The sequence below is a fragment of the Dyella sp. LX-66 genome (assembly GCF_018599165.1).
GTDB classification, from domain to species: domain Bacteria; phylum Pseudomonadota; class Gammaproteobacteria; order Xanthomonadales; family Rhodanobacteraceae; genus Dyella_D; species Dyella_D marensis.
The window spans coordinates 458,286-566,561 of the sequence record NZ_JAHFVJ010000002.1 but is presented as its reverse complement, the minus strand read 5'-3'; the positions used below and the strand labels follow the sequence as shown (position 1 = coordinate 566,561).

At 66.8% G+C, this 108,276-nt stretch carries 121 protein-coding genes, 7 tRNA genes, 1 other RNA gene and 1 pseudogene (2 of these 130 running past the window's edge); 41 read left to right on the top strand and 89 right to left on the bottom strand.

Annotated elements, in window-relative coordinates:
• The 22 genes from nuoG to KK141_RS06195 form a co-directional block, all read right to left on the bottom strand.
• Positions 1 to 1,429: the 5' portion of an NADH-quinone oxidoreductase subunit NuoG gene (nuoG, locus tag KK141_RS06300; protein ID WP_214570193.1), read on the bottom strand. Its footprint begins 896 nt before the window's first position; only the first 1,429 of its 2,325 coding nucleotides appear in the window; it begins with the start codon at positions 1,427 to 1,429; its stop codon lies beyond the left edge, outside the window.
• Positions 1,426 to 2,736 carry an NADH-quinone oxidoreductase subunit NuoF gene (gene nuoF / locus KK141_RS06295; protein WP_214570194.1) on the bottom strand — a complete coding sequence of 437 codons (1,311 nt, stop codon included), beginning with the start codon at positions 2,734 to 2,736 and terminating at the stop codon, positions 1,426 to 1,428. Before nuoF ends, nuoG begins: the two co-directional genes overlap by 4 nt.
• Before the next feature lie 13 nt (positions 2,737 to 2,749).
• Positions 2,750 to 3,277, bottom strand: a complete 528-nt coding sequence (gene nuoE / locus KK141_RS06290; RefSeq protein WP_214570195.1) for an NADH-quinone oxidoreductase subunit NuoE — start codon at positions 3,275 to 3,277, stop codon at positions 2,750 to 2,752.
• A gap of 18 nt (positions 3,278 to 3,295) precedes the next feature.
• On the bottom strand, positions 3,296 to 4,549 hold the full coding sequence (locus KK141_RS06285; protein WP_214570196.1) for an NADH-quinone oxidoreductase subunit D: 1,254 nt from the start codon (positions 4,547 to 4,549) through the stop codon (positions 3,296 to 3,298).
• 2 nt (positions 4,550 to 4,551) lie between these two features.
• Positions 4,552 to 5,280 (bottom strand): NADH-quinone oxidoreductase subunit C, encoded by a 729-nt coding sequence (locus KK141_RS06280; RefSeq protein ID WP_214570197.1) that lies wholly within the window; start codon positions 5,278 to 5,280, stop codon positions 4,552 to 4,554.
• 10 nt (positions 5,281 to 5,290) lie between these two features.
• Positions 5,291 to 5,848 (bottom strand): NADH-quinone oxidoreductase subunit B, encoded by a 558-nt coding sequence (locus KK141_RS06275; RefSeq protein ID WP_026634440.1) that lies wholly within the window; start codon positions 5,846 to 5,848, stop codon positions 5,291 to 5,293.
• A complete protein-coding gene (locus tag KK141_RS06270) occupies positions 5,839 to 6,195 on the bottom strand; it encodes an NADH-quinone oxidoreductase subunit A (RefSeq protein ID WP_167257634.1) in 357 nt (118 codons plus the stop codon). Before KK141_RS06270 ends, KK141_RS06275 begins: the two co-directional genes overlap by 10 nt.
• A 324-nt stretch (positions 6,196 to 6,519) precedes the next feature.
• Positions 6,520 to 6,876, bottom strand: coding sequence for a PilZ domain-containing protein (locus KK141_RS06265; protein WP_214570198.1), 357 nt, complete (start codon positions 6,874 to 6,876; stop codon positions 6,520 to 6,522).
• Positions 6,877 to 6,992: 116 nt separating this feature from the next.
• Positions 6,993 to 7,916: a PIG-L family deacetylase gene (locus KK141_RS06260; RefSeq protein WP_214570199.1), complete on the bottom strand. Its 924-nt coding sequence runs from the start codon at positions 7,914 to 7,916 to the stop codon at positions 6,993 to 6,995.
• Entirely contained in the window at positions 7,907 to 9,562 is a 1,656-nt protein-coding gene (locus KK141_RS06255) for a glycosyltransferase family 39 protein (protein ID WP_214570200.1), read from the bottom strand. The genes KK141_RS06260 and KK141_RS06255 overlap by 10 nt, the downstream gene beginning before the upstream one ends.
• A 62-nt stretch (positions 9,563 to 9,624) precedes the next feature.
• The gene (holB, locus tag KK141_RS06250) at positions 9,625 to 10,560 is read right to left on the bottom strand and encodes a DNA polymerase III subunit delta' (protein WP_214570201.1); all 936 of its coding nucleotides are present in this window, start codon (positions 10,558 to 10,560) and stop codon (positions 9,625 to 9,627) included.
• Positions 10,557 to 11,195, bottom strand: coding sequence for a dTMP kinase (gene tmk, locus KK141_RS06245; RefSeq protein ID WP_214570202.1), 639 nt, complete (start codon positions 11,193 to 11,195; stop codon positions 10,557 to 10,559). The genes holB and tmk overlap by 4 nt, the downstream gene beginning before the upstream one ends.
• Complete coding sequence (mltG, locus tag KK141_RS06240) at positions 11,192 to 12,229, bottom strand: endolytic transglycosylase MltG (RefSeq protein ID WP_214570203.1); 1,038 nt, start codon at positions 12,227 to 12,229, stop codon at positions 11,192 to 11,194. Before mltG ends, tmk begins: the two co-directional genes overlap by 4 nt.
• A complete protein-coding gene (pabC, locus tag KK141_RS06235; RefSeq protein WP_214570204.1) occupies positions 12,226 to 13,053 on the bottom strand; it encodes an aminodeoxychorismate lyase in 828 nt (275 codons plus the stop codon). Before pabC ends, mltG begins: the two co-directional genes overlap by 4 nt.
• Positions 13,053 to 14,402 carry an aminodeoxychorismate synthase component I gene (locus KK141_RS06230; RefSeq protein ID WP_214570205.1) on the bottom strand — a complete coding sequence of 450 codons (1,350 nt, stop codon included), beginning with the start codon at positions 14,400 to 14,402 and terminating at the stop codon, positions 13,053 to 13,055. Before KK141_RS06230 ends, pabC begins: the two co-directional genes overlap by 1 nt.
• A gap of 7 nt (positions 14,403 to 14,409) precedes the next feature.
• Positions 14,410 to 15,648 (bottom strand): beta-ketoacyl-ACP synthase II, encoded by a 1,239-nt coding sequence (gene fabF, locus KK141_RS06225; protein WP_214570206.1) that lies wholly within the window; start codon positions 15,646 to 15,648, stop codon positions 14,410 to 14,412.
• A 204-nt stretch (positions 15,649 to 15,852) separates the two neighbouring features.
• Complete coding sequence (acpP, locus tag KK141_RS06220) at positions 15,853 to 16,092, bottom strand: acyl carrier protein (protein WP_026634450.1); 240 nt, start codon at positions 16,090 to 16,092, stop codon at positions 15,853 to 15,855.
• 314 nt (positions 16,093 to 16,406) lie between these two features.
• A complete protein-coding gene (fabG, locus tag KK141_RS06215) occupies positions 16,407 to 17,150 on the bottom strand; it encodes a 3-oxoacyl-ACP reductase FabG (RefSeq protein ID WP_214570207.1) in 744 nt (247 codons plus the stop codon).
• 44 nt (positions 17,151 to 17,194) lie between these two features.
• Complete coding sequence (gene fabD, locus KK141_RS06210) at positions 17,195 to 18,139, bottom strand: ACP S-malonyltransferase (RefSeq protein WP_214570208.1); 945 nt, start codon at positions 18,137 to 18,139, stop codon at positions 17,195 to 17,197.
• Between the two features lie 139 nt (positions 18,140 to 18,278).
• The gene (locus KK141_RS06205) at positions 18,279 to 19,256 is read right to left on the bottom strand and encodes a beta-ketoacyl-ACP synthase III (RefSeq protein WP_214570209.1); all 978 of its coding nucleotides are present in this window, start codon (positions 19,254 to 19,256) and stop codon (positions 18,279 to 18,281) included.
• 163 nt (positions 19,257 to 19,419) lie between these two features.
• Complete coding sequence (gene rpmF / locus KK141_RS06200; RefSeq protein ID WP_026634454.1) at positions 19,420 to 19,614, bottom strand: 50S ribosomal protein L32; 195 nt, start codon at positions 19,612 to 19,614, stop codon at positions 19,420 to 19,422.
• 20 nt (positions 19,615 to 19,634) lie between these two features.
• Positions 19,635 to 20,111: a YceD family protein gene (locus KK141_RS06195; RefSeq protein WP_214570436.1), complete on the bottom strand. Its 477-nt coding sequence runs from the start codon at positions 20,109 to 20,111 to the stop codon at positions 19,635 to 19,637.
• Positions 20,112 to 20,332: 221 nt separating this feature from the next.
• On the opposite strand from KK141_RS06195, the gene KK141_RS06190 reads away from it, so the two are divergent.
• Positions 20,333 to 20,788: a hypothetical protein gene (locus tag KK141_RS06190; RefSeq protein WP_214570210.1), complete on the top strand. Its 456-nt coding sequence runs from the start codon at positions 20,333 to 20,335 to the stop codon at positions 20,786 to 20,788.
• On the top strand, positions 20,785 to 21,369 hold the full coding sequence (locus KK141_RS06185; RefSeq protein WP_214570211.1) for a Maf family nucleotide pyrophosphatase: 585 nt from the start codon (positions 20,785 to 20,787) through the stop codon (positions 21,367 to 21,369). The genes KK141_RS06190 and KK141_RS06185 overlap by 4 nt, the downstream gene beginning before the upstream one ends.
• Here the strand turns inward: KK141_RS06185 and KK141_RS06180 are convergent.
• Complete coding sequence (locus KK141_RS06180; RefSeq protein WP_214570212.1) at positions 21,366 to 22,958, bottom strand: glycosyltransferase family 39 protein; 1,593 nt, start codon at positions 22,956 to 22,958, stop codon at positions 21,366 to 21,368. The two genes, KK141_RS06185 and KK141_RS06180, sit on opposite strands and share 4 nt — an antisense overlap.
• Before the next feature lie 40 nt (positions 22,959 to 22,998).
• Between KK141_RS06180 and KK141_RS06175 the strand changes: the two genes are divergently transcribed.
• Genes KK141_RS06175 through KK141_RS06160 form a run of 4 tightly spaced genes read left to right on the top strand, consistent with a single transcriptional unit; the run spans position 22,999 to position 27,561 of the window.
• Positions 22,999 to 23,940, top strand: coding sequence for a MoxR family ATPase (locus KK141_RS06175; protein ID WP_167257586.1), 942 nt, complete (start codon positions 22,999 to 23,001; stop codon positions 23,938 to 23,940).
• An 11-nt stretch (positions 23,941 to 23,951) separates the two neighbouring features.
• On the top strand, positions 23,952 to 24,908 hold the full coding sequence (locus KK141_RS06170; RefSeq protein WP_214570437.1) for a DUF58 domain-containing protein: 957 nt from the start codon (positions 23,952 to 23,954) through the stop codon (positions 24,906 to 24,908).
• The gene (locus tag KK141_RS06165; RefSeq protein WP_214570213.1) at positions 24,905 to 26,914 is read left to right on the top strand and encodes a DUF3488 and transglutaminase-like domain-containing protein; all 2,010 of its coding nucleotides are present in this window, start codon (positions 24,905 to 24,907) and stop codon (positions 26,912 to 26,914) included. Before KK141_RS06170 ends, KK141_RS06165 begins: the two co-directional genes overlap by 4 nt.
• A gap of 59 nt (positions 26,915 to 26,973) precedes the next feature.
• On the top strand, positions 26,974 to 27,561 hold the full coding sequence (locus KK141_RS06160) for a Slp/YeaY family lipoprotein (protein WP_214570214.1): 588 nt from the start codon (positions 26,974 to 26,976) through the stop codon (positions 27,559 to 27,561).
• Positions 27,562 to 27,628: 67 nt separating this feature from the next.
• Here KK141_RS06160 and KK141_RS06155 read toward each other — a convergent pair whose 3' ends face one another.
• The 8 genes from KK141_RS06155 to KK141_RS06120 all read right to left on the bottom strand — a co-directional run bounded on the left by KK141_RS06155 (position 27,629) and on the right by KK141_RS06120 (position 32,728).
• Positions 27,629 to 27,973 (bottom strand): histidine triad nucleotide-binding protein, encoded by a 345-nt coding sequence (locus KK141_RS06155; RefSeq protein WP_214570215.1) that lies wholly within the window; start codon positions 27,971 to 27,973, stop codon positions 27,629 to 27,631.
• Positions 27,974 to 27,998: 25 nt separating this feature from the next.
• The gene (gene recR, locus KK141_RS06150) at positions 27,999 to 28,592 is read right to left on the bottom strand and encodes a recombination mediator RecR (RefSeq protein WP_214570216.1); all 594 of its coding nucleotides are present in this window, start codon (positions 28,590 to 28,592) and stop codon (positions 27,999 to 28,001) included.
• A gap of 5 nt (positions 28,593 to 28,597) precedes the next feature.
• Positions 28,598 to 28,921 carry a YbaB/EbfC family nucleoid-associated protein gene (locus KK141_RS06145; protein WP_026634465.1) on the bottom strand — a complete coding sequence of 108 codons (324 nt, stop codon included), beginning with the start codon at positions 28,919 to 28,921 and terminating at the stop codon, positions 28,598 to 28,600.
• 27 nt (positions 28,922 to 28,948) lie between these two features.
• Entirely contained in the window at positions 28,949 to 30,631 is a 1,683-nt protein-coding gene (dnaX, locus tag KK141_RS06140) for a DNA polymerase III subunit gamma/tau (protein ID WP_214570217.1), read from the bottom strand.
• Between the two features lie 200 nt (positions 30,632 to 30,831).
• An RNA gene (gene ffs, locus KK141_RS06135) (signal recognition particle sRNA small type) lies at positions 30,832 to 30,928 on the bottom strand.
• A 73-nt stretch (positions 30,929 to 31,001) separates the two neighbouring features.
• A tRNA-Ser gene (locus KK141_RS06130) sits at positions 31,002 to 31,094 on the bottom strand.
• 97 nt (positions 31,095 to 31,191) lie between these two features.
• Entirely contained in the window at positions 31,192 to 31,950 is a 759-nt protein-coding gene (locus KK141_RS06125) for an MBL fold metallo-hydrolase (protein ID WP_214570218.1), read from the bottom strand.
• Positions 31,951 to 31,981: 31 nt separating this feature from the next.
• Positions 31,982 to 32,728: a 3-deoxy-D-manno-octulosonic acid kinase gene (locus KK141_RS06120; RefSeq protein WP_214570219.1), complete on the bottom strand. Its 747-nt coding sequence runs from the start codon at positions 32,726 to 32,728 to the stop codon at positions 31,982 to 31,984.
• Between the two features lie 47 nt (positions 32,729 to 32,775).
• Between KK141_RS06120 and KK141_RS06115 the strand changes: the two genes are divergently transcribed.
• Positions 32,776 to 33,828: a glycosyltransferase family 9 protein gene (locus tag KK141_RS06115; protein ID WP_214570220.1), complete on the top strand. Its 1,053-nt coding sequence runs from the start codon at positions 32,776 to 32,778 to the stop codon at positions 33,826 to 33,828.
• A gap of 95 nt (positions 33,829 to 33,923) precedes the next feature.
• Here KK141_RS06115 and KK141_RS06110 read toward each other — a convergent pair whose 3' ends face one another.
• Positions 33,924 to 34,322: a DUF6165 family protein gene (locus KK141_RS06110; RefSeq protein ID WP_214570221.1), complete on the bottom strand. Its 399-nt coding sequence runs from the start codon at positions 34,320 to 34,322 to the stop codon at positions 33,924 to 33,926.
• Positions 34,323 to 34,453: 131 nt separating this feature from the next.
• Here KK141_RS06110 and KK141_RS23065 point away from each other — a divergent pair, with 131 nt between their 5' ends.
• Entirely contained in the window at positions 34,454 to 34,957 is a 504-nt protein-coding gene (locus tag KK141_RS23065; protein WP_284733854.1) for a glycine zipper 2TM domain-containing protein, read from the top strand.
• 55 nt (positions 34,958 to 35,012) lie between these two features.
• Here KK141_RS23065 and lpxK read toward each other — a convergent pair whose 3' ends face one another.
• The 14 genes and pseudogenes from lpxK to KK141_RS23100 all read right to left on the bottom strand — a co-directional run bounded on the left by lpxK (position 35,013) and on the right by KK141_RS23100 (position 48,011).
• Positions 35,013 to 36,002, bottom strand: coding sequence for a tetraacyldisaccharide 4'-kinase (gene lpxK / locus KK141_RS06100; protein ID WP_214570222.1), 990 nt, complete (start codon positions 36,000 to 36,002; stop codon positions 35,013 to 35,015).
• A gap of 7 nt (positions 36,003 to 36,009) precedes the next feature.
• Positions 36,010 to 37,782: a lipid A export permease/ATP-binding protein MsbA gene (msbA, locus tag KK141_RS06095; RefSeq protein ID WP_214570439.1), complete on the bottom strand. Its 1,773-nt coding sequence runs from the start codon at positions 37,780 to 37,782 to the stop codon at positions 36,010 to 36,012.
• Between the two features lie 44 nt (positions 37,783 to 37,826).
• On the bottom strand, positions 37,827 to 38,255 hold the full coding sequence (locus tag KK141_RS06090) for a biopolymer transporter ExbD (RefSeq protein WP_214570440.1): 429 nt from the start codon (positions 38,253 to 38,255) through the stop codon (positions 37,827 to 37,829).
• A gap of 6 nt (positions 38,256 to 38,261) precedes the next feature.
• On the bottom strand, positions 38,262 to 38,900 hold the full coding sequence (locus KK141_RS06085; RefSeq protein WP_167257628.1) for a MotA/TolQ/ExbB proton channel family protein: 639 nt from the start codon (positions 38,898 to 38,900) through the stop codon (positions 38,262 to 38,264).
• Positions 38,901 to 39,192: 292 nt separating this feature from the next.
• Positions 39,193 to 41,241 (bottom strand): annotated as a pseudogene (locus tag KK141_RS06080) (DNA internalization-related competence protein ComEC/Rec2); the annotation flags it as partial.
• Between the two features lie 223 nt (positions 41,242 to 41,464).
• Positions 41,465 to 42,160 carry a lipoprotein-releasing ABC transporter ATP-binding protein LolD gene (gene lolD / locus KK141_RS06075; protein WP_214570223.1) on the bottom strand — a complete coding sequence of 232 codons (696 nt, stop codon included), beginning with the start codon at positions 42,158 to 42,160 and terminating at the stop codon, positions 41,465 to 41,467.
• 165 nt (positions 42,161 to 42,325) lie between these two features.
• Positions 42,326 to 43,570, bottom strand: coding sequence for a lipoprotein-releasing ABC transporter permease subunit (locus KK141_RS06070; RefSeq protein ID WP_168647575.1), 1,245 nt, complete (start codon positions 43,568 to 43,570; stop codon positions 42,326 to 42,328).
• 140 nt (positions 43,571 to 43,710) lie between these two features.
• Positions 43,711 to 44,133 (bottom strand): protein YgfX, encoded by a 423-nt coding sequence (locus tag KK141_RS06065; RefSeq protein ID WP_214570224.1) that lies wholly within the window; start codon positions 44,131 to 44,133, stop codon positions 43,711 to 43,713.
• Entirely contained in the window at positions 44,105 to 44,353 is a 249-nt protein-coding gene (locus tag KK141_RS06060) for a succinate dehydrogenase assembly factor 2 (protein ID WP_214570225.1), read from the bottom strand. Before KK141_RS06060 ends, KK141_RS06065 begins: the two co-directional genes overlap by 29 nt.
• 79 nt (positions 44,354 to 44,432) lie before the next feature.
• Entirely contained in the window at positions 44,433 to 45,218 is a 786-nt protein-coding gene (locus tag KK141_RS06055; RefSeq protein ID WP_214570226.1) for a succinate dehydrogenase iron-sulfur subunit, read from the bottom strand.
• 21 nt (positions 45,219 to 45,239) lie between these two features.
• Positions 45,240 to 47,027, bottom strand: coding sequence for a succinate dehydrogenase flavoprotein subunit (gene sdhA, locus KK141_RS06050; RefSeq protein ID WP_214570227.1), 1,788 nt, complete (start codon positions 47,025 to 47,027; stop codon positions 45,240 to 45,242).
• A 5-nt stretch (positions 47,028 to 47,032) separates the two neighbouring features.
• Positions 47,033 to 47,434, bottom strand: a complete 402-nt coding sequence (sdhD, locus tag KK141_RS06045) for a succinate dehydrogenase, hydrophobic membrane anchor protein (protein WP_214570228.1) — start codon at positions 47,432 to 47,434, stop codon at positions 47,033 to 47,035.
• On the bottom strand, positions 47,431 to 47,823 hold the full coding sequence (gene sdhC, locus KK141_RS06040; RefSeq protein WP_214570229.1) for a succinate dehydrogenase, cytochrome b556 subunit: 393 nt from the start codon (positions 47,821 to 47,823) through the stop codon (positions 47,431 to 47,433). The genes sdhD and sdhC overlap by 4 nt, the downstream gene beginning before the upstream one ends.
• Positions 47,824 to 47,906: 83 nt before the next feature.
• Positions 47,907 to 48,011, bottom strand: coding sequence for a DUF1674 domain-containing protein (locus KK141_RS23100; RefSeq protein WP_343203625.1), 105 nt, complete (start codon positions 48,009 to 48,011; stop codon positions 47,907 to 47,909).
• 113 nt (positions 48,012 to 48,124) lie between these two features.
• On the opposite strand from KK141_RS23100, the gene KK141_RS06030 reads away from it, so the two are divergent.
• Together KK141_RS06030 and KK141_RS06025 are read left to right on the top strand one after the other, a co-directional pair.
• Positions 48,125 to 49,003, top strand: a complete 879-nt coding sequence (locus KK141_RS06030) for a folate-binding protein (RefSeq protein ID WP_250901575.1) — start codon at positions 48,125 to 48,127, stop codon at positions 49,001 to 49,003.
• A 466-nt stretch (positions 49,004 to 49,469) separates the two neighbouring features.
• Positions 49,470 to 49,892: a cell wall hydrolase gene (locus KK141_RS06025; RefSeq protein ID WP_167257626.1), complete on the top strand. Its 423-nt coding sequence runs from the start codon at positions 49,470 to 49,472 to the stop codon at positions 49,890 to 49,892.
• Positions 49,893 to 49,968: 76 nt separating this feature from the next.
• Here the strand turns inward: KK141_RS06025 and KK141_RS06020 are convergent, their stop codons facing one another.
• Positions 49,969 to 50,457, bottom strand: coding sequence for a glycine zipper 2TM domain-containing protein (locus tag KK141_RS06020; RefSeq protein ID WP_214570231.1), 489 nt, complete (start codon positions 50,455 to 50,457; stop codon positions 49,969 to 49,971).
• A 27-nt stretch (positions 50,458 to 50,484) separates the two neighbouring features.
• Positions 50,485 to 51,072, bottom strand: coding sequence for a glycine zipper 2TM domain-containing protein (locus KK141_RS06015; RefSeq protein WP_214570232.1), 588 nt, complete (start codon positions 51,070 to 51,072; stop codon positions 50,485 to 50,487).
• 139 nt (positions 51,073 to 51,211) lie between these two features.
• Between KK141_RS06015 and KK141_RS06010 the strand changes: the two genes are divergently transcribed.
• From KK141_RS06010 to KK141_RS05900, 23 genes are all read left to right on the top strand, one after another.
• Positions 51,212 to 51,976 (top strand): TatD family hydrolase, encoded by a 765-nt coding sequence (locus KK141_RS06010; protein ID WP_214570442.1) that lies wholly within the window; start codon positions 51,212 to 51,214, stop codon positions 51,974 to 51,976.
• 68 nt (positions 51,977 to 52,044) lie between these two features.
• Positions 52,045 to 52,572 (top strand): MarR family transcriptional regulator, encoded by a 528-nt coding sequence (locus KK141_RS06005; protein ID WP_250901574.1) that lies wholly within the window; start codon positions 52,045 to 52,047, stop codon positions 52,570 to 52,572.
• Positions 52,569 to 54,077 (top strand): efflux transporter outer membrane subunit, encoded by a 1,509-nt coding sequence (locus KK141_RS06000; RefSeq protein ID WP_214570233.1) that lies wholly within the window; start codon positions 52,569 to 52,571, stop codon positions 54,075 to 54,077. Before KK141_RS06005 ends, KK141_RS06000 begins: the two co-directional genes overlap by 4 nt.
• A complete protein-coding gene (locus KK141_RS05995) occupies positions 54,064 to 55,269 on the top strand; it encodes an efflux RND transporter periplasmic adaptor subunit (RefSeq protein WP_214570234.1) in 1,206 nt (401 codons plus the stop codon). The genes KK141_RS06000 and KK141_RS05995 overlap by 14 nt, the downstream gene beginning before the upstream one ends.
• Positions 55,270 to 55,547: 278 nt before the next feature.
• On the top strand, positions 55,548 to 57,101 hold the full coding sequence (locus KK141_RS05990; RefSeq protein ID WP_214570235.1) for a DHA2 family efflux MFS transporter permease subunit: 1,554 nt from the start codon (positions 55,548 to 55,550) through the stop codon (positions 57,099 to 57,101).
• Positions 57,102 to 57,234: 133 nt separating this feature from the next.
• Positions 57,235 to 57,732, top strand: coding sequence for a polyhydroxyalkanoate synthesis repressor PhaR (phaR, locus tag KK141_RS05985; RefSeq protein WP_214570236.1), 498 nt, complete (start codon positions 57,235 to 57,237; stop codon positions 57,730 to 57,732).
• 109 nt (positions 57,733 to 57,841) lie between these two features.
• Complete coding sequence (gene phbB / locus KK141_RS05980; protein ID WP_214570237.1) at positions 57,842 to 58,585, top strand: acetoacetyl-CoA reductase; 744 nt, start codon at positions 57,842 to 57,844, stop codon at positions 58,583 to 58,585.
• An 86-nt stretch (positions 58,586 to 58,671) separates the two neighbouring features.
• A complete protein-coding gene (locus KK141_RS05975) occupies positions 58,672 to 60,084 on the top strand; it encodes an NAD(P)/FAD-dependent oxidoreductase (RefSeq protein WP_214570238.1) in 1,413 nt (470 codons plus the stop codon).
• Positions 60,077 to 60,520, top strand: coding sequence for a DUF3293 domain-containing protein (locus KK141_RS05970; protein ID WP_214570239.1), 444 nt, complete (start codon positions 60,077 to 60,079; stop codon positions 60,518 to 60,520). Before KK141_RS05975 ends, KK141_RS05970 begins: the two co-directional genes overlap by 8 nt.
• On the top strand, positions 60,517 to 61,152 hold the full coding sequence (gene ccmA / locus KK141_RS05965; RefSeq protein WP_214570240.1) for a cytochrome c biogenesis heme-transporting ATPase CcmA: 636 nt from the start codon (positions 60,517 to 60,519) through the stop codon (positions 61,150 to 61,152). Before KK141_RS05970 ends, ccmA begins: the two co-directional genes overlap by 4 nt.
• Positions 61,149 to 61,835, top strand: a complete 687-nt coding sequence (ccmB, locus tag KK141_RS05960; protein ID WP_214570241.1) for a heme exporter protein CcmB — start codon at positions 61,149 to 61,151, stop codon at positions 61,833 to 61,835. Before ccmA ends, ccmB begins: the two co-directional genes overlap by 4 nt.
• Positions 61,836 to 61,838: 3 nt before the next feature.
• On the top strand, positions 61,839 to 62,597 hold the full coding sequence (locus KK141_RS05955; RefSeq protein WP_214570242.1) for a heme ABC transporter permease: 759 nt from the start codon (positions 61,839 to 61,841) through the stop codon (positions 62,595 to 62,597).
• Complete coding sequence (gene ccmD, locus KK141_RS05950; protein ID WP_167257553.1) at positions 62,594 to 62,782, top strand: heme exporter protein CcmD; 189 nt, start codon at positions 62,594 to 62,596, stop codon at positions 62,780 to 62,782. Before KK141_RS05955 ends, ccmD begins: the two co-directional genes overlap by 4 nt.
• A gap of 34 nt (positions 62,783 to 62,816) precedes the next feature.
• Positions 62,817 to 63,284, top strand: coding sequence for a cytochrome c maturation protein CcmE (gene ccmE / locus KK141_RS05945; RefSeq protein WP_214570243.1), 468 nt, complete (start codon positions 62,817 to 62,819; stop codon positions 63,282 to 63,284).
• Complete coding sequence (locus tag KK141_RS05940; protein WP_214570244.1) at positions 63,281 to 65,251, top strand: heme lyase CcmF/NrfE family subunit; 1,971 nt, start codon at positions 63,281 to 63,283, stop codon at positions 65,249 to 65,251. Before ccmE ends, KK141_RS05940 begins: the two co-directional genes overlap by 4 nt.
• Positions 65,248 to 65,790 (top strand): DsbE family thiol:disulfide interchange protein, encoded by a 543-nt coding sequence (locus tag KK141_RS05935; protein WP_214570245.1) that lies wholly within the window; start codon positions 65,248 to 65,250, stop codon positions 65,788 to 65,790. Before KK141_RS05940 ends, KK141_RS05935 begins: the two co-directional genes overlap by 4 nt.
• Positions 65,787 to 66,260 carry a cytochrome c-type biogenesis protein gene (locus KK141_RS05930; RefSeq protein ID WP_214570246.1) on the top strand — a complete coding sequence of 158 codons (474 nt, stop codon included), beginning with the start codon at positions 65,787 to 65,789 and terminating at the stop codon, positions 66,258 to 66,260. The genes KK141_RS05935 and KK141_RS05930 overlap by 4 nt, the downstream gene beginning before the upstream one ends.
• Positions 66,257 to 67,297, top strand: a complete 1,041-nt coding sequence (locus tag KK141_RS05925) for a hypothetical protein (protein ID WP_214570247.1) — start codon at positions 66,257 to 66,259, stop codon at positions 67,295 to 67,297. The genes KK141_RS05930 and KK141_RS05925 overlap by 4 nt, the downstream gene beginning before the upstream one ends.
• Positions 67,297 to 68,400, top strand: coding sequence for a homoserine O-acetyltransferase (locus KK141_RS05920; RefSeq protein WP_214570248.1), 1,104 nt, complete (start codon positions 67,297 to 67,299; stop codon positions 68,398 to 68,400). The genes KK141_RS05925 and KK141_RS05920 overlap by 1 nt, the downstream gene beginning before the upstream one ends.
• Positions 68,401 to 68,471: 71 nt before the next feature.
• Entirely contained in the window at positions 68,472 to 69,056 is a 585-nt protein-coding gene (locus KK141_RS05915) for a cysteine dioxygenase family protein (protein ID WP_167257546.1), read from the top strand.
• A 26-nt stretch (positions 69,057 to 69,082) separates the two neighbouring features.
• Positions 69,083 to 69,168 (top strand) — tRNA-Leu (locus KK141_RS05910).
• Between the two features lie 160 nt (positions 69,169 to 69,328).
• Entirely contained in the window at positions 69,329 to 69,586 is a 258-nt protein-coding gene (locus KK141_RS05905; RefSeq protein ID WP_345777560.1) for a tyrosine-type recombinase/integrase, read from the top strand.
• A gap of 32 nt (positions 69,587 to 69,618) precedes the next feature.
• The gene (locus tag KK141_RS05900; protein WP_214570250.1) at positions 69,619 to 69,987 is read left to right on the top strand and encodes a hypothetical protein; all 369 of its coding nucleotides are present in this window, start codon (positions 69,619 to 69,621) and stop codon (positions 69,985 to 69,987) included.
• Positions 69,988 to 70,189: 202 nt separating this feature from the next.
• On the opposite strand, the gene KK141_RS05895 is transcribed toward KK141_RS05900, so the two are convergent.
• Positions 70,190 to 70,510, bottom strand: coding sequence for a hypothetical protein (locus KK141_RS05895; RefSeq protein WP_214570251.1), 321 nt, complete (start codon positions 70,508 to 70,510; stop codon positions 70,190 to 70,192).
• A 252-nt stretch (positions 70,511 to 70,762) separates the two neighbouring features.
• On the opposite strand from KK141_RS05895, the gene KK141_RS05890 reads away from it, so the two are divergent.
• Positions 70,763 to 70,987, top strand: coding sequence for a hypothetical protein (locus tag KK141_RS05890; RefSeq protein ID WP_214570252.1), 225 nt, complete (start codon positions 70,763 to 70,765; stop codon positions 70,985 to 70,987).
• A 247-nt stretch (positions 70,988 to 71,234) separates the two neighbouring features.
• Here KK141_RS05890 and KK141_RS05885 read toward each other — a convergent pair whose 3' ends face one another.
• The 3 genes from KK141_RS05885 to KK141_RS05875 all read right to left on the bottom strand — a co-directional run bounded on the left by KK141_RS05885 (position 71,235) and on the right by KK141_RS05875 (position 72,805).
• The gene (locus KK141_RS05885) at positions 71,235 to 71,558 is read right to left on the bottom strand and encodes a hypothetical protein (protein ID WP_214570253.1); all 324 of its coding nucleotides are present in this window, start codon (positions 71,556 to 71,558) and stop codon (positions 71,235 to 71,237) included.
• Between the two features lie 263 nt (positions 71,559 to 71,821).
• Complete coding sequence (locus KK141_RS05880) at positions 71,822 to 72,448, bottom strand: class I SAM-dependent methyltransferase (protein WP_214570254.1); 627 nt, start codon at positions 72,446 to 72,448, stop codon at positions 71,822 to 71,824.
• 162 nt (positions 72,449 to 72,610) lie between these two features.
• Entirely contained in the window at positions 72,611 to 72,805 is a 195-nt protein-coding gene (locus KK141_RS05875; protein ID WP_214570255.1) for a hypothetical protein, read from the bottom strand.
• 181 nt (positions 72,806 to 72,986) lie between these two features.
• On the opposite strand from KK141_RS05875, the gene KK141_RS05870 reads away from it, so the two are divergent.
• Positions 72,987 to 74,168: a heparan-alpha-glucosaminide N-acetyltransferase domain-containing protein gene (locus KK141_RS05870; RefSeq protein ID WP_214570256.1), complete on the top strand. Its 1,182-nt coding sequence runs from the start codon at positions 72,987 to 72,989 to the stop codon at positions 74,166 to 74,168.
• A gap of 60 nt (positions 74,169 to 74,228) precedes the next feature.
• Here KK141_RS05870 and KK141_RS05865 read toward each other — a convergent pair whose 3' ends face one another.
• Complete coding sequence (locus KK141_RS05865; RefSeq protein ID WP_214570257.1) at positions 74,229 to 74,669, bottom strand: hypothetical protein; 441 nt, start codon at positions 74,667 to 74,669, stop codon at positions 74,229 to 74,231.
• A 341-nt stretch (positions 74,670 to 75,010) separates the two neighbouring features.
• Here KK141_RS05865 and KK141_RS05860 point away from each other — a divergent pair, with 341 nt between their 5' ends.
• The gene (locus tag KK141_RS05860; RefSeq protein ID WP_214570258.1) at positions 75,011 to 75,223 is read left to right on the top strand and encodes a hypothetical protein; all 213 of its coding nucleotides are present in this window, start codon (positions 75,011 to 75,013) and stop codon (positions 75,221 to 75,223) included.
• A 19-nt stretch (positions 75,224 to 75,242) separates the two neighbouring features.
• On the opposite strand, the gene KK141_RS05855 is transcribed toward KK141_RS05860, so the two are convergent.
• The 11 genes from KK141_RS05855 to KK141_RS05805 all read right to left on the bottom strand — a co-directional run bounded on the left by KK141_RS05855 (position 75,243) and on the right by KK141_RS05805 (position 80,230).
• Positions 75,243 to 75,683 (bottom strand): nuclear transport factor 2 family protein, encoded by a 441-nt coding sequence (locus tag KK141_RS05855; RefSeq protein ID WP_214570259.1) that lies wholly within the window; start codon positions 75,681 to 75,683, stop codon positions 75,243 to 75,245.
• 167 nt (positions 75,684 to 75,850) lie between these two features.
• Positions 75,851 to 76,027, bottom strand: coding sequence for a DUF3606 domain-containing protein (locus KK141_RS05850; protein ID WP_167257515.1), 177 nt, complete (start codon positions 76,025 to 76,027; stop codon positions 75,851 to 75,853).
• A gap of 181 nt (positions 76,028 to 76,208) precedes the next feature.
• Positions 76,209 to 76,763, bottom strand: a complete 555-nt coding sequence (locus KK141_RS05845; RefSeq protein ID WP_214570260.1) for a hypothetical protein — start codon at positions 76,761 to 76,763, stop codon at positions 76,209 to 76,211.
• A gap of 115 nt (positions 76,764 to 76,878) precedes the next feature.
• Positions 76,879 to 77,115, bottom strand: coding sequence for an Imm31 family immunity protein (locus tag KK141_RS05840; protein ID WP_214570261.1), 237 nt, complete (start codon positions 77,113 to 77,115; stop codon positions 76,879 to 76,881).
• A gap of 33 nt (positions 77,116 to 77,148) precedes the next feature.
• Positions 77,149 to 77,448 (bottom strand): hypothetical protein, encoded by a 300-nt coding sequence (locus KK141_RS05835; RefSeq protein ID WP_214570262.1) that lies wholly within the window; start codon positions 77,446 to 77,448, stop codon positions 77,149 to 77,151.
• A gap of 163 nt (positions 77,449 to 77,611) precedes the next feature.
• On the bottom strand, positions 77,612 to 78,424 hold the full coding sequence (locus tag KK141_RS05830) for a hypothetical protein (protein WP_214570263.1): 813 nt from the start codon (positions 78,422 to 78,424) through the stop codon (positions 77,612 to 77,614).
• Positions 78,421 to 78,723: a hypothetical protein gene (locus KK141_RS05825; RefSeq protein ID WP_214570264.1), complete on the bottom strand. Its 303-nt coding sequence runs from the start codon at positions 78,721 to 78,723 to the stop codon at positions 78,421 to 78,423. The genes KK141_RS05830 and KK141_RS05825 overlap by 4 nt, the downstream gene beginning before the upstream one ends.
• 1 nt (position 78,724) lies before the next feature.
• Positions 78,725 to 79,171: a hypothetical protein gene (locus KK141_RS05820; protein ID WP_214570265.1), complete on the bottom strand. Its 447-nt coding sequence runs from the start codon at positions 79,169 to 79,171 to the stop codon at positions 78,725 to 78,727.
• A 57-nt stretch (positions 79,172 to 79,228) separates the two neighbouring features.
• Positions 79,229 to 79,540 carry a hypothetical protein gene (locus KK141_RS05815; protein WP_214570266.1) on the bottom strand — a complete coding sequence of 104 codons (312 nt, stop codon included), beginning with the start codon at positions 79,538 to 79,540 and terminating at the stop codon, positions 79,229 to 79,231.
• 160 nt (positions 79,541 to 79,700) lie between these two features.
• On the bottom strand, positions 79,701 to 80,072 hold the full coding sequence (locus KK141_RS05810) for an Imm8 family immunity protein (RefSeq protein WP_214570267.1): 372 nt from the start codon (positions 80,070 to 80,072) through the stop codon (positions 79,701 to 79,703).
• A complete protein-coding gene (locus KK141_RS05805) occupies positions 80,069 to 80,230 on the bottom strand; it encodes a hypothetical protein (protein ID WP_214570268.1) in 162 nt (53 codons plus the stop codon). Before KK141_RS05805 ends, KK141_RS05810 begins: the two co-directional genes overlap by 4 nt.
• A 227-nt stretch (positions 80,231 to 80,457) precedes the next feature.
• On the opposite strand from KK141_RS05805, the gene KK141_RS05800 reads away from it, so the two are divergent.
• Positions 80,458 to 80,988 (top strand): hypothetical protein, encoded by a 531-nt coding sequence (locus tag KK141_RS05800; protein WP_214570269.1) that lies wholly within the window; start codon positions 80,458 to 80,460, stop codon positions 80,986 to 80,988.
• Between the two features lie 179 nt (positions 80,989 to 81,167).
• Here the strand turns inward: KK141_RS05800 and KK141_RS05795 are convergent, their stop codons facing one another.
• From KK141_RS05795 to KK141_RS05775, 5 genes are all read right to left on the bottom strand, one after another.
• A complete protein-coding gene (locus KK141_RS05795; protein ID WP_214570270.1) occupies positions 81,168 to 81,542 on the bottom strand; it encodes a hypothetical protein in 375 nt (124 codons plus the stop codon).
• Between the two features lie 37 nt (positions 81,543 to 81,579).
• Complete coding sequence (locus KK141_RS05790) at positions 81,580 to 82,059, bottom strand: hypothetical protein (protein WP_214570271.1); 480 nt, start codon at positions 82,057 to 82,059, stop codon at positions 81,580 to 81,582.
• A 6-nt stretch (positions 82,060 to 82,065) separates the two neighbouring features.
• Positions 82,066 to 82,425, bottom strand: a complete 360-nt coding sequence (locus tag KK141_RS05785; protein WP_214570272.1) for a hypothetical protein — start codon at positions 82,423 to 82,425, stop codon at positions 82,066 to 82,068.
• A 7-nt stretch (positions 82,426 to 82,432) separates the two neighbouring features.
• The gene (locus KK141_RS05780) at positions 82,433 to 87,004 is read right to left on the bottom strand and encodes an RHS repeat-associated core domain-containing protein (protein ID WP_214570273.1); all 4,572 of its coding nucleotides are present in this window, start codon (positions 87,002 to 87,004) and stop codon (positions 82,433 to 82,435) included.
• 467 nt (positions 87,005 to 87,471) lie between these two features.
• Positions 87,472 to 89,856: a glycoside hydrolase family 95 protein gene (locus tag KK141_RS05775; protein ID WP_214570274.1), complete on the bottom strand. Its 2,385-nt coding sequence runs from the start codon at positions 89,854 to 89,856 to the stop codon at positions 87,472 to 87,474.
• A gap of 499 nt (positions 89,857 to 90,355) precedes the next feature.
• On the opposite strand from KK141_RS05775, the gene KK141_RS05770 reads away from it, so the two are divergent.
• Complete coding sequence (locus KK141_RS05770; protein ID WP_214570275.1) at positions 90,356 to 91,987, top strand: hypothetical protein; 1,632 nt, start codon at positions 90,356 to 90,358, stop codon at positions 91,985 to 91,987.
• A gap of 176 nt (positions 91,988 to 92,163) precedes the next feature.
• Here KK141_RS05770 and KK141_RS05765 read toward each other — a convergent pair whose 3' ends face one another.
• The 8 genes from KK141_RS05765 to rlmE form a co-directional block, all read right to left on the bottom strand.
• The gene (locus KK141_RS05765; RefSeq protein ID WP_214570444.1) at positions 92,164 to 92,859 is read right to left on the bottom strand and encodes a carbonic anhydrase; all 696 of its coding nucleotides are present in this window, start codon (positions 92,857 to 92,859) and stop codon (positions 92,164 to 92,166) included.
• A gap of 315 nt (positions 92,860 to 93,174) precedes the next feature.
• Positions 93,175 to 93,250: transfer RNA gene (locus KK141_RS05760), tRNA-Lys, on the bottom strand.
• 14 nt (positions 93,251 to 93,264) lie between these two features.
• Positions 93,265 to 93,341 (bottom strand) — tRNA-His (locus tag KK141_RS05755).
• A gap of 18 nt (positions 93,342 to 93,359) precedes the next feature.
• Positions 93,360 to 93,436, bottom strand: a tRNA-Arg gene (locus KK141_RS05750).
• Between the two features lie 26 nt (positions 93,437 to 93,462).
• Positions 93,463 to 93,539: transfer RNA gene (locus tag KK141_RS05745), tRNA-Pro, on the bottom strand.
• A 174-nt stretch (positions 93,540 to 93,713) separates the two neighbouring features.
• Positions 93,714 to 93,790, bottom strand: a tRNA-Arg gene (locus KK141_RS05740).
• A 328-nt stretch (positions 93,791 to 94,118) separates the two neighbouring features.
• A complete protein-coding gene (ftsH, locus tag KK141_RS05735) occupies positions 94,119 to 96,065 on the bottom strand; it encodes an ATP-dependent zinc metalloprotease FtsH (RefSeq protein WP_214570276.1) in 1,947 nt (648 codons plus the stop codon).
• Positions 96,062 to 96,712: a 23S rRNA (uridine(2552)-2'-O)-methyltransferase RlmE gene (gene rlmE, locus KK141_RS05730; RefSeq protein ID WP_167257513.1), complete on the bottom strand. Its 651-nt coding sequence runs from the start codon at positions 96,710 to 96,712 to the stop codon at positions 96,062 to 96,064. Before rlmE ends, ftsH begins: the two co-directional genes overlap by 4 nt.
• 85 nt (positions 96,713 to 96,797) lie before the next feature.
• Between rlmE and yhbY the strand changes: the two genes are divergently transcribed.
• Both yhbY and KK141_RS05720 read left to right on the top strand, forming a co-directional pair.
• Positions 96,798 to 97,094, top strand: a complete 297-nt coding sequence (yhbY, locus tag KK141_RS05725; protein ID WP_214570277.1) for a ribosome assembly RNA-binding protein YhbY — start codon at positions 96,798 to 96,800, stop codon at positions 97,092 to 97,094.
• 10 nt (positions 97,095 to 97,104) lie between these two features.
• A complete protein-coding gene (locus KK141_RS05720; RefSeq protein ID WP_214570278.1) occupies positions 97,105 to 97,482 on the top strand; it encodes an Mth938-like domain-containing protein in 378 nt (125 codons plus the stop codon).
• Positions 97,483 to 97,492: 10 nt separating this feature from the next.
• Here KK141_RS05720 and KK141_RS05715 read toward each other — a convergent pair whose 3' ends face one another.
• From KK141_RS05715 to surE, 4 genes are all read right to left on the bottom strand, one after another.
• Complete coding sequence (locus KK141_RS05715) at positions 97,493 to 98,503, bottom strand: peptidoglycan DD-metalloendopeptidase family protein (RefSeq protein ID WP_214570279.1); 1,011 nt, start codon at positions 98,501 to 98,503, stop codon at positions 97,493 to 97,495.
• Positions 98,504 to 98,570: 67 nt separating this feature from the next.
• Positions 98,571 to 99,179, bottom strand: a complete 609-nt coding sequence (locus KK141_RS05710) for a DedA family protein (RefSeq protein ID WP_214570280.1) — start codon at positions 99,177 to 99,179, stop codon at positions 98,571 to 98,573.
• 26 nt (positions 99,180 to 99,205) lie between these two features.
• On the bottom strand, positions 99,206 to 99,886 hold the full coding sequence (locus KK141_RS05705) for a protein-L-isoaspartate(D-aspartate) O-methyltransferase (protein ID WP_214570281.1): 681 nt from the start codon (positions 99,884 to 99,886) through the stop codon (positions 99,206 to 99,208).
• Positions 99,887 to 99,888: 2 nt separating this feature from the next.
• Positions 99,889 to 100,680 (bottom strand): 5'/3'-nucleotidase SurE, encoded by a 792-nt coding sequence (gene surE, locus KK141_RS05700; RefSeq protein ID WP_214570282.1) that lies wholly within the window; start codon positions 100,678 to 100,680, stop codon positions 99,889 to 99,891.
• 142 nt (positions 100,681 to 100,822) lie between these two features.
• Between surE and KK141_RS05695 the strand changes: the two genes are divergently transcribed.
• On the top strand, positions 100,823 to 101,365 hold the full coding sequence (locus tag KK141_RS05695) for a Smr/MutS family protein (protein ID WP_167257506.1): 543 nt from the start codon (positions 100,823 to 100,825) through the stop codon (positions 101,363 to 101,365).
• A 103-nt stretch (positions 101,366 to 101,468) separates the two neighbouring features.
• Here KK141_RS05695 and truD read toward each other — a convergent pair whose 3' ends face one another.
• The 8 genes from truD to KK141_RS05655 all read right to left on the bottom strand — a co-directional run.
• Complete coding sequence (gene truD / locus KK141_RS05690) at positions 101,469 to 102,479, bottom strand: tRNA pseudouridine(13) synthase TruD (protein ID WP_214570283.1); 1,011 nt, start codon at positions 102,477 to 102,479, stop codon at positions 101,469 to 101,471.
• A gap of 29 nt (positions 102,480 to 102,508) precedes the next feature.
• A complete protein-coding gene (gene mgtE, locus KK141_RS05685) occupies positions 102,509 to 103,951 on the bottom strand; it encodes a magnesium transporter (protein WP_214570284.1) in 1,443 nt (480 codons plus the stop codon).
• A 24-nt stretch (positions 103,952 to 103,975) separates the two neighbouring features.
• Positions 103,976 to 104,449: a 2-C-methyl-D-erythritol 2,4-cyclodiphosphate synthase gene (ispF, locus tag KK141_RS05680; RefSeq protein ID WP_214570445.1), complete on the bottom strand. Its 474-nt coding sequence runs from the start codon at positions 104,447 to 104,449 to the stop codon at positions 103,976 to 103,978.
• A gap of 13 nt (positions 104,450 to 104,462) precedes the next feature.
• A complete protein-coding gene (ispD, locus tag KK141_RS05675; RefSeq protein WP_214570285.1) occupies positions 104,463 to 105,152 on the bottom strand; it encodes a 2-C-methyl-D-erythritol 4-phosphate cytidylyltransferase in 690 nt (229 codons plus the stop codon).
• A gap of 1 nt (position 105,153) precedes the next feature.
• Complete coding sequence (gene ftsB, locus KK141_RS05670) at positions 105,154 to 105,483, bottom strand: cell division protein FtsB (protein ID WP_167257502.1); 330 nt, start codon at positions 105,481 to 105,483, stop codon at positions 105,154 to 105,156.
• A 19-nt stretch (positions 105,484 to 105,502) separates the two neighbouring features.
• Entirely contained in the window at positions 105,503 to 106,816 is a 1,314-nt protein-coding gene (eno, locus tag KK141_RS05665) for a phosphopyruvate hydratase (protein WP_214570286.1), read from the bottom strand.
• Between the two features lie 61 nt (positions 106,817 to 106,877).
• Complete coding sequence (gene kdsA / locus KK141_RS05660) at positions 106,878 to 107,711, bottom strand: 3-deoxy-8-phosphooctulonate synthase (protein ID WP_214570287.1); 834 nt, start codon at positions 107,709 to 107,711, stop codon at positions 106,878 to 106,880.
• Positions 107,708 to 108,276: the end of a CTP synthase gene (locus KK141_RS05655; RefSeq protein WP_214570288.1), read on the bottom strand. 1,111 nt of this gene lie beyond the right edge of the window; 569 of the gene's 1,680 nt are visible here — the last part of the coding sequence; its start codon lies beyond the right edge, outside the window; its stop codon occupies positions 107,708 to 107,710. Before KK141_RS05655 ends, kdsA begins: the two co-directional genes overlap by 4 nt.

The window sequence follows — 108,276 nt, the reverse complement described above, 5'->3', positions numbered from 1 at the left end:
GCGCGTCGATCGCACCGCGGTCGCCCTCGTCGGCCTGCACGGCGTCGATGGCGGCAGCCAGCGCGGCCGGTGCGGTCGCACCGCCCTGCACCGCCGCCTTGGCCAGCGCCAGCAGCGCATCGGCCATGGCCTGCGGCGCGACGATCTCTTCGCCGGCCAACGCGTAGTTGAAGTTGAAGCGCGCCGGATTGACGGCGTAGACCTTGGCGCCCTTCTTCACCGCCTGGTGCACGCGGTGGTTCAGCAGCGGCATTTCGTAGCGCAGGTCGGAGCCGACCAGCAGCGCGGCCTTGACCTTGTCCACTTCCGCCACCGGCAGGCCGAAGGCCTGGGCGTGGGCCTGGTCGGCGAAGTCGGTCTGGCGCAGGCGGTGGTCGATATGCGCGGAACCCAGGCCATGGGCCAGGCGCACCAGCAGGTCGCCTTCCTCGTTGGTGGTGGCCGGGGAAACCAGGAAGCCGAGTTCGCCGCGGGCCTTGGCCAGCGCTTCGCCGGCCACGATCAGCGCATCTTCCCAGGTGGTCGACTGCCACTGGCCGTTGCGCTTGACCTGCGGCGCGGTGATGCGGTCGGCCGCGTACATGCCCTGGTGGCTGTAGCGGTCGCGGTCGGACAGCCAGCACTCGTTGATGCTTTCGTTGTCGCGCGGCACCGTGCGCAGCACCTCGCCGCGGCGCGTATGCAGCCACAGGTTGGAGCCCAGCGCGTCGTGGTAGCCGACGGACGGCTTGGCCACCAGTTCCCAGGCGCGCGCCTTGAACTGGAACGGCTTGTTGGTGAGCGCGCCGACCGGGCACACGTCGATGACGTTGCCGGACAGCTCGGTCTCCAGCGCCTTGCCGATATAGGTGCCGATCTGCAGGTTGTCGCCGCGGCTCATGCCGCCCAGCTCGTAGGTGCCGGCGATCTCGCTGGTGAAGCGCACGCAACGCGTGCACTGGATGCAGCGGGTCATCTCGGTGGCGACCAGCGGCCCGAGGTTTTCATCGGCGATGGTGCGCTTGCGCTCGGTGTAGCGCGACACGCTGCGGCCGTAGCCCAGGGCCACGTCCTGCAGTTCGCACTCGCCGCCCTGGTCGCAGATCGGGCAGTCCAGCGGATGGTTGATCAGCAGGAATTCCATCACGTCGCGCTGGAACTTCAGCGCGCCGGCGGAACGGGTGGTGACCTTCATGCCCTCGGCCACCGGGGTGGCGCAGGCCGGCTGCGGCTTGGGCATGGGCTTGCCGCCCATTTCCACTTCCACCAGGCACATGCGGCAGTTGGCGGCGATGGGCAGCTTGCGGTGATAGCAGAAGCGCGGGATCGACACGCCGATGGCGTCCGCCGCTTCGATGATCATGGCGCCCTTGCGGATCTGCGTGGGCTTGCCGTCGACCTCGATGTTGAGGAGATCGGGCGGCGTGTTGTTCACGGGCTGCGCGCTCATGCAGCGACTCCCAGCTGGTCGTCGACAATGGAGCGGCCATTGACGATGTAGTACTCAAACTCGTGCCAGAACTGGCGCAGGAAGCCCTGCACCGGCCAGGCCGCCGCCTCGCCGAACGCGCAGATGGTGTGGCCTTCGATCTGGCCCGCGATCGCCTTCAGGCGATGCAGGTCGTCCATGGTGCCCTTGCCTTCCACGATGCGGTCCAGCACGCGGTGCATCCAGCCGGTGCCTTCGCGGCACGGCGTGCACTGGCCGCAGGATTCCTTATGGAAGAATTGCGAGATGCGGCGGGTGAAGCGCACCGTGCAGACGGTGTCGTCCAGCACCACGATGGCGCCGGAACCCAGGCCCGTCTTCAGGTCGCGCAGGGTGTCGTAGTCGAACGGCAGGCCTTTCAGCTGCTCGGCCGTCAGCACCGGCATCGACACGCCGCCCGGGATCGCGCCCTTGAGCGTGCGGCCCGGACGCAGGCCGCCGGCCATTTCCAGCAGCTCGTCGAAGGTGGTGCCCAGCGGCACTTCGAAATTGCCGCCCTTCTGCACGCAGCCGGAGACCGAGAAGATCTTCGGGCCGCCGTTCTTGGTCTTGCTCTGCGCCAGGAACCAGTCCGCGCCCTTGCGCAGGATCGCTGGCACCGAGGCGTAGGTTTCGGTGTTGTTGATGGTCGACGGCTTGCCGTACAGGCCGAAGTTGGCCGGGAACGGTGGCTTGAAGCGCGGCTGGCCCTTCTTGCCTTCCAGCGATTCCATCAGCGCGGTTTCTTCGCCGCAGATGTAGGCGCCGGCACCGAGCGCGCCGTAGATGTCCACGTCCAGGCCGGTGCCCTGGATGTTCTTGCCCAGCAGGCCCGCGGCATAGGCTTCCTTGAGCGCTTCCTCGAAGTGCTCGAAGGGCTCGTGGTGGAACTCGCCGCGCAGGTAGTTGTACGCCGCGGTGGAGCCGGTGCAGTAACAGGCGATGGCCATGCCCTCGATCACCGCATGCGGGTTGAAGCGCAGGATGTCGCGGTCCTTGCAGGTGCCCGGCTCCGACTCGTCGGAGTTGCAGAGGATGTACTTCTGCATGTTGCCCTTGGGCATGAAGGACCACTTCAGGCCGGTCGGGAAGCCCGCGCCGCCGCGGCCGCGCAGGTTGCTCTTCTTGATCTCTTCGATCAGCGCGTTCGGGTCGGGCTTCTCGGCGAGGATCTTCTTCCACGCTTCATAGCCGCCGACCTGGGTGTAGCTGTCCATCGCCCACGGCTTGTCGAAATGCAGCGTGGTGTAGACGACCTGGTGTTCCTGGGGTGCGGGACCGTATGCCATGACGCCGTGACCCTTACTTGAGACCGTCGAGGATCTCGTCGACCTTGTCGGCCGTGAGACGCTCGTGGTAATGCCCGTTGACGGTCATCGCCGGCGCGCAGGCGCAGGCGGCGATGCATTCTTCTTCGCGCTTGAGGTAGACGCGGCCATCCGGGGTGCTCTCGCCCAGCTTGATGCCCAGCTTCTTCTCGCAGTGCGCGACCAGCGCCTCGGCGCCGTTGAGCCAGCACGAGATGTTGGTGCAGATGGCGACGTTGTTGCGGCCGACCGGCTTGGTTTCCAGCATCGAATAGAAGCTGGCCACCTCGTACGCCCACACCGCGGGCAGCTCCAGGTACTTGGCGACGGCGGTGATCAGCTCGTCGGTGAGGAAGCCCTGGTTCTGCTCCTGCGCGGCGAACAGCGCCTGGATCAGCGCCGAGCGCTTGCGGTCCGGCGGGAACTTGGCAACCCACTCGTCGATGTGATGGCGGGTGTGCTCGTTGAGTGCGACGAGCGGGTCGACGTGCTTGACCTGCTCGTAATTTCCGGTGGCTTTCATGCGTATGCTCCCGTCGGCTCAGCGATCGACTTCGCCGAACACGAGGTCATAGGTGCCGATCATCGCCACCACGTCGGCCAGCATGTGGCCGCGCACGATGGGATCGATCGACGACAGATGGGCAAAACCCGGTGCGCGCAGATGCACGCGGAACGGCTTGTTCGCGCCGTCGGAGACCAGGTAGCAGCCGAACTCGCCCTTCGGCGCCTCGACCGCGCAGTAGGTCTCGCCGGCCGGCACGCCATAGCCTTCGGTGAACAGTTTGAAATGATGGATGAGGGCTTCCATGTCCTCCTTCATGGCCTCGCGCCTGGGCGGCGCGACCTTGAAGTTCTCCACCATCACCGGGCCCGGATTGGCGCGCAGCCAGGCGATGCACTGCTGGATGATGCGGTTGGACTGGCGCATTTCTTCCACGCGCACCAGGTACCGGTCGTAGCAGTCGCCGTTGACGCCGACGGGGATGTCGAAATCCATCTCGGCGTACTTGGCGTAGGGCTGCTTCTTGCGCAGGTCCCAGGCCACGCCCGAGCCGCGGATCATCGCGCCGGTCATGCCCCACTGCTGGGCCAGCTCCGGCGAGATCACGCCGATGCCGACGGTGCGCTGCTTCCAGATGCGGTTGTTGGTGAGCAGTTCCTCGTACTCGTCCACCTTCGACGGGAAGTCGGCGGTGAAGGCTTCGAGGAAGTCGAGCATGGAGCCTTCGCGCCAGGCGTTCAGGCGCTTGAGGTCGCTGCCCTTGTGCCAGGGCGACTCGCGGTACTGCGACATCTTGCCCGGCAGGTCGCGGTAGACGCCGCCCGGCCGGTAGTACGTGGCGTGCATGCGGGCGCCGGAGACGGCCTCGTACACGTCCATCAGTTCTTCGCGTTCGCGGAAGGCGTACAGGAACACCGCCATCGCGCCGAGATCGAGCGCGTTCGAGCCGATCCACATCAGGTGATTCAGGATGCGGGTGATCTCGTCGAACATGGTGCGGATGTACTGCGCGCGTTCCGGCGCCTCGATGCCCAGCAGGGTCTCGATCGCGCGCACGTAGGCGTGCTCGTTGCACATCATCGACACGTAGTCGAGGCGGTCCATGTAGCCGATCGACTGGTTGAACGGCTTGGCCTCGGCCAGCTTCTCGGTGCCGCGATGGAGCAGGCCCACGTGCGGGTCGGCGCGGACGATGGTCTCGCCGTCCATCTCCAGCACCAGGCGCAGCACGCCGTGCGCGGCCGGATGCTGCGGGCCGAAGTTCATCGTGTAGTTGCGGATTTCCTGCATGCTCAGTTCTCCCGCCAGTTATCGGCGGCTTCGGCCTTGGCCTGCAACAGATCGGCGTCGTCGCGGATCACGCGCGGCACCAGCACGCGCGGCTCGATCGACACGGGTTCGTAGACCACGCGCTTGCGCTCGGGGTCGTAGCGCACTTCGACGTTGCCGATCAGCGGGAAGTCCTTGCGGAACGGATGCCCCACGAAACCGTAGTCGGTGAGGATGCGGCGCAGGTCCGGATGGCCTTCGAAGATGATGCCGTAGAGGTCGAACGCCTCGCGCTCGAACCAGTTGGAGCCGGCCCACACGCCGGTGACCGAGGGCACCACCGGCAGGCTGTCGTCCTCGCCGAACACGCGCAGGCGCAGGCGCTGGTTGTTCTCGACCGACAGCAGGTGGATGACCGCGGCGAAGCGGCGCGGCTGGCTGACGTCGCGCGGACGGTCGGCCCACTTGAAGCGGCCCATCGCCTCGCCTTCGACGCCGCGCGAGAAGCCGGTGCCGGACACCGTCTCGGTGTCCCATTCGGTCTGGCCGTAGCCGAGGTAGTCCACGCCGCACAGGTCGACCAGTTCGCCGAAGCGGAAGGCCGGTTCGTCGCGCAGCGCGGTGGCCACCGCGATCAGGTCGGCGGCGGCCACTTCGGCGGTGACTTCGGTGCGGGCGACGCTGATCTTCAGCGTGTCGCCGAATCGCGCGGACAGGCGCTCGGCCAGCGAGTTCGTTTGCGTTTCGCTCATGGCTTGGGCCTCAGGACCGCGCGATGGTGCTGGTGCGGCGGATTTTCTTCTGCAACTGCAGGATGCCGTGGATCAGCGCTTCGGCCGTCGGCGGGCAGCCCGGCACGTAGATGTCCACCGGCACGATGCGGTCGCAGCCGCGCACCACGGAATACGAATAGTGGTAATAGCCGCCGCCGTTGGCGCAGCTGCCCATCGAGATCACCCACTTGGGGTCGGGCATCTGGTCGTAGACCTTGCGCAGCGCCGGGGCCATCTTGTTGACCAGGGTGCCGGCCACGATCATCACGTCGGACTGGCGCGGGCTGGGACGGAAGATCACGCCGTAGCGGTCCAGGTCCAGGCGCGCGGCGCCGGCGTGCATCATCTCGACCGCGCAGCAGGCCAGGCCGAAGGTCATCGGCCACATCGAGCCGGTGCGCGCCCAGTTCATCAGCGCGTCGACCGTGGTGGTCACCGCGCCGCGCTGGATCACCGGGTTGTCGCCGGCCGGACGCAGGATGTCGTCCACCACGTTCAGCGGCTGCGGGTTGTGCATCACCCGGTCAAGCGAGGAGATCACTCCCATTCCAGTGCTCCCTTCTTCCACACGTAAGCAAAACCGATCACCAGGAGCAGCAGGAACAAGGCCATTTCGATCAGGGCCGTCAAGCCGATCTTGTCGAACACCACCGCCCACGGAAACAGGAAGGCGATTTCCAGGTCGAAGATGATGAAGAGGATCGCCAGCAGGTAATAGCGCACGTCGAAGCGCATGCGGGCGTCCTCGAAGGCCTCGAAGCCGCACTCGTAGGGCGAGAGCTTTTCCGATTCGGGACGGCGGGGGCCGGCCAGGAGGCCGATGGCCAGCAGGACGAGCCCTAAGCCCGTCGCGACGCCGATGAACAGCAGGATGGGCCAGTATTCGGCAAGCACGATGTCACGTACCTCCGCGCCGCCGGGGCGCATCAGTGACCGTCTGGGGGGAAACGGCCAGGGGTAAAACAGGTCCGGTCTACTGCGGATCGGCATGGCCAGGAGGCCGCGGGCTTTCGAGCCACGATCGCGCGCGTTGCAAGCACGAGCGTCCGAGTTTCCACGATCGAATTCGGGAATCGGGACATTGTATCAGTGCGTTTAACAACAACAAGCCTTGACGGCTATTTCATCGGCCTGCTGGCAAGGCCTGCCGGCATGCGGCAGCCGGCCCCGCAACGGGGCCCGCGGCGCCATGCCGCGGCCGCCGCCGTGACGGCGGCATCACATGGTGTGCGTGGGGCGTTCGGAGCCGCTCATGCCGGCCAGGATGGCCTCGATGCGGGAACGCGCGACTTCGCCGTCGGAGGAGTCGTTGAACTGCACGCCGATGCCGGCCGTGCGGTTGCCCTGGGCGCCGACCGGGGTGACCCAGACCACCTTGCCGGCCACCGACAGGCGCTCGCCTTCGTCGGCGAGGTTGACCAGCAGCACCACTTCGTCGCCCAGCGAATAGCCCTGGGCCGTGGGGGCGAACAGGCCACCCTGCTTGAGGAACGGCATGTACGCGTTGTAGAGCGCGGCCGTGTCCTTGATCTTCAGTGAAATGATGCCCTGGCGGGCCGCGATGGCCGGATTCATGCTGCGTCCCCGCAGGCCGTGGACGGTGTCGGCCCGATGGCGGGCATCGTAGCGAGCGGCCCGCCCGGGCGTAAAGCGTGCATGGCCTGCCGTGGGAGCCGGTTCACAGCCAGGCGCTACAGCTCGCACCAGCCCCAGCGGTCGAAGATCCACGGCGTAGGCAGGTCGGAGTGGAGCTTGACGAAGCGGGGACCGGGCGCCGCTTCCGGCAACAGGCGCCAGCGGCCCGAGGCATCGCGTTCCAGCGGCGCTTTCGACCAGGGCCAGGTGCGTGCGCCGTCGCGGCCGGCCAGGGTCAGCTTGAGCCAGGGCCGCTGCGCGGCGGACGGCTGCCACGGCAGCCAGCCTTCGCCGCCAGCAGGTTCCAGCGTGCGGAACACTTCCGGCCGCCCGGCCAGCCCGCGCATGCGTCCGCCGCTGAGCGCGACCTGGCTCCGGTGTTCGTCCAGCGCCGCCAGCTTGGCCGCATGGATGGCCGCCGAGGAAGGCAGCTCGACCGCTTCGCCGCTCTGCGCCGCGCGGCCATGCACCAGGTAGCTCAACAGCAGCGGTTCGCCCTGCCCCGCTTCCTGCCAGCGGGCCACGGCGAGGCGCAGCAGCACATGGGCGGCGCTGTGATCGGGGTGGCCGTCGCCCAGCGCGGGTACGGCGATGAGGTTCGGCCGGCAGCGTTCCAGCCAGCCGGTCCAGGCGCGCAGCTGGCCATCGAGGTCGTCGCGGATGCACGCGGTCAGGCCCATGTCGGGCAGGCCCAGCGGATGCAGCACTTCCTGCGGCAGGCCCAGCCGCGCCAGCGCGCCGGCCACTTCCTGGCGCCGGCGCGCGCCCCAGCGGCGGCGGTCTTCGGCGCGGATGCGCAGCCGTCGCTCCAGCCAGCGCTGCGGCCAGGGATTGTTGTCGCCCGAAGTGAGCAGCAGGATCTGGACCGCGCCGCCCGCGGCGCGCACGTGCTGGATCAATTCGCCGGTGGCGATGCTTTCGTCGTCCGGATGCGGCGCCACCACCAGCAGGCGGGTCCGCGCGTCGATCGTCACTGGCATGCGTCCGCGCCCTCCTCGTCTTCCACCGGCGGCGGCAATGCCGCCGGTCGCCAGCCGCGCTCCCAGGCGCGCTTCCAGACCAGCACCAGGGCGCGGCCGTTGGTGGTGTCGATGCGATGGCGTCCTGCGGCCAATGTCCATGCCGAGCTGGCAGGCGCACCGTCGACCGAGGCCTGCACCAGGCCCTTACCGTCGCTCAGTACATAACTGCCCGCCAAGGCGAGGTCGACGGAACGTGTTCCCGATGCTGGCGGCAGGTACTGGCCAGCCAGCCACACCTCGTCGCGCAGCGGCAGGTAATTGCGCTGCACGAATTCGTCGCTGGCCGGCGGCAGGCGCCGGCGCAGCACCAGCATGGTGCGGTCGCTCGCCATCTCCTCGGCGATGGTGTCGGCCATATGGCCGCGGCGCAGGCGGATCATCGCCATGCTTTCGATCACCGGGAAATACGGCCGCGGGCGGAAGATGGCGTCGCCTTTGGGATCCATCACCGTCTCGCCCGCATCGGTGTAGTGCAGCACCGCGGCCAGCTCCGCGCGCTGCGGCGCGAGGCGGTCCAGCCACGGCGGCGCGCTGAGCAGCAGCGCGGCCAGCTCGACACCGATCACCACCTTGCCCACCGCGCGCCGGCGCGCCGCGCTTTCGCGCAGCCACGGCAGCCGCGCGATCGCACCGGCCAGCACCAGCACCAGCGGCGGGATCGCCGGCAGGAAATCCTGCGCGGTGATCAGCGGCCACACGAACCACACCAGGAACAGAAACAGGCCCGCCTGCAGCGCCAGGAACACCGGCCAGTCGAACACCTCGCGCGCCACGCGCCGCACATGCCCATAGGCCAGCCGCACGCACACGCCCGACAGCAGCACGAACACCAGCAGCTTCGGCAGCGCATACGCCTTGCGCGCGCCGCCGACGTTGTAGCCGACCAGCCCGTACCACGCCGGCCCCAGGTCGCCGCGCCAGGCCAGCCACAGCGCGAACAGCGCCGGCACCAGCAACAGGCCCGCGATGCCGCAGGCAACCGAACGCAGCCGCGGCACGCGCCGCCCCGGCGGCCGCGCCAGCGACACCACCAGGCCCGCAAAGCCGGCCACGCTCAGCAGCACCAAAGTCTTCTGCGACACCGACAAGGCCGCGCCCACCAGCACGCCCGCGACGAACCAGCGCCACGCGCGCGGCGGTGCGCCGACCACCACGGCCAGCGCCGCCAGCCACAGCGCCATCCACATGTCGTCGGTGCGGAACTGGCCGCTGACCAGGAAGAAGCGCGGCACCAGGGCCACGATCAGCATCGCGTAGAACGCGATGTTCGGCGTGTACAGCGGGCGCCCCATGCGCCACACCGCGAACAGCGCCAGCGCATACCAGGCTTGCATCGACAGGCGCAGCCAGGTCAGCGCGTCGGCGCGCGGGCCGATCAGATCCAGCACCAGCGAATGCAGGCCGCTGAACAGCGGGCCGTGGTTGTCGAACACATCGCGATAGACGTGCAGCCCCTGCGTCCATGCCCAGGCCACGTGCGCGTGCTGCGCTTCGTCCGAATTGAGCGGATAGGCGTTCAACCACGCCAGGCGCAGCACGGCGAGCAGCGCCAATGCCAGCCATGGCCACCGAACCGTGAAAGGTTTTTCCTTGGCAAAACTCATCCAGCCAGTTTAGAAAAACGGGCTGTCTGCGAGCTTTCCCGCGGCTGAGGATTCGCTGAAGCTCAGCGCCAGCGCGAGAGCAATTCCAGCAACAGCAGATCGCCGCGCAGCGGACCGCGCAAGGCATCGCGCGCATGGTTGGCGGCGCGATACCAGCCGTCGAGCGATTCGGCATCCAGATGGCTGGACAGCGGACCGTTGCCCGCACCCGCACGGCCGCGCGCTTCGTCGGCCGCGGCCTGCGCGGCGAACCACAGCCGCTGCTCCGGCTCGTTGTCCAGCCAGCGGCGCACCACTTCCATGGTTTCGCCGCGGCCGGCCGCGAGCGCGGCGAGGTCCTTGCGCACTTCCTGGCGGCGCGCGAGCGCGCCCTGCTCCGCCCAGGCCTTGGCCAGGCCGGGATTGCCGCCGGCCGCATCGAGCGCGGCAGCAGCATCTTTCACGCCCTCGCCCTGCAGCCAGGCCAGTGCCTCCTCGCGCGCAGGCACCTGGAATTCGATGCGCTGGCAGCGGCTGCGGATGGTCTGCGGCATGCGCCAGGGCGCGTCGGCCACGAGCAGCAGCAAGGTGTTCTGCGAAGGTTCTTCCAGCGTCTTCAGCAGCGCATTCGCCGCCGCGGTATTCATCGAGTCGGCCGGATCGATGGTGGCGATCTGCCAGCCGCCAAACTGGCTGGCCATGGCCAGGCGAGAGGAAAGATCGCGGACCTGGTCGACCACGATGTCGCTGCGCTGCACGCCGTCCTTGCGCAGGCCGAAGCTCAAGGCGATCAAGTCCGGATGCGTGCCGGCATCCAGCAGCAGGCAGCTGCGGCAGCGGCCGCAGGCATCGCCGTCGACGGGCTGCTGGCACAGCAGCCCGCGCACGAAGCGGCGCAGGAAGTCGCGCTTGCCCAGGCCCGCCGGCCCGCACAGCAGCAGCGCGTGCGGCATGGCATCGCGGCGGCGGCGCGCCTGCAGGCGTTCCCACAGTTCCGCATGCCAGGGCATCGTGCTCATGGCGCGGCCTCGAACAAAGGCGCGACGGCCTGCTCGGCGGCACGCAGGACTTCTTCCGGCGAATGGCTGGCATCGATCACGCGGAAGCGCTGCGGCTGCGCCGCGGCGCGCGTGCGATACGCGGCGCGCACGCGCTCGAAGAACGCATCCGCTTCCACCTCGATGCGATCCGCTTCGCCGCGCCCCGCGGCGCGCGCGCGGCCGGTGGCGACGGGCAAGTCCAGCAACAAGGTGAGGTCGGGCGCGAGACCGCCGGTAGCCCACTGCTCCAGCGCCTCGATGCGCTCGACCGGCTGGCCACGCCCGCCGCCCTGATAGGCGTAGCTGGCGTCGGTGAAGCGGTCGCACAGCACCCAGCGGCCGGCGGCCAGCGCCGGCTCGATCAGCTCGCGCACCAGCTGCGCACGCGAGGCGAACATCAGCAGCAACTCGGTTTCCGCGGCCATGCCGCGCAGCGCGGGATCGAGCACGATGCCGCGCACCGCTTCGCCCAGGGTGGTGCCGCCCGGCTCGCGGGTCAGCAGCAGGTCGACGCCGCGCGCCTCGATGCAGGCGCGCAGCCCGGCCAGCAAGGTGCTCTTGCCTGCACCTTCGCCGCCTTCGAGGCTGATGAATTTTCCGCGTGTCTGGCTCATTGGCACCGCTTCAACTGATAACAGGCGACATTGCGATTGTGTTCGTCCAGCGTACTGGAGAACACGTGGCTGCCGTCGCCGCGCGCGACGAAATACAGCTCGCTGCCGGCCGCCGGATGCAGCGCCGCCTCCAGCGCCGGCTTGCCCGGCAGGGCGATCGGCGTCGGCGGCAGGCCGGCGCGGGTATAGGTGTTGTACGGCGTGTCGGTGGTGAGGTCGCTGCGGTGGATATTGCCGGCGTAGCTCTCGCCCATGCCGTAGATCACGGTGGGATCGGTCTGCAGCAGCATGTGCGTGCGCAGGCGGCGCACGAACACGCCGGCGATGCGCGGACGCTCGTCGGCGCGGCCGGTTTCCTTCTCCACGATGGAGGCGAGGATCAGCGCCTCGTACGGCGTGGCCAGCGGAACGTCCTTGTCGCGCTGCGCCCACAGCGCGTCGAGCGTCTTGCTCATGGCGGCATGCGCGCGCTTGAGCACGTCCAGGTCGCTGTCGCCTTTGACGTAGGCGTAGGTCTCCGGCAGGAAGCGGCCTTCCGGCATTTCGCCGGCGGCGCCAATCTTGTCCATCAGCTGGCTGTCGTCCAGCGCGGCGCCGTCCTGGCGCAGCTTGTCGGCCTTGGCCAGGGCCTGGCGCAGTTCGCGGAAGGTCCAGCCGTCGACGATGGTGAAGTTGCGCTGCATCACCCGGCCCGCGGCCATGTTGGTGAGCAGGTCGCGCGGCGTCATGCCGGGGGTGAGCGCGTATTCGCCGGCATGCAGGCGACCAGCCACGCGCAGCTGTTCGGCCAGCGCGCGCCAGTACAGCGGATGCTCGGCGCTGACACCTTGCGCGCGCAGCTGCGCCACGATCTCTTTCAGGCTGCTGCCGCGGCCAACGTCGATACTTTGCCCCTGCGCCTGCACGTTCAGCGGCGCCGCGCTGAAGCGCGAGAACTCGCGCCAGCCGTAGGCCAGCGCGCCGGCAACCGCCAGCAGCAGCAGGAGAACCAGGCCGCGGCCCAGCGCGCGCCCTTTCGTCTTGCGTCGACTCATGAGTGCTCCGTCGGAAAACCAAGATCGCGCCAATGCGACTGCAAGGCGCGGGTGACCGGTCCGGGAACATACACGGTCTCGGCCATGCTCCGCACCGGCACGATGCCGCGCACGCTGGAACTGAGGAACAGCTCCTGCGCATGCGGCAGCTCGTCCAGGGCCAGCTCGCGCACCTGCACCTCGCGCACGGCCTGCACTTCCGCACGCGCCACGCCGGCCACGCCGCAACGCTCCAGCGAGGGCGTCACCAGCGCGCCGCCGATCACCGCGAACAGGTTGGCCATGGTGGTGCAGATCACGCGGCCGTCGCCGTCGAGCAGCAGGCCGTCGGCGATGGATGGATCGTCCCATTCCGCCCGCGCCAGCACCTGCTCCAGTCGGTTCAGATGCTTGATGCCGGCCAGCAGCGGCTGCTCGGCCAGGCGCAGCTGGCACAGGCGCAGGCGCAGGCCGTCGCGGTACGTCTCCGGCGCCGTCACCGGTGCAGCGAACGCGGCGACGATGCGGGTGGGCTGCGGCGACACGGGCATGGCATAGCCGCGCTCGCCCACGCCGCGGGTGATGGTGATACGCACGACGGCATCCGCCATACCGTCCGCTACGGCAGCCGCTTCGCGTGCAAGCAAGGCTTCATCCGGCGCCGGCAGGCGCAGGCGTGCGCAGCTCTCGCGCAGGCGCTGCATATGCCGCGGCCACAAAGGCGCACGGCCGGCGACGAAGCGGATCGTCTCGAACAGCCCATCGCCATAGGCCAGCCCGCGGTCCAGCGGCGACAGCACGGCATCCGCCGCGCCGTCGACCAGCAGGCGCAGCGGCGCCGGCATCAGTCCGCGGTTCCCAGCGCGCGCAGCAGGCCGCGGGCCTTGGCGCGGGTTTCGTCCAGCTCCTTGTCCGCCACCGAGTCGGCGACGATGCCGGCGCCCGCGCGCAGGCTGACCTGGCGGCCGGAAAGAGTGAGCGTGCGGATCAGGATATTGAGGTCCAGATCGCCGTTGCGGTCGAGATAGCCCAGCGCGCCGGTATAGGCGCCGCGCGGCGCATGCTCCAGCGCCGCGATGATTTCCATGCAGCGCACCTTGGGGCAGCCGGTGATGGTGCCGCCCGGGAACGTGGCGGCAATCACCTGCCCCGGCGTCACCCCGGCGCGTAGCTTGCCGCGCACGTTGGAGACGATGTGGTGCACGTGCGCATAGCTCTCCACCACCATCAGCTCGTCGACCTGCACCGTGCCCGGCACGCAGACGCGGCCAAGATCGTTGCGTTCCAGGTCGATCAGCATCACGTGCTCGGCGCGCTCCTTCGGATGCGTGCGCAGCTCGCGGATGCGCGCCAGCTCGTCGTCCGCCGGCGTGCGCGGGCGCGTGCCGGCGATCGGGCGCGTCTGCGCGATGCCGCCGCGCGCTTCCACCAGCCGCTCGGGCGAGGAACTCACCACCGCCCACGCCGGCTGCTGCAGCAGGCCGGCGAACGGCGCCGGATTGGCCTGGCGCAGCGAGGCATACAGCGAAGCCGGCGCCGGCGCTTCGGCGAACTGCGCGCGCCATGCGCGCGACAGGTTCACCTGGAAGATGTCGCCGGCATGCAGGTGTTCGTGGATGCGCGCCACGCCATCGAGAAACAGCTGCGGATCGTCTTCGTCGCGCGCCACCGGCAGCGGCAGCGGCGCGATGTGCACCTGCGCTTCGAGGTCGGCGGCCATAAGGTCGAGCAGTGCTTCGCAGCCGGCTTCGGCGACCAGCACGGTGCGCTCGCGTTCGTGGTCGACGATGACCGCCGCGGGACAACGCAGCGCCAGCGCCACCGGCAGGATCTCGTCCTGCGCCAGGCGCAGGCGCGGTTCGATTTCGCCGGCCAGTTCGTAGGCCAGCAGCAACACCCAGCCGCCGTGGAACGGCAGGCCGTCGTCCGCCTCGCGCGGCAGGCGTTCGGCCTGCCAGGCGGCGTCGAGCGCATGGAGAAAACCGCCCGCGTGCTCCTCGCCCTGCCCGTCCACCACGCGGCCGTCGCCGTGCAGGGTCAGGCTGTCGCGCGGAAAGGCGAACAGCAGGTCGAAGCGCGCCTGCGGGGTGCCGCGCACCACGCTTTGCAGCAGGCAGGGATAGCGCTCCGGAAATGCAGCGGCCGGCGCGAGCAGGTCGCGCCGGCCGTGCAGGGTGCGGCTGATGGAGGTCACGCGCCGGTCAGAGGCGGCGGAACGCCAGCGTGCCGTTGGTGCCGCCGAAGCCGAAGGAGTTGGAGAGGGCAACGTCGACCTTGGCTTCGCGCGCGGTGTGCGGCACGAAGTCGAGATCGCAGCCTTCGCCCGGCTCGTCCAGGTTCACCGTCGGCGGCAGCACCTGGTCGCGCAGCGCCAGGATGGTGAAGATCGCTTCGACGCCGCCGGCCGCACCGAGCAGATGGCCGGTGACCGACTTGGTCGAGCTCATCGCCAGCTTGTAGGCGTGGTCGCCGAACACGCGCTTGGCGGCCAGCACTTCGCCCAGGTCGCCCAGCGGCGTGGAGGTGCCGTGCGCATTGACGTACTGCACGTCGGCCGGGTTGATGCCGGCGTCCTTCAGCGTGTTCTCCATGCAGCGCGCCGCACCTTCGCCGCCCTCGCTGGGCGCGGTGATGTGGTAGGCGTCGCCGCTCATGCCGAAGCCGATCAGCTCGGCGTAGATCTTCGCGCCGCGGGCCTTGGCGTGTTCGTACTCTTCCAGCATCAGCACGCCGGCGCCGTCGGACAGCACGAAGCCGTCGCGGTCCTTGTCCCACGGACGGCTGGCCTTGGTCGGCTCGTCGTTGCGGGTGGACATGGCCTTGGCCGAGCAGAAGCCGGCCATGGCGGTGCCGGTGGTGGCGAACTCGGCGCCGCCGGCGATCATCGCGTCGGCATCGCCGTACTGGATCATGCGCGCGGCCAGGCCGATGTTGTGGGTGGCCGTGGTGCAGGCGGTGACGCAGGCGATGTTCGGGCCCTTCAGGCCGTACATGATCGACAGGTGGCCGGACACCATGTTGATGATCGAGCTGGGCACGAAGAACGGCGACACGCGGCGCGGGCCCTTCTCGTGCAGTTCGATCGAGGTGTGCTCGATGGTATGCAGGCCGCCGATGCCGGCCGCCACCGCCACGCCGATGCGCGGCGCATTGGTTTCGGTCACCTCCAGCCCGGAGTCGCGCAGGGCTTGCGTGCCCGCGGCGATGCCGTAGTGGATGAAGGGATCCATCTTCTTGATGTCCTTCGGTGCGATCCACTGCGCCGGATCGAAATCACGCACCTGGCCGGCGATGCGGGTGGCGTAGTTCGTGGCGTCGAAATGGGTCACCGCACCGATGCCGCTCACGCCCTTGAGAACGTTGTCCCAGGCCGTGGCGATATCGTTGCCGACCGGCGAGATGATGCCGAGGCCGGTAACCACCACACGTCGTTTGCTCATGCTGATCTTCCTTCATGGTTCCGTGTGCCTGCCGCGAGGGCAGCCATCCCGCGGAGCCCGCGTGGATGCCGTCTTCGCCGTATGTTGCGCGAGACGCGAACCATACGGGTTAGGACGTTGCAAAATGCAGAAACGAAAACTGCGCCAATGTGGCGCAGCTTTCTGGTGTCGCGTCGTGAGGCAGGCCAGGCCCGCCACGCACGATCACTCCTTGGTGTGGGCCTTGATGTAGTCGACGGCCTGCTGCACCGTGGTGATCTTCTCGGCCTCTTCGTCCGGGATCTCGGTCTCGAACTCTTCCTCGAGCGCCATCACCAGTTCGACGGTGTCCAGCGAATCCGCGCCCAGATCGTCAACGAACGACGAGCTCGGCTGAACCTCATCTTCCTTCACGCCCAGCTGCTCAACAACGATCTTTTTGACGCGCTCTTCGATGGTGCTCATGTTGCCAATACCTCCCAAGGACAAAAATGCCGGCGGATTGTAGTGGCTAAGCCTTGCTCCCGCCACGGTCCACCAACGTTGGTAAGGCGCTGGCCCTGACGACCGGCGCGAAAGCGTAATTGTCTCCTAAAAACGGTCCGATGGCGACAACCCCGGCAGCCCCGCCCTGGCGGGCTCTGCCGGGCCGGCCGGGCGGCCTGGCCGTTGCCGCCGGGGGTGGTTGCGCATACCCGGGCGGATGTTCGGAAACATGACAGCGGAAACGATAGAGCCGCCCCGCGGGGCGGCTCTGGCCGGACGGTTGGAAACCGGCCTTACGGCATGTACATGCCGCCGTTGACGTGCAGCGTCTCGCCGGTGATGTAGGCGGCCGCGGGCGAGGCCAGGAAGGCCACTGCCTTGGCAATATCCTGCGCCTCGCCGAGACGGCCCAGCGCGATCTGGCCGAGCAGCGCCTGCTTGGATTCCTCCGGCAGCGCGCGCGTCATGTCGGTGTCGATGAAACCCGGCGCCACCACGTTGACGGTGATGCCGCGGCTGCCGATCTCGCGCGCCAGCGACTTGGAGAACGCGATGATGCCGGCCTTCGCCGCCGCGTAGTTCGACTGGCCCGGATTGCCGGTGAGGCCGATGACCGAGGCGATCGACACGATGCGGCCCTTGCGCGCCTTCATCATGCCGCGCATCACCGCCTTGGAGGCGCGGTAGACCGAGGTGAGGTTGGTGTCGAGGATGGCCTGCCAGTCTTCGTCGCGCATGCGCATCAGCAGCTGGTCGCGGGTGATGCCGGCGTTGTTGACCAGGATGGAAAGCGCGCCGACGTCCTTGTTGATGGCGTCGACCAGCGCTTCGATCGCGCCGGTTTCGGTCACATTGAGCACGCGGCCCTGGCCGCCATGCGGCGCCAGGCGCTCGCCGATCGCGGCGGCGCCGCTTTCGCTGGTGGCGGTGCCGATCACGGTGGCGCCCTGGGCGGCCAGTTCGTCGGCGATCGCCGCGCCGATGCCGCGGCTGGCGCCGGTGACGAGGGCGATTTCACCTTGCAGAGGCTTGCTCATCGATGGTTGTTCCTGAGGTCTGATGTGATGAGTGGCGTGGGCGCTCAGGCCCACTCGGCGCGCGCGGCGTCGAGTTCGGCCGGGGTGCCGATGGCACGCGCTTCCACGCTCTTGTCGATGCGCTTGATCAAGCCGGCCAGCACCTTGCCCGGGCCGCATTCGGCCGCGCGGGTGGCGCCGCCGGCGGCCAGCGCCTGCACGCATTCGGTCCAGCGCACCGGCAGGTAGAGCTGGCGCTGCAGCGCGGCGCGGATGTCCTCGAGCTGGCCATAGGCGCGCGCCTCGGCGTTCTGGATCACCGGGATCGACGGCAGCTGCCAGTCCAGCTTCGCCATGCGCTCGCCGAGCTGGTCGGCGGCCTCGCTCATCAGCGCGCAGTGCGAAGGCACCGACACGGCGAGCTTGATGGTCTTCTTCACGCCCAGCTCGGTGAGGCGCGCCAGCGCGCGGTCCACCGCTTCGGCGTGGCCGGCGATCACCAGCTGGCCCGGCGAATTGAAATTGGCCGGCGACACCACCTGGCCCTGCGCCACTTCCGCGCAGACGGCGGCGATCTGTGCGTCGTCGCCGCCCAGGATGGCGGCCATCGCACCCACTCCCGGCGGCACCGCGGCCTGCATCAGGCGGCCACGCTCGGCGACCAGGGCGGCCGCGTCGTGCAGCGACAGCGCGCCGGCGCAGACCAGGGCGCTGTATTCGCCCAGGCTATGGCCGGACAGCTGCGCCGGCAGCGCGCCGCCGAGCTTGCGCCACACGCGCCACACGGCAACGCTCGCGGCCAGCAGCGCGGGCTGGGTGTTCTCGGTGCGGTTCAAGGCTTCTTCCGGCCCCTGCTGGCTCAGCGCCCACAGGTCGACGCCGGCGCCCTGCGAGGCCTCGTCGAAAGCGGCCTGCACTTCCGCATGGGCGGCGGCCAGTTCCGCCAGCATGCCCACGGATTGCGAGCCCTGGCCGGGGAAGACGAATGCGAGCGAGGCGTGCTGAGTCATGCAGGAACGGATTCCGTCGGGGAAAAGCGGAATGGTGCCAGCAACGCCGGCCGTACGCAGCCGTATTCCGGTGGCGGCACCCCTGAAATGCGCATGCCGCCCGGAGGCGGCATGCGTTTGAAACGTTTTGCGGGAAGCCTCAGTAGCGCAGCAGCGCCGAGGCCCAGGTGAAGCCGCCGCCGAACGCCTCCAGCAGCAGGTTCTGGCCGCGCTGCACCTTGCCCGAGCGCACCGCGTAGTCCAGCGCCAGCGGCACCGAGCCGGCCGAGGTGTTGGCGTGCTTGTCCACCGTGACGATGACCTTGTCCATCGGCATGGCCAGGCGCTTGGCGGTGGCTTCGATGATGCGCAGGTTGGCCTGGTGCGGGATCAGCCAGTCCAGCTCGGCCGCGTCCATGCCGGCGGCGCCGAGGGTTTCCTCGACCAGCGCGTCCAGCGTCTTCACCGCAACCTTGAACACTTCGCGGCCGGCCATGCGCACCAGCACGCCGTGGTTCTTCTCGTCGTCCTTGAAGCCGACCGAAACGCCGACCGGGTTGTACAACAGCTCCTTGTGGCCGCCGTCGGCATGCAGGCAGGTGGCGTAGATGCCCGGCTCCGAGGAAGCCTCCAGCACCACGGCGCCGGCGCCGTCGCCGAACAGCACGCAGGTGGTGCGGTCGTCCCAGTCCAGCATGCGGGTGAGCGTTTCGGCGCCGATCACCAGCACTTTCTTGGAGTGCCCGCTGCGGATGAACTTGTCGGCCACGCCCAGCGCATAGACGAAGCCCGAGCAGGCCGCATTGACGTCGAACGCCGCACAGCCGTTCGCGCCCAGGCGGTGCTGCACCAGGCAGGCGGTGGACGGGAAGATGATGTCGGGCGTAGTGGTGCCCATCACGATCAGGTCGAGCTCGGAAGCCTTCACGCCCGCCGCTTCCAGCGCGCGCTGCGCGGCCTGGGTGGCCAGGTCGCCGGTGGTCTCGCCGTCGGCGGCGATGTGGCGCTGGCGGATGCCGGTGCGTTCGCGGATCCATTCGTCGCTGGTATCGACGAACTTCTCCAGGTCGGCATTGGTGACGACACGCTCCGGCAGCGCGCTGCCGGTGGCGATGATGCGGGAATAGATCTGGGCCATGGACTGTCCGTGGGAAACGGCACGGAGCGCCGCCCACGCTGGGAGACTGTCCGCACCAAGACCGCAAAGTTACGTTCGTGAGCGCCTAAACGCAAAGCGGCGCGTCACCGCGCCGCCTTGCAGAACCGGATCCTTCGGGAGCGCACAGCCCCCGCGGGAGCGCTCAGTCCTCTTCGACCACCGAAGTGTTGGTGTCGATGACCTTCTTGCCGCGGTAGTAGCCATCCTTCGTGACGTGGTGGCGACGATGCACTTCGCCGCTGGTCGGATCGGTGGCGAGCTGCACGGTCTTCAGCGCATCGTGCGAACGACGCATGCCGCGGGTGGACGGGGTTTTGCGGCTCTTGGCAACGGCCATGGCGAGTCTCCAGCTAAGCGTTATTTCTTGAGTTCGCGCAGGATCGCGAACGGGTTATCGGAACGTCCCTCGCCCGAATCCTCTTCGGGCGATGGGGGCACTACATCGTCGGGCAGCGTGCTGTCCGGATTGACCGGGATCAGCGGCAGCGCCAACAGCAATTCGTCTTCGATCACGTCCGCGAGGGCCAGCTTGCCGTCCTCGGCGATCAGGAGCGGCTCGCTGCCCGGAGGCAAGGCTGCTTCTTCACGCTCGAAACGGATCAGGCCGAGCCGGGTATCCACGTTCACCGGGAGCATGAAGGGCTCCAAAGAACGCTGACAGATCACGGTGAGCGGCGCTTCGACGCGTACGTCGAGGTACGCGTTGTCGAACTCGTCACGACCGAAATCCAGCTCGAACCGGGCCTCGCCTTCGGTACCGGCAAGGGCTTCGCTCAGGCGCCGCATGGCGGCGATGGGCAAGGCTCCCTGGAACGAACGCCGCGCCGAGACCATGCGCCAAGCGTCCACGGACTCTGGCAGTGTCACGGACATAATCGCGAAATCATAGGTTTGCGGCCGGTCCAAGTCAACATCTTGTTTACCTGGCCGGACGCGGCGGCCACATATGCTGCCCGGCTTCATTATTGTGCTTCAAGTCCGCCCGGGCGTTTTGCCTGAACGGGCCCCATGCGGCAGACTGCGCCCTCCCTCGCCGCCGAGCCGCTCCGTCTCACGTGAATGACCTCCTGACGTATGGCCTGGCCACCTTCTTCGTGTTCGCGGTCATCGTCGCGGGCGGCGGTGTCTGGCTGCGGCGCCGCGGCAACCGCCGTTCGGACAGCCTGCACGAGCTGCTCGATGTGGCCGACCGGCTGGAAGCGGACCTGAAGACCTGCCGCGCCGGCCTGCAGCAGGCCCATGCGGTGATGTCGCTCAATCCGGACAAGCCCGCCGCCAGCGAACAGGAAGCCCGCCAGGCGATCGAGGCCGGCCTGCGCTCCCTGCTGCAGCAGCGCATCTGGATCCGCGACCAGGCGCCCCACGCCACCCAGGACCAGCTCAACCAGGCCGTCGCGGCGATGGCCGAGACGCGCAGCCGCCTGGCGCCCCTGCTGGAAGCGCTGAACGATGCTCAGCACGCGCTGGACGACGCCATGCGCGAGCACATCCAGCGCGATCCTCAAGCATGAGCCCGCCCCGCCTGGTGCTGGGCTCCACCTCGCGCTACCGCGCCGAACTGCTGCGCCGGCTCTGCCCCGACTTCGAACAGCGCGCCCCCGGCACCGACGAAACCGCCCTGCCCGGCGAAGCCCCGGACACGCGCGCCCTGCGCCTGGCGGTGGCCAAGGCCGAAGCCTGCGCGCAGGGGCTGCACAACGCGCTGGTGATCGGTTCCGACCAGGTCGCCGAACTGGACGGACGCATGCTGGACAAGCCCGGCACGCCCGACGTCGCCCGCGAGCAGCTGGCCGCCAGCTCCGGCCGCAGCGTGCAGTTCCATACCGCGCTGTGCCTGTTCGATACGCGCAGCGGCGAGCGGCACGTGCATGTCGACCGTACCCGCGTGCAGTTCCGCGTGCTGGGTGCGGATGAAATCGCCCGCTATGTCGAACGCGAACAGCCGCTGGACTGCGCCGGCAGTTTCAAATGCGAAGGGCTGGGCATCAGCCTGTTCGAGCGCATCGACAACGAAGACCCGTCCGCCCTGATCGGCCTCCCGCTGATCGCGCTCGCGCGGCTGCTGCGCACGGCCGGCGTCGTGCTGCCCTAGCGGAACGACGCGGCGCCTTCGCGCCAGATCACGCAGTCGCCTGGCGCCACCGGAGTCGATCCCGCCGCCGGCACGCGCCCGGCATAGAAAGCGATGCGCTTGCGTCCATCGAACAGATCCAGCCGTTGCAGCGGCCGCGGATCTTCGATGCGGTTGCACAGCGAACCGAGCCAGTCGGAACGCTCGCGGATACGCAGCGAGGTTTCGTCGACCGCCAGCAGCATCGGTGCACCGGGTTGTGTCTGGCGCAGCGCGGTTTCGTCGCGATGCCATACCGCGAGCTGAGGTGCGCGGCCGTGCTTGGTATTGAGCGGACTATCCAGCGCGTACACCGGCACGGCGCCGTCGAGCTGGAATTCGATCTCCGAAGCCAGCATGAAATTGTCCGCCACCAGCACGCCCGGATGCGCAGCGAGTAAAGCGCGCGCCGCATCGCCGCTCTCGCGCCAACCCACGAAGCGCGCAGGAAATGCCTTGACGCCGGCCAGCGCCGTCGCGCCGCGCTCGCTCGCGGCCAAGCCCAGATAAGCCAGTCCGCTCAAATGCCCGAACAGCGCCATGCCCACCGCCGCGATGGTGACCCAGCGGATCCAGCGCTTTCCCCACAATGGCCGCAACAACACCGGCAAGGCGCCCAGCAGCGGCAGATAACCCGGCAGCGGCCAGTGCGCGCGGAAACGCTCGTCGTCGGCAAACAGGCCGAGTACGAAATACAGCAGCACGAAGCACAGCGAAGCGATCGCGATCAGATCCCACGGCGCCCCTTCGCCGCGCCGTCGCCAGCTGCGCCACGCCGCCCACAGCAGCAGGCCGTACAGCAGCGGCGTGCATGCAGCGGCCTGTTCCAGCGGCTGCACCAGCGCATCGGCATGGAAGCTCCACGGATTGCGCTCCACCACCTGGAACGCCAGGCCCGCGCCGCGCTGCTGCCAGTTGGAAACCGCCAGCGGAATCAGCCCCAGCAGCGACAGCACCAGCGCGATCCAGAATCCCGGCCGGCGCCATTGCAGGCGTCCGCGCGGCGTCAGCAGCAGCAGGCCCAGCCCGGCCAGCATCGGCATCACCGCGCGGTAGTGCGTCAGCCAGCACACGGCCAGCGCTGCACCGAGCAGCAGCCAGTCGCGCAGGCGGTCGTCCTGCATGGCGCGCAGCAGCGCGAACAGGGCCAGCATGCTGGCCACCGTCAGCGGCACATCCGGCACCGCCATCACGCCCAGCGTGCCGGCCAGCGGCAGCGCCAGGCACAGCAGACCGGCCTGCCAGCCGGCGCGCGCATCGAAGGCGCGGCGGGCGAACGCAACCACCAGCCACGGCAGCGCGCTGCCCACCAGCAGGAACGGCCAGCGCATGCCGAGCAGGCCATGGCCGGCCAGCGCTTCGCCGAGGCGGATCATCCACGCGGTGAACGGCGGCAGGTCGCTATAGCCCCAGGCCGGATGCCGGCTCTCCTGCCAGTAGAACGCCTCGTCGCCGAACGGCGCCAGTTGCGCGGCGACCGCAATGCGTGCCCCAAGCAGTACAAGAAAGGCAATGAGAAACGCGCCTCGCCAGCGCGCGAGGCCCGGGGCTACACTGCCGCGATCATGCATGGCTCATGCCCTGCCCCATTTCATCCCTCTGCGCGTTGCCATGTCCGCGATCACTCCACTCCACGATGACGCCCTGCATTCCCGCCTCGACGCCGCCATGGCGCAGGTCAACCAGGTGCTGCTCGGCAAGCCGCGCCAGGTCAAGCTTGCTTTCACCTGCCTGATCGCCGGCGGCCACCTGCTGCTGGAAGACGTGCCCGGCGTGGGCAAGACCACCCTCGCGCATGCGCTCGCCGCGAGCTTCGCGCTGGACTTCCAGCGCGTGCAGTTCACCAGCGACCTGTTGCCGTCGGACATTATCGGGGTGAGCGTCTACGAGCGCGAGACCGGCCAGTTCCGTTTCCACCCCGGCCCGATCTTCACCGGCCTGCTGCTGGCCGACGAGATCAACCGCGCCACGCCGAAGACGCAGAGCGCGCTGCTCGAGGCGATGGCCGAGGGCCAGGTCACCGTGGACGGCCAGACGCACACCTTGCCGCAGCCGTTCTTCGTGGTGGCCACGCAGAATCCGCTGGACCTGGCCGGCACCTTCCCGCTGCCGGATTCGCAGCTGGACCGCTTCATGCTGCGCGTCTCGCTGGACTATCCCGACGCCGCCGCCGAACGCGCCCTGCTCACCGGCAGCGACCGCCGCGACCTGCTCGCCCAGCTCAGCCCCAAGCTGGACGGCCCCGCGCTGTCCACCCTGCATCGCCAGGCACAGGCGATCACCGCCAGCCCGGCCCTGCTCGACTACCTGCAGGCGCTGCTCGCCGCCAGCCGCCGCCATGCGGAAATCCGCGTCGGCCTGTCGCCGCGCGCCGGCCTGGCCCTGCTCAATGCCTCGCGCACCTGGGCCATGCTGTCCGGCCGCGGGCACGTGCTGCCGGAAGACATCCAGGCGCTGTTCGTGCCGCTGGCCGGCCACCGCCTCGTGCCCGCCCGCGGCGCCAACGGCGACGCGCTCGCGCGCCAGCTGCTTGCCGAGGTGGCGGTGGATTGATGGCCATGGGCGTGGCCGACACCTACCGCCGCTTTCAGCAATGGGCCGAGCGCCGGCTGCCGGCGCTGACCCGCTACCGCCGTCCGGAAAGCCTGCCGGTCGAACTGCACCGGCGCCGCATCTATATCGTGCCCAGCGGGCTGGGCGTGGCGTTCGGCGTGCTGCTGATGATCATGCTGGCCGGCGCGCTCAACTACGCCAACAATGCCGCCCTGCTGCTCACCTGCATGCTGGCCGCGGCGTGCACGGCGAGCATGCTGGTGGCGTTCCGCGCGCTCGATGGCCTGCGCCTCACCGCGATCCAGGCTGGCCACGCCACCGCCGGCGAAGCGCTGACCCTGCAATTGCACGTGGATGCCGGCGTGCGTGCGCGCCAGGCGATCCGCGTGGAAATGGACGGCCGGATGCAGGCCTTCGCGGCCTGTGCGCATCAGCAGTTGCCGGTCGAGATCGCGCTGCAGACCGACCGCCGCGGCTGGCAGCAACTGCCGCGCATCCAGCTGTGGACGAGCTGGCCGCTCGGCCTGTTCCGCGCGTGGAGTTGGCTGTATCCGGATATGTCGGTGCTGGTGTGGCCACGCCCGGAAGCGGAAGGACCGCCGCCGCGCTCGCCCACCGACGACCCCACCCATCAACGGCTGCATCACGGCGACGACCTCGCCGCGCTGCGCGACTACCGTGCGGGCGATTCGCAGCGGCGCATCGCCTGGAAGGCCAGCGCGCGGCATGAAGGCCTGCTGGTGAAGGATTTCGAGCAGCCGCGCCCGCGCCTGGAATGGCGGCTGGACTGGCGCGACCTCAGGCACCTGGACAGCGAATCGCGCATCTCCCGCCTGGCTCGCTGGCTGGGCGAGGCCGAGGCGCGCGGCGTGCCCTCCAGCCTGTGGCTGCCCGGCGAGGAGATCGGCCACGGCGCCGGCCCCGCGCATTACGCGCGCTGCATGAATGCGCTGGCGAAGCTGCCATGAATCCGGAACCGAAGAACACGGAACCGAAAAAGTTCGGCCTGTTCCGCCGCAAGCGCGACGAAGCGCCGCTCGATGTGCGCGTCTTCGACCTGCTGTGTCTCACCGCTGCGGTGGTGCTGGTGCTGCACGCCATCCATCTGCCGCCCTGGCTCGATGCCGCCTTGATGGCCGTGCTGGCGCTGCGCTGGTGGCAGCGCCGCCGCAAGCCGGGACGCGCGCCGATCTATCTGAAGCTGCCGCTGGTGGTGCTGCTCGCGGCCACGGTGATCTTCCACTACGGCAACATCTTCGGACGCGAGCCCGGTTCCGCACTCGCGGTAGGCCTCTTGGTGCTGAAGCTGCTGGAGACCGAGACGGCGCGCGACGCCAAGGTCGCCGTGGCCTTCGCCTGTTTCACCCTGATGGCCGCGCTGCTGTCGGACCAGGGCATGGTCGCCACCTTCGTGGTCGCACTGGGCCTGCTGCCGGCGGTCGCCAGCCTGCGCGCGCTGCAGCCGGCGCGCCTGCCCACCAGCCTGCCGCGCGAACTGCTGCCGGCGCTGGGCCTGCTCGCCGCTGCGCTGCCGCTGTCGCTGCTGGCCTTCGTGCTGGTGCCGCGGCTGGAGTCGCCGCTGTGGGGCGCGCCGCCGTCGGGACAGGCGCGCACGGGCTTGAGCGATGGGATGTCCCCGGGCGATTTCGTGGATCTGCTTACCGACAATCACCCCGCCCTGCGCGCCAGCTTCGAAGGTGAGCCGCCCGCACCAGCGCAGCGCTATTTTCGCGCCTACGTGATGTGGGACTACGACGGACGCCGCTGGAGCGCCGTGCCGAGCGGACGCCAGCCCGCACCGGTCGAGCATGGCGACAGTATCGTCTACCGGATCGCGCTGGAGCCGACCAACCAGCGCATCCTTCCCGCGCTCGATGTGCCATTGGCCGCACCCGAGCACGCGGTATTGGGCGCGGATCGCGAGATCACCAGCGTCAAGCCCGTGCAGGATCCGCTGACCTACGAATTACGTTCAGCACTGAACTACAGCCTGCAGCTCGAACTCGACAAGGCCACGCGCCGCCGTGCCCTGCAGCTTCCACCCGGCTTCAACCCGCGCGCACAGGAACTGGCCGCCCAATGGCGGCGCACTTTCTCTGACCGCGACGACCTCATCGTCAAGGCCGCGCTCGCGCTGTTCCACGACGGCGGCTTCAGCTACACCCTGGCGCCCGCACCATTGGGCCGCGACGCGGTGGACGATTTCCTGTTCGCCACCCACGAAGGATTCTGCGAGCACTACGCCTCGGCCTTCACCGTGCTGATGCGCGCCGCCGGCGTGCCTTCGCGGGTGGTCACCGGCTACCAGGGCGGCTACTGGAACAAGCTCGGCCAGTACCTGCTGGTGCGCCAGTCCGATGCGCATGCCTGGAGCGAGGTATGGCTGGACGGCCGCGGCTGGGTGCGCATCGACCCGACCGCCGCGGTGCGACCGGAGCGGGTCAGCCTGGGCGCGGCCGCCGCCGCAGCCGCGGCGGCCGGCCAGTCCGAATGGCAGGGCGCCGCCTGGCTGCGCGACCTGCGCAACCGCTGGGACGTCGTCAACCATTGGTGGAGCGAAGGCGTTATCGGCTTCGACGCACTCAGGCAACGCGGGCTCCTCACGCCATTCGGCGTCCGCAACACGGATACGATGACCCTGAGCGTGCTGCTGGCGGCCAGCAGCGTGGCGTTCGCCCTGCTCGGCCTGGCCTGGGCCCTGTGGCGGCGGCGCGACGAAGACCCCCTGCGGGCCGCGCTGCGCACGCTGGAGCGCAAGCTGGCCTCGGCCGGCGTGGCGCGCAGGAACAGCGAGGGCCCGCAGCATTACCTGCAGCGCGCGGCCCGGGCCCTGCCCGGCCAGCGCGCGCAGCTGGACCAACTGATGAGGAGCTACCTCGACCTGCGCTATGCCCATCAAACCCCGCCGCCCGATCCCCTGCGACGGTTCCGCCGGGCGGTGCGGGAATTCAGACCCCGACACGTGGTCAAATGAACCGAACGACTGAATGTTTCGGATCACGGAAGATCCGCCCGATCATGGAGAAAGCGGTCATGTCCACCTACAAGTTCCTCGCTACCGCAGCCGTGACGGCTACGCTGGCGGCCTGCGCAACCATCCCCCAGCCGTTGCAGGGCACCTATACCGAAATCACCACGGCCCAGGCGCAGCAAGGCGGCGCCGGCGGCAGCAAGGTCCGCTGGGGCGGCGAGATCATCAAGACCGAACCCGGCCCGCAGGAAACCTGCTTCTTCCTGCTCTCGCGTCCGCTGGACAGCGAGGCCCGCCCGAAGATGGCCACCGACAACGACAGCCAGGGCCGCTTCGTGGCCTGCCGGTCGGGCTTCTACGATCCGGAAGTGTTCGCGCGCGGCCGCGAGCTCACCGTCACCGGCACCCTGCACGGCACCGTGTCGCAGAAGGTGGGCGAGTACGACTACGCCTATCCGCGCGTCGAGGCCGACGTGGTCTATCTGTGGCCCAAGCGCGTCGCCGTGCGCTACCCGCCGGGCTACTACGACCCGTTCTGGGGTCCGGGCTTCGGTCCGTACTGGGGCCCGGGCTGGGGTCCGTGGGGCGATCCGTTCTGGTACCAGCCGCGGGTGATCGTGGTGCCGCGCGCGGTGCCGCGGGGCAAGTAAGCCAGGCGTCCAAAACAAAAAAAGCCGGCCCCAGGGCCGGCTTTTTTCATGCCTCGTCGCGCGCGGCTCAGCCCGGCGGCCAATGCATGCGCCGTCCGGCCAGCAGATGCACGTGCAGGTGGAACACCGTCTGCCCGCCGTGCTCGTTGCAATTGATCACCGTGCGGTAGCCGTCCTTCGCCAGGCCCTGCTCGCGCGCATACGCGGCCGCGGCCAACAGCAGCTTGCCCAGCAGTTCGGCGTCGCCGGGCCGGGCTTCGTCCAGCGAGGCGATCGCGCGCTTGGGCACGAACAGCACGTGCACCGGCGCCTGCGGGTTGAGGTCGCGGAAGGCCAGCACGTCCTCGTCTTCGTAGACGATGTCGGCGGGGATGTCGCGCCGGATGATCTTTCCGAAAATCGTATCGGCCATGCTCAGGCTTCCTTCTGTGATGGTTTCAGCCCAGCGTCTGGCGGCTGCCGAAGGCATGCGCCAGGGTGCTGCGGTCGACGTATTCCAGCTCGCCGCCCAGCGGCACGCCGTGCGCCAGCCGGGTCGGCTTGACCTTGGCCGCGCGCGCCAGCTGCGCCAGGTAATGCGCGGTGGCTTCGCCTTCCACGGTGGGATTAGTGGCGATCACCATTTCCTCGATCTCGCCTTCGGCCAGCCGCTCGGTGAGCAGGTCCAGGCCCAGTTCTTCCGGACCCAGCCCGTCCAGCGGCGACAGCCGGCCCAGCAGCACGAAGTACTGGCCGCGGTAGCCGGTGGCCTGCTCGATCGCCGCCAGCTCGGTGGGCGACTCCACCACGCACAGCACCTGCCGGTCGCGGCTGCTGCTGGCGCAGAGGGAGCACACCGGCTCCTCGCTGAAATTGCGGCAGCGCGTGCAATTGCCGATGCGCTGCATGGCCTGCTCCAGCACGCTGGCCAGGCGCAGGCCGCGCTCGCGTTCGCGCTCCAGCAGATGGAAAGCCATGCGCTGGGCGCTCTTGCCGCCCACGCCGGGCAGGCAGCGCAGGGCTTCGATCAGGTCGGTGAGGAGTTTGCTCACGTGGCTTAGAACGGCATCTTGAAACCGGGCGGCAGGTTCATGCCGGAGGTGACGCCGCCGAGCTTGTTCTTGCTGGCCTCGCCGACCTTGTTGACGGCGTCGTTGATCGCCGCGGCGACCAGATCCTCGGCCATTTCGGGGTCGTCCGCGAACAGCTTGCGGTCGATCTGCACGCGGCGCACTTCATGGGCGCCGCTCATCACCACGGTGACCAGGCCGCCGCCGGAGGTGCCGGTGACTTCCAGCTTGGCGATCTCTTCCTGCGCGCGCTTCATTTCTTCCTGCATGCGCTGCGCCTGCTGCATCAGCTGGCCGATCTGTCCTCTCATGACGCGTACTCCAAAGGCTTAGGGTTCTCAGGGTTCAAACGGCTTGACCGACTGCGGCAGCACGCGCGCGCCGAATTCCTTGCGCAGCGACTGCACCAGCGGGTCTTCCTCGATCGATTGTTCGGCGGCCGACTGCGCGGCCGAGCGCGCATGGGCGGCGCGCGCGGCAGGCGTTTCGGCGCCGCTGGAGCGGTCGTCGACGAAGCGCAGGCGGATGCGTTCGCCCAGTGCCTGGCTGATGCGCTCTTCCATCTGGCCAACCATCGGCTCCACCGCCAGATGCATGTACATCGGCTGCAGCGCCAGCACCAGGGTCGAACCTTCGCGGTCGCGCAAGGTGGCGTTCTGCGCAAGCTGGCCCATCGGGCCGCGCAGGTTGGCCTGTTCGATCAGGCTGTCCCACTGCGGCAGGCCGCGCGCATCGAGCGCGGGTGCGGCGCGCGGTGCGGGCGGCGGCACGGGTGCGGGTTCGACACGCGGTGCGGGTGCTTCGGCGGCGCGCGGCGCCGGGCGCTCCATGGCAGGCGCGGGCATCGGCGGTGCGGAGCGCGCCGGTGCGGGCGCGGCGGCGGGACGCGGCGCGGCAGCGGCCGGACGCTCAGCGCGCGCCGGCTCGCCCTCGCCCGCCGGGCGGAACGCCAGCATGCGCAGCAGCGCCATCTCGAAACCGGTGCGCGCATCCGGCGCCAGCGCGAGGTCGCGGCGGCCGCCGATGGCGATCTGGTAGTACAGCTGCACGTCTTCCGGACCCAGACGCTCCGCCAGCGCGGCGAGCGCGGCTTCGTCGCCGCCGTCGCCTTCGGGGCGATAGCCCGGCACCAGCTGGAACAGCTGCAGGCGGTGCAGCACGGCGGCGAGGTCGTCGAGCACGCCGCCGAAATCCGGCGAGAACGAGGCGATGCGCGCGCATTCGGCCATCAGCTGGTCGCCGTCGCCGGCAGCCAGCGCCTCGAGCACGCCCAGCACCTGGCCGCGCGCGACGCTGCCCAGCATGGCGCGCACGTCGTCGAGCTTGAGTGCGCCGCCGCCATAGGCGATGGCCTGGTCCAGCAGCGACAGGCCGTCGCGCAGCGAACCGTCGGCGGCGCGGGCCAGTTCGACGATGGCGCCGTCTTCGTAGGCGATGGCCTCAGCGCCGAGGATGTGGCGCATCTGCCCGGAGATCTGTTCCGGCAGCAGGCGCTTGAGATTGAACTTGAGGCAGCGCGACAGCACCGTCACCGGCAGCTTCTGCGGGTCGGTGGTGGCGAGCAGGAACTTCACGTGCGGCGGCGGCTCTTCCAGCGTCTTGAGCAGCGCATTGAAGGCCGGCTTGGACAGCATGTGCACCTCGTCGACCAGGTACACCTTGAAGCGTCCGCGTGCCGGCGCGTACTGCGCGTTCTCGATCACTTCGCGCACGTCGTCCACGCCGGTGTTGCTGGCCGCGTCGATCTCCAGCAGGTCGACGAAGCGGCCGGCGTCCACCGCCGTGCACACCGCGCACTCGCCGCAGGGATCGGCCGACTCGCCGCGCTCGCAGTTGAGCGACTTGGCGAAGATGCGCGCGATGGTGGTCTTGCCCACGCCGCGCGTGCCGGTGAACAGGTAGGCGTGGTGCATGCGGCCGGTATCGAGCGCATTGGTGAGCGCGCGCACCACATGCTCCTGCCCGACCAGTTCGGCGAACTTGCGGGGGCGCCATTTGCGCGCGAGTACCTGATAGGACATGCGTTGGAAACCTGCTGGACGCCGGGCTGGCGCGGCCCTTGGGAGCAACGCAGCGAGGACGGGAATGAAGTGGCGGGATACTAACTTGGGGCGACGGCCGATTGTGCCAAGTCGCCTCCGGCAAGTCAGCACGGTCGCTTGCGGCAAGTCAGTACGAGAGGCGGCGCGAACGCGCGTTGCGGGGCCCGAAAAGGCGGCGACCCCGCCAGCCACACCCCGGCACCCGAATCATTCGCTACCGTTGCTCCCTTCCGGGCCTGGCGGGATTTACGAACTATCGTCGCGGGGGGACCGACGGGGTCACCATAGACGGCGGGCTGGTCGCCCTGGTCGACGGTTGCGCCAGGCGCGGACCGTCATGCGATTTCACTGGCGGAGAGGGCGGGATTCGAACCCGCGATACGGGGATAAGCCGTATACACACTTTCCAGGCGTGCTCCTTCAACCACTCGGACACCTCTCCGCGATGGTGAAATCGCCTTGCCGGGCATTCCAGCCCGGCAAAGAGGGGAAATCATAGCGGCAGGCCCCGATCCAGACAAGCCGCCTCAAGCGCTGCCTCAACCGGCATCCGGCCGCGGCGCAGCCGGCGGGGGCAGCGCGATCCGCTCGCCGGCCGAAGCCGTGGCGTAGCCGCGGGCGGCCAGCGCCGCACCGTCGGCGACGCTGCCGTAGTGGTACAGCCGCAGCCGGCTGCGCAGGGCCTGCGGGTATTCGCGCTCGATATCGTCGATACCGGTATGCGAAGGGTTGCCGACCAGGCCGCAGTCGTGCGCCACCAGCTCGGTGCCGGCCGCGTAGCGCGCCAGCATCTCCGGCACCGGCCGCGTGTCGCCGGTATAGGCGAAGCTGCCGCCCAGGGCGAGGCCGAACGACGTCTGCGGCAGGTGATGGCGGGTGGGAAACACGTCGAACCACTGCCCGTCCAGCCAGAAACCGCGATGGCAGGGAATCAGCTGGAACGCTTCCCAGAAATTCACCCCGCCCTCGGCCAGCACGCCGGGATAGTCCGCCACCCGCGCCTGCAGCCAGCTCATCAGCGCCGCATGCACGAACAGCTTGGTGCGCCCGCGCCGCGCTTCGTCGAACCACAGGCGGAAGAACAGCCGCTCCATGCCGCCGACGTGGTCCATATGCGTGTGCGTGATGAACAGCGCCGGCGGCACGTCGCCGTAGGCGGCCACGTAGCGGTCCAGCGTGTCCGGCCCGCAGTCGATCAGCAGCAGCGGCGCGCCATCGCGTTCCAGCACCGCGGACGAAGAGCCCAGCTCCACCGCGTGCGCCGCGCCGACGCCCAGGAAATGCAGGTTCCAGTTCATGCGGCCGCTTCCTCGCGCAGGCAAACCAGGTTCATGGCGCGTCCCCACCGACGCCGAATGCCGCGGCGTAGCTCTGCGCCAGCGGCTGCCACACCGTCTTCTCGAACACCGCCTCGCCTTCGGCGCCCGCGCCCAGTTTCAGCAGCGAACGGCGCAGGCGCTGCAGGTTGGCCGTGCGCCAGGCTTCGGCCGGCGCACGCCGCTCGCCGCGGTCGAAATCGATCAGGTACAGGCCCGGCTCGGCCACCAGGATATTGTGCGCGTTGAGATCGGCATGCCACACGCCGGCGCGGTGGAAGCGCGCAATCATGTTGCCGGTGCGCTCGGCCAGGGCGGCGTCGAGGCTGCCCCAGGCCAGGCATTCGGCCAGCGTGCGCGCGGAAGGGACACGGTGGGTGATCAGGTCGGCGGTATAGAACGGACCGTGGCGCCGGTAGCGCGCACCGATCGGTTCCGGCACCGGCAGGCCTTCGCGCGCCATCGCGGCGAGCAGGCGGAATTCGGCGAAGCTGCGCGTGCGGTCGGCGCCGGTCCACAGATAGCGGTCGCCCAGGAACCGGGCCACCATGCCGCCGCGCCGATAGTGGCGCAGCACGCCCTCGCCCGCCGGCGTGCCGACCAGGGCGACGCCGCCGCGCCCGCCGGTCTGCATGCGCAAGGCGCCCAGTTCGCGCCAGTGGCTAGGCATGAACCAGTCATCGTCGACTTGTGACGAAGCCGCGGGGTCGAACAGAATCGCCCCGCCCGCCTTCGTCCGGACCTGCTCTTGCGCCATCATGTGCGACCCGGCACCCCATCCAATAGCCACTGATTCTAGCCCACGCAATGCCTGCTCCCACCTCCATCTGCCTGCTGCGCACTTCCGCCATCGGCGACGTCACCCATGTCGTGCCAATGGTGCACACCTTGCGCAAGGCCTGGCCGCAGGTCGAGCTGACCTGGATCGTCGGCAAGCTGGAGCGCCGCCTGGTCGGCGACCTGCCCGGCGTGGACTTCGTCACCTTCGACAAGGGCGCCGGCTGGGCCGGCATGCGCGCGGTGCATGAGGCGCTGCGCGGCCGCCGTTTCGACGCGCTGCTGCAGATGCAGGTGGCAATGCGCTCCAACCTGCTCAGCCTGGGCATCAAGGCCAAACGCCGCGTGGGCTACGACAAGGCGCGCGCCAAGGACCTGCACGGACTGGTGGTCAACGAGCGCATTCCGGCGCGCACCGGCGAACACGTGCTGGAGGCGATCGGCAGCTTCTGCGAGCCGCTGGGGCTGAAGCAGACCGAGGTGCGCTGGGATATCCCGCTGCCGGAAGAAGCGCTCGCCTGGGCGGCCGAACAGCTGCCGCCGGGCGCGCCGGTGCTGCTGGTCAGCCCCACGTCCAGCCATGCGCTGCGCAACTGGCGCCCGGAGCGCTATGCCGCGGTGATGGACCATGCCGCGCAGCGCGGCTGGCGCGTCATGCTGATCGGCGGGCCCTCGCCCGGCGAGCGCAGCATGGCCGACGCGGTGCTGGCCGCCTGCCGCCTGCCGCACACCGACCTGACCGGCAAGGACACGCTCAAGCGCCTGCTGGCGATGCTGGCGCGCGCCTCGCTGCTGCTCACTCCGGATTCCGGCCCGATGCACATGGCCAACACGGTGGGCTGCAAGGTGCTGGGCCTGCATGCGGCGAGCAACCCGGACCGCTCGGGCCCCTATTCCGACCGCCGCTGGTGCGTGAACAAGTACGACGCGGCCTCGCGCAAATACCTGGGCAAGCCGGCCAGCGAGATTCCCTGGGGCAGCAAGATCGAATACGCGGGCGTGATGGACCTGATCGAGGTCGATGACGTGATCGAGCGGTTCGAGGCGTACGCGTCGGAGATGCGTGGCCAGCTACCGGCGTAGGTTGGGGTGAGCCGCAGGCGAACCCCAACAATGCGATGCACATCGACACGCCGATGTTGGGGTTCGCCTGCGGCTCACCCCAACCTACGAAGGCTTCAGCCGGCCTTGTAGTCCTTGTACGACTTCTCTTCCACCAGCTGCGAACCCAGCTTCAGATTGATCTCGCGCTTCACCGCCGCGCGCTCGTCGTTGCGGAAGTACACCGCGCGCGCCAGCTCGATGAACTCCTGGTCGAAGGCCTGGGCCTTTTCCTTCAGGCGGATGCGGTCTTCGATATCCCACAGCGTTTCGTTCACCGCCAGCAGGCGAGCGCGCTCGTCGGCGATGTCGGTGGCCGCGGCCGGATGGGCGGCCCAGGTGGCGTTGAGCTGATCCAGCTCGTTGCGCACGTTGGCCAGCTTGGCCGGGTCGGTCATCTGCTTGGACTTGATCTCCAGGATGGTGATCTTGTCGATCAGCTCACCGTAGGACACCGGGACTAGGATCAGGCTCATGGGAACTCCCTTCGAAAACAGGCCTGGCACACGGACGGCGCCGGCAAGCTGCACATGATAGAGACAATACCTAGCCGATGGTTCAGCTGATCCGAATAGACTGTGCGGGCCTCACTACACCGGGAGAATCCATGAACACCAAGCAGCTCCTCATCCTGCCCCTGGCAGCCGCCTTCGCCTTCGCTTCCATGGGCGCCGCCGCGCAGTCCTCCAGCGCCGCCCGCCGTCCGGCGGCCGACGCCGCCGGCCAGCTCAACGGCAACGTGCTGATCCGCCGCGACGGCATCTTCCTGCGCTGCACGCAGTGCGGCACGGTCGAGTCGATCGAGCGCACCGTCACCCAGGGCGCCGACCACGGCACCGCCGGCGCGATCATCGGCGCGGTCGCCGGCGGCGTGCTGGGCAACCAGGTCGGCAAGGGCAACGGCCGCAAGGCGGCGACCGTGCTCGGCGCGGTGGGCGGCGGCTTCGCCGGCAACCGCATCGGCCGCGGCGGCAGCAGCGAAAGCTTCACGCTGCGCCTGCGCATGGGCGACGGCGGCTACACCAATGTCACCGTGCCGGACGCCAGCGCGATCCGCGAGGGCGACATCGTGCAGGTGGATCCGGACGGCAACGTGGTGCGCATCCAGTAAGCGCCACGCGTACGGTTCGAAGAACGCGGCCGGTGGCGACACCGGCCGCGTTTTTTTATCCGGAGCCGCGGCGGGCGGCGGCCAGCTTGGCGGCCACCGCGTCGAAGAAGGCGTCGGGCAGCACGGCTCGCACCGGCACGGCCCAGGACGGCGGCGGCGCGAAGGCCGCGCATTTCACGGCGTCCTTTTCGGTCATCAGCACCGCGGCGCCGTCGCCGAAATCCAGTTCGCCGGAAACGTAGGCGTGGTGGTCGGGGAAGGGATGCGGCACCACTTCGATGCCGCGTGCACGCAGGTCGTCGAAGAAGCGTTCGGGGTTGCCGATGCCAGCCACCGCATGCACGCGCTGGCCGCGGAACGCATCCAACGATTGGGTGACGCCATCGCGCAAGGCGCGCGCCGTGCCGCCTTCGAGCCGCATCGGCACTTCGCCCGCCTCGGCGCTGCCGCCGTTGCAGACGCGGAAATCCACTTCGTCCAGGCGCGCCAGCGGTTCGCGCAGCGGTCCGGCCGGCAGCAACCGCCGGTTGCCAAAGCGGCGGGCACCGTCGATCACGCAGATCTCCACGTCGCGGCGCAGGCGATAGTGCTGCAGGCCGTCGTCGGCGAGGATCACATCGCAGCCCGCATCGACCAGCAGGCGTGCTGCCGCGGGGCGATCGCGGCCTACGGCCACGGGCGTGCCGGCCATGTGGATCAGGCAGGGTTCGTCACCGAAGCGCGCGGGGTCCGGCTTGTCCCCGAGTAAAAGCGGTCCTTGTTCGGTGCCGCCATAACCGCGGCTCACCACACCCGGACGGAAACCGCGCGCGCGCAGCGCTTCGGCCAGCGCGATGGTCAACGGCGTCTTGCCGGTGCCGCCGACGCTGACGTTGCCGACCACGAGCACCGGTACCGGCAAGCGCACGCTGGACAACAGGCCGCTTCGATAGAGGCGCCGGCGCAGCCGCGTCACGCCGCCGTACAACCCCGCCAGCGGCGCGGTCCACCACGGCGCCGTGCCCTTGCCATACCAGGCCGCGGCTAGCGTGTCGGCCAGCGCCACGGCGGCCTCAGTCGCTTGCCTTGTCGTGGAACTGCATGCGGTGCAGCGCGGCGTAGTGTCCGCTCAGGGCGAGCAGTTCCGCGTGCGTGCCGCGCTCGACGATGCGGCCCTGGTCCATCACCGCGATCTGGTCGGCGTGCTCGATGGTGGACAGGCGATGCGCGATCACCAGGGTGGTGCGGTCGCGCATCAGGCGCTGCAGCGCCTGCTGGATCAGGCGCTCGGACTCGGTGTCCAGCGCGCTGGTCGCCTCGTCCAGCACCAGGATCGGCGCGTTCTTCAGGATCGCGCGGGCAATGGCGATGCGCTGGCGCTGGCCGCCGGAAAGCATGTTGCCGGCCTGGCCGATCTGGCTGTGGATGCCCTTGGGCAGGCGCTGGATGAACTCCATTGCATTGGCCGCCTCGGCCGCCGCGATGATGTCCTTCTCGCTGGCGCCTTCCAGCTCGCCGTAGGCGATGTTCTCCGCCACGCTGCTGTCGAACAGCACCACGCTCTGCCCCACCCAGGCGATCTGCTTGCGCAGCGAGGCCCGCGTGTAGCTGGCGTAGTCGTGGCCATCCAGGTCGATGCCGCCGGCGCTGGGTTCGTAGAAGCGCGGCAGCAGGCTGACCAGGCTGCTCTTGCCGCTGCCGGAGCGGCCGACCAGGGCGGTGACCGTGCCGGGACGGCAGTGCAGGTCGACGCCGCGCAGCGCCTCGAAATCGTTGCGCGCATAGGTGAGGCGCACGTCGTTGAACACGATGTCGCCGCGGGTGCGTTCCAGCACGTGGGTGCCGGTGTCCACTTCCGGCGGCAGGTCGATGATGCCGAACAGGTCTTCGCAGGCGGCCACGCCGCGCTGCACGCTGGCCTGCACGCCGGTGAGGCGCTTGAGCGAAGGCAGCATGCCGCCCATCGAGGTGAGCACGGTGATGAACACGCCGGGCGAGATGCTGTCGATCACGTTCGGCCGCGTGCCCAGGTACACCAGCAGGGCCAGCGCGAACGCCGCCGCGGTCTGGATGGTGGCGCTGGAGAACGCGCTGGTCACGGCGACTTTCAGGTTCAGCCGCTTGGAATGCTCGGTGACCTGCTCGAAGCGCTCGGCCTCGCGCTTCTGGCCGCCGTAGATGCGCACTTCGCGATTGGCGCCGACGGATTCCTCCACCGTGCCGGTGACCGAACCCATGGTGCCCTGGATGCGCTTGCTGATGGTGCGGTAGCGCCGGCTGACCACGGTGACGATCAGCACCACCGCCGGCACCATGATCAGCAGCGCCATGGTGAGGTAGGCGCTGGTCGAGAGCATCACGTACATCATGCCGACGATCATCAGGCCTTCGGTGACGGCCACTTTCACCGCGTCGGTGGAAGCCTGCGCCACCTGCTCGCTGGTGTAGGTGATGCGCGACACCTGCTGGCCGGAATGCTCGCTGCCGAAGAACGCCGCCGGCAGGCGCAGGTAGGCGTCGAACACGTCGCGGCGGATGTTCTGCACCACGTTGCGGCCGATATAGGCGATGCCGTAGTCGTTGAGCACGATGGCGACGCCGCGCAGCACGAACAGCCCGATGATCCAGATCGGCATCCAGAAGATCAGGTAGGCGTCCTTGTGCGCGAACAGCTCGTCGATCATCGGCCGCAGCAGCTTGGTGAACGCGGCGAGGCAGCCGGCTTCCAGCGCCATGCCCAGTATCGAGACCAGGCCGACCGCCCAGTAGCGGCTGGTATAGCCGAGCAGGCGCTTGTAGGTGCGCCAGGTCGCGGCGTCCCACACGGAGGCTTTCTTGTCGCTCACCTGGCCGCGCTCACTACTTCGGCGCTCACTGTTCCGGCGCTCATTTAGCGCGGGCCCGCCTGGGTCGGCGTGGTGGCGATGGACAGCTTGGTGAAGCCGAGCTGGCCGAGCGCGTCCATCGCGGTGACCACGTTCTGGTGCGGCGTCATGGCGTCGGCGCGGATGGTCACCTGGCGTTCGCGGTCGTCGCCGGCGATGTTGGCGATGGCCTGCTTGAGCGGCTCGATGCCCTGCCCCAGCACCTCGTCGGTGCCGACGTAGTAGTGCCCGTCGCGGTCCACCACGATGGTGAGCGCGGGTGCCTGCATGTCGCGCTCGTCCGCGCTGGCCTTGGGCAGGGTCACCTGCATCCGCGTGTGCTGGACGAAGGTGGTGGTGAGTACGAAGAACATCAGCAGGGTGAGCAATACGTCGATCAGCGAGATCACGTTGATCTCGAAGTCGTCCTGCCGGCGGTCGTTGCCGATGCGCATGCCGGATCAGCCCGCGGTCGACTCGGCGGCCGGACGGCGCGGACGCGCCGCGGCCGGAGCGGCGACGGTGAGCTCGTCCAGCAGCACGGTGGTCTGCTTCTCCATCTCCACGCAGTAGCCGGCCACCCTGGAACGGAAATAGCGGTGCAGCACGTAGGCGGGAATCGCCACCACCAGGCCGCTGGCGGTGCAGATCAGCGCCTCGCCGATGCCGCCGGCCATCTTCAGCGGATCGCCGACGCCGCCCTTCATCACGTCCATGAACATGCGGATCAGGCCGACCACGGTGCCCAGCAGGCCCAGCAGCGGGCCGATCAGGGCGATGGTGCCAAGCGTGTTGAGGTAGCGCTCCATGTTGTGCACCACATGGCGGCCGGTGTCCTCGATGCGCTCCTTGATCAGCTCGCGCGGACGGTTGCGCACGGCCAGCGCGGCGGCCAGCAGTTCGCCCAGCGGCGAGCCGGTGGCGAGGGTGGCCAGGTGGGCCGGGTCGAGCTGGCCCGAGCGCGCCCATTCGCGCACTTCGTCGCCCAGGCCGGGCGGAAGGACCGACTTGCGGCGCAGGGTCCAGCAGCGCTCCAGCACGATCGCCAGCGCGATCGCCGAACAGATCAGGATGGGCAGCATTGCCCAACCGCCAGCCATCAGGATATCCAGCACGACTACACCCACCCATGCGATCGAATTGCAGGGGCGCATCATAGCAGTCCCGTCCGGCGGTTCCGCGGCGCCCGTGGCAAATGCGCGATGCGTCGCACACGCCCTGGAAACCGGCACATGCAGGGGCTTGCTCGCGCCAGTAGCGGGCGCGGTGGCGGCGCCATGCGCGAACCACGCGAGGTGCCCCGCCGGCCGGAAAATCCACCTCGATCGCCCCCAGCTCGGCGGTATTGAGCAGGGGCACCCCGGACGCGGCATAGCGCTGCGCCACCAGCGGATGCGGATGGCCGAAGCGGTTGCGCCAGCCGGCCGAGACCAGGGCCAGCACCGGCGCCAGTCCGCGGACCAGGGCCGGCCCGGACGAGGTGCGGCTGCCGTGGTGTGGCACCTGCAGCACCAGCGGCGCGCCGGATCCCACGGCCGCGGGCAGGCCGCGCTCCGCCAGCAGGCCGATATCGCCGGTGAGCAGAAGACGCCCGCCCGCGCCTTCCGCCAGCAGCACGCAGGAGCGGTCGTTGCCGCGTGCTCCGGCAGCGCCGATGGCCGGACCGAGCATGCGGAAGCGCACGCCATCCCAGTCCCAGGCCTGCCCTGCGGCGCAGGCAGCGGCGGGCACCGGCGTGCGCTCCGGCTCGCCGGCCAGCCGTGCGGCTTCCGGATGCGCCTTCGCCACCGCGGGTGCGCCGCCGGCGTGGTCGTTGTCGGCATGGCTGACCACCAGCAGGTCCAGCCGCGCGATACCCAGCGCGCGCAGCGAAGGCAGCACGGCGGCCTCGCCAAGATCGAACTCGGAAGGAAAGCGCGCGCCCGCATCGAATACCAGCGCGTGCTGCCGTGTGCGCAGCACCACGGCCAGCCCCTGCCCCACGTCCAGCATCCACACGCGGAATGCGCCCTGCGGCGGACGCTCCGTCGCCGGCCACAGCAGCGGCAGGAACAGCAGCGCACCCAGCCAGCGCATCGGCGTGCCGCGCGGCAACAGCATCCAGCCGGCGCCGAGCAGCGCCAGGCCCAGCGCCCATGGCTGCACCGCGGGTACGTAGAGATGCGCGCCGGGCCAGCCGGCGACGCGTTCGAACATCCACCACTGCGCCGCGCACAGCCATCCGGCCAGCACGAGCACCGGCCCCGCCAGCGGCGGCGCCAACACCAGCAACACGGTACCGAGCAAGGTCAGCGGCACGATCAGGAAACTCACCAGCGGCACCGCGACCAGATTGGACAGCGCGCCGACCAGCGACGTCTCGCCGAAAAACCACAAGGTGAGCGGCAGCAGCGCCACCGCCATCACCGCCTGCGCCAGCGTCACTTCGCGCACCAGGCCGCGCCAGCCTTCCTCGCGCGATACCAGGCTGTACATCAGGAAAGCGACGCCCGCAAACGACAGCCAGAAGCCGGCGCTCAACACCGACAGCGGATCGACCGCGAGCATGGCGAACAAGGCCAGCGCCAGCGACTGCGCAGGCGACACATGGCGGCGCGAACAGCGCGCCAGCGCCACCACCGCAATCATCAGCAACGTGCGCACGGTGGGCAGGCCGAAACCGGCCAGCGCGCTGTAGAGCGCGGCGAACCCCAGCGCGGCCATCGCCTGCATCTGCCGCCGCGGCAGGCGCAGTCCGAAGACGGGCCACAGCAGGTAGATCATCCGCACCAGGCCGACGCCGGCCACCGCCGCCACGCCGACATGGAAGCCCGAAATCGCGATCAGGTGCGAAGCGCCATTCGCGCGCGCGACTTCCCAGTCGTGCTGGCTCAGGCCGCGCGTATCGCCCACGGCGAAGGCACGCAACAAAGCGGCGGCGCGGACATCCGCAACACGCTGCGCGATGCCGTCGGCAATCGCCGCGCGCCAGCCGTCGATGCACCACGGCGCGCCCAGGTTTTCATTGGACGGACCATCGCGCACGTAACCCGTGGCGACGATGCCACGCTCCAGCGCACCGCGTTCGCCATCGGCACCGCCGGGATTGACCAGCCCGCGCGGCCGCTTGAGCCGCAACGCCAGCCGCCAGCGCGTGCAAGGAACGATGGCGGGAATCGCCGCACGATCGGTGGCGTACCACGCAATCCGCACGACGCCGCTCAAGGCAACAGGCTCGTCGCCCAGCGACGCCTGCTCCACGTTCAACTGGAATCGCGTCGCCTCCTCGCGCACCTGCGGCAAACCGGCCACGGTACCGACCACGACCAGATCGCGCCCTTCCAGCCCGGGCGGCAGGCGCGACTCCGTCGCCCGCGCACCGCACCACGCGGCCCAGGCGGCACCCAGCATCACAAAGGAAACGACACGCGCCCGCGGCACATACCACGCGAGCCAGATCATCAGGACCAGCAGCGCCACCGCCCAGCCTTTCGGCGGCAGCACCGGCATCCATTGCACCGCCAGCACGCCGGCAAGAAACGCCGGCGCCAGCAGGATCGCTCCGTAGTCGCGCACCGCCATCGTCCATCCGTGGGAGATGGTTCAAGCTAACGCGATGGCGTCCGCAATAAATCCGAAAACGCTGTAGGCATCGGCCGACGCGTCATGTCGGCCAGGCGCGGGTTCAATGTGCGGGACGTTCCCGCAGCACGCCGTTATGCAACTCCAGCGTGCGATCCATCCGCGCCGCCAGACGGGTGTCGTGCGTGACCAGCACGAAGCTGGTGCCGATCTCGCGATTGAGCTCCAGCATCAGCTCGTAGACGTGCTCGGCGTTGCCCTCGTCCAGGTTGCCGGTGGGCTCGTCGCCCAGCACGCAGGCCGGACGCGTCACCAGCGCACGCGCCACCGCGCAGCGCTGGCGTTCGCCGCCGGAAAGCTCGGCCGGCTTGTGCGCCACGCGCTGGCCCAGGCCCACGCGTTCGAGCAGGTCCGAGGCACGCTTCTGCGCTTCCGGAATCGACACGCCGCGGATCAGCAGCGGCATGCACACGTTTTCCAGCGCGGTGAATTCCGGCAGCAGGTGATGAAATTGGTAGATGAAGCCCAGCGAGCGGTTGCGCACGCGGCCGCGCTCGGCGTCGGACAGCGAGGACAGCAGCTGCCCTTCCACCTCGACCTCGCCCTTGGTCAGCGTGTCCAGGCCGCCGAGGATATGCAGCAAGGTGCTCTTGCCGGAGCCGGAGGCGCCGACGATGGACAGCGTCTCGCCGCGCTTCAGCGCGAAGCTCACGTCGCTGAGCACGTCGGTGTGCAGGCCGCCTTCCTCGTAGGTCTTGGCGATGTTGCTGGCGCGCAGCACGATGGAACTGTCGGTCATGGGCTTAGAGCCTGTTTATGCTCTCCCCATGGCCCGCGCCGGGAGCTGTTTGCGCGCAGAACAAGGAAGAACGAAGGAGTGTACGTCCGTACACGACTGAGTGATGACGCAGTGCTGCGGGCAAACAGACCCGGCCCGGGCCATGGGGAGGGCATAAACAGGCTCTCATTCATAGCGCAGGGCCTGGGCCGGCTGCGTGCGGGAAGCACGCCACGCGGGGTACAGCGTGGCGAGCAGCGAGAACAGGAAGGTCACCAGCGCCACCTTGGCCACGTCGTCCATCTGCAGCTTGCTGGGCAGCTCGCTGATGTAATAGACGTCCGGCGACAGGAAGGTGGTGTGGAAGGTGCGCTCGATCCACTTGACGATCTGCGGCAGCCGCCACGACAGCAGCGAGCCCAGCGTCACGCCGAAGCCGATGCCGACGAAGCCCACCAGCACGCCCTGCACCATGAACATGCCCATGATGCTGCGCGGGGTGGAGCCGAGCGTGCGCAGGATGGCGATGTCGGCCTGCTTGTCGGTGACCAGCATCATCAGCATCGAGATCAGGTTGATCACCGCCACCAGGATGATCAGCGAGAGGATGATGAACATCACCTTCTTCTCCATCGAGATGGCCGAGAAGAAGTTGGCATGGCTGTCCATCCAGGTATCCATGCGATAGACCTGGCCCAGGTTATTGGCCAGCTCCTTCGCCACCGGGCGCGCATTGAACATGTCGTCCAGGCGCAGGCGGATACCGGTGGGGCCGTCGATGCTGTTGAGGCGCTCGGCGTCCTGCATGCTGACCAGGGCCAGGTTGGAGTCGAACTCCTGCATGCCCAGCTCGAAGATGCCGGCGACGGTGAAGCTGCGCAGGCGCGGCACGCTGCCCATCGGCGTAGCGCGGAATTCCGGCACGGCCATGGTGACGTGGTCGCCCATCGCCACGCCCAGGGTCATGGCCAGCTCGCGGCCCAGCACGATGTTCCACTTGCCCGGCTGCAGCGCATCGAGCTTGCCGTCGATCATGTGCTTGTCGATGTCGGAGACCTTCGGCTCCTGCGCCGGGTCGATGCCGCGCACGAGCGCACCGCTGGAGCGGCGCGCCTGCAGGAAGGCCTGCGCCTCCACGTAGGGCGCGGCGCCGCGCACGTGCGGGTTGGCTTCGGCGATCTGGATCGCGCGCTCCCAGTTCTGCACGCTCTCGCCGGCCAGGCCCGACACGGTGGCGTGCGAGATGGCGCCGAGGATGCGCGTGCGCAGCTCGTTGTCGAAGCCGTTCATCACCGACATCACCGTGATCAGCGCGGTGACGCTGATGGCGATGCAGACGATAGAGACGGTCGAGATGAACGAGATGAACTGATTGCGTCGCTTGGCGCGCGTGTAGCGCAGGCCGATGAAAAGCTCTAGCGGTCGGAACATGGACGGGTCGCTCGTGGGATTCGGTGGGCTGGCCGCCCGGCATCGCGGAGGACGCCCTAGGATGCTGCCTTCGGTCAACGGGTTCAGACCGCGACGCCGCGGCAGAGTGCCCCAAGCCTTGCGGTTCGGCAAGCCGCCGCTCAGCGGCCCGGCATGGCGGCGGCCAGGCGCATGCGCAGGCGGCGGCGCAGGTCCTCGTCGCTGTTGTCGGGCGCCAGCAACAGATTTACCGGCCGGCCCGACGAAGGCTGCAGGCACAGCCACACGCAACCACCGAGCAGGCGGGACGAGCGCAGCTCGGCCACGGTGTCGGCGGATTGCGCATCGCGCAGCGCCCAGCTGCCGTCCGCGGCCCAGCCTGCCGCCGTCACGGCCGGATGCCGCCCAAGGCGCCGTTCGACGACCCACAAGGCTGCCAGCGCGCAGCTCAGCATCAACCTGCCCCACCACGGCAAGCCGCACAGCCACACCGCGGCGACCGCCAGCAGCGCCATGCCCGCGCAGCCGCGCGCGGCCAGGCGCGATGGCGCGTACTCAAAGCCGATGGCGGGCGCGGATGTCATCGATGATCGCCTGCCAGTCCGCGCGCGGCGGCTGCGCGTGGCCCATGACCCAGTCCCACAGGTCCGGGTCCTGCACGTCGAGCAGTTCGTCGAAGGCCACGCGCATGGCCTCGTCGGCCTGGGCGAAGCGCTCGTCCAGCCAGCCGCCGAACAAGGCGTCGAGCTCGCGGGTGCCGCGGCGGGTGCGCCAGCGCAGGCGCTTGATGCGGGCTTCGTCCATGGCGGTGCTCATGAGCTGGAGGCTGAAACGACATGGCCCGCGGCAAGCCGCGGGCCATGGGAGAGGACGGAAGCCGCCGTCAGGGTGCGCGGCGCTCCACGATCAGCTTCTTGATCTCCGCGATCGCCTTGGCCGGGTTCAGGCCCTTAGGACAGGTGCGCGCGCAGTTCATGATCGTGTGGCAGCGGTACAGCTTGAACGGGTCTTCCAGGTCGTCCAGGCGGGCGCCGGTGTCCTCGTCGCGCGAGTCGACGATCCAGCGGTAGGCCTGCAGCAGGATGGCCGGACCCAGGTACTTATCGCCGTTCCACCAGTAGCTCGGGCAGCTGGTCGAACAGCAGGCGCACAGGATGCACTCGTACAGGCCGTCGAGCTTCTTGCGGTCTTCCGGCGACTGCAGGCGCTCCTTGTCGGCTGGCGCCGGGCTCTGCGTGCGCAGCCAGGGCTTGATCGAGGCGAACTGGGCGTAGAAGTGCGTGAGATCCGGCACCAGGTCCTTCACCACCGGCATGTGCGGCAGCGGGTAGATCTTGACGTCGCCGGAGGCGCAGTCGGTGATCGCCTTGGTGCAGGCCAGGGTATTGGTGCCGTCGATGTTCATCGCGCACGAGCCGCAGATGCCTTCGCGGCAGGAACGGCGCAGGGTGAGCGTCGGATCGATCTCGTTCTTGATCTTCAGCAGCGCGTCCAGAACCATCGGGCCGCACGCGGCCATGTCCACCTCGTAGGTGTCGATGCGCGGGTTCTGGCCGTCTTCCGGCGTCCAGCGATAGATGCGGAAGGTGCGGGGCTTCTTCGCGTCCTTGGCCGGGTAGTGCTTGCCCGGCTGGACCTTGGAATTCTTAGGTAGAGAGAACTCTGCCACGGTCGTGTCTCCAGTCCGGTATCAGTAAACGCGCTTTTTCGGCGGGACCACTTCGACGTCCGAGGTCATGGTGTACATGTGCACCGGACGGAAATCGAAGTTCGCCTTGCCCTTGTCGTCCACCGACACCAGGGTGTGCTTCTGCCAGTTGACGTCGTCGCGGTCCGGGAAATCCTCGCGGGCATGCGCGCCGCGGCTTTCCGGACGCTGCTCGGCCGAGTACATAGTGGCCACGGCCTGGCCCAGCAGGTTGGACAGCTCCAGCGTCTCGATCAGGTCGGAGTTCCACACCAGCGAGCGGTCGCTGACGCCGACGTCCTTGAAGGAGTCGTGCACCTTCGAGATCTTCTCGCAGCCTTCCTTCAGCGACTGGCCTGTGCGGAACACCGCGGCATCGCTCTGCATGGTGCGCTGCATTTCCGCGCGGATCTTCGCCGTGGGCAGGCTGCCCTTGGCGTAGCGCAGGCCGTCGAAGCGGCCCAGCGCCTGGTCCAGCGCGCTGGCGGGAAGATCCTTGTGCGGCGCGCCCGGCTTGACGATCTCGGCGCAGCGGTGCGCCACCGCGCGGCCGAACACCACCAGGTCGAGCAGCGAGTTGGAACCCAGGCGGTTGGCGCCGTGCACCGACACGCAGGCAGCCTCGCCGATGGCGAACAGGCCCGGCACCACCGCGTCGACGTTGTCGCCGCGCTTCTGCACCACTTCGCCGTGGTAGTTGGTGGGGATGCCACCCATGTTGTAGTGCACGGTCGGAATGACCGGGATCGGCTCCTTGGTCACATCCACGCCGGCGAAGATGCGCGCCGACTCGGCGATGCCCGGCAGGCGCTCGTGAATGACGCCGGCGCCCAGGTGCATCAGGTTGATGTGGATGTGGTCCTTGTGCTCGCCGACGCCGCGGCCTTCGCGGATTTCCATGGTCATGGCGCGGCTGACCACGTCGCGCGAGGCCAGGTCCTTGGCGTTCGGCGCGTAGCGCTCCATGAAGCGCTCGCCGTTGGAATTGGTGAGATAACCACCCTCGCCGCGCACGCCCTCGGTGATCAGGCAGCCGGAGCCGTAGATACCGGTGGGGTGGAACTGCACGAACTCCATGTCCTGCAGAGCCAGGCCGGCGCGCAGCACCATGCCGCCGCCGTCGCCGGTGCAGGTATGCGCCGAGGTGGCGCTGAAGTACGCACGGCCGTAGCCGCCGGTGGCCAGCACCACGGCATGGCCGCGGAACACGTGCAGGGTGCCTTCGTTCATGTCCAGCGCGAGCACGCCGCGGCACACGCCTTCTTCGTCGAAGATCAGGTCGGTGGCGAAGTACTCGATGAAGAAGGTGGCGTCATGCGCCAGCGCCTGCTGGTACAGCGTGTGCAGGATGGCGTGGCCGGTACGGTCGGCCGCGGCGCAGGTGCGCTGCGCGGTGCCCTTGCCGTAGTGGGTGGTCATGCCGCCGAACGGGCGCTGGTAGATCTTGCCTTCTTCCGTGCGGGAGAACGGCACGCCGTAGTGTTCCAGCTCGATGATCGAGGGAATGGCCTCGCGGCACATGTACTCGATGGCGTCCTGGTCGCCCAGCCAGTCCGAACCCTTGATGGTGTCGTAGAAGTGGAAGCGCCAGTCGTCCTCGCCCATGTTGCCGAGCGCGGCGGAGATGCCGCCCTGCGCGGCCACGGTGTGCGAGCGGGTCGGGAACACCTTGGTGATGCAGGCGGCCTTGAGCCCCTTCTCGGCCAGGCCGAACGTGGCACGCAGGCCCGCGCCGCCGGCGCCGACCACGATCACGTCGTACTTATGCTGTTGAACCTTGTAGGCTTCCATCGAACTCACACTCCCAGAGCCACGCGCACCACGGCCAGCACGCAGGCCAGCGCGCCCAGCACGGCGACGAACTTGATCAACACCAGCGACACCACTTCGAGCCAGCGGGTGTGCACGTAGTCCTCGAGCACCACCTGCAGGCCGAGCACGGCGTGCCAGAACGCGGTGACGGTGAAGGCGATCAGCAGCAGCGCATTCCACGGCTTGGCCACGGCGGCCCTGGCGGTGGCGTAGTCGGCGTGCAGCGAGCACAGCACGAAGGCCACGAACCAGATGCCGAGGAAGACCAGGCCGGCTGCGGTGAGGCGCTGGGTCCACCAGTGGCCCACGCCCGACTGGGCCGAACCCAGGCCGCGTGCGCGCTTGAGCGGATTGCGCAGGTCCTTGCTGTTGGCGTTGGTGCTCATGCGGCACCTCCGGTCAGCACATAGGCCCAGACCAGGACGGTGAGCACCAGGCTGCCGATCACCGACAGCCAGCTCGAACGCACGAACTGGGCGATGGCGTAGCCGGCGCCGGCGTCCTGCACCAGGTGGCGGATGCCGTTGCACAGGTGGAAGAACAGCGCCCAGCTCCAGCCGAACAGCAGCACCAGCCCGATCGGGCTGCCGATGCAGGTCTTGAACTGGTTGAAGCTGGCTTCGCCGCCGGCCAGGGCGAGCAGGCCCCACATGATCAGCAAGGTGCCGACCGCCAGGGCGATGCCGGTGGCGCGGTGCACGATGGAGGTCACCATCTGCACTTGCCACTTATAGATCTGAAGGTGCGGAGAGAGCGGTCGTCGCGTGTCTGCCATGGCGGCTATCCTGTGTGGAATCGCTTATGTCCGTACGCCGTCCCATGGCCACCATGCCGACGCGTCACGCGCCGGCGCGGCGGTCAGAAGTCGATGCAGCGCCCGTTCTTTTCCCAGTCGCCGTAGCGGGTGGGATCGGGTGCCGGCCGCTCCGCCGGAACCTTGCCCTGCTCCTTGCCGTCAGGCACGGAGTGGTTCTCCGCCGGAGCGGAAGCGGGCTTGGATTCGGGATGAGAAGATGTGTCGGACATGGTTTCAGTAAGCCGGCAAAGGTTAATACTTGCGTTAAAACGGCACAACCTTGACGACTGCGGCCCGGCTTGACCAACGAGTTGGCCTGCACGCCTTGCGGATGCTCCCGCCCGCCCCCATCCGTCCCGCCATGCCCGTGACATTCCAAGCCGAAACCCTGCTCCTCGAAGGCGACGACGCCATCGCTTTCGCCCAAGCCCAGTTCAGCGGCAACGCCGCCGGACTCGCCGTCGGATGCTGGCAGTTCAGCGCCTGGCTGGATGCCCAGGGCCGCGTGCGCGCGCTGTTCCATCTGGCGCGCGTGAGCGAGAAGAGCCTGCTGCTCGTTCTGCGCGGCGGACGCGCCGAACCGTTCGCCGATGCGCTGCGGCGATTCGTGTTTCGTTCCAAGGTGAAGTTGCAGGCGCTGCCGGTGCGCGCACTCGGTACGAGCGCGGCGATGGAGTCGCACACGGTCGAACAGCGCGACGATGCCGTCGTACTCGGCTGCGGCATGCACAGCATCACGATCGGTGCGCAGCAGGACGATGCATGGCGCGCCGAACAGATTCATCTCGGCTGGCCGTGGCTGCCCGATGCGGCACTCGATGCACTGCTGCCGCCCGCGTTGTCGCTGGAACGATTGCAGGCCGTCGCCTTCGACAAAGGCTGCTATCCGGGCCAGGAAATCGCTGCGCGCCTGCATTTTCGCGGTGGCCACAAGCGGCATATGCATTGCGTCGTATTGTCGCAAGCGCTGCCGCCGGGCACGGTGCTGCGCGACGAACAGAGCGATGTCGCGCAGTTGCTCGATGTCATTGCGACGGACAACGCAAACGTGGCGCTCGCCGTCATCAGCGATGCGCTCGCCGAACAAGGAAAATCTCACGCGCTGAGATGGAACGAAGACATCATCGACATCGAATTGCGCGAACGCTGGCCCGCATGATGCGAACAGGTTCGCTGATGTATCAGCGATGTTCTTGCGATTGTGAGTACAACGTGAACCCGTCGAGTCCGGCACTTGCCATGAACAAAACCTGCCACTAGGCTCCGCCGGTCACATTCGACGGACATCCCTTTGACGGATGTCCCATACGCGACGAACCGGAGGGGTCCGGATCGCGGCGCGACCCGGCCGATAAGGCCGGAGGAACAACCGCCAAACGGCGGCACAAGTTGCAGGCCACCGGATATCGAAAGAGTCCGCGAGCGCCAAGGCAGCAGTAGCGAGCGGCATCGGATTCAGCCGCTCACCGCCACATTCCGTGGCAAACCGCAGCGGCCACAAGTTTCGGCCGGCGCGTGTTCAATCCAGATGGAACGGCCTGCCCGCCCGTCCATCGCAACGGCGTTCCTGTCCAGCAGCACCGGATCGGCGCGTACAGCACGTTGGAGGCAGAATGAAACTTTCCATGCTGTTGTGGCTTGCGTCCGTGCTGCCCCAACCCCTCGCCGACCAGACCTGCCTGGCGACGACGGTGTATCTCGAAGCCCGCAGCGAGTCGACCATCGGCCAGTTCGCCGTGGCCGAAGTAGCGCTCCGCCGCCGCGACCGCGGCACCTGGGGCAAGAACGTGTGCGAAGTGGTCAATGCGCCACGGCAGTTCGCCACCACCACCACGGCCAGCACCTTCGAAGTGACCGATCTCAATGCCTGGGGCAAGGCGTGGAAGATCGCCGGCGATTCCATCGTCAATTGGAATCTGCCGATGGGCGAGCGGATGGTCTACGTTCCGCACGCCGACCATTTCGCCACCACCGCGGTGGCACCGGCATGGAGCACCAGCCGGGTGGTACGCAAGATCGGCGACCACGCGTTCTACGCCGTCAACTGAACATAAAACCAGAGCAATAAAAAAAGGCCCTCGAATTCGAGGGCCTTTTTCGTTTGGACGTCCAGACGTCTATACGTCAGCGGCGGTACACGCGGTTGTTGCGGATTTCCACGTAGTCGCCCTGGCGGATCTGCGGGTCGTCGGCCTGGGTCACCGTGGCGTAGCGGCCATCGTCGAGGCGGATCGAGACCTGGAAGGCCTGATCCGGACTGCCGTTGCGCTTGCCCACTTCGTTGCCCACGGCGCCGCCGGCCACCGCGCCGACCACAGTCGCGGCGGTGCGGCCATTGCCCTTGCCCACGGTGTTGCCGAGCAGGCCACCGGCAACCGCGCCGATGACCATGCCCAGCGGCGAGGCCTGCTTGTCCACGTTCACCACGCGCACGTCCTGGACCGTGCCGCACTGGTCGCAACGGCTGGAGCGGTAGCCCCCGTCGTTGTAGCCGCCGCCGTTGCCGCCGTAATAGCCGCCGGAACGCGGCGGCGGCGTGGCGCAGGCCGCCAGCAGGGCGAAGCAACCGGCAAGAGCCGCCGTGGCGAGGCGTTTGCTGAGCGTAGTGTTCATGGCGAGGTTCTCCTCAAGAAAGCAAGATCAATGAGCGGCGTCAGAGACGGCGACCACACCTTCCTGCACCTGCACGCGGTCGCCCGGGTCGTGGTCCATGCGGATCGTGCGGGTCACGCCGTTGTACTCGTAGGCCACGTCGTAGCCGATGATCTTGTCGCCGCCCTTGCCCGCCACCGTGCTGCAGCGGCGCTGCGTGCTGGAGACGGTGTTGTTCTCCTGGCGGTTCTTCTGGATCTCGTGACCGGCATAGCCGCCGCCGATCGCGCCGGCCACCGTCGCCAGCGTGCGGCCCTTGCCGCCGCCGACCTGGTTGCCGAGCAGGCCGCCGGCCACGGCGCCGATGGCGGTGCCGGCGATCTGGTGCTGATCCTTGACCGGCGCGCGCTGGGTGACCACTTCATCGTGGCAGACCTGCTGCGGCGCGCTGGCCTGGTCGCGCACCGGCGTGACGCTGACCACACGGGCGTACTTGGGACCCGCGGCCGCCGACTGCGACGCCGCCGTGCCACCCACGCCGCCATCGGCGTTCGCGTCGCGGTTACAGGCCGTGAGGCCCACCGCGAGCACGGCACCGAGCCCCAGATTAAGCGCGGAAATGACGAACCTGCTCATAATGCTCTCCTGGATGGATCACTGGCGCACCCCGCGCCATTCAAGGCGATCCGTAGTGAAATCATTGAACCCTCGGTCAACTGAATGTTGGCTAGACCGAGCCGCCCTATCCTAGCCCTGTTGGCCATCCATTCCTGTGATCGATCTAACCGATAGCCACGCGCACCTGGACGACGGCAGTTTCGACCCGGATCGCGCCGAGGTGATGCAGCGCGCCGCCGAGGCCGGCGTACGCCGCGTCGTGGTGCCCGCCATCCATCGCGATTCCTGGGCCGGCATCGAGCGGCTGTGCCGCGACTACCCGCAGGCCCTGCCCGCCTACGGGCTGCATCCGATCTATCTGGAACAGCACCGGCCCGAACATGTCGCCGAGCTGACGCGCTGGCTGAAGGATCACCCCGCCGTCGCCGTCGGCGAGATCGGCCTGGACTTTTTTCTGGAAGAACTCGACCACGAACGGCAGCGCAGCTACTTCGAACAGCAGCTGCATGTGGCGCGCGAATTCGACCTGCCGGTGATCGTGCATGCCCGCCGCGCAATGGACGAAGTCACCGCCACGCTGCGCCGTATCGGCGGCCTGCGCGGCGTGGTGCACAGCTTTGCCGGCAGCGAGCAGCAAGCCGAACAGCTGTGGCGGCTGGGCTTCTGCCTGGGCATCGGCGGGCCGGTGACCTACGAACGCGCGCAGCGCCTGCGCCGCATCGTCGCCGGCATGCCGCTCGACTACCTGCTGCTGGAAACCGACGCGCCCGACCAGCCCGGCGCCGGCCACCGCGGGCAGCGCAACGAGCCCGCGCATCTGATCGAAGTGCTGCGCGTGGTCGCGCAATTGCGCGGCGACAGCGCGGAAAACATCGCGGCCGCCACCAGCGCCAACGCCGCGAAACTGTTCGGCTGCCGCTGAGTCCACTTGCGGGCAGGCGCGGGCCGCTGCTAGCCTAATAGTTCATTGAAGTAATATTTCCTGGTGAAATGTTCGGACTACTGGACCGCATCGACCGCATGAACGCCGGCATCCACCATGCCAGCGAGAGCGTGCCCGGCCTGCCCGTGCACGAGGCCGTGCTGCTGCGCATGCTGCTGATGACCGGCAATGCGGTGGTCGAGGAAATCGAGCGCATCCTCAAGCCGCACGGCCTGAGCGACAGCGATTTCCGCACGCTGATGATGGTCTACACCGCACCGGGCGGCAGCACGTCGCCCAGCGAGCTGTGCGGCTTCGCGCAGCAGAGCCCGACCAATATGACGCGTATCACCAACGTGCTGGTGAAGCAGGGTTTCGTCACGCGCGCTTCCAGCGACGAAGATCGCCGCCGCGTCGAACTGAGCATCACGCCGGAAGGCCGGCGCTTCGTGCGCAAGCTGCTGCCCACGCTTTTCCCGCGCATTCACGGCGCATTCGCCAGCCTCAGCGCCACCGAGCAGAAGACCCTCGAACAGCTTCTCCGCAAGGTGGCCGTCAATATCGATCAACTCATCGGATCGGATTCCCATCCATGATCGCCATTCCTCCCAAGCGCCCGCTCTTCCGCCCGCGCACCGCCCTGGTCGCCGCCATCGTGGTCGCCCTCGCCGGCTGCGCGATTCCTTCCAAGGTGCAGCACCCCGCGCTGCGCGACGAAGTGCCGCTGGCCGGCCTCGAAGCGCCCGCCCGCGCCGGCTGGCCGGAAACCGACTGGTGGCGGCAATACCAGGACCCGCAGCTGGACGACCTGATCGAGCGCGCCATGCGCGGCTCGCCTGACCTGGCCCAGGCGCAGTCTCGCCTGGAGTCGGCGCAGCAGTCGATCCGCATCGCCGCCGCGCAGGCCGGGCTCAGCATCAACGGCAGCGCGCAGGTCACGCGCCAGCGCATGAGCGAGAACGGGCTGATCCCGTCCAAGTTCCTCGGCTTCACCTGGTACAACCAGGGCGACCTGGGCGTGCAGGCGCAGTACGACTTCGACTGGTGGGGCAAGCGGCGCGCGCAGATCGATTCCGCCGTCGACCAGGCCCGCGCCGCCGAAGCGCAGCGCAGCGCCGCGGCGCTTTCGATCCAGAACGCGGTGGCCGACACCTACTTCGGCTGGCTCGCCGATGAAGCGCGCATCGATGTCGCGCGCAAGCAGGTCGACACGCAGAACCAGTACGTGCGCGTCGAAGATCTTCGCGTGCGCCAGGGCGTGGACCTGCCCGACGATGCGCAGAAAGCGCGCATCCAGCAGGCCTCCGCGCGCGAGCTGCTGGTGGCGCTGGAAAGCTCGGCGAAGATCCGCCAGACCGCGCTGGCCAGCCTGCTCGGCGTGGCTCCCGCGGAGCTGCCGGCGCTGACGCCGCACGCCTTGCCGGCGATCGATGGCGGCCTGCCCGCCAACGTCGGCGTGGACCTGATCGCGCGCCGCCCCGACATCGCCGCCAGCCGCTGGCAGGTCGAGGCCGCGCTGAAGCAGACCGACGCGGCGCGCGCCGAGTTCTTCCCCGACATCAGCCTGTCGGCGATGGCGGGACTCTCGAGCATCGACCTCGACAAGATGTTCAACACCTCCAGCCGCGTGTTCTCGCTGACGCCCGCGCTGCACCTGCCGATCTTCAACAGCGGCCTGCTGCAGGCGAATTTCCGCGCCAGCAAGGCCCAGCTCGATGCCGCGGTGGCGCAATACAACAGCACCGTGCTGTCGGCCGCGCGCGATGTCTCGCTGCAGAGCCTGACCGCCCAGCAGCTGGTCGCGCGGCGCAAGGAACAGGCGGCGCAGATCGCCGCCAACGAAACCCTGCTGGCCAGCGCACAGGCGCGTGCACGCCAGGGCGTGCGCGACGTGCGCGAATCGCTGGGCGCACAGGGCCAGCTGCTGCAGACGCGCGACGACGCGCTGAGCCTGCAGGCGCAGGCGCTGTCCACCGACCTGTCGCTGATCAAGGCGCTGGGCGGCGGCTACCGCGTCGCCGCCGAGCCCGCCTCCTCTTCTTCCACTTCATCATCCCCATCGACCGCTATCGCCGGAGACGCCGATCATGAGCGCCACTGATTCCGCCGCCACGCAGAAAGACGCCAACGACAGCGGGCTGGCCGCGAAGGACCCGCCGAAGCGGCGCCGCGCACTGCTGATCGTGCTGCTGGTGTTCGTGGTGCTGGGGCTGGGCTGGTTCCTGCTGTGGCTGCTCGTGCTGTCCAAGCGCGAGACCACCGACAACGCCTACGTGGGCGGCAACCAGGTGGCGATCTCCGCCCAGGTGCCCGGCACCGTGGTGGCGATCCTCGCCGACGACACCCAGCGCGTCGACGCCGGCCAGGTGCTGGTACGCCTGGACAGCACCGACGCCGACGTGCGCCTGCGCCAGGCCAGCAGCGCGCTGGCCCAGGCGGTGCGCCAGGTCCGCCAGCAGACCGATTCGGCCACCAGCGCCGACGCCGCCGTGGCCGCGCGCCGGGTGGACCTGAAGAAGGCCCAGGCCGACCTGCAGCGCCATCTGCCGCTGCTGGCCGAGCACGCCGAAGCGCCCGAAGTGGTGCAGCACCTGCGCGACGGCGTGGAGCAGGCGCAGACCGCGCTCGACGCCGCCGTGGCCCAGGCCAGCGCGTCGCACGCGGCCATCGAAGGCACCGAGATCGCGCAGAACCCGGCGGTCGAACAGGCGCGCGCCAACTTCCGCGCCGCCTGGGTGGCTTCGCAGCGCAATGCGATCTTCGCGCCGGTGTCCGGCTACGTCGCCCAGCGCAGCGTGCAGGTCGGCAACAGCGTGCAGCCGGGCCAGCAGCTGATGACCGTGGTGCCGCTGCACGACTTGTGGATCGACGCCAACTTCAAGGAAAGCCAGCTGCGCCACATCCATATCGGCCAGAACGCGCACTTCTCCGCCGACGTCTACGGCGGCAGCGTGGAATTCCACGGCAAGGTGGTGGGCCTGGGCGCGGGCACCGGCAGCGTGTTCTCGCTGCTGCCGGCGCAGAACGCCACCGGCAACTGGATCAAGGTGGTGCAGCGCGTGCCGGTGCGCATCGCCATCGACAACCAGGACCTGGACAAGCATCCGCTGCGCATCGGCCTGTCCACCGAAGTGACGGTGGACATCACCGACGACCGCGGCCCCGTGCTGGCGGCCTCGCCGGTGCAGACGCCGACCGCGGAAACCAAGGTCTACGACCAGATGGCCACCCAGGCCGATGCGGAAGCCGAGAAGATCATCAACGCCAACCTCAGCCGCGGCGCCGGCCGCTGAGTTCTGAGAGCCTGTTTATGGTCTTCCCATGGCCCGCGTTGCCCTTGAATGGCCGTCAGGTGGTAGCGCGTGGCGCAGCACCTGGCTGGCTGCCAGGTCAAGCCGCGCGCTGCCGCATGGCGGCCATTCGAGGGCAACCCGGAGGGCCGGCTCTGTTTGCGCGCATGGCCGCGTCATCACTCAGTCGTGTACGGACGTACACTCCTTCGTTCTTCCTTGCCCTGCGCGCAAACAGAGCCGGCGCGGGCCATGGGAAGACCATAAACAGGCTCTAACCCATGGCCGCCACGCCTGACGAAGCCGCACCTCTGAAACCCCTGCAGGGCGGCGCGCTCGTCCTGCTGACCATCGCCGTCGCGTTCAGCACCTTCATGGAGGTGCTGGACATGACCATCGTCAACGTCGCGGTGCCGCATATCGCCGGCAGCCTGGGCGTGAGCTCCAGCGAAGGCACCTGGACGATCAGCTCCTACGCGCTGGCCAGCGCGATCATGCAGCCGCTCACCGGCTGGCTGGCGCGGCGCTTCGGCGAAGTGAAGACCTTTATCGCCTCGGTCGGCCTGTTCGTGGTGTTCTCGATGCTGTGCGGCCTGGCCACCAGCATGCCGATGCTGGTGATCGCGCGCCTGCTGCAGGGCGCCGGTTCCGGCCCGATGGTGGCGCTGTCGCTGACCCTGCTGCTGTCGAGCTACCCGAAGGCCAAGCAAGGCATCGCACTGGCGATGTGGGCGATGACCGTGGTGGTGGCGCCGATCTTCGGTCCCATCCTCGGCGGCTGGCTGACCGACAATTTCTCCTGGCCGTGGATCTTCTACATCAATGTGCCGGTGGGCGCGCTGGCGGCGGTGATCACCTGGGCCCTGCTGCACAAGCGCGAGACCAAGACCTTCAAGACCCCGATCGACCTGGTCGGCCTGCTGCTGCTGCTGGTCGGCGTGGGCTGCCTGCAGTTCATGCTGGACAACGGCAACGACAACGACTGGTTCTCCTCCACCCTGATCACCGTGCTGGGCATCACCGCCCTGGTGTGCATCGTGGTCCTGATCGTGTGGGAGATGCACGCCAAGCATCCGGTGGTGGACCTGTCGCTGTTCAAGCGGCGCAACTTCACCGTGGGCGTGGTCGCGCTGTCGCTGGGCATGATGGCGTTCTTCGGCATCAACGTGGTGTTCCCGCTGTGGCTGCAGACCACGCTGGGCTACACGGCGACGTGGGCGGGCCTGGCCACCGCGCCGGTGGGCATCCTGGCGTTCCTGATGTCGCCGGTGATCGGCGCCAACATCAACCGCATGGATTTGCGGATGGTGGTGACGGCGGCGTTCCTGATCTTCGCCGGCACCTCGTGGTGGTTTTCCACCTTCGACAGCTCGGCCTCGTTCGCCACTCTGGTGCTGCCGCGCTTCGTGATGGGCGCGGGCATCGCCTGCTTCTTTATTCCCTTGAACCAGATCTATCTGGCCGGCCTGCCCGGCGACCAGATCGCCAGCGCCTCGGGCCTGGCCAATTTCTGCCGCACCATGGGTTCGAGCGTGTCGACCGCGGTGACGGTGACGATCTGGCAGCACCGCGGCGAGTTCCACCACGCCATCCTCACCGAGAGCGTGTCGCCGGCCCATCCGGCCGCTACGCACTATCTGCAGGGACTGGCCCAGGGCGGTCTCTCCGGCGCGCGCGGGCTGGGCGTGGTCGACCAGGTGCTGACGCGCGAGGCGCTGACCCTGGCGGTGAACGACGTGTTCTGGTTGTGCGCGGTGCTGTTCGTGGCGCTGATCCCGATGATCTGGTTCGCCCGGCCGCCGTTCGGCAGCGCGGGCGGTGCGGCAGGCCACTAGCAGACCATTGATTGAGCACTAGCAGACCACTGCTGGAGCAAGATCGATCCAAATTTGCTGCACCGGAAAAGTGCAGCAAAACCGTGCCGGGCGCGACTGGTGCGGCGCAATACGTTCTGGTAGTTTCCGCCGCATGGCACAAACGATCCGCATCATCAAGAAGTATCCGAACCGTCGCTTGTACGACACGGAGATCTCCAGCTACATCACGCTGGAAGAGGTCCGTCAGCTCGTCCTCGATGGCGAAACCTTCGAAGTCCGCGACGCCAAATCCGGCGAGGACCTGACCCGCTCCGTGCTGCTGCAGATCATTTCCGAGCACGAGGAAAAGGGCCAGCCGATGCTCTCGCCGCAGCTGCTGAGCCAGATCATCCGGTTCTACGGCGATTCGCTGCAGGGCTTCATGGGGCCTTATCTGGAGCGCAGCCTGCAGGTGTTTCTCGACCAGCAGCAGCAGTTCCGCAACCAGCTGAACAACCTGCTGGGCCAGACGCCCTGGTCGATGCTCAACGACCTCACCCAGCGCAACATGGACGCGTGGAAGTCCATGCAGAGCGGCCTGCTCGACGCCGCCAGCCAGGCGTCCAACCCGGCCGCCAATCCGGCCAAGCCCGGCAGCAGCAAGAAGTAAGTCCCGCCCCTCTCCCGCGCCGGCGCCCCGCTGGCGCCGGCGCTTCTCATTGCAACAGCCGCTGCGGCACAGCACGTGCTGCCGTGCGGCATGATCGAGTGAGCGCCACATGACTCGTATCGCCATCGTTACAGGCGGCATCGGCGGCCTGGGCACCGAAATCTGCCGCCAGCTGGCCCTGGCCGGCCGCCTGGTGATCGCCGCCGACCTGCCCACCCGCGCCGAACGCGTGGAAGCCTTCCAGGCCGAACTGGCCGAGCTCGACGGCGCCATCCGCTTCGAGCCGGTGGACGTCAGCGACTTCGCCAGCTGCAACGAGCTGATCCAGCGCGTCGAAGCCGCCCACGGCAGCGTGGACGTGCTGGTCAACGCCGCCGGCATCACCCGCGACACCACGCTGCGCAAGATGGATCCGCAGCAATGGCACGAGCTGATGCGGGTGAACCTCGACGGCGTCTTCAACATGTGCCGCAACGTAGTCGAAGGCATGAGCGCGCGCGGCTTCGGCCGCATCGTCAACCTCAGTTCCGTCAACGGCCAGACCGGCCAGTTCGGCCAGACCAACTACGCCGCGGCCAAGGCCGGCGTGCATGGCTTCGGCATGGCGCTGGCGCGCGAGACGGCGCGCAAGGGCGTCACCGTCAATACGGTGTCGCCGGGTTATTGCGATACGCCGCTGGTGGCCAAGGTGCCGGCCGAGATCCGCGCGCAGATCGTCGAGGACATCCCGGTGGGCCGGCTCGGCTCGCCCGGCGACATCGCCCGCGCGGTGTGCTTCCTCGCCGCGGACGACGCCGGCTACATCACCGGCGCCAACCTGCCGGTCAACGGCGGCTACTTCATGAGCTTCTGAAGCTGGCCGCTTTGAAGCCGGCCCTTCTGAAGCCGGCAGCCGCCTGCCCCTGATAAAGTCCCGCGATCCGACCGACGGAACAGCCCATGGCGTCGACGCAGCAGCCTTCCATCACTCTTATCGGCGGCGGCCTGGTGGGCGCCCTGCTCGCCCAGCAGCTGGCCCGCCGCGGCTTTCCGGTCGACGTCTACGAAAAACGCCCCGATCCGCGCCGCGCCGGTTTCGTCGGCGGCCGCTCGATCAACCTGGCCCTGGCCGAACGCGGCCTGCAGGCGCTGCGCACCGCGGGCCTGGCCGACGACGTGCTGGCACGCGCCGTGATGATGCGCGGCCGCATGGTGCACACCCGCGACGGCCGCTCCGGCCTGCAGCGCTACGGCGTGGACGACAGCGAGGTGATCTGGTCGGTCTCGCGCGGCGCGCTGAACATGCTGCTGCTGGATGCGGCCGAAGCCGCCGGCGTGCGCTTCCATTTCGGGCAGTCGCTGGTGGCGGCGGATTTCGATGCGCGGCGCGTGCGCGTGGCCGACGAACAAGGCAACGAGCGCAGCATCGACGCCGGCGTGCTGATCGGCGCCGACGGCGCCGGCTCCGCGCTGCGCGCCGCGATGCATGCCTACAGCCCGCTGGGCGAGCGCGTCGAACCGCTGGGCCATGCCTACAAGGAACTGGAGATTCCGCCCGCCGGCCAGCTGCCGGCCAGCCTGCTCGGCGACAGCGGCGGCCACGACCAGTTCGCGCTGGAACCGCATGCGCTGCATATCTGGCCGCGCGGCGGCTATATGTGCATCGCCCTGCCCAATACCGAAGGCAGCTTCACCGTCACCTTGTTTCTGCCGGCGCAGGGCGCGCATCCGAGCTTCGCCACGGTGGCGGATGCCGGCGCCGCGGCAGCGTTCTTCCGCGACGACTTCCCCGACCTGCTGCCCTTGATCCCCGACTTCGCCGAGGACTACGGCAGCCACCCGGTCGGCACGCTGTCCACGCTGTACCTGGACCGCTGGCATATCGACGGCCGCGCCCTGCTGATCGGCGACGCCGCGCACGCCATCGTGCCGTTCCACGGCCAGGGCATGAACTGCGGCTTCGAAGACACCGTGACGCTCGCCGCCCTGCTGGCCGAAGCGCCGCACGACGTGGCTGGCGCCTTCGCGCAATTCCAGCGCGTGCGCCAGCCCAATGCCAACGCGATCGCCGCGATGGCGCTGGAGAACTACATCGAGATGCGCGACTCGGTGGCCGACCCGCATTACTTGGCCAAGCGCGAGCTCGGCGTGCTGCTGGCCGAACGCGCGCCGCAGCATTTCATGGCGCGCTACCGCATGGTCACCTTCACCCACCTGCCGTACGCCTACGCCTACGACCGCGGCCGCGCGCAGGACCAGTTGCTGCAGCAATTGCTGCGCGGTTCCAGCGACCCGCGCAGCGTCGACCTCGACGCCGCCGTCACCGCCCTGCAAGCCACCCTGCCGCCCCTGCCCAGCCTGCGGCATGGATGAGCGGCTGCTCGCCGCCTACCTCGCCACCGATTACCGGGTGCGGCTCGCGCGCGGCGGCTGGACCTCGATCCGGGTCGGCGCGCCGCTGCCGGCGGCGCTGGCCACGCTGACGGGGGAGCGGCCGTGGGGGTTTCTCACGGCGTGGAATCCCGCCTCGTCGCCGCTGCCCCGCCAGCAGAACCGCCAGGCGCAGCACGAGCTGCTTGCCGCGTTGCGCGAACTGCCCGGCATGGTGGAAATCCAGGCCGGCGTCGGCATCGAAGCGGGCTGGCGCGAAGCCAGCCTGTTCGTCATCGGCCCCGGCGTCGCGGCGCTGGACACGCTGGCCCGGCGCTTCGGCCAGCACGCCTACGTGCACGCCCCGGATGCACGCGCTCCAGCGCTGTTGCGCCGCATGGACAACCTTATCGACGTTTTTGGACAATCACCCGGATGACCGCCCCGCCCGCCCGGCCCGCGCTCCTGGAAGCGAGGGCGCTCGCCTTCTATCGCCAGGACGAACCCGTGTTCGGCCCGCTGGACTTCAGCGTCGGCGCCGGCGAGATCGCCTTGGTCGAAGGCGACAACGGCAGCGGCAAGACCACCTTGCTGCGCATCCTGGCCGGCCTGCTGCACGTGGACGAAGGCCAGCTGCTGTGGCGCGGCGAAGCCTGGCAGGGCGACGCGCACCTGGGCGACATCCTGTTCCTCGGCCACCACCTGGGCCTGAAGGGCGACCTCAGCCCGCGCGAGAACCTGGCCGTGGCCGCCGGCCTGTACGGCCGCCGCGACGGGCTGGCTCCCGCCGACGCGCTGCGCCAGATCGGCCTGGCCGGCTACGAGGACGAACCCGTGCGCCGCCTCTCCGCCGGCCAGAAGAAACGCGCCGCGCTGGTGCGCCTGCTGCTGTTGCCGGCCACGCTGTGGCTGCTCGACGAGCCCTACGCCAACCTCGACCGCAGCGGCATCGAGCTGGTCAACGGCCTGCTCGCGCAGCACGCCGCGCGCGGCGGCGCGGCCCTGGTCACCAGCCATGGCGCGGTGAGCTTCCTCGGCGGCGAACCGCGCCGCATCCGGATGCACGCATGAGCCGCCCGCCGCTCGCCGCCGCCTGCTCCGCCGTGCTGCGCCGCGACCTGGTGCTGGCCTGGCGCCGGCGCGGCGACATCGCCATGCCGGTGCTGTACGCGCTGATCGTCGCCACCCTGTTCCCGTTCGCGCTGGGCCCGGAAGAAGCGCTGTTGCAGCGGATCGCCGGCGGCGTGGTGCTGGTCACCGTGCTGCTGGCCATGCTGCTGGCGCTGGATGCGATGTTCCGCGGCGATATCGAAGACGGCTCGCTGGAACAGCTGGTGCTGGCGCCGCAGCCGCTGGCGCTGATGCTGGGCATGAAGATCCTGGCGCACTGGATCACCACCGCCCTGCCGCTGATCGTGATCGCCCCGCTGCTGGCCGGCATGCTGCACCTGCCGGGCGCGGCGATGTCCGTGCTGCTGCTGGCGCTGCTGCTGGCCACGCCGCTGCTCAGCCTGCTCGGCGCCATCCTGGTGGCGCTGACGGCCGGCACACGACGCTCTGGTATGCTCCTGGCGCTGATGCTGCTGCCGCTTTGCGTGCCGGTGGTCATCTTCGCCGCCGGCGCGGTTTCCGCGGCTCAACAGGGGTTGCCCTGGCTCGCTCCCGTCGCCTGGCTGGGCGCCGCGCTGGCCATGGCCCTGGTGCTCGCGCCGCTGGCCTGCGCCGCCGCCCTACGTATCGCCCTGGATGCCTGACACATGGCCAACTGGATTCCGCTGTGGCTGCACAAGCTCGGCTCGCCGCCGATCTTCTACCGCTTCGCCGGCACCCTGCGGCCGTGGGCGCTCGCGCTGGCGCTGCTGCTGGGCATAGCCGCGCTGTACGGCGGCCTGGTGCTGGCGCCGGCCGATTACCAGCAGGGCGACGCCTACCGCATCATCTTCATCCACGTGCCCAGTGCCTGGATGAGCCTCTTCATCTACGGCGTGATGGCGCTGGCCTCGTTCATCGCCCTGGTGTGGCGGATCAAGCTGGCCGAAGTGGTGGCGATGGAATCGGCGCCGATCGGCGCGGCCTTCACTTTCGTCACCCTGGTCACCGGCTCGCTGTGGGGCAAGCCGATGTGGGGCACCTGGTGGACCTGGGACGCGCGCCTGACTTCCGAGCTGGTGCTGCTGTTCCTGTACCTGGGCGTGATCGGCCTGTACCACGCCTTCGAGGATCGCCGGCAGGGCGCGCGCGCCGCGGCCTTCCTGGCCCTGATCGGCATCGTCAACGTGCCGATCGTGCATTTCTCGGTGAACTGGTGGAACACGCTGCACCAGGGTTCCACCGTGCGCATCCTCGGTCCGTCGAAGATGAGCGGCGACATGCTGTGGCCGCTGCTCACCATGATGGCCGCCACCAAGTTCTATTACATCGCCAGCCTGTTCGGCCGCGTGCGCGCCGACCTGCTGGCGCTGGAAAGCGGCAAGGACTGGGTCAAGCAGATCGCCGAAGCGGAGGCGGGCCCATGAGCCAGTTCTTCGCCATGGGCGGCTATGCCGCCTACGTGTGGCCGGCGTATGCGGTGTTCTTCATCGTCTTGATCGCCGATTTCCTGGCGCCGGGCATCCGCCGGCGCCGCCAGCTGCGCGAACTGCGCGCCCGCCTGGCGCGCCAGGGCGCGCGCCAGCAACGCAACCCCACGCCGTCGTCCTGACACTTACGCTGATTGGGCGACGCAGAGCTATTCCATGAACCCCACCCGCAAACGCCGACTCACCATCGTGCTCCTGGTTCTCGCCGCCGCCGTCGTGGCCATCGGCCTCACGGTGTTCGCCCTGCAGCAGAACATGAACTACCTGTTCACCCCCAGCCAGGTGCAGTCCGGCGAGGCCGGCCAGTACAAGAACTTCCGCCTGGGCGGCATGGTGAAGGCCGGCTCGATCCAGCGCGCCAACGATTCGCTCAAGGTCACCTTCACGGTGATCGACGCCACCGGCGCGATGCCGGTGGAATACAACGGCATCCTTCCGGATCTGTTCCGCGACAATCAGTCGGTGATCGCCACCGGCCATATGGACAACGCGCGCTTCATCGCCACCGAAGTGCTGGCCAAGCACGACGAGACCTATATGCCGAAGGAACTGAAGGACGCCATGGCCAAGGCGCACCAGGGCAAACCCATCAACGAAGCCGCCGCGCAGGACAAGCCGCGATGACGCCGGAACTGGGGCAACTGGCGCTGATTCTCGCTTTGCTGCTGGCGCTGGCGCAGGGCGTGCTGCCGCTGCTCGGCGCCTGGCGCGGCAACGGCGCGCTGATGGCGGTGGCGCGTCCCGCCGCGGCCGGCCAGGCGGTGTTCGTGGCGATGGCCTTCGGCGTGCTGAGCTGGGCCTTCCTGCATTTCGATTTCTCGGTGCGCTACGTCGCCGACAACTCCAACCTCGCCCTGCCCTGGTATTACCGGCTGGCCGCGGTGTGGGGCGCGCACGAAGGTTCGCTGCTGCTGTGGATCTTCATCCTCAACCTGTGGACGGTGGCGCTGGCCGCGTTCAGCCGCAAGCTGCCGGACGTCTTCGTGGCGCGCGTGCTCGGCGTGCTCGGCCTGGTCGCGGTGGGCTTCCTCGCCTTCATCGTCTTCACCTCCAACCCGTTCGAGCGCCTGCTGCCGATGCCGCCGGATGGCGGCGACCTGAATCCGGTGCTGCAGGATCCGGGCATGACCTTCCATCCACCCGTGCTGTACATGGGCTACGTGGGCTTCTCGGTGGCGTTCGCGTTCTCCATCGCCGCCCTGCTCGGCGGCGAACTGGAACAGGCCTGGGTGCGCTGGGCGCGGCCGTGGACGAACGTGGCCTGGGGCTTTCTTTCCGCGGGCATCGTGGCGGGCAGCTGGTGGGCCTATGCGGAACTGGGCTGGGGCGGCTGGTGGTTCTGGGATCCGGTGGAGAACGCCAGCTTCATGCCGTGGCTGGTCGGCGCGGCGCTGATCCATGCGCAGGCGGTGACCGAGAAGCGCGGCGCACTGCGCGCGTGGACCATCCTGCTGTCGATCTTCGCCTTCTCGCTGTCGCTGCTGGGCACCTTCCTGGTGCGCTCCGGCGTGCTTACGTCGGTGCATGCGTTTGCGTCCGACCCGAAGCGCGGCCTGTTCATCCTGTGCTTCCTCGCCGTGGTCGTCGGCGGCTCGCTGCTGCTGTACGCGCTGCGTGCGCCGAAGGTGGCCGGCGGAAAACCTTTTGGCGTGGTGTCGCGCGAAACCGCCATCCTGATCGGCAACCTGATGCTGACCGTGGCCGCGGCGATGGTGCTGCTGGGCACGCTGTTCCCGCTGCTGGGCGATGCGCTGAACCTGGGCAAGATTTCGGTGGGCCCGCCCTACTTCGGTTTCCTGTTCACCCTGCTGATGATCCCGATCGTGCTGCTGCTGCCGTTCGGCCCGTATCTGCGCTGGGGTGACAAGGGCGGCCTGCCGCCGCTGAAGAACGTGGCCGTGCGCGCAGGTCTCGCTGCCGTGGCCTGCGCCATCGCCGCGGCCTTCGCCACCGGCTGGGAACTCAAGGCCATCGCCGGCACCGCCGCTGCCGTGTGGTGCTGCGTCGGCACCCTGCTGTACGTGATCAAGCGCTGGCGCGAGATGCCGGCGGGCCGCCGCTATCCGGCGGAGATGGCCGGCATGCTGCTGGCGCATTTCGGCGTGGGCGTGTTCCTCGCCGGCGTGCTGCTGACCGAAGCGTTGAGCGTGGAGCGCGACGTGCGCATGGCGCCGGGCCAGATGCAGACCATCGGCGGCTACGACTTCCGCTTCGACGGCGTGCACGTCGCCGACGGCCCGAACTGGCAGGGCGATCAGGGCACGGTCACCGTCATGCGCAACGGCCGCGAGATCGCGGTGATGCATCCGCAGAAGCGCACCTATACGCGCGGCCAGGTGCAGACCGAATCGGCGATCGATGCGGGCGTCACGCGCGACCTGTACGTGGCGCTGGGCGAGCCGATGGACCGCAACGACCCCGAAGGCGCCTGGGCGCTGCGCCTGTATCACAAGCCGTTCGTGCGCTGGATCTGGGCCGGCGGCCTGCTGATGATGCTGGGCGGTTTCTTCAGCGCGGCGGACAAGCGCTTCCGCCTGCGCCGCGAGGCTGAGGCGAAGCTCGCCGCGCCGGTGCAGGAGTCGCACGCATGAGCCGGCTGGTTCCGTTCTTCGGTTTCCTGCTGCTGGTGGCGCTGTTCGGTTTCGGCATCTGGTGGAACACGCGCCACGACCAGCGCGAAGTGCCCTCGCCGCTGATCAACAAGCCCGCGCCGGCGTATGCGCTGCCGAAGCTGGACGACCCCGCGCAGACGGTGACGCGCGAGGCCATGCTCGGCAAGCCTTACCTCATCAACGTGTTCGCCAGCTGGTGCGTCGCCTGCGGCGAGGAGCACCCGGTGCTGATGAGCGAAGGCCAGCGCATCGGCGTGCCGCTGGTGGGCTACAACTACAAGGACGAGCCGGACGAGGCCAAGGCCTGGCTGGCGCGCCACGGCAATCCCTACGGGCTGGTCATCGCCGACCGCGAAGGCCGCACCGCCATCGACTTCGGCGTGTACGGCGCACCGGAAACCTTCCTGGTCGATGCCAAGGGCGTGATCCGCTACAAGCGCATCGGGCCGCTGACGCCCGAGGTAATCGAGCGCGAACTGAAGCCCGCGATCGCCGCGCTGCGCAAGGAAGCGCCATGAGCGCCGCGCTCCGCCGTGTGGTCTTCGCACTGGCCTTCGCGCTTTGCTGCGGCGTGCTGAGCGCGCAGGCGATCGACCCGCTGCCGTTCAAGGACCACGCCGAGGAAACCCGCTTCCAGCACCTCACGCGCGAACTGCGCTGCCTGGTCTGCCAGAACGAAAACCTCGCCGACTCCAACGCCGACCTGGCGCGCGACCTGCGCCACCAGGTGTTCGACCTGATGCGCCAGGGCAAGAGCGACTCCGAGATCAAGCAGTACCTGGTCGACCGCTATTCCGACTTCGTGCTGTACGACCCGCCGGTGCAGGGCAGCACGCTGCTGCTGTGGTTCGGCCCCCTGGCCATCCTGCTGGCCGGCGCTGCGGTGGTGGTGGTGACCATCCGCCGGCGCAGCCGCGCGCAGGCGCCCGCCACCGCCAGCACCGGCGCGAACGACCGCAGCCCGACCGACGAAGGGGACGATTGGTGAAGCCCGTTTTCTACCTGGCCGCCGCGGCAATGATCGCCGTGGCGCTCGCCCTGCTGCTGGTGCCGCTGATCCGCCAGGGCCGCCGCCAGGGCCGCCCGCGCGGCGTCTTCGTGCTGTCCCTGCTGGTGGCCTTCGCGCTGCCGCTGGGCGCCGTGGGCCTGTATCTGCTGATCGGTACGCCGCTGGCGCTGAACGGTGTGCAGAAACAGCCCGAGGCGATGTCGATCGAGCAGGCCGTGGCCGAACTGCAGACGCATCTGCAAGCCGAGCCGAAAGATGCCCAGGGCTGGCTGCTGCTGGCGCAGACCTACGCGACCATGCGCAAATCCGCCGAAGCGCGCGATGCCTACGACCACGTGCTGAACCTGCAGGCGGACAACACCGCCGCGATGGTGGGCTGGGCCGAGTCGGATTCGATCGCGCGCGAAGACCACCGCATCGAAGGCCGTTCACTCGAACTGCTCGAACGCGCCGTGCAGCTGGAACCGGACAACCAGCGCGGCCTGTGGCTGCTCGGCATCAGCCAGTTCCAGCACGACCGCTATGCGGAAGCCGCAACCACGTGGCGCAAGCTGCAGCCGATGCTGGAACCCGGCTCCACCGTGGCGAAGGCCGTGGCCGAACAGATCGCCGTGGCCGATACGCGCGCGGGCAACCCGCCGGCGCCGCAGGGAATGCCGGTGGCGGCGGATGGCCCCGCGCTGCAAGTGCAGGTCACGCTGGCGCCCGCGCTGAAGGATCAGGTGAAAGTGGGCGAGACGCTGTTCGTCTACGCCCGCGCCGAACAAGGCCCGCCGATGCCGCTGGCCGTGGCCCGGCTGGACGCCGCCGCCCTGCCCGCCACGGTGACGCTCACCGATGCGATGGGCATGACGCCGCAGCTGAAGCTGTCCTCCGCCGCGCGCGTGTTCGTGGGCGCGCGCATCAGCCGCAGCGGCCAGGCCATCGCGCAGACCGGCGACCTGGAAGGCGACGCCGGCGTGGTCGAGGTGGCCAGCAAGGCGCCGATCAAGATCGAAATCGACAAGGTTCACTGATGAGCCAGGACGCGCGGCAGTATTTCAGTCTTCCCTCCCCCTTCCGCATGAAGCGCGGCGGCGAGCTGCATGGCGCGCGCGTGGCCTTCGAGACCTGGGGCACGCTGAGCGCGGCGCGCGACAATGCCCTGCTGATCCTCACCGGCCTGTCGCCTAGCGCGCATGCGGCGGCGAACGAGACCGATCCTTCGCCGGGCTGGTGGGAGGCGATGATCGGGCCGGGCAAGGCGATCGACACGGATCGCTGGTTCGTGATCTGCGTGAATTCGCTGGGCAGCGACAAGGGCTCGACCTGCCCGGCGTCGATCGATCCGGCCACGGGCGAACCGTATCGCCTGAGTTTCCCCGAGCTGGCGCTGGAAGACGTGGCGAACGCCGCGCACGGCGCGGTGACGTCGCTGGGCATCGAGCAGCTCGCCTGCCTGGTCGGCTGCTCGATGGGCGGCATGAGCGCGCTGGCCTACATGCTGCTGCACCCCGGCAGCGTGCGCACGCATATCAGCGTGGACACCGCGCCGCAGGCGCAGCCGTTCGCCATCGCCATCCGCTCGCTGCAGCGCGAGGCGATCCGGCTCGATCCGCAGTGGAACAACGGCCATTACGACGACGCGCATTTCCCGGAAACGGGCATGAGCATCGCGCGCAAGCTGGGCGTGATCACCTACCGCTCGGCGATGGAATGGAACGGCCGCTTCGCGCGCATCCGCCTGGACGCGGAGCAGCGCGACGACGACCCCTTCGGCTTCGAATTCCAGGTGGAGTCGTACCTGGAAGGCCATGCACAGCGCTTCGTGCGCACCTTCGACCCCAACAGCTACCTGTACCTGTCGCGCGCCAGCGACTGGTTCGATATCTCCGAATACGGCGAAGGCAGCATCCAGGCCGGCCTCAAGCACATCCGCGTGAAGCAGGCCCTGGTGATCGGCGTCAGCACCGACATCCTGTTCCCGCTGGAGCAGCAGGAGCAGATCGCCGAAGGGCTCGAGGCGGCCGGCGCCGAGGTGGAATTCGTGGCGCTGGACTCGCCCCAGGGCCACGACGCCTTCCTGGTCGATATCGAGAACTACAGCCGGGCCATCGGGGGCTTCCTGGGCCGTCTCTGAACGCCCCGGACGCCGCCCCGCCCCGGGGCTGGTAAGATCGGCCCTGTCGCAACGCCTTTCCCGAGAATCACATGCTTACCGTGGAATTCCCCGGCTGTCGCAAGCTCATCGACGCCATCGACACTGCCGTCAGCAAGCCCAGCACGCACGAGATCACCGACAGCCTGCGCAACAGCCTGTGCCAGCTGATCCGCGGCCAGGAAGTGAAGCTGCCCGACTGCGTCTTCGAAACCATCGAAGGCCGCTACGCCCGCCGTGAGCTCTACCGCAGCGAAGACCACGACTACTGCGTGGTCGCCATGACCTGGGGCCCCGGCCAGGGCACCCCCATCCACGACCATTGCGGCATGTGGTGCGTGGAAGGCGTCTGGAGCGGCGCCCTGGAAGTGGTGCAATACGAGCGCCTGGCCGGCGAGAACGACCAGTGGCGCTTCCAGCCCGTCGGCTCGATCCAGGCCGGCCCCGGCTCCGCCGGCAGCCTGATCCCGCCGCACGAGTACCACACCATCCGCAACCCCAGCGACGACGCCGTCGCCGTGAGCCTGCACATCTACTCCGGCCCCATGACCCACTGCGCCATCTTCAAGCCCGTGGTCGGCGCCACCCAGTGCTACGAGCGCACCGACCGCCAGCTGGGTCTCGACCCGGTCCACTGAAGCCGGCATAATTACCCGCTTGCAATGCCGGTGTGGCGGAATGGTAGACGCGGCGGACTCAAAATCCGCTTCTGGCGACAGAGTGGAGGTTCGAGTCCTCTCACCGGTACCAAGAGGATGTCCAAGGGACGTCCGACAGAGTCCAGGAAACTCAAGAAAAGCCCGCAAATATGCGGGTTTTTTTATGCCTGTTGTCCAGCCGTGTCCAAGGGCGTCTCCCGGAATCTCGCCACCTTTGGGGATATCCAGGCTGCTCAGCCCTAGGCGCTGGAATGGGATATGCCAATGATGAGATAGCCGGCCACGGCTTCCGCAGCATGGCGGCCACCAGGTTCAATGAGATGGGCTGGAATGCCGACGCCATCGAGCGCCAGCTAGCTCACGCGAAGTCCAACAACGTCCGCGGGGCTTACACTCACGCGGCCCAGTATCTCGATAAGCGCAAGCGGATGATGCAGGCTTGGACTGACTACCTGGCTGGCTTAAGAGCCGGCAGCAAGGTAGTGGCAGTTAAGCGGGAGAACCGCTAATAGTTATTCACCCGTCCAGCATAGAGAGAACTATGAAGTTCAGAGCAATCGCTGCTGCGGCTATCTTGCTCTTGGCCGCCACTCCCTCGATGTCCGCGGGGTATCGAACCATTCCTGTCCGCGGCGTTGGAGAGGAGGACTGCGGCGTATGGGTGGGACATCGGAAGATCCCGAATGATCCCAATGCCCTGGAAATGGAGGCATGGGTCAACGGCTTCATGACGGCAGCCGACCTCTATAGCAACGACGGAGATACGAAAGTGTCCCGGGAAGGCATGCTCGTCTGGATGGACCGGTATTGCCAGCGCAGGCCCCTGGATCAGGTATACCGTGCTACCCGCAACTTGATCTATGAGCTGAAACATCCGGAGGATGCGACCTCAACCCAGCAATCGGATTGAGCTGCTACGGGCTGCACACCACTCGCCTGCTAGAACGCCAGACTCCTCCTATGGTGACCCTGCCAAGAGATCTACCGCCTGCCATGGCAGACCTATAGCAGACATCTAAGGATCATCACTACCGCGGACACATCTGCGCATAAGATCTAGCCAAGCGATCGATCGGCCGAACATGCATCAGCCTCGGGCGCGGAGCCGGTGCCTATGAGGTCGCATCTCCACGAAGAGTCCGATCATAGAGGTGCCTGAAGTAGTCGAAGATATCCATGCCTCCGTAGTGGCAGGTCGCCACAATCGCCGCGGTGGGGCTACCGTATTTGCTCACAAGGTCTTGAAAGGCCTTTTCCGCATTCGCTTTCGCAGGAGCAAAGGTGTCTTCGTACTTCTTGCGAGCGATGCCGTCAGCGCCCGAGGACGTAGCGCCTCTCGATTGCAGCGTCCGATAGAGAATATCCGCTTGCATTCTGGCCGCTGACGAGAAACCCGCAGATCTTTCCAGGGAGATTTCTTCATCGATAGTCATAAATTTTGACCATCGATGCTTTCCAATAGCCACATCGCCACAACTTGTGGCGTTCGCCATGGGCACGACTAATAGTAGTGCTATTAAGGCCGAAACCCTGACAACCCAATTCATACGTTCCCGCTCAGTCCCTTTGCAGGGGGAAATCCTATAGCCAGCTTCGGCTAATTGGCACTACCCCGTCCAACCATTTCAGGCATAGGATCAGAGCTGTCTGGCTGCAATGGCCCGGCCATCACAGGGAAACAACTCATGCGCAAACTCAGCATCTTGCTGGCGGGCTGCTTGTTGACTCTTTCCTTTGCTGCCAATGCCAGGGGTGGTAGCCATAGCAGCGGATCGTCGGTGCACTACTCCGGCTCCCATCACACCACCAGCCATGGCGGTCACTACTCCGGCGGCTCCGGTTCATCCCATCGCGGCGGCAGTTACCGCAATACCCGCACGAGCAATCGCTACGGCAAGCACGGGCACTGATTAACAAGCGCACATCGCCGGAGAATGACATGGCGCATCACAACTTCTGAGATGTCCACGGCAGGCGCTGCCGCCGGGGCCTATGAATCTCTCGAAACCCGCTTAATAGCGGTTTTTTTTGCTTATCGTGTGCCATCCGCTACCCAGGGAAGCCGCACACTCTGACGGTACTCACAAGCAGTAATGCTGGCCCCTGAAACAAAAAAGGGCGGCCTCTCGGTCGCCCTTCGGTTCGAAGCAAATTGATCTATCCGCCGTACAGCGTGACAAAGGCGATTACGCCTAGGCCAATGCAAAGCAGGCTGAGCAGCTTTGCCGCGAAGGACATCCGCACTCCGCTGCGAAGCCGCTCCTCGTAGAGCTCAGGAAGCGTCTTCGCCAGGCCACGCCACGACCTGTTCAACAGGTGCGCCCCGAGCCAGCCGGTAAGACTGGCCACGAACAGCAGATCGATGCGCCTTGAGGGCGGTCCTATCGCCGCTGCGATAAGGCAGGCGGCGATGCAGAGAATGGCTAGTGAGAACACCCATTCGCTGCGCCTATCCGGAAGTCCAAGCCATTGAGCGATCATCTACAAATCCTCAATTGAAACAGCCGTCACCTTGCTGCGAAGGTCATCCAGTTAACTCAGATAACGAGACGTCGAAAGCAGCATAGAAACCTATCAAGCAGCGCCGGCTTGAACGAATCGTCAGGTGCCGTGCGATGACAAGAACTTGCACATGACATAAGCATCCACCAGACCCAGCTACTGATGGCGAAGTTGCCCCGTATTGAACTGCAACACCTTCTTCTCCACAAAGTGCGAGGAGGCAACCACCAGGCAATTGCACATCACGCCCGACTCGCCCGAACACTCAGCCACCAATCATCGGGCCTGCCCATGCAACGACGTACCTCGCCAACTATCCAACCGGCGCCTGCGATCGCGGACCGCAAGTCGGACTCGCGCCAGTACGTCTCGACATAACGCCGCGATGATGCAGTGCTGCCATGTGCGGACACACTCTCGCCATCGCCATCTCTGACTGAAACGTGTAGTGGACCGCCGGTTCGGGTTGCGCCTGCAAGCCGTCGAAGCACCGTGGCGAAATCCTCGCGCGCCACATGAATCAGGCAGGCGCAGGCCCAGATGCCGTCATAGGGCGAATCGGGACGCTGGGGGTCGGCCAGGTCGTCGGTCAATGGATCCAACGGGTCGGCCTCAAAACCATTGCGGCGAAGCAGTTCGACGAAACCGTTCGAAACATCGGTGCGACGGACGTTGATTCCCCTCAGCTCAAGCGCAAGCGCATCGCGTCCGCCGCCGCTTCCGATCTCCAGCACTCTTCCGGAGCCACCCAGCGCGGTCACAAACGCATCGATTTCGATAGCGACCCATGGGGGCATGGCCGCGGCCTCGGCAGCGTACTCCGCCGCGGCCATGTCATAAGACCTCACGGTATCCCGGTCGGTACTCATCCTTAGCTCCCATGATTAAGAGAACGCGGCAGAGGAGAGGCTCATCAGCTTCTCTCACGAATTTTAAGTGTCGGCCTTGGAGGCACAGAAATGTTCATACGCGCCGCAAACAGAAAGCCCCCTCTTTCGAGGGGGCTTTTTTATTCAGAACCTGATCGACCATCAGCCGCCGGGACCCGGCACGCAAATCCAGGTCCATACCCCATTCTCTTTCACCCGCACCGCCGTCCACCCTTCCGGACAAACCGGCGCATTCGCATAAGGCTGGTGTATCCCACCACCTGCCGGGGCGACATCGCCCGCCTGCACGGCAAACACGATGGCGGCCAGCGCCAAGGCACCCAAGATCCTTTTCATTGGTGTCCCCTCTTGATGAGCAGCGCTGCGTGAGGCTCCTCCAGCCCAGGGAGCGCTGCGGTCCCGTGGGCTAAGTGGCGAAGCTAGATCAAAGGGCGTGATCGTGCAATCTTGGCGATGATGGCGTGGTCAGATTGGGGCATCTACCCGCGAAGTTCAGCGCAGACAGGGGGAAAACGGCATGTCCGAAGGCTCGCTTCATCGCAGTCGTATCGCGTCCATCGACCTCCTGCGCGGCGTCATTATCGTGATCATGGCGCTGGACCACTCGCACGATTTCTTCGGCAGCCTCACCGCGCAGCCGACCAATCTCGACACCACCACGCCCGCCCTGTTCTTCACCCGCTGGATCACGCATATCTGCGCACCGGTGTTCTTCCTGCTGGCGGGCACCAGCGCCGCGCTCACCCTGCGGCGCATGTCTAAACCCGCACTTGCTCGCTTCCTGCTTACCCGCGGGCTTTGGCTGCTGTTTCTCGATGCTGTGGTCATGCGCTTCGCGCTGCAGTTCAACGTCGATTACCACGTGACCCTGCTGGTGGTGCTGTGGGCGCTGGGCTGGGCGATGATCGTGCTGGCGGGACTGATCTGGTTGCCGCGATGGTTTATCGCCGCATTCGGCCTGGTGCTGATCGCGGGACATAATGCGCTGGATAACGTAGACGCCGCGCAGTTCGGCGCGTGGGCGCCGCTATGGCATTTCCTCCATCAACCTGGGCCCTTGTTCGCTACCAGCGACCGGCTGATCTTCGCCGCTTATGTGCTGGTGCCGTGGATCGGCGTAACAGCGATGGGTTATGTATTAGGCGCGATCTACGAATGGCCGGACCGCGCCCGACGTTCGCTGCTGCTTTGGCTGGGGATCGCACTGATCGTGGGTTTCGTCGCGCTGCGCTGGTGGAACGTCTACGGCGACCCGCTGCCCTGGAGCGCGCAGAAGACACCGCTGTTCACGCTGATGTCGTTTGTCGATACCAACAAGTACCCGCCGTCCCTGCTGTTCCTGATGATGACGCTGGGCCCGGCCCTGCTGCTTCTATGCCTGTTCGAACGCGGGGTGCCCGCCTTGCTTCGCCCGGCGCACACCATCGGCCGGGTGCCGCTGTTCTTCTACATCGTGCATTTCTATCTGATCCACGCGCTCGCGGTCGTAGCGTGCTGGATGCGCTACGGAACGGTGGCGAATATGTTCCAGTCGCCGGATATCGCGCATTTTCCGTTTACCGCGCCGCCCGGCTGGGATTTCGGATTACCGGTGGTTTATCTGGTCTGGGTGCTGGTCGTGGTGTCGCTTTATCCACTGTGCAAATGGTTTGCGGGTGTGCGGCAGCGCCATCGCTGGTGGTGGCTCAGTTATCTGTGACCCATAAAAAAGCCCGCAAAGATGCGGGCTTTTTGCAGGCCGTCGCGAATCCGCCGGAACTCAGGGATTCCGCAACTCCGCCACCTTCTTCACGTCGATGTACTTCGTCATGCCCGTCAGGCTCTTCTCGACGTCCTGATTGAGAAACAGCTCGCGCCCCGCCACCTGCCCCAGCGCCTGGAAGCCCTGCTGCATGGCCATGTCGCCCTCGTTCTTCAGCGCGGCCTTCGCCTCGTCCTTGCAGGTCTCGGTCAGCAGGCGGCTGAACAGCTGCGCCATGCGGGCATTGGCCTTGTCGACCTGGTCCTCGGACACCGAACCCATGGGCGCCACCGACGGGTGCCGCGACATCGCCGCGAACATCCACTGCACGATCACCACGTGGTCATCCATCGTGCTCTTGCCGACCAGGCATTGCGACAGTTTGTCGGTATACGGGCCGGCCTGCGCCACGCCGGACAGCAGCAAGCCTGCTGCCAGCAGCATCATTCGTAGTTTCATAAATCCCCCTGTAAGTGCTTTCCTGCTTCAAGGGCAGCCGTCCCTTCCCTTCGAGAAGTGAACCTGCCCCCGTCTCCGACGCTTCCGGGCCGTGATATCGGCCGGACTTTGTGAATCTTGCAGAACTACCGAAAGCGCAGCAAGAGCCTTCGCTGATTGCTCCTATCGTAGCCAGGCCGTTATCGCGCAAGGCCTTGCCGGGCGACTGCCCATTGGATTGAGGCGCAAGATCAAAGCGAGACTTGGCGACGGGAGGCAAAAACCTTTTGCGGAACCAGACTTTTCCTAAGAACGTGCTCAGTCCCCACCTCCAGAATTCGCCGCACCCGGAGGAAATGGCCATGCACCCGGCAATCAACGGGCGCCCCACCCAGAGCGAGCTGAGAAACCTGGCCCTGGCCATCGGCGTGGCCATGCACCTGGACGCCGCCCTGCCCCTGCTGCCGGAGCAGCACGAAGCCGCCGAGTCCCTGCGCCAGGCGCAGAAGTCGGCGATGAAGCTGGTGCGTTATCTGCGGGCCGCCTTGCCCGACAACGGCGAAGCCGGCGCCTGAACGCCGGCGCCCGCCTGCGTCATTCCGCGATACGCGTGGTCTGCACGTTGACCACGCGCCAGACCGCTCCCTCTTTCACATAAGTGTCGGTGTACCGGTAGTGCGAGCGGAACGGCTTGCCCTGGTAGGTGCCGTGCATATCGGTGCTGCCGTTGAGCAGGGCGGTGTTGCCGTAAATGCGGATGGTGAAGTCCTCGACGGTGTACGGCTCGATCACCAGGTCCGGCGAAGTGAGGTTCTGCAGGAACTGCGCCTTGTCGGCCGTGGCGCCGTCGCTGCCGATCTGGAAGAACGTCTCGGACATATTCCTTGCGATAGCCTGCCGGTCTTTCTTGACGATGGCCGTATCCCAGGCGTCGGCCTGCGCTTTCAGCTGGGCGTGAAGATCGGTGGAATCCTTGGCGATGGCGGGCATGGAGGCCAGCAGCAGGACCAGGCAGGCGGTTCTTAGGATCACCATCGGATAGCTCCCGAGCGGAAGTTCAGAGTGAGAGGACACCTTGGCGCCGCCTTCCCCTGCCGCGCCCGCCGCCGAGCTTAGTCGATCGCGGCGGGCTTCCGTTGCCGCCAAGGAAAAAGCCCGGCGCGAAGCCGGGCTTTCCGATCGGCCGGGCGGGATGCGGTGACCTATTTGCCGAAGTGCTTGCGCACCGCGGCCGCCGATACGCCGACCGCCTTCACCGCCGCTTTCAACTCCTGCTCGGTGCAGCTGAACGCCTTGCACCAATAGCGCACTTCCCAATCCTCATGCACGTTCACCCTGGCCGCATCCTGCGGGCCGCGCTTGCTCAGATCGTCAGACATGGGCTTCTCCGATCGTGGGTGGCCCTAGCGGCGCGGCGATGCGATATCGCGCGCCTAGGGCCAGGCGGAGTGTTCGCCGCCGGCCCTGCCCGTGTCTTTAGTGCAAATCCGAAAATGCATGCCGGCGGCTCGATCGAAGACATGTCGCCGCTGCAGCGGCTATCGATCGCTACGGAGTGACTTACGTAGACGGCGTAATCCCCGCTCCATACGGATTCACCGACATCGCATCGAGCTGGCCGATCATGCTGGCCGACAAGGTCGGCGTGGGATTCGCCGGCGCCTGCGAGACGCAGCCGATGGTTCCCTTCTGAGTGTTGCCGGCCTTGACCGAGGCTGCTGCGTCGGCGGCGTAGCCGGCGGCCTCCCTGGCGCAATCGGCCGCGTAACCGGCCGCCTGCCGGTTGCTTACCGTCGGCTCTCTCGCCGCCGCCGCCGCGGCCCGGCCCGCGGCGACCTGCGAGGCAGCGGCCGCGCGCTGCGCCTGCGCCGCTGCCGCTTCCGCGGCACAGGCATCGGGTTCGGACTTGGCCCGCTTGGCGGCTTCAGCGGCGATATCGGCCTCGCCAGCGGCATCCCCCAGGCCTTCGAGCACGTCTTTCTCGGCCGCGGTGCAGGGGCGGTGCTCGATCACGTCGGTGCACTCGTCCTGCTGCGCGTTCGCCGCCTGATTCGCGGCGTTGGCGGCATCGCTGGCGGCGTTCGAGCCGCTCGAACCGGATACGGAACCGACCATGGCGGACATCTCCTGATGACGGAGATTCCACCCTAGCGGCTGTGCATCGGAGGACACACTGGGGCATACCCTAGGGTCGGGCCGGCCGGCGGCGCTTAGCAGTCACCAGCAGCACTCAGAGCTGGCCTCCTGGAACGTGAGTGCGATGGGAATAGATATCGTCAGGCGAAGCTTTCGAGCCCGTATCCTGAAGCTCGTTCTCGAAGACCATCCACGATTGATTGTCGACGGAGACGGCGTACCAGTTGCCTTCGGCCGTTGGCGAAATGCCCAGAATGACGCCGCACTTTCCATCGATCACGCCGTTCTGAGGCGCCCTCGAATTCACCCTGACGATGCTGAATAGTTCCATGGTCACTTTGGGGTCGCCCTCCGCCCTATCTGGTCAATACAAACTCCGTATGAAACTTTTCAGATCGGATTTCCATTCGGGAGAGTTGGCCTTGCTGAAATAGAGACTGGACTGCTTTTGCATCGCATCTGCGCGAGAAATATCCGCCAAACGTTCCGTGCGCCTTCCAAGATGGTCGAAAAGGAAGAACACGAGATCGATGCTTTGGGCATGGTTTGCACTCAGCAACTTCCAGGTAATCTTTTCGTCCTCCACAAAGTAGAGATCTGTCTCAACGGGATATCCGGATATCGACCAGCCTGCACGCTCAAGTGCATCCTGGAGATCGATCATTCTTGCGCGCGTCATCAGCAGCTCTCTCCGAATCCTTCGACCGGCTTGTCACTACACATAGATGCAGAAATTGACGTCCTCGCCGGCGTGCAGCACGAAGGGCGGCACGTCTTCGAAGCTCGATCGGCCATCCGTTGCAGCCCCCTCTTTGGTTGCTGAAAGGCTACGGTGCCGGATAACACTTCAGAACAGGGGACTTAGGCGTCAGGCGGGCGACGCCTTGGCCATCGATCACCGCTTCCACCGCATAGACGATCACGCTGGGATCCTTTCGCAGGCTGTCCAATCCATCCGGAGGCGTTGTCTTCTCTTCGGCCTTATAGGCGGTCTCGCAATCCGGCGCCGTCGACTGGGCCAGTCCGGTGGCGCGCTTGACCAGCGCCCAGCAGCGGGCGGGTTCGCTGCGCATCGAGCAAGGGGCGACGTAGACCTTTCGATAATTCAGCAGCAGCGGGCTGTAATACCAGGGGCGTAGCTGCGGATCGCGGCGGGGCAGCATGGGCTCAATCGACGAAAGAGCATCGGCGACGTCGGCGAATACCTTTGTATTCGAGCTGTCGTATACGGCAAAACCGTCGCCACCATTGACGCCGTCATCTCCGCCAAAAAATACATAGCCCTGACGCACGCCACGGAAATGACCGCTCCAATCCCGCATATCGACAACGTGCTCACCGTCGATATTCTCCCTTCGGCAGGCTGGCTCCGCCCCGCTTGTCGAGGTGCTCACCATGGAAAGCTGGGCCGCCCCCTTGATCCCGTCCAGGCCCAATTCCTTGACCATGAGGCCTGGGTAGTACCAGCAAGAGAGCTTGGGCTGCCCCTCCTGACTGGAATCATCGGGACCGGGAGGCAGCGTGAGGTGCTGTTCGCGCAAAGGCTTGTCGAACAGTGTCGGCGCGTCGGCTGCCCCACTGCACGCACTGAAGATCAGCGACCCTACGGCCATCAGGCCAACTATCCATTTGCGCATCATGTGCATGCTCTTTTCGCGTGATGTGATCGTTCGTGCCGCCGCCGCATTGCGTAGAGCGAACCTCCGATCTGCGTGAGGCTGGTGAGATAGCCGTACCCTTCCAAATCCTCGCTCCAAAGACCTGAGCCGAGGATCCGCTCACTCTCCGGCGCCTGCCCCATCGGCAGATGATAGACGTCACCATCCTCTTCCAGAAAAACGTAAGCCGCCGATGCATTGGCGGGGTGCCATCCGGTTTGAGAAGAGGTTTCATTGATGGTGTCATCCATGTGGGATTGAAACCCCGTGGCAAGCTCCATATCAGCGATCCGTAACGACCGCTGGCGCACTCAGAAGAAAAACCGACAGATGCTCGAAGACATGCTCCATCTGAAGATGGTCGGTGAGCTGGTCGAAATCATCCCATCCGCTCGGCAACGGCAATCCAATGCCATCGATTCCGTCCACCACCACCGCACCGCCCCACGCCGTCTGCGTGGCGGAGTTTTCCAGGACGTCCCGAACCGTCATACCGGGCCATAGCTTGCCCAGATAATTGCCCTTGAATCGGCGATCGCACATCACCGAATAGATCAATCTATCTTCGCCGTAACCGATGAGGATGGTCCCGCCATCGATGGACACGACTCCGTTGCAAAGGTCGAGCGCCCGGCCATCTCCAAGGCTGGCAATGACCGCGTCGACGGATGTCCGCAGAGTGATTCCACCGAGCGACTGGCCAGCAACGATATCCGCGCTCAGTTTCATGCCACTTCCCCTGGCTGGCTCATCAAGTCGCCTCGGCGCTCTCAGTCAGCCGCAATCTCAATAAGCAGTGACCATAAAAAGCTTCCCGTCCTTGACGCCGGCTGAGATGCCTGGATAGGTCCGGGGATCGTCGTTGGGATTCCTTGGAACCGTCGACTTCCATTCGTAGAACGCATCCTCGCCCGACCCGGTCCGCTTTTCCGTGCAGCCCAGGATTTTCACCGCCTGGTCGTAACTCATGCCCTCGACGACCTTGTCCCTCTCGGCTTCGCCAAACTTGCACTTGGATGCGTTAGCGGCCTGTCCGACACTTGCGGCGAACAGGGCGCCGGCAGCGATGGCCAGACAACCTATGCTTTTCACGTTCATGCATGACTCCTGTCTTGTGATCTCGATCAGCTCGAGGCAGAAAAGGCGATGATTTCGGGCCCGAGTCTAGCTGACTTCGATCAGCTGACGGGCGCCAAACTACGTAGTTCACAGCATTTGGACTGAGTTAGATCTGACGCCGGCCGCGGCCAGCGCCGCATCAACCTTGGTGCACGTAATCCTCATACTCCCAGGCGAAATACCGCTGCAACACCGCACACGATTCTTCCCAGGTGTCCCGCGTGCATTCTTCGAGGATGTCTTCGATCGCGCGTCTGAGCAGCTTGTAGTCGAACTTGTCGACCACCAGCACACGGTGCCCGGTGATCAGGAAACCACTGCCCCGGCGACGCAGGGCCTCGGGTGTCGCCATTTTCACGTAGAAGAGATTGCTGCCCTGTTCTCCGTCGCTCATCGCGATGTCGAGATCGAGCGTGGTGTAGGTTTCCTCAAGCGTTCGGGGACGCCATTGGTCGAGTGGATCGGTCATTGCCGATGACATCTCTCGCAGGATCAGGCGCCGCCGGGTCATGCAACACCCGCGAACTTGCCGTCTTCGATGACGAAGAGGGCGCCCTTGAAGGCCGGGTGCGAGCGCTGGATCTCTTGAAGAAGATCGAGATCCGCTGAATGGAATTCGATCTCGCCGCCGGCGCCGAAGGATGGGGTGCACACCAGTGTCGCGTCCACGGGATCAATCCATAACGTCGATATGTCCATGCTTGATGATCGCCGATGCTTCATTGAAGCATCAAGCTTCGCGAAGCCAACTCGCCCAGGGCGATGGCCAGGTGCGGCTTAATGTGCAGGTAAGATGGCGTCCGCGAGAGGGGCGACAGGCCGAGCTGGGCTGATTCGGAAGCACCGCGGATTTCCCCGGCCAGGCCATGGTGTGTCGACACACAGAGGATGTGTTTGTGGACGTTTTCGATCTAACTCAAAACCCCGGCCTGATCAGTCCGGCCTATCTCTTCTTTATCGCCTTCGCGATGATCGCCCTGAGCATGGTGGGCTTCACGCTGTATCTGGCCCATCTCGGACGAAAAGGCGCCTGGTTCTACCTTCTGGTTTCCCTGGCCATCACGGTGGGCGCCTGCTGGGCGCTGCTACACGAGATCCGTCATGTCGGCGCGGTAAAGGCACGGGTTCTGAGTGGAGACTTTGCCCGCGTCGAGGGCTGCCTCGATCTGTTCCATCCGGGACTTGCCTCATCGAGCGAGTCCGATTCCGGCAGGGAGCAATGGTCCGTTGCCGGACACCTGTTCGATTACGGGCCGGATGAAGTTCGGCTTGGCTATCATGCGACCGAACCCGGAGGTGGCATTGTCCATGCGGATTCAAGAGTCCGGGTCGGTTATGTCCGCGACAACTTCTTTGCGCGCAATGACATCGTGCGGCTTGAGGTCACTCAGCATGCGTGTCCGGCGGCGCCTGACTACGCAGAGTAGGTCGCCGAATGCGTCCGCCTTGCGACCGGATGCATCCTATTTGAGGGCGAGTTTTCTTCATCCCTCACTGCGACGACGCTAGTACGTTACGCGCAGAATGGCTGGTCCCTGTGCGCGGCTGGCGGGCTAGCGGAGAGCCCCCGGCTCTCATGCGCGCAATGAGTTGGGAACGTGTCCGGCTATTCGATATAGCGCAACGAAACTTCCTCGCCGGCGGCCAACAAGGCCAACGCGTCGTCACTCTCAAGCTCGAACAATGAATACGTGACTTCGGTTCCGCTCGTGGGCCTGCCCTGATCTAGATCCAAAGGATAGGGATTGCTGACGATGGTGAGCTTTCGAATCCCGGCAAATACCCGAATGGCCGGCTCGCCATTCAAGGTGAGGCCGTCATCGACAGAAACATACGCGTCGCCGTGATCCCGTGCCTTATGCAGCGCCTCGGCGGCGGTACCTGCCTCTATCAGAACAACGTTCTCATAAGCCACGCTCGGTCCGTGAGTTACGCCGATGCGCTTGATGCCGACGATCAAGCTTGCAGCGAACCAAGTCATGGCATTCCTATCAGATCGAATCGAACGCGAGTCGCCCCTAACTGCGTCGCGGCCCCGCCAAGGCCCGCCGTATCTCTTCGAGGAAGTCCAAGACTGTCCCCTTGTAGAGCCAAATGAACCCCATCAAGAAGAAGGTGGGGAACGAAACCATGAAGTTCTCCCATCGAGCCATCCTATGCTGCATGAGTGTGTTGTAGAGAACGTACTCCCCGTCAGCGACCAGATACCCAGCTAACAGCGCGGCGACGATGGCCGCGATCCTCGACTTCGAATCACCATACCGGGCTGAAAGCAGGAGACGGATGCTAGGCGACGCAAGAAGATAGGTGCTCACTCCCATGATCAAACTGATGCCGATATCCCAATCATCGAATCGGTACCAGCGCGCGCCAGCCGTAAGAAGAACCAGGCCCAATAGCAGAGACAAGAGCTTCCATGGCCGCATCAACTCGGCCCCGAAGCCGTCGAATGCCATAAAGAACGGGAGCAATGAGGACCTAAGCAACGTCTCTGGCATGGACTCTCACTTCCGTTGACCTGGCCTTCTTTGAATAAGGTAAAGGCCGATGGACGCGCCGATGCAAAGTATGGAAATGCCGGCGAACCGAAGCATGCTCGTAGTAAAGCTGGTTGTACCGCCTGCCTCAAAGGGGGGGAAACACAGAAATACGGCGAACACATTGAACATCAGCAACAAGAATGTACTGGCTTGCGCAGCCCACCGCCTCTCTTTCCAATGACCGATCGCAAGTAAAACGCTTGCGCCGACCACCAGGAAGGCAGGCACATGCTGTCCGCCCATCAGCTGATAGAAGGCCATCCATGCACCAACGATCAGCCACACGAAGAACATCGCCCGATTAAGTACTTTTTGATATTTCATGCGCACCTCAACGTCCGTTGCAGCCACAAGCTGAAGGTGCCCCGATACTGCTCTTGGCATCCAGATTGCCCTCAATGCCGGACTTTACTTCGTCCGTAGATGGGTAGTCGTCTCGGAAAGGAGAGGATGACGGCTGGAGCGAGTTTCGAGCGATCTTGTATCCAGCGTATCCCACGGATAGCAAGGTGGCCGCGCCGGTGCCTTGTCCACCCTTCGCCTCCTGATAAGCATAGAGGTAGTGTTCGGCATTCCTGAGAGCCTCCTCCGGCGTGCCAGGATAGGGCGGACGCTTATCTCTGTTGCGGTCCTGTCTGGCGTGACTCCATGCGTCGTCACCGTACTGACCGAGATAGGTCAGAGCCAAGCATTTCCCAAAGAAGTCGAGGCCGAGTTCGTCGACAAAGCTCAGTGGGTCCCCCCCTGCATACCCAAACGTGCTTACACCCCCACCAAGACCCATGGGATCGCTTTGAACGTAACGCCCCGTGGCGGCGTCATAGTCACGCCGGATGTTTTGCGCCAACCCGCTTTCAGAATCAAAATACTGACCAGAGAAGCGCAGATTGAAGGTGTAACCAGCCGAACTGGTCGGCGGCTTTTCGCCAAACGGATTGCCCAGATAGGACCATTGCCAAAGCATCTTGCCCGAGCCGTCCGTGATGGCGCGTGGCGTATTGAGCCCATCGGCGTGGACATAGCTCACGATGCTGGTGGTGGCGTTGGCATCCAGGATGGCCACCGGCAGATCATCGAGCCAGATGTAGTCCCGGTTGGTCGTGCCGTACTCACCGAGAACTTTGCTCTCCTCATCGTAGGTGTAACGCAGATTGCTCAACGGGGCGGTGACGCTTTTGGCAACACGCTGCCCGAGGGCGTTGTAGGTGTACTGCCCCACGATCTGGCTGTTCTGCTGGACCACCACCAGGCGATTGCGGCCGTTATAACCGTAGCCGTAGGTCTGCCCGCCGGCGGCGCTGGCCGTGGTATTGCCATTCGCATCATAGGTGCGCGCGCTGCTGCCGACGGTCGCGAGCCAATGGGTGCCGCTTTGATAGGCGTAGGCGCCACTGGCCAGGCCATTGGCTGTCTTGCCGAGACGGTCTCCCGCCTTGCTATAAGTGTAGCTTTCGTTCGTCGGTCCACTCACGCCCGCCAGGCGATAAAGCGGGTCGTAGCTATAGGTTTCGGTGGCCGGGTCGGCGCCCACGGCATTGCCGACGGCGACGATATTGCCCATCGCATTGCGCGCAAAGTGCAGGTTGAGCGCCGGGCTCACCACGTCCGTCAACGCGTAGTTCGCATCAAAGCTTCGGATGACGGCTTGTCCGTTGCCCAAGGTATAGCTGATGATCGGACCAAACGGCAGATACCGGACATTGCTTACGATGCTCCCGTTGCCAGCGAGATGCGGCGCAGAGGCCGTGACCCCGCTGATGCGCCCCAGGACATCACGGGTGTACTGCACCACGGTCTTCCCCGGGGTCTGGATACTGGCCAAGCGATCGCCCTGCGTGTAGCCATAGATGCTGCTGTCGACCTGCGTGCCCTGGACTTGGCGCTTCTGCACCACGTTGCCCCGTGCGTCATAGCAGTAGATCGTGGTCACCGATTTCTCCACCAGCCGGGTCAATCGCCCCACCGGGGAGGAATTCGCACAACCGGTGGTGCCGTTAGGCTCGTCGTAGAAGTAGGCAGCGTTGAGCGTGCTGTCCGCGTAGGTGGCGGCAGTCAAACGGTCCAATGCATCGTAGGCCATCGTCCTGACGACGCCCTTGGCATCGGTGGCCTGGATGCGATTGCCGGCGACGTCATAGACATAGGTGGATGTGCCCGTATCCGGGCTGTGCACCGCCGTGGCGTTACCCAGGCCGTCGTGGTCGTAGGTCGTGTTGAGTCCATCCGGGTCACCCACGCCCTGCAAGCGGTCTGCAGCATCGTAGACGAACACGCTTTGCGTGTTCTGGGTGGCCGTGTCGCTCCCGCTGTAGTTGTCCAGGGTGCTGATCAGCCGGTTGATGCCGTCATAGCCCAGCTTGCGCTGGATGCCCAAGGCGTCGGTGCTACGCACCAGGTTGCCATTGCCGTCGTAGCTGTCCGCGTAGCCGGCATTGAATACGGCGTGGCTCAACCCATCGGTGAGTTTGGTCAGTTGTCCCAGGAGGTTATAGGTGCGCGACAGCTGCTTCTTGACGTGACCACTGCTGTCAGCCACTTGCTCGCCCGTCTTGTTGCCCGCTGCGTCCAGCGTGTACTGAAGGGTGTTGCCTTGGGCGTCGGTGATCTTCACCAAACGATGGGCAGCGTCGTAACCGTAGGTCGTCGTCACACCATCCGGGTCCGTCACGGTCTTCACCGCGCCGTAAGGCAGGTAGCTGAAGCGTGTGATCGCCCCGCCCACGCTCTGGGACGCCAGCCAGCCGCGCGCGGTGTAGGTTCGATCTGTTGCGACGCCGTTGGCGTCGACGACGCGCGTGATGCGCCCATTGGCATCGTAGGAGGCGATGGTCGTCACATGCCCCAGGGGATCCATGACAGTGTGCAAGTCGCCCTTCTCATAGCAGGCACTCCCCGGCGTGCCGCATCCGACGGCGCTGCTTGCGAGGTAGTAGCGATAGACCGTGGTCTGCGCGTGATCCGTGCGCGGTCCCGTCGCCGTCAGGAGCAGGCCGATCTCAGGGCATTGAGTGCCGTCCACCGCGTCGCAATAAGTGTAGGTCCAGCGACGCACGCCAGCTGGCACAGCGCCGGTGGTGGCACAGGTGTAGTTACCAGCTGCGGACACGTGCATATCCATCTCGCAGTGAGCCACGGTCTCGCCCAGGGTGTTGTAAGCCCAACCTTCCCCATGGAACGGCTGATTAGTGGCGTCCGCCTCAATCTTGAACAGCGGGTTGCGCAGCGTGTGGTCCCAGGCGACCCAGGCCTCGACCTGCTGATTCGGCGAGCCGGGCAACCGCACTTCAGAGACCTTCAAGCCATCCGAGCCGTAACTTGTATAAGTGAAGTTCCCTACGAAATCCGTCTGCGATGCGGGATAGCCATTCGTGTCATAAGTACGCGTTCTCCAAGACTGCCCACACGAGGGACCGCACGGCCCGCTCACAGAGGCCGTCCGCAGCACCGCCGTCGGCGATGCAAAGCTCATCGTGGCCGTGGCCCCCAGCGGATACGTCGTGGTCGACGACCCATCGGCCTGGTAGGCGATCGAAGTGGCCCCAGCGCCACCGGCAAATTGGGTGCCGGTCGCTCGGCCACTGGCGTCGTAAGTCGTGGTCTCGAACCGCGCGCCCGACTCGTCCATGATGCCGGTCAAGGCATACGGCAAATTGGCGCCGCCGGTCTGGGCCGTCTCGTTATAGAGATAACTACGCGTGGACTGGTCGGGATACTGGACCGACGTCAGCACCCCGGTCGTCGCATCGTAGGCATACGTCAGGGCCTTCCCGTCGGGCCATGTCAGTTGGTGGAGATTCCCCGCCGCATCGTAGGCAAGACCAAGCTGCCGCCCTTCCTTGTCCGTCACAGTCAGAAGGAGCCCGGGACGAGGCGCGAGCGAGGCGCTGGTCTGGGCCGTGCTGTAGGTCAGCTGCACGCCCTTCCCCGTTTCGTCCCGCACGGATTGCAACAAGCCGTCCGGCGAATAGGTTTCGAACTGCTGGAGGTTCGCGACGAACAGCGTGTACGCCGTGGCATGGCCCTGGGCATCGTCGGTTTCTGTCAGCGTGCCGGCAATGTCGGCATCCGTGGACCAGGCACCGTTGATCTGGGTGAAGATTTCCTGCTGCCCTTCCGGGCGCACGATAATCACCCGCGGCCCGGTCAGGCCGGTGGCGGCCGAACTGAACTGCGTGACGCTGAGCGAGCGCGCATACGTGTGGCGCCAATGGGGGCCCAAGACGCTGGCCGGCGTCGCGCCGTCGCTGTTGTAGAAGCGCCGGAACGTGAGCCACGGCGTGGCCGTTGCATCGTCTTCCTGGATGAACTTGTTGCCCGTTGCGGCGTTGATCGGATCGCCCACCAATGGCGTGCCTTTGATGGCGCTGCAGCTGCCGCGCGGACCACTGTTTTCCGAACCGCCGGGATATCCCAACCCAGCGTCGCAGTCAGCGCCGCTGCCCAGGTTCTTGGCGTGATCGATGGCGCTTAACGTGCCGCGGACAAAGTACAACAACAAATAGTCACGACAATCATCATCGGGATTCAGGGTGCCGACATACGCCACCAACGGGTGCATCTGGTCATAACCGACGCTGGTCCCCGGCTCCTCACTGATTTGGACTTCGTGGTAGGGATCGTAGTAGCCGCGCGACTGAGGGCAACTCGGCTTCGACGCCAGCCACGTGTCGTAGCCATAGCATATGGGCCCATACTTCTCGGCTGCCGCCTGTGCTTCCTCGATGGTGTTGAAATTAGCGCCATCCAGATTGCCTGCGCACGGACCAATCCCCCAGTGAAACCAGTAAGGGGGACCGATGTAGTAATCCTTTCCATCGCCGGGGTTGTGGTAGATCTGCGCGGTCTGCGCCGAAGCGACGCCACAGAAGAACAGCAGTAGAACGGCGAGCACGGCGGAACGCATTCTTGTCTTCCCTGAAGGTGGCCGCGTCGCATTGACGCGGCAGTCCATCAGCATTTCTCAAACGATGCGCCACCCGCATGGTGCTCAGAGGCTCGCCATCCTGTCCTTTGGGGCCACCGTTCCCAATTGGCCAAGCAGGGGGCATTCGTGTGAGTCCCTCAGACCATCAGAACTGCAGCTCAAACCCCGCACTTTTCCCGCAGCCGGTCCCGAAGCCGTTGAGCTTCCGCGCGCTGCGCCTCGCTCGCCTGCCCATTCGAAAGGATGGCTTCCAACCTGACCCGGGATTCATCCGACCCAAACGCGGGCATCGCCGGTTGCACCTGTCGTTGAAATCCATTGCCGTTCAAGGTGTCGATCACTTTCTCAATCTGGACGAGCTTGTGGTGGCACGATCGGACACATGATCGCTTCCAGATTCTGTTGCCGACTAATCTCGAAACTCCCGTCCCGATCTGGACCGCCACTCAGCGATCCACGATCGTCTGCAAATCACCATCCAAGACCACGGGCACACCGGGCCTCGCCTCAATGCGTGTCACGGCCTGGCCGTACACCACACGATAGCTCTCATCATGATCGGCATGCAGAACGAAACGGGTGAGATGCCCGGCATGCCATGCGAGATCGACCTTTGCGCCGCCACGAACACGCACGCCCAACAGGTGTCCTTCTGGCCACTCCTTGGGCAACGCCGGAAGCACCCGGATCTCGCCTTCCTTGCTTTGAATCAACATTTCGGTGATGCCGGCGACACCACCAAAATTGCCGTCGATCTGGAACGGCGGGCACGTGTCGAACATGTTGGGCAAGGTGCTGCCCGTCAGCAGCAGCTTGAGATTGGCATACGCCTGCGCCGGGTCGCGCAGCCTCGCCCAGAGCGCGATACGCCACGCCCGCGACCAGCCCGTGCCACCGTCGCCGCGGAGCTCCAGCGTCTTTCGGGCGGCGGCCGCAAGCTCAGGCGTTCGATCCACGTCGATCCCATGCCCGGGATACAGGGCATAGAGGTGCGAGACGTGCCGGTGCGTGGGTTCGGCCTCGGGGTAATCCTCGATCCACTCCTGCAACTGTCCCCGCCGGCCAATCTGCAATGGCGGAAGACGCTTCCGCGCCTGCTCCACCTGCACACGCAAGGCCTCGTCCAGATGAAGCCTGGTGGAGGCGATGACGAAGTTGTCCAGCAGCTCATCGACGAGCTCGATGTCCATCGTGCTGCCATAGGTGAGGTGATGGGGTTCGCCATGCATCAGGTACTGGTTCTCCGGTGACGTGGAAGGGCTAGTCACCAGCTTGCCGGCCAAGGGCGTTCCAGCGGGGGTCTCCACCAAGGTGTCCAGGACAAACTCGACGGCCCCTTTCATGGCGGGATAGGCATCGCGCCGCAGGAAGGCATCGTCGCCACTGAAGCTGTAGTGGCCCCACATCTGATTGGCGAGCCAAACGCCGCCCATGGGCCAGAGTCCCCACGTGCCATCCACCGGCGTGGTGGCACGCCACAGATCAGTGTTGTGGTGCAGGACCCAGCCGCGCGCGCCATAGTGCGCGCGGGCTGTCTCAGCGCCGCTCTGGCGAAGATCCCGGATCAGGTGCCACAAGGGTTCCTGGGTCTCCCACAGATCGCCGGCGTCGGCTGGCCAGTAGTTCATTTGCAGGTTGATGTTGGTGGTCCATTTGCTGCCCCACGCGGGCATCAGGTCCTCGTTCCAGATGCCTTGCAGGTTGGCGGGCTGCCCACCTTGCCGTGACGAAGCAATGAGCAGGTAGCGACCAAACGCGTAATAGAGGGCGACCAGACCCGCATCGTCATCGTGCGCAAAGTGGCGCAAGCGTTCGTCGGTGGGCCTCTGGATGGAGGCGGCCCCCAAAGAGAGCCGGGTGCGTAAGAAGAGCGCCCGGAAATCCTCGACATGACGCTGCAGCAACGTCTCGTAAGATCGCTGTGAGGCCAGGTCGATGTGCTTCTTCGCCAGGGCCAGCGCATCGCCACTGATGTCCCGATAGTTCCGGAAGCTCGTTCCGCCACTGAAAAGCACCGTGGCGGTGGTGGCACCGGAAATCTCCAGTCTCGTCCCATCCGCGCGAACGTGGCCCGTATCGACAGAGACCTTCAGCAACGCAGCAAATCGTTCACCAGGCCTGTCCCATGAGGCGATCCAGGAATACGCAGGGTTGCTCTGCGGCTGGACCTGCCCCGTCAACTCCAGCTCGTCGCCTCCCCTGCTGGTGACCTGCGTCGAACGATGCACCGACGCCAGATCGACGCCGAAGTTGAGCGCACCCGCTTTGCTTGCGGTGAGGCGGAGCACCAGGACCTGATCGGGATAGGACACGAAGACTTCTCGCCGATACCGCACATCGCCAACGGTGTATGTGGTCCGCGCGATCGCCTCCCCCAGATCCAGGCGGTGCTCATAGGCCGAAGCGTTCGCATGCCCCGGAAAGTGCAGCCGTACATCGACGAAAGGCAGATACGCTGGCAGCAAGGCGGGAGAGCCCAGCATGTCCTTGGCCACCCCCTCCGCCTTCCCGACATCACCCGCGAAGAGCAGCTTTCGGACCTCTTGCAGGTGTGCGCGCGCCTGCGGATCGGCGTAGCGATGAGGGCCCCCACCCCACAAGCTGCTCTCGTTGGTTTGGATGCGCTCGTCTTCAAGCCCGCCAAAGTCCATGGCTCCGATGCGGCCGTTGCCCAGTGGCAATGCCTCCGTCCAGGTGGCAGCTGGCTTGGTGTACCACAGTGAGGGCGGTTCACTCTGATCCTGCGCACCGGCCGCCGCGGCGGCCAACGAAAAGGCGGCCATCATCAAACCCTGGGCCAGTCGCCGCTTCACGCTTTTCAACAGTGCCATCCAGCTCAGCCTCAATGACGTCAACCCACGCAGGCGATCAGACGCGAGCGGCTTCGGCGATCAGGTGTTGAAACCCCCCGTGACATGGCAAACCGATGTCGCCCGCGATGCATTCCAACGGCCTAGTTACGTCATTCCCCCTGGGTGGATCAACGCCCCATCCAGAAGATTGGCAATTTTCATAAGCACGTTCGGCCATCTTCGCAAAGCTCAATCAACGCCTCATCCATCATGCGACGGGCACGGTCCGCCGCTCGCGCATCCGCTGTTGGAGGGCACGCCGACGAAGCGCGCAATGAGACGCGGAAACGTCATCCTCGCTGTCATCTTCCGAGTTCCTTTACACGCTTCTCCCGGCTTTCACGGTATCGGTGATAGCTAGCCGGGCGGGGAGTCATCGCCTCATCCTGTTCTGGAGCAACTCCCTCAGCGAGGTCGATCCGCTCGGGATCGACTGCATTTCCGCTTCGCCACCGCGTCACTGCAAAGGAGTGTGTTTATGCCTACGCGTATGGCTTCATTCGGTTCTCTCGCCCTGTTCTCGTTGCTGCTGTCGACCACGGCCCTGGCCGATGGCGTCGTCAGCAATGGAAGTTTCGAGCAACCCGCACTGTCTGCCGGAAGCTTCTCCTATTCACCCGCCGGCTCCAACTGGAGCTTCGGCTCCAATGGCAGCGGCGGCGCCGGCATCTCCAGCGCCAACAGCGGATTCACCGCCGGCGCTCCCGAAGTACCCCTGGGGCAGCAGGTGGCCTTCCTGCAGAACCAGGGGACGATTTCGCAGCAAGTGCCTTATGCCAGCAATGCGATCCTGACCTTCAATGCCACGCAACGAGTGAACTACGGCTCGGCACAGTCGATCCAGGTGCTGGTCAATGGCGTCGTGCAACCCATCGTGCTCGGCGGGCGCAATGGAGCGGCCACGGTCAACGCGATCACTCCGCCGGCGGATCGATACGACACGTATGCGGTCAAACTCAGCACGCCGTGCAACCCCATGGGTTGCCCGAGCACGGTCACACTGACAATTGCGGGCACCGTCTCTTCCGGCGATGCCACGGCCTTCATCGATACGGTCGACATCACCACGCCGGCCAATCACGGCTATGGCTTCTGGGATCCCTCGGCCAACCTGGCCACCTGGCGCAGCGATTACGCGACCACTACGAACGCCCCGACCTACGGCCCCTGCCTGTTTGCCAGTACCGGCGACCAGACGCAGCGCCCCTGCAAGTCGCCCAACATCAGCTATCCCAATGCCAACTGGTACAGCTCATCCGCCTATGCGGCGGGAGGGCACTTCTGGCAGCTCGCGTGGAACGACGAACCCTATAACGTGGCGAACAACCCGAGCTGCGCATCCGGCCCGCCGGATCAGAGCCTGCCGATGGTGTCGGCCTTCCGGGCGCCCGGGGCGTATCTGGGCATCCAGGCCGTCAGCGATCCGTTCGGAAACACCTACAACACCATCGGCTTCACTTACGGCACGCGGGGCAGCACGGCCAGCGGCTGCATTCCTTATCAGTCCTTCGGCGCCAACGCGCGCCATGGCAACGGCAAGCCGATCGCACTGATGGATAAGGCAGGCACCTACCGGCCGCAGCTGTCGTTCTATGCGAATGCGGCGGCGAACAACAATGCCGCCGCCATCGGTTGCGCCCGGCTGGTGCTGACGCTGGGAGGGTTCCAGGACAATATCGATCGCTTCCTTTTCGTCGATCTCGATTGCCTGAATATTTCGCCGGAACCTGCCGTGTTCTATCCAGGCATCTCGTGGAACTGGCCGATCAAGGATTCTTCGTACTATCCGGGCGCCATGTCCGCGTTCATCGGTACGACGGTCGCCAACAGCCGTTGCGGCCTGAGCCTGCCGACCATGTCGCTGACCAGTGCGGGATCCGGCGGTTTCTACAGCTTCGATCTCTACAAGCTGGTGTCCTGCGTGGCCGCCCAGGCTCCGGTGGATGCCGGTGACGGCAAGGGGCCGGTCTATCCGTGGTTCGGCCCGGCGCAGCTCAATCAATTGCCGGATCCGGTCATCGTCACCCGCGTGGAATGGGCGCTGGAATCGCAGGATGACGGAACGCATTCCAACCTGGGTGTTTCGTACAGCCGCCCGCTGGTGCAGTGAGCGCCGGCCAGGGCTGAGGAAATGATGCTCCGTGATGCCATCGAAACCTTCGATGGCATCACGCGCCTGGCGAACACCTCGGCGGCCAGGCGCGCGAGGCTTCGATCTTCTTGGAGCGAGCGCTCTGATTCAGAAGCGCACGCCGTGTTGCTCACCATTCCGCGTGGGAAAGCGACTTAAGCACGATCGAAAAAGTCGACCCGCCCCGTGTCCAGATGGTAGTAGCCGCCCACCACCTTGAGGCGTCCTTCTTCCTGCGGCCGCAGCATGATGGGATCGCTCTCCTTGCGGAGCAGCTCCACGACGCGGCGCACGTTCTGCTTCACCGCATTCTCAAGGCCATCCCCAGGCTGATTGCGCGCTTCAAGCACGGCGGGAATGATGGGCTCGATCATGTTGTCGATCGCGCCCGGGAACCGCGCGTTCTTCTCCACCACCGACATGGCCGCCTTCACCGCGCCGCAGGCTTCGTGGCCCAGCACGACCACGAGCGGGACGCCGAGCACGGCGACCGCATATTCGATGGAACCCATGGCCACGGTGTCGACCGTGTTGCCCGCGTTTCGAATGATGAAGAGCTCACCGAGGCCCCGACCGAACAACAACTCCGGGGGAACGCGGCTGTCCGAACAGGTCACGTAAGCACAGAACGGCGCCTGCCCTGCCGCCAGCGACAGGCGTCGCGCGGCACTCAGGTCCGGCACGCGCAGCTCGTCCCGCAAGAACGCATTGTTGCCTTCAATAAGAAGCGCGAGCGCCTCGTCCGGCTTCAGCGCCGATTTGCCGTCCTTGGTTGGCGCCGGTTTTACCACGGCGTTCGAAGGCACTTTGGCCAGACTGGATGAAGCGAAAATCGCACCGGCGCCCAGCATGGAGCCATGGAGAAATGTGCGGCGAGTGAATTTCAAAGGAAGACCTCTCGGTAACATGCGTTGATGATGGCACCTCGCTTCCCTTCCCCAAGCAAGCTGGCTTGGGGTCAATCTACGGCTTGCTTGCGTCACGCGTGATGTCATTCCGGGCCAATCAGATCAAATCGGCATGACTAGACCATTGCGCGCCTGGCTATGCGGTGGCGCGGGATCTCCGTGTCTTTGCGGGGCATGGAACTATGCCGCGTAGCGAGGCCCGGTCCGATACACGCAAAAGAAAAAGGCGCTTAGCTTTCGCTAAGCGCCTGTTCCAATTGGTGGGCCGTGTAAGATTCGAACTTACGACCAATTGATTAAGAGTCAACTGCTCTACCAACTGAGCTAACGGCCCTGAAACTTCAAATTTGGGGTGGACGATGGGACTCGAACCCACGACATCCGGAATCACAATCCGGTACTCTAACCAGCTGAGCTACGCCCACCATAACCTTGATATGTACTGGCGCGCCCGACAGGAATCGAACCTGCAACCGTCGGCTTAGAAGGCCGATGCTCTATCCGGTTGAGCTACAGGCGCAATGCACTCGGGTGCACAGCAACTGCTGGTCGGGGCAGAGGGATTCGAACCCACGACTTCCAGCTCCCAAAGCTGGCGCTCTACCAGGCTGAGCTATACCCCGATTTCGAACCCTCGGCTGCTTTCGCAACGCCGAAGCTTTGAAATGCTACGGGTGACGCTTCGCCCAGTCAATCCGTATCGAAGCACACCGAACACATCTTTCGTCCGGTTCCTAGGAGCGATGTTCTGCTCTTCGGATGCAAACGGTGATGCGAACATCACTGCCTGCTTTGTATGGCGCGCCCGGAGAGATTCGAACTCCCGACCACCAAGTTCGTAGCCTGGTACTCTATCCAACTGAGCTACGGGCGCGTTGTAAAACTTTTGCCATCTTCGCTTAACCACCGGAGTGGAAAGCGCCGAAGCGAGAAGCGGAATTATTCAGATTCGGGCGGTGGTCGTCAATACTTTTTTCAGTTTTTTTTCACCGGATGCCGAAGCATTCATATCCCGGTGCTGCCGATCCGCATCGAAGCCGCGCATTCTAACGGCCGAAAACAGGATCGCCTAGAGGGGAAGCAAGAGGTGTTGCTTCGCTGCGCTTCGCATCGGTGCCTGCATGTCGTGCGGCATCCACTGACGATGGAAACGACGAGGGCGGCCATGGCCGCCCTCGTTGCAATCGCTATGCCCTGCCCGCTCAGCCGTGCGGATGACGGCTCTGCGTGGCGGGGTCGCCCACCTTGGCGCCGGCATCGCCGCGTGGCGGCGGAGGCGGCGGCGTGGAACCGGTGGCGGACTTGGTCCAATCCGCCGGCGGGCCCGGCACGCGGCCGGCCATGATCTCGTCGATCTGGTGCGCGTCGATGGTTTCGTACTGCAGCAGCGCTTCGGCCATCACGTGCAGCTTGTCGATGTTGTCGGTGAGCAGCTGCTTGGTGCGCGCGTAGTTGCGGTCCAGGATCGCGCGCACTTCTTCGTCGATCTTGCGCGCGGTCTCGTTGGAGACGTTCTTGTGCTGCGTGACGGCGCGGCCGAGGAATACTTCGTCCTCTTCCTCGCCATAAGTGACCGGACCGAGCGTGTCGGACAGGCCCCACTTGGTGGCCATGTTGCGCGCCATCTTGGTTGCGCGCTCGATGTCGTTGGAGGCACCGGTGGTGACCTTGTCCTCGCCGAAGATCAGCGCCTCGGCCACGCGGCCGCCATACAGCGAGCACAGCTGCGATTCGATCGCCACGCGGTTCATGCTGTACTTGTCGCCTTCCGGCAGGTACATGGTCACGCCCAGCGCGCGGCCGCGCGGAATGATGGTGACCTTGTAGACCGGGTCGTGCTCGGGCACCAGGCGGCCGACGATGGCGTGGCCGGCCTCGTGATACGCGGTGAGCTTCTTCTCGTCCTCGCTCATGGCCATGGAGCGGCGCTCCGTGCCCATCAGGATCTTGTCGCGCGCCTTGTCCAGGTGATTCATGCGCACGTCGCGCGCGTTCTCGCGCGCGGCGAACAGCGCCGCTTCATTGACGAGGTTCGCCAGGTCCGCGCCGGAGAAGCCCGGCGTGCCGCGTGCGATGGTCATGGCGTCGACGTCGGCGCCGGTCGGCACCTTGCGCAGGTGGACTTTAAGGATCTGCTCGCGGCCCTTCACGTCCGGCAGGCCGACCACCACCTGGCGGTCGAAGCGGCCTGGACGCAGCAGCGCGGGGTCGAGCACGTCGGGGCGGTTGGTCGCGGCGATCACGATCACGCCTTCGGTGCCCTCGAAGCCGTCCATCTCCACCAGCAGCTGGTTGAGGGTCTGCTCGCGCTCGTCGTGGCCGCCGCCCAGGCCGGCGCCGCGGTGGCGGCCGACCGCATCGATTTCGTCGATGAAGATGATGCAGGGCGCGTGCTTCTTGGCCTGGTCGAACATGTCGCGCACGCGGCTGGCGCCGACGCCGACGAACATTTCGACGAAGTCGGAACCGGAGATCGAGAAGAACGGCACCTTGGCCTCGCCCGCAATGGCCTTGGCCAGCAGGGTCTTGCCGGTGCCGGGCGGACCGACCATCAGCACGCCGCGGGGGATCTTGCCGCCGAGCTTCTGGAACTTGCCCGGGTCGCGCAGGAACTCGACCAGTTCGCCGACTTCCTCCTTCGCTTCGTCGCAGCCGGCGACGTCGCTGAAATTGACCTTGATCTGGTCCTCGCCCTGCAGCTTGGCGCGCGAGCGGCCGAAGCTCATGGCGCCGCGCCCGCCGGCGCCGGCCTGCATCTGGCGCATGAACCAGATGAAGACGCCCACGATCAGGATGATCGGCAGCCAGTTGAGCAGCAGGCCCAGCAGGGAGAAGCCGTTGTTGGCCGGCTCCTGCCGCACCTCGACGCCCTTGTCCTGCATCTGCTTGACCACCGAGCTGGTGGAGAAGCCGAGCACGGGGGCCACGGTGCGGAAGGCGCTGCCGTCCTTGAGCTTGCCGCTGATCGTGGCCGGTTGATCGGCGCTGATCACGGCGGTGGACACGTTGCCGTTGTCCACGCTCTGTACAAAGCTGCTGTAAGGCAGGTCGGAGGACGACGCGCCATGCGGATTGAAGCTCTGGAACACCGTGAGCAATACCACGGCGATGATCAGCCAGAGCAACAGATTTTTAGCCATCTCATTCATGCACGGTTCTCGCCCGGTTGAGCGCCACTGACCTTTCTTCCTGTGGCCAGCGCATAGACCTCACGCGAACGGGCGCGGGAGGCTTTGGGTTTACGCATAGTTACGCGCGAAAACTCCGTGCGCAAGCTACGCAGGTAATCGTCGAAGCCAGCTCCCTGGAATAACTTGATCAGGAACGAACCGCCCGGTTTCAGCCAATGGCGGCTGAAATCCAGCGCCAGCTCGGCCAGATCCATAGCCCGGATCTGATCGGCCAGCGCGACACCACTCATATTGGGGGCCATGTCGGATAGGACAAGATCGAGCTGCTGGCCCTCCAGGCGGCTCTCCAGCTCGCGCAGGACGGACTCCTCGCGGAAGTCGCCCTGCAGGAAATCCACGCCGGCGATGCCCTGCATGGGCAGGATGTCCAGGGCCACCACCTTGCCGGTGTCGCCCAGGCGCTGGCGCACCAGCTGGGACCATCCGCCCGGGGCGGCGCCCAGGTCGACCACGCGCATGCCCGGCTTGAGCAGGCGGTCGCGCTCGATCAGTTCTTCCAGCTTATAGACGGCACGGGAGCGCACGCCCTCGGCCTGGGCTTTCTTCACATAGACGTCATCGAAGTGTTCCCGCAGCCAGCGGGAACTGCTTTTGCTGCGGGACATGGGTCGGCAACGGCCACAGATAGGGGGTAACGGGGCGGCATGATACCCTTGTCGGTCCATTCGCCGCGAATCCGAGACTGAACGCATGTCGCTCTCCCCCTCCCAGCGCCGCTATCTGCGCAGTCTGGCCCACGATCTCAAGCCGGTCATCCTGCTCGGGGCCAAGGGCGCGACCGAGGCCGTGGTCAAGGAACTGGACCTGGCCCTGACCCACCACGAACTGGTCAAGGTGAAGCTGTCCGGCGGCGACAAGGACGAACGCCAGGAGCAGATCGACTTCCTCGCCGGCGGCACCCGCGCCGAAAGCGTGCAGCAGATCGGCCATATCGTGGTGCTGTTCCGCCGCAACGAGGACGAGCCCAAGCTCGCCCTGCCCCGCTGAGCCGGCCCGCATGGACCTTTCGCTCGACCGCCCCGGCGAATACCTGTACGTGCGCCGGGTCGGCGCGCGCAGCGTCACCGTAGTCGACCGCGAGTTCACCCGCAGCCTGGTGCTTTCCCCGGAAAAGGCCATCGAGAACTGGCCGGTCACCCATGCCGGCCAGCTGGATGCCGGCCACGTCGACGGCATCCTGGCGCTGGACCCCGAAGTGGTGGTGCTGGGCACCGGCGAACGCCAGGTGTTCCCCGCCGCCGCCTTCCTGGCCGGCTTCCTGCGCAAGGGCGTGGGCGTGGAAGTGATGGACAACGCCGCCGCGGCGCGCACCTACGACCTGCTGGCCGGCGAGCGCCGCCGCGTGGTCGCGGCGTTTATCCTGCCGGAAGCCTGAGCGCCGCCGCTCAGCGCGACGGCAGATAACCCAGCGGGTCGACCGGATTGCCGTCGCGGCGGATCTGGAACTGCAGCTCGTCGCGGGTTGCGCCGGTGGAACCCATCTCGGCGATCTGCTGGCCCGCGCTGACGCGCTGGCCTTCCTTCACCAGTCGCTTGCTGTTGTGCCCGTAGGCCGACAGGAAGCTGTCGTTGTGCTTGATGATCACCAGCTCGCCATAGCCGACCAGGCCATTGCCGCTGTACACCACCACGCCATCGGCGGCGGCGCGGATCGGATCGCCGGACTTGCCCAGGATCTCGATTCCGGGAATCGCATCGCCCGACTGGTAACGCTTACCCAGTGAACCGTCTGCCGGCCAGCGCCAGTTGATGCCGGCGCTGGAGCGCGTGGCGCCCGGGGCCACGGCCTGCGGAGGAGCCGGCGGCGGCGTCGCGGCAGCCGCCGCGGTGTGCGCGGTGGCGGGCGCGCCGGCCACCGGCACGACGGTAACCGCGGTCGAAGCCGGGGCAGGCACCGCTACGGGGGCCGTGGACGGTGCGGGCTTGGCCGGGGCCGCCGCAACGGGAGCCTCGGCCGACGTCGCCGCCGGATTGTTCTGCACGTTCTGGAAGCCGCCGCCGCTCGGCGTATTAGCAGGCACCAGCACCACCGGATGGCTCGGCGGCTTGGGCAACGTGGCCGCAACCGCCGCATGGCTGGCCGCCGGTGCGGCCGCTCCGCTCGGTGACAGCTTCAGTGTCTGCCCCGGCCAGATCGTGTACGGCGTGGCGATGCCGTTCCACGAAGCCAGGTCGCGGAAGTCCACGCTGTTGCGGAAGGCGATCGAATACAGCGTGTCGCCCTTCACCACCTTATAAGTGCCGCCCGGTGCCGCGGCGCGGACAGTCGCCGGCGCCACCGTGCGCCCCTGCGTACCGGCGGCCGGTTCGACCACCACCGAGCTGCGTGGCGAGACGCAGGCGGCGAGCAGCAGGGAGAGCGCGGCGGGGGCGAGGTAGCGGCTGGGTCCGTTCATGCAGTGAGCATAGCGAGGCAAAGGGTGATTTTCATGCGGACGTCCTGTTTCGGACTTCGCCCTAAGCTCAATGGCGCAGCACCCACCACAGCAGCAGGCCGGCCAGGATCACCACCGCGGCCCAGCCGATGCGCTCGATATGCTTGTGCAGGATGCGCTCGGCGCGCTCACCGAAGATGCGGATCAGCAGCGCCAGCAGCCACACGCGCTTGCCGCGGCCCACCGCCATGCACACCAGGAACGGAACGATCGGCACGCCGACGATGCCCGCTGCCCAGGTCACGAATTTCATCGGCACCACCGGCTGCAGCGCAGCCAGCGCCAGCACCACCAGCAGGCCCAGCCAATGCGTGTTCATCTGCGCGCGCAAGCTTTCCACGCCCTGCTCGATCGGCGCCAGCAGGTGCAGCGCCTCCAGCACGGGATGCAGCGCCTGGAACGCCCAGTGGCCCAGCGCATAGCCGACCAGCGAGCCGAGCAGCGAGAACAACAGGCTCACGTTGGCGTAGAAGAACGCCTTGTGCCGCTTGCCCAGCATCATCGGCGCCAGCATCACTTCCGGCATGATCGGGAAGATGAAGGCTTCGACGAAGCTCAAGCCGCACAGGTAGTAGAGCGCCCGGGGGTGGCGCGCCCAGGTCAGGGCGCGTGCGTACAGCGTTCCGAACAAGCGCATCTAGCGTCCTTCAAGCGAGGGCGGCATCAGCCGATGCCGCCGAGCAGCGGCACGAAGCTCACCGGTCCGAGTTCTTCCTGCACGAAGTCGCCCTGCCCGTCGCCGCGCATGCGGATCAGGATCTGATGGCTGGGCGAACCCACCGGCGCCACCAGCACGCCGGTCGGGCTGAGCTGGTCGAGCAGCTGGGTGGGAATGGTGTCGCCGGCGGCGGTGAGGATGATGGCGTCGAACGGCGCCTCGTCCGGCCAGCCCAGCTTGCCGTCGTCGTGGCGCGAGCGCAGGTTGGTCAGGCCCAGCTGGCGGAAGCGGCGGCGCGCCTGGCGCAGCAGTTCCTCGATGCGCTCCACCGTGTACAGCTGCGGCACCAGCGCGGCCAGCACCACCGCCTGGTAGCCGGAGCCGGTGCCGATCTCCAGCACCTTCTGCGGCATGCCGAATTCCAGCAGCGCCTCGGTCATGCGCGCCACCACCCAGGGCTGGGAGATGGTCTGGCCATGGCCGATCGGCAGCGCGGTGTTCTCGTAGGCGCGCGAGTGCAGTGCCTGGTCGATGAAGTGATGGCGCGGCAGGTTGCGGATCACCTCGATCACGCGCGCATCCTTGATGCCGTCTTCCTTCAGCTTGGACGCCAGCCGGTCGCGGGCACGCTGCGAGGTCATGCCTTCGCCTTTGAGCGCGGACGGCGGCAGCGGGTGCACGTTCATGGTCACGCCACCTTCGCTCCGCTGCCGGTGCCCATGCGGCCGCTGAGCGCGGTCATCCAGCTGCTCACCTTCTCCAGCGCCTGGAAGCGCGTGAGGTCGACGTGGATCGGCGTGACCGAGACGTAGCCGCGGCGCACCGCGTCGAAATCGGTGCCGGGGCCGGCGTCGTCCACGTCGCCGGCCGGGCCGATCCACCAGATTGGCTTGCCGCGCGGGTCGGTCTGCCGGATGCACGGCGCGGAACGGTGTCGCTTGCCCAGGCGAGTGACTTCGAAGCCGTGGATCTGTTCCCACGGCAGGTCGGGCACGTTGACGTTGAGGATGGTGTCGGCCGGCAGCGGATCCACCAGCAGGCGCTCCATCAGCATCAGCACGACGCGCGCGGCACAGTCGTAGTGCTCGCCGTGGTGGTCCTTGCTCACCAGCGAGACGGCGATCGCCGGCAGGCCGAGGAAGCGGCCTTCCATCGCGGCCGAGACGGTGCCGGAATAGATCACGTCGTCGCCGAGATTGGCCGAGTTGTTGATGCCGGACACCACGATGTCGGGCTCATAGTCGAGCAGGCCGGCCAGCGCCAGGTGCACGCAGTCGGTCGGCGTGCCCGCCACGCGGTAATAGCCGTTGTCCATCCGCAGCACGCGGATCGGCGCGTCGAGGGTGAGTGAATTGCTGGCGCCGGAGCGGTCCCGGTCGGGAGCCACCACGGTGACCTGGCCGACCGCGCCGAGGCGTTCGGCCAGCACGCGGATGCCGGGAGCATCCACACCGTCGTCGTTGCTTACGAGAACTCGCATTGTCATCCGTTCGAAAAACCCAGGAGCCGGCGCGTTCCCCGGCACGCCAGCGATAAGCGGAAGTCTACCCGAGCGGGCCAGGGGTTTCATCGCCGACGATGTCACGTCCCGGTTGCACCAGGTCCTGGTCTACGATGTCGCGATGAAACGCCGCCCGCCCACCGTGAACGACGACGACGCGCGCCTGTTCCGCGAGGCGATCGGCGAAGTCCGCCGTCTCGACCCCGCCGAGCCGGCACCGGCCGCGCCCCGTCCCGAGCCGCGCGCGCACATGCTGGAAGCGGACGAGGCCGCGGTGCCGGGCGAATTGCTCGATATGGCCTTCGATCCCGGTCTCATGGAAGTCGGCGAGGAGCTCAGCTACCTGCGCGACGGCTATCCGCCGAAACTGCTGCGCCAGCTCAAGCGCGGCCAGTTCAGCGTGCAGGACGACATCGACCTGCACCAGATGAACGCCGCGGCGGCCACCGCGACCATCGCCGACTTTCTCGCCGAGGCGCACGAGCGCGGCTTCCGCTGCGTGCGTATCGTGCATGGCAAGGGCCTGCGCTCGAAAAGCGCCGGGCCGGTGCTGAAGGTGCTGACCGACCGCCTGTTGCGGCGGCGTGACGATGTGATCGCGTTTGCTTCGGCACGGCCGATGCAGGGCGGCACGGGTGCCGTGGTCGTACTGCTGAAGGACTGAACCCGCGCATCCGGCGTAGGTTGGGGTGAGCCGCAGGCGAACCCCAACGTGGCGAAGCGTACGAAGGCACCGATGTTGGGGTTCGCCTGCGGCTCACCCCAACCTACGCCGTGACGGCGAGTTCGCGCACCACCACGGTGGCATACGCACCGGCAGGCAAGCCGAACGTCAGCTCCAGCGCATCCTCGCCCAGCCACTGCCAGCGCAGCTGATCGGGAATGAGCCGCAGCGGGCGGCGCTCCTGATCCATCCGCGCCGCCACCAGCCCCGCGACCAGATCCGCATTCGCCGCGGCCATCGCGCTTTCCAGTTCAGCCACTTCGCCGCCCGCCGGCGTCTCGCCCTGCCCCCACAGCGGCCCGGACGGATGGATGTCGCCGCGTGACAGCCGCTCGGCCAGCACGGCGTCGAACGGCTCGGGGCCGAACCAGGAACGGCTGCCGGCCAGCGACCACAGCTCGCCATCCAGCGGCTGGTCCCAGGCATCGCGCTCCACGCGCGCGGCCAGCACTTCGTTGAACAGATGCGAGCGCGCGGCGGACAGCAGGAACTGGCGCTTGTCGCGGTCCACCCGGCGCCCGGCGAACATCGCGCGCGCCTGCTCCACATTGCCGCCGCCGCGGCCGAAGCGCTGCTCGCCGAAATAATTCGGCACGCCGCGCGCGGCGATGCGCTCCAGCACTTCCTCGGCACGAGCGCGGTCGCCCTGCACCTGGCGCAGCACCAGCACGAAGCGGTTGCCGCGCAGCGCGCCGCGCTTGAGCTTGCGCTTGTGCCGCGTGGCCGAGAGCACCTGCACCTCCGCATGCGGAAACGCCGACCAGTCCGGATCGGGCTTGCCGGCCAGCTGCACCGAGAAGGCCTGGCGCGTCACCGCGTGGCGATCCTTCAGGCCCGCATAGCCCACGGCCACCTGCGGCACGCCCGCGTAGTTCGCCAGTTCGCGTGCCACCCAGTCGGTGGTGGCGCCGCGCTTTTCCACCAGCAGCAGCGCGTGCTCGCCTTCGCCGTCGGCTTCGTAGCCGAGGATTTCCTCCACGCGGAAATCCTCGGGCGTGCTGCGCAACTGGGCGCTCAGCGGCGGGGTGCCATTGGCGTAGGGAAGATCGCTCATTGAATGGGTACCGGAAAAAGAAAAACGCGTCAGACCAGGAACACCGTGGCCAGCCCGAGGAAAATAAAAAAGCCGCCGCTGTCGGTCATCGCCGTGATCAGCACGCTCGAACCCAGCGCCGGATCGCGCCCGCGGCGCGCCATCAGCATCGGAATGCCGACGCCGCAGAACGCCGCCAGCAGCAGGTTGAGCGTCATCGCCGCGGTCATCACCAGGCCCAGCGCCAGATGCCCGTACAGCGCCCACGCCACCAGGCCGATCACGCCGCCCCAGACCAGGCCGTTGGCCAGCGCCACGCCCATTTCCTTGCGCCATAGCCGCTTGGCGCTGGCGGGCGTGATCTGGTCCAGCGCCAGCGCGCGCACGATCATGGTGATGGTCTGGTTGCCTGAATTGCCGCCGATGCCAGCCACGATCGGCATCAAGGTGGCCAGCGCCACCAGCTTCTGGATCGAACCTTCGAACAGGCCGATCACGCGCGAGGCGATGAATGCCGTCACCAGATTCACCGCCAGCCAGGTCCAGCGGTTGCGCACCGATTTCCACACCGAGGCGAAGATGTCTTCTTCCTCGCGCAGGCCGCCGCGGCTCAGCGCTTCGCTTTCGCCTTCCTCGCGGATCACGTCGACCATGGCGTCGATGGTGATGCGGCCGATCAGATGATTGTTGTCGTCCACCACCGGCGCGGTGACCAGGTCGTAGCGCTCGAAGGCCTGCGCGGTTTCGTAGGCGTCGTCGGCCGGGTGGAAGGTGTTGACGTCCGGCGCCATCACCTCGCTCACCATTTTTTCCGGCGAATTGACCAGCAGCCAGTGGATCGGCAGCACGCCCGTGAGCAGGTTGTCGTGGTTCACCACGAACAGCTTGTCGGTCTGCGCGGGCAGCTCGTCGAAACGGCGCAGATAGCGCAGCACCGTTTCCAGGCTGACGTCCTCGCGGATGGTGACCATCTCGAAGTCCATCAGCGCGCCGACCTGATCGTCGGCCCAGGACAGCGCCGACTGCAGCTGTTCGCGCTGCTGCGCGTCGAGGCTGGCCATCAGCTCCGGCAGCACCTCGGTGGGCAGATCCTCCACCAGGTCGGCCAGCTCGTCCGCCTCCAGCGGCTCGACCGCGGCGAGGATCTCGCGCTGGTCCATGTCGGCGATCAGCGATTCGCGGACGGCGTCGGAGACTTCGAGCAGGATCTCGCCGTCGCGGTCGGCCTTGACCAGCTGCCAGACGGTGAGGCGGTCGGCCAGCGGCAGCGTTTCGAGGATGTAGGCGATGTCGGCCGGATGCAGGCCATCGAGCTGGCGCTGCAGTTCGGACAGGTGCTGGCGGTGCAGCAGGTTATCGACCAGCTCCTGGTGCGGCCCGTGCTGCGCATGCGCCACCTGCTCCACCAGCTTGTGCCGGCGCAGCAGTTCATTGATGCGCTCCAGCTGCTCGTGCAGCCGGCCGGCGGAGCCGCGGGCCTCGGCCTCGCTCATGCGCGCATGCTCATACGGGCACGCTCACGCCAGCACCAGCAGCGCGCAGGCCTGCGCGGCGATGCCCTCGCCGCGGCCGGTGAAGCCGAGCTGCTCGGTGGTGGTGGCCTTGATGCTGACGCGGTCGATCTCGCAATGCAGGTCTTCGGCCAGCAGCTCGCGCATGGCCTGCGCGTGCGGGCCGACCTTGGGCGCTTCGCAGATCACCGTCACGTCGACGTTGCCGATCGCGTAGCCGCGCTCGCGCATCAGCGTATAGGCGTGGCGCAGGAACAGCCGGCTCTCGGCGCCGCGCCAGCGTTCCTGCGAAGGCGGGAAATGCCGGCCGATATCGCCCAGCGCCAGCGCGCCGAAGATGGCGTCGCACAGCGCGTGGATCACCACGTCGCCGTCGGAATGCGCCACCACGCCGCGGCTGTGCGGCACGCGCACGCCGCCGAGCATCACATGGTCGCCGTCGCCGAAGGCGTGCACGTCGAAGCCCTGGCCGATCCGCATCATGCGCGCGCCCTCACGCCGTCCTGTCCAGAAGAAACTCGGCCAGCGCGAAATCGGCGGCCGTGGTCACCTTGATATTGTCCTCGGCGCCTTCGACGAGCAACGGGGCATGGCCCGTGCGCTCCATCGCCATCGCCTCGTCGCTGGGCTTGAAGCCTTCCGCCGCCGCCGCGCGCAAAGCCGCGGCCAGTTCGGCGCGGCGGAACAGCTGCGGGGTGAAGGCGCGCCAGCGTTCCTCGCGCGGTTCGGTCGCCATGCTGCGATGCGCGGCGTCGGCACGCTTGAGCGTGTCGCGCAGCGGCGCGCCGAGCAGGCCGCCGCCGGCGGGCACGGCCAGCTCGATCAGGCGGGCGATGTCGGCCGCGCGCACGCAGGGGCGCGCGGCGTCGTGCACCAGCACGAAATCGTCGGGTTTCACCTCGGCCGGCAAGGCATCCAGGCCGGCCAGCACCGAATCGCAGCGCTCGGCGCCACCGATAGTCGTCAGCACCGGCTTGCCGCCGATGCGCTCCATGCCGGGCCAGCGGTCGTCGCCCGCGCCCAGCACCACCATCACGCCGGCAATGCGCGGATGCGTGGCCAGCCGTACCAGCGTGTGCTCGATCAAAGGCCGGCCGGCGAGCGGCAGGTATTGCTTAGGCGTGTCGCCACCGACCCGGGCGCCGCGCCCGGCGGCCGGCACCACGCACCACAGGGAAGCCATGTCAGTGTCCGCCGCTGCTGGCGGCGGGCGCCGGTGCCGCGCTGGCGGCGGCGCCCGGCTGCTCGACCACCTGGTAGAAGGTCTCGCCCGGCTTGATCAGGCCCAGCTCGCCGCGCGCACGCGCCTCGACCGCCTGTTCGCCGTGCTTGAGATCGTCCACGTCCGCGCCCAGCGCCTGGTTGCGCTGGAGCAGGCGCTGGTTGTCCTCGGTCTGCTTCTTCACCGCGGCGCGCAGGGTTTCCACCTCGTGCACGCCGCCGTTGCCGGTCCACAGTTTCACCTGCAGACCGATCAGCACGAGCAGCAGGATGAGGGCGATCCAGCGCAGCATGGCCGTGGACTTCGTTCCCTCAGCCCGGCAGCTTGGCCAGGCTCGGGAACGCGTTGCGGCCGGCGTACTGCGCGGCGGCGCCCAGCTGTTCCTCGATGCGCAGCAGCTGGTTGTACTTGGCCACGCGGTCGGTGCGGCACAGCGAACCGGTCTTGATCTGGGTCGCGGTGGTGGCCACGGCGATGTCGGAGATGGTGGTGTCCTCCGTCTCGCCCGAGCGGTGCGACACGATCGCGGCGTACTTGGCGGCGTCGGCCATGGCGATGGCTTCCAACGTTTCCGACAGCGTGCCGATCTGGTTCACCTTGATCAGGATCGCGTTGGCGATGTGCTTGTCGATGCCTTCGCGGAAGATCGCCGGATTGGTCACGAACAGGTCGTCGCCGACCAGCTGCACCTGCTTGCCGATGCTGTCGGTGAGCAGCTTCCAGCCGTCCCAGTCGCCTTCGGCCATGCCGTCCTCGATGGTGACGATCGGGTACTGCTTCGCCCAGCTGGCGAGCAGGTCGACGAACTGCGCGGGCGTGTAGACCTTGCCCTCGCCTTCCAGGTCGTACTTGCCGTCCTTGAAGAATTCGGAGCTGGCCACGTCCAGGCCGAGCAGGATGTCGCTGCCGATCTTGTAGCCGGTGTGATTGACCGCTTCGAGAATGGTGTCCAGCGCCTCGATGTTCGAGCGCAGGTTCGGCGCGAAGCCGCCCTCGTCGCCCACCGCCGTGTTCAGGCCCTTGCCCTTCAGCACGCTCTTGAGCGCGTGGAAGATCTCGGTGCCGGCGCGCAGCGCCTCGGCGAAGCTGGGCAGGCCGACCGGCAGCACCATGAACTCCTGCACGTCGACGTTGTTATCGGCATGCGCACCGCCGTTGATGATGTTCATCATCGGCACCGGCAGCGCGCCGGGCTTGCCGGTGGTGCCGTTGATGGTGGCCAGGTACTGCCAGAGCGGACGGCCCTGCTGCGCGGCGACCGCGTGCGCGGCGGCCATCGACACGCCGAGGATGGCGTTGGCGCCGAGCTTGCCCTTGTTCGGCGTGCCGTCGAGTGCAATGAGCTTGGCGTCCAGGCCCTTCTGGTCGGCCGCGTCGAAACCCTTGAGCGCACCGGCGATGGCGCCGTTGACGTTGCCCACCGCGTTCTTCACACCCTTGCCGAGATAGCGCGACTTGTCGCCGTCACGCAGTTCCACCGCCTCGCGGGTACCCGTGGAGGCGCCGCTCGGCACCGCCGCGCGGCCGAAGCCGCCACCGGCCAGGGTCACTTCCGCTTCGAGCGTGGGATTGCCGCGGGAGTCGAGGATTTCGCGGGCGTGGATGCGGGTGATGTCGGTGCTCATGCAGTTCCTGTCCAGAAGGGGCGAAGGGGACGAACTAAAGCGGGGAGTAAAACTTAAAGGATCAAAGCGTCTGTTCGAGGAAGCCATGCCGCTTGGTCACGGCATCCAGCTCCATCAGGGTTTCCAGCAGCGCTTCCATCTTGCCGAGCGGCCAGGCGTTGGGGCCGTCGCTCAGCGCCTTGGAGGGATCCGGATGTGTTTCGGCGAACAGGCCGGCCACGCCCACGGCGATCGCCGCGCGCGCCAGCACCGGCACGAATTCGCGCTGGCCGCCGGAGCTGGTGCCCTGCCCGCCGGGCAGCTGCACCGAGTGGGTGGCGTCGAACACCACCGGGCAGCCGGTGTCGCGCATCACCGCGAGCGAGCGCATGTCCGACACCAGGTTGTTGTAGCCGAAGCTGGCGCCGCGCTCGCACACCAGGATGTCGTCGTTGCCCACGGCCTTGGCCTTGTCCACGACGTTCTTCATGTCCCACGGCGCCAGGAACTGGCCCTTCTTGATGTTCACCGGCTTGCCGGCGCGCGCCACCGCCTGGATGAAATCGGTCTGGCGGCACAGGAAGGCCGGCGTCTGCAGCACGTCGACCACCGAGGCCACTTCGGCGAACGGGGTGTATTCGTGCACGTCGGTGAGCACCGGCACGCCGACCTGGCGCTTCACTTCGCCCAGGATGCGCAGGCCCTCTTCCATGCCCAGCCCGCGGAAGCTGCTGCCGGAGGAACGGTTGGCCTTGTCGAAGCTGGACTTGAAGATGAAGTTGACGCCGAGCCGGCCGGTGATTTCCTTGAGCTTGCCGGCGGTATCCACCTGCAGCTGCTCCGACTCGACCACGCAGGGGCCGGCGATCAGGAACAGCGGCTGGTCCTGGCCGACCTCGAAACCGCACAACTTCATGCGACGTTCTCCTTCGGTGCCGACGCCAGGCGCTCGCCTTCGCGCACCGCCTTGTGCTCGCGCGCGGCGCGCACGAAGCCGATGAACAGCGGGTGGCCGTCGCGCGGCGTGGAGGTGAATTCCGGATGCGCCTGGCAGCCGAGGAACCACGGGTGTTGCTGCTGCGGCAGCTCGACGATCTCCACCAGCAGATCGTCCATCGACTTGCCGGAGATCACCATGCCGAGGTCTTCGAACGGCTGGCGGTAGCGGTTGTTGAACTCGTAGCGGTGGCGATGGCGCTCGCGCACCACTTCCTGGCCGTACAGCTCGCGCGCCAGGGTGCCGGCCTTGAGGCGGCATTCCTGCGCGCCCAGGCGCATGGTGCCGCCGAGGTCGGAGCGCTCGGTGCGGGTTTCCACTTCGCCGGCGGCGGTGGTCCACTCGGTGATCAGCGCGATCACCGGGTTGGGCGTGTTGCGGTCGTTCTCGCTGGAATCGGCGTCGGCATGGCCGGCCACGTGACGGGCGAAATCCACCACCGCGGCGTGCATGCCATAGCAGATGCCGAAATACGGCACGCCGT

Coding starts and splice junctions, on each gene's coding strand:
- nuoF (WP_214570194.1), bottom strand. CDS start 2,736: ATGGCATACGGTCCCGCACCCCAGGAACACCAGGTCGTCTACACCACG.
- nuoE (WP_214570195.1), bottom strand. CDS start 3,277: ATGAAAGCCACCGGAAATTACGAGCAGGTCAAGCACGTCGACCCGCTC.
- KK141_RS06285 (WP_214570196.1), bottom strand. CDS start 4,549: ATGCAGGAAATCCGCAACTACACGATGAACTTCGGCCCGCAGCATCCG.
- KK141_RS06280 (WP_214570197.1), bottom strand. CDS start 5,280: ATGAGCGAAACGCAAACGAACTCGCTGGCCGAGCGCCTGTCCGCGCGA.
- KK141_RS06275 (WP_026634440.1), bottom strand. CDS start 5,848: ATGGGAGTGATCTCCTCGCTTGACCGGGTGATGCACAACCCGCAGCCG.
- KK141_RS06265 (WP_214570198.1), bottom strand. CDS start 6,876: ATGAATCCGGCCATCGCGGCCCGCCAGGGCATCATTTCACTGAAGATC.
- KK141_RS06260 (WP_214570199.1), bottom strand. CDS start 7,916: ATGCCAGTGACGATCGACGCGCGGACCCGCCTGCTGGTGGTGGCGCCG.
- KK141_RS06255 (WP_214570200.1), bottom strand. CDS start 9,562: ATGAGTTTTGCCAAGGAAAAACCTTTCACGGTTCGGTGGCCATGGCTG.
- holB (WP_214570201.1), bottom strand. CDS start 10,560: ATGAGCACGATGCCCTGGCATGCGGAACTGTGGGAACGCCTGCAGGCG.
- tmk (WP_214570202.1), bottom strand. CDS start 11,195: ATGAGCCAGACACGCGGAAAATTCATCAGCCTCGAAGGCGGCGAAGGT.
- mltG (WP_214570203.1), bottom strand. CDS start 12,229: ATGAGTCGACGCAAGACGAAAGGGCGCGCGCTGGGCCGCGGCCTGGTT.
- pabC (WP_214570204.1), bottom strand. CDS start 13,053: ATGCCGGCGCCGCTGCGCCTGCTGGTCGACGGCGCGGCGGATGCCGTG.
- fabF (WP_214570206.1), bottom strand. CDS start 15,648: ATGAGCAAACGACGTGTGGTGGTTACCGGCCTCGGCATCATCTCGCCG.
- acpP (WP_026634450.1), bottom strand. CDS start 16,092: ATGAGCACCATCGAAGAGCGCGTCAAAAAGATCGTTGTTGAGCAGCTG.
- fabG (WP_214570207.1), bottom strand. CDS start 17,150: ATGAGCAAGCCTCTGCAAGGTGAAATCGCCCTCGTCACCGGCGCCAGC.
- fabD (WP_214570208.1), bottom strand. CDS start 18,139: ATGACTCAGCACGCCTCGCTCGCATTCGTCTTCCCCGGCCAGGGCTCG.
- KK141_RS06205 (WP_214570209.1), bottom strand. CDS start 19,256: ATGGCCCAGATCTATTCCCGCATCATCGCCACCGGCAGCGCGCTGCCG.
- rpmF (WP_026634454.1), bottom strand. CDS start 19,614: ATGGCCGTTGCCAAGAGCCGCAAAACCCCGTCCACCCGCGGCATGCGT.
- KK141_RS06195 (WP_214570436.1), bottom strand. CDS start 20,111: ATGGTCTCGGCGCGGCGTTCGTTCCAGGGAGCCTTGCCCATCGCCGCC.
- KK141_RS06185 (WP_214570211.1), top strand. CDS start 20,785: ATGAGCCCGCCCCGCCTGGTGCTGGGCTCCACCTCGCGCTACCGCGCC.
- KK141_RS06180 (WP_214570212.1), bottom strand. CDS start 22,958: ATGCATGATCGCGGCAGTGTAGCCCCGGGCCTCGCGCGCTGGCGAGGC.
- KK141_RS06175 (WP_167257586.1), top strand. CDS start 22,999: ATGTCCGCGATCACTCCACTCCACGATGACGCCCTGCATTCCCGCCTC.
- KK141_RS06165 (WP_214570213.1), top strand. CDS start 24,905: ATGAATCCGGAACCGAAGAACACGGAACCGAAAAAGTTCGGCCTGTTC.
- KK141_RS06160 (WP_214570214.1), top strand. CDS start 26,974: ATGTCCACCTACAAGTTCCTCGCTACCGCAGCCGTGACGGCTACGCTG.
- KK141_RS06155 (WP_214570215.1), bottom strand. CDS start 27,973: ATGGCCGATACGATTTTCGGAAAGATCATCCGGCGCGACATCCCCGCC.
- KK141_RS06145 (WP_026634465.1), bottom strand. CDS start 28,921: ATGAGAGGACAGATCGGCCAGCTGATGCAGCAGGCGCAGCGCATGCAG.
- dnaX (WP_214570217.1), bottom strand. CDS start 30,631: ATGTCCTATCAGGTACTCGCGCGCAAATGGCGCCCCCGCAAGTTCGCC.
- KK141_RS06125 (WP_214570218.1), bottom strand. CDS start 31,950: ATGAACTGGAACCTGCATTTCCTGGGCGTCGGCGCGGCGCACGCGGTG.
- KK141_RS06120 (WP_214570219.1), bottom strand. CDS start 32,728: ATGATGGCGCAAGAGCAGGTCCGGACGAAGGCGGGCGGGGCGATTCTG.
- KK141_RS06115 (WP_214570220.1), top strand. CDS start 32,776: ATGCCTGCTCCCACCTCCATCTGCCTGCTGCGCACTTCCGCCATCGGC.
- KK141_RS06110 (WP_214570221.1), bottom strand. CDS start 34,322: ATGAGCCTGATCCTAGTCCCGGTGTCCTACGGTGAGCTGATCGACAAG.
- KK141_RS23065 (WP_284733854.1), top strand. CDS start 34,454: ATGAACACCAAGCAGCTCCTCATCCTGCCCCTGGCAGCCGCCTTCGCC.
- KK141_RS06090 (WP_214570440.1), bottom strand. CDS start 38,255: ATGCGCATCGGCAACGACCGCCGGCAGGACGACTTCGAGATCAACGTG.
- KK141_RS06085 (WP_167257628.1), bottom strand. CDS start 38,900: ATGGCTGGCGGTTGGGCAATGCTGCCCATCCTGATCTGTTCGGCGATC.
- lolD (WP_214570223.1), bottom strand. CDS start 42,160: ATGACCGACAGTTCCATCGTGCTGCGCGCCAGCAACATCGCCAAGACC.
- KK141_RS06070 (WP_168647575.1), bottom strand. CDS start 43,570: ATGTTCCGACCGCTAGAGCTTTTCATCGGCCTGCGCTACACGCGCGCC.
- KK141_RS06065 (WP_214570224.1), bottom strand. CDS start 44,133: ATGACATCCGCGCCCGCCATCGGCTTTGAGTACGCGCCATCGCGCCTG.
- KK141_RS06060 (WP_214570225.1), bottom strand. CDS start 44,353: ATGGACGAAGCCCGCATCAAGCGCCTGCGCTGGCGCACCCGCCGCGGC.
- sdhA (WP_214570227.1), bottom strand. CDS start 47,027: ATGGAAGCCTACAAGGTTCAACAGCATAAGTACGACGTGATCGTGGTC.
- sdhD (WP_214570228.1), bottom strand. CDS start 47,434: ATGAGCACCAACGCCAACAGCAAGGACCTGCGCAATCCGCTCAAGCGC.
- sdhC (WP_214570229.1), bottom strand. CDS start 47,823: ATGGCAGACACGCGACGACCGCTCTCTCCGCACCTTCAGATCTATAAG.
- KK141_RS06025 (WP_167257626.1), top strand. CDS start 49,470: ATGCTGTTGTGGCTTGCGTCCGTGCTGCCCCAACCCCTCGCCGACCAG.
- KK141_RS06020 (WP_214570231.1), bottom strand. CDS start 50,457: ATGAACACTACGCTCAGCAAACGCCTCGCCACGGCGGCTCTTGCCGGT.
- KK141_RS06015 (WP_214570232.1), bottom strand. CDS start 51,072: ATGAGCAGGTTCGTCATTTCCGCGCTTAATCTGGGGCTCGGTGCCGTG.
- KK141_RS06005 (WP_250901574.1), top strand. CDS start 52,045: ATGTTCGGACTACTGGACCGCATCGACCGCATGAACGCCGGCATCCAC.
- KK141_RS06000 (WP_214570233.1), top strand. CDS start 52,569: ATGATCGCCATTCCTCCCAAGCGCCCGCTCTTCCGCCCGCGCACCGCC.
- KK141_RS05995 (WP_214570234.1), top strand. CDS start 54,064: ATGAGCGCCACTGATTCCGCCGCCACGCAGAAAGACGCCAACGACAGC.
- KK141_RS05990 (WP_214570235.1), top strand. CDS start 55,548: ATGGCCGCCACGCCTGACGAAGCCGCACCTCTGAAACCCCTGCAGGGC.
- phaR (WP_214570236.1), top strand. CDS start 57,235: ATGGCACAAACGATCCGCATCATCAAGAAGTATCCGAACCGTCGCTTG.
- phbB (WP_214570237.1), top strand. CDS start 57,842: ATGACTCGTATCGCCATCGTTACAGGCGGCATCGGCGGCCTGGGCACC.
- KK141_RS05975 (WP_214570238.1), top strand. CDS start 58,672: ATGGCGTCGACGCAGCAGCCTTCCATCACTCTTATCGGCGGCGGCCTG.
- KK141_RS05970 (WP_214570239.1), top strand. CDS start 60,077: ATGGATGAGCGGCTGCTCGCCGCCTACCTCGCCACCGATTACCGGGTG.
- ccmA (WP_214570240.1), top strand. CDS start 60,517: ATGACCGCCCCGCCCGCCCGGCCCGCGCTCCTGGAAGCGAGGGCGCTC.
- ccmB (WP_214570241.1), top strand. CDS start 61,149: ATGAGCCGCCCGCCGCTCGCCGCCGCCTGCTCCGCCGTGCTGCGCCGC.
- KK141_RS05955 (WP_214570242.1), top strand. CDS start 61,839: ATGGCCAACTGGATTCCGCTGTGGCTGCACAAGCTCGGCTCGCCGCCG.
- ccmD (WP_167257553.1), top strand. CDS start 62,594: ATGAGCCAGTTCTTCGCCATGGGCGGCTATGCCGCCTACGTGTGGCCG.
- ccmE (WP_214570243.1), top strand. CDS start 62,817: ATGAACCCCACCCGCAAACGCCGACTCACCATCGTGCTCCTGGTTCTC.
- KK141_RS05940 (WP_214570244.1), top strand. CDS start 63,281: ATGACGCCGGAACTGGGGCAACTGGCGCTGATTCTCGCTTTGCTGCTG.
- KK141_RS05935 (WP_214570245.1), top strand. CDS start 65,248: ATGAGCCGGCTGGTTCCGTTCTTCGGTTTCCTGCTGCTGGTGGCGCTG.
- KK141_RS05930 (WP_214570246.1), top strand. CDS start 65,787: ATGAGCGCCGCGCTCCGCCGTGTGGTCTTCGCACTGGCCTTCGCGCTT.
- KK141_RS05920 (WP_214570248.1), top strand. CDS start 67,297: ATGAGCCAGGACGCGCGGCAGTATTTCAGTCTTCCCTCCCCCTTCCGC.
- KK141_RS05915 (WP_167257546.1), top strand. CDS start 68,472: ATGCTTACCGTGGAATTCCCCGGCTGTCGCAAGCTCATCGACGCCATC.
- KK141_RS05905 (WP_345777560.1), top strand. CDS start 69,329: ATGGGATATGCCAATGATGAGATAGCCGGCCACGGCTTCCGCAGCATG.
- KK141_RS05900 (WP_214570250.1), top strand. CDS start 69,619: ATGAAGTTCAGAGCAATCGCTGCTGCGGCTATCTTGCTCTTGGCCGCC.
- KK141_RS05895 (WP_214570251.1), bottom strand. CDS start 70,510: ATGACTATCGATGAAGAAATCTCCCTGGAAAGATCTGCGGGTTTCTCG.
- KK141_RS05890 (WP_214570252.1), top strand. CDS start 70,763: ATGCGCAAACTCAGCATCTTGCTGGCGGGCTGCTTGTTGACTCTTTCC.
- KK141_RS05885 (WP_214570253.1), bottom strand. CDS start 71,558: ATGATCGCTCAATGGCTTGGACTTCCGGATAGGCGCAGCGAATGGGTG.
- KK141_RS05880 (WP_214570254.1), bottom strand. CDS start 72,448: ATGAGTACCGACCGGGATACCGTGAGGTCTTATGACATGGCCGCGGCG.
- KK141_RS05875 (WP_214570255.1), bottom strand. CDS start 72,805: ATGAAAAGGATCTTGGGTGCCTTGGCGCTGGCCGCCATCGTGTTTGCC.
- KK141_RS05870 (WP_214570256.1), top strand. CDS start 72,987: ATGTCCGAAGGCTCGCTTCATCGCAGTCGTATCGCGTCCATCGACCTC.
- KK141_RS05865 (WP_214570257.1), bottom strand. CDS start 74,669: ATGAAACTACGAATGATGCTGCTGGCAGCAGGCTTGCTGCTGTCCGGC.
- KK141_RS05860 (WP_214570258.1), top strand. CDS start 75,011: ATGCACCCGGCAATCAACGGGCGCCCCACCCAGAGCGAGCTGAGAAAC.
- KK141_RS05855 (WP_214570259.1), bottom strand. CDS start 75,683: ATGGTGATCCTAAGAACCGCCTGCCTGGTCCTGCTGCTGGCCTCCATG.
- KK141_RS05850 (WP_167257515.1), bottom strand. CDS start 76,027: ATGTCTGACGATCTGAGCAAGCGCGGCCCGCAGGATGCGGCCAGGGTG.
- KK141_RS05845 (WP_214570260.1), bottom strand. CDS start 76,763: ATGGTCGGTTCCGTATCCGGTTCGAGCGGCTCGAACGCCGCCAGCGAT.
- KK141_RS05840 (WP_214570261.1), bottom strand. CDS start 77,115: ATGGAACTATTCAGCATCGTCAGGGTGAATTCGAGGGCGCCTCAGAAC.
- KK141_RS05835 (WP_214570262.1), bottom strand. CDS start 77,448: ATGATCGATCTCCAGGATGCACTTGAGCGTGCAGGCTGGTCGATATCC.
- KK141_RS05830 (WP_214570263.1), bottom strand. CDS start 78,424: ATGATGCGCAAATGGATAGTTGGCCTGATGGCCGTAGGGTCGCTGATC.
- KK141_RS05825 (WP_214570264.1), bottom strand. CDS start 78,723: ATGGAGCTTGCCACGGGGTTTCAATCCCACATGGATGACACCATCAAT.
- KK141_RS05820 (WP_214570265.1), bottom strand. CDS start 79,171: ATGAAACTGAGCGCGGATATCGTTGCTGGCCAGTCGCTCGGTGGAATC.
- KK141_RS05815 (WP_214570266.1), bottom strand. CDS start 79,540: ATGAACGTGAAAAGCATAGGTTGTCTGGCCATCGCTGCCGGCGCCCTG.
- KK141_RS05810 (WP_214570267.1), bottom strand. CDS start 80,072: ATGACCCGGCGGCGCCTGATCCTGCGAGAGATGTCATCGGCAATGACC.
- KK141_RS05795 (WP_214570270.1), bottom strand. CDS start 81,542: ATGACTTGGTTCGCTGCAAGCTTGATCGTCGGCATCAAGCGCATCGGC.
- KK141_RS05790 (WP_214570271.1), bottom strand. CDS start 82,059: ATGCCAGAGACGTTGCTTAGGTCCTCATTGCTCCCGTTCTTTATGGCA.
- KK141_RS05785 (WP_214570272.1), bottom strand. CDS start 82,425: ATGAAATATCAAAAAGTACTTAATCGGGCGATGTTCTTCGTGTGGCTG.
- KK141_RS05780 (WP_214570273.1), bottom strand. CDS start 87,004: ATGCGTTCCGCCGTGCTCGCCGTTCTACTGCTGTTCTTCTGTGGCGTC.
- KK141_RS05775 (WP_214570274.1), bottom strand. CDS start 89,856: ATGGCACTGTTGAAAAGCGTGAAGCGGCGACTGGCCCAGGGTTTGATG.
- KK141_RS05770 (WP_214570275.1), top strand. CDS start 90,356: ATGCCTACGCGTATGGCTTCATTCGGTTCTCTCGCCCTGTTCTCGTTG.
- KK141_RS05765 (WP_214570444.1), bottom strand. CDS start 92,859: ATGCTGGGCGCCGGTGCGATTTTCGCTTCATCCAGTCTGGCCAAAGTG.
- ftsH (WP_214570276.1), bottom strand. CDS start 96,065: ATGAATGAGATGGCTAAAAATCTGTTGCTCTGGCTGATCATCGCCGTG.
- rlmE (WP_167257513.1), bottom strand. CDS start 96,712: ATGTCCCGCAGCAAAAGCAGTTCCCGCTGGCTGCGGGAACACTTCGAT.
- yhbY (WP_214570277.1), top strand. CDS start 96,798: ATGTCGCTCTCCCCCTCCCAGCGCCGCTATCTGCGCAGTCTGGCCCAC.
- KK141_RS05720 (WP_214570278.1), top strand. CDS start 97,105: ATGGACCTTTCGCTCGACCGCCCCGGCGAATACCTGTACGTGCGCCGG.
- KK141_RS05715 (WP_214570279.1), bottom strand. CDS start 98,503: ATGAACGGACCCAGCCGCTACCTCGCCCCCGCCGCGCTCTCCCTGCTG.
- KK141_RS05710 (WP_214570280.1), bottom strand. CDS start 99,179: ATGCGCTTGTTCGGAACGCTGTACGCACGCGCCCTGACCTGGGCGCGC.
- KK141_RS05705 (WP_214570281.1), bottom strand. CDS start 99,886: ATGAACGTGCACCCGCTGCCGCCGTCCGCGCTCAAAGGCGAAGGCATG.
- surE (WP_214570282.1), bottom strand. CDS start 100,680: ATGCGAGTTCTCGTAAGCAACGACGACGGTGTGGATGCTCCCGGCATC.
- KK141_RS05695 (WP_167257506.1), top strand. CDS start 100,823: ATGAAACGCCGCCCGCCCACCGTGAACGACGACGACGCGCGCCTGTTC.
- truD (WP_214570283.1), bottom strand. CDS start 102,479: ATGAGCGATCTTCCCTACGCCAATGGCACCCCGCCGCTGAGCGCCCAG.
- mgtE (WP_214570284.1), bottom strand. CDS start 103,951: ATGAGCGAGGCCGAGGCCCGCGGCTCCGCCGGCCGGCTGCACGAGCAG.
- ispF (WP_214570445.1), bottom strand. CDS start 104,449: ATGCGGATCGGCCAGGGCTTCGACGTGCACGCCTTCGGCGACGGCGAC.
- ispD (WP_214570285.1), bottom strand. CDS start 105,152: ATGGCTTCCCTGTGGTGCGTGGTGCCGGCCGCCGGGCGCGGCGCCCGG.
- ftsB (WP_167257502.1), bottom strand. CDS start 105,483: ATGCTGCGCTGGATCGCCCTCATCCTGCTGCTCGTGCTGATCGGTCTG.
- eno (WP_214570286.1), bottom strand. CDS start 106,816: ATGAGCACCGACATCACCCGCATCCACGCCCGCGAAATCCTCGACTCC.
- kdsA (WP_214570287.1), bottom strand. CDS start 107,711: ATGAAGTTGTGCGGTTTCGAGGTCGGCCAGGACCAGCCGCTGTTCCTG.